Source organism: Methylobacter sp. S3L5C, assembly GCF_022788635.1.
GTDB lineage: Bacteria > Pseudomonadota > Gammaproteobacteria > Methylococcales > Methylomonadaceae > Methylobacter_C.
On sequence record NZ_CP076024.1, the window covers coordinates 2,304,936 to 2,420,278 of the forward strand.

General features: G+C 43.0%; 95 protein-coding genes, 1 tRNA gene and 1 riboswitch (2 of these 97 cut by a window edge). Of the genes, 57 read left to right on the forward strand and 39 right to left on the reverse strand.

What is annotated here, in order from left to right; all coding sequences use genetic code 11:
* On the reverse strand, positions 1–2,014 hold the 5' portion of the coding sequence (locus tag KKZ03_RS10280) for a bifunctional diguanylate cyclase/phosphodiesterase (RefSeq protein WP_243221402.1). 347 nt of this gene lie to the left of the window's left edge; 2,014 of the gene's 2,361 nt are visible here — the first part of the coding sequence; the start codon lies at positions 2,012–2,014; its stop codon lies off the left edge, out of view.
* Between the two features lie 800 nt (positions 2,015–2,814).
* On the opposite strand from KKZ03_RS10280, the gene scpA reads away from it, so the two are divergent.
* From scpA to KKZ03_RS10300, 4 genes are all read left to right on the forward strand, one after another.
* Entirely contained in the window at positions 2,815–4,953 is a 2,139-nt protein-coding gene (gene scpA / locus KKZ03_RS10285; RefSeq protein ID WP_243221404.1) for a methylmalonyl-CoA mutase, read from the forward strand.
* Positions 4,950–5,957 (forward strand): methylmalonyl Co-A mutase-associated GTPase MeaB, encoded by a 1,008-nt coding sequence (gene meaB / locus KKZ03_RS10290; protein WP_243221406.1) that lies wholly within the window; start codon positions 4,950–4,952, stop codon positions 5,955–5,957. The genes scpA and meaB overlap by 4 nt, the downstream gene beginning before the upstream one ends.
* Positions 5,954–6,748, forward strand: a complete 795-nt coding sequence (scpB, locus tag KKZ03_RS10295; RefSeq protein WP_243221407.1) for a methylmalonyl-CoA decarboxylase — start codon at positions 5,954–5,956, stop codon at positions 6,746–6,748. Before meaB ends, scpB begins: the two co-directional genes overlap by 4 nt.
* 240 nt (positions 6,749–6,988) lie before the next feature.
* Positions 6,989–8,464, forward strand: coding sequence for a succinate CoA transferase (locus tag KKZ03_RS10300; protein ID WP_243221409.1), 1,476 nt, complete (start codon positions 6,989–6,991; stop codon positions 8,462–8,464).
* Positions 8,465–8,514: 50 nt separating this feature from the next.
* Here KKZ03_RS10300 and KKZ03_RS10305 read toward each other — a convergent pair whose 3' ends face one another.
* Together KKZ03_RS10305 and KKZ03_RS10310 are read right to left on the reverse strand one after the other, a co-directional pair.
* Positions 8,515–9,690, reverse strand: coding sequence for an NnrS family protein (locus tag KKZ03_RS10305; RefSeq protein WP_243221411.1), 1,176 nt, complete (start codon positions 9,688–9,690; stop codon positions 8,515–8,517).
* Positions 9,687–10,490 carry a ferritin-like domain-containing protein gene (locus KKZ03_RS10310; RefSeq protein WP_243221412.1) on the reverse strand — a complete coding sequence of 268 codons (804 nt, stop codon included), beginning with the start codon at positions 10,488–10,490 and terminating at the stop codon, positions 9,687–9,689. Before KKZ03_RS10310 ends, KKZ03_RS10305 begins: the two co-directional genes overlap by 4 nt.
* A 20-nt stretch (positions 10,491–10,510) precedes the next feature.
* Between KKZ03_RS10310 and KKZ03_RS10315 the strand changes: the two genes are divergently transcribed.
* Genes KKZ03_RS10315 through KKZ03_RS10325 form a run of 3 tightly spaced genes read left to right on the forward strand, consistent with a single transcriptional unit; the run spans position 10,511 to position 12,362 of the window.
* On the forward strand, positions 10,511–10,897 hold the full coding sequence (locus KKZ03_RS10315; protein ID WP_243221414.1) for a VanZ family protein: 387 nt from the start codon (positions 10,511–10,513) through the stop codon (positions 10,895–10,897).
* 9 nt (positions 10,898–10,906) lie between these two features.
* Positions 10,907–11,506: a GNAT family N-acetyltransferase gene (locus KKZ03_RS10320; protein ID WP_243221415.1), complete on the forward strand. Its 600-nt coding sequence runs from the start codon at positions 10,907–10,909 to the stop codon at positions 11,504–11,506.
* On the forward strand, positions 11,496–12,362 hold the full coding sequence (locus KKZ03_RS10325) for a carbon-nitrogen hydrolase family protein (protein ID WP_243221417.1): 867 nt from the start codon (positions 11,496–11,498) through the stop codon (positions 12,360–12,362). Before KKZ03_RS10320 ends, KKZ03_RS10325 begins: the two co-directional genes overlap by 11 nt.
* Here the strand turns inward: KKZ03_RS10325 and rpoS are convergent.
* The 3 genes from rpoS to KKZ03_RS10340 form a co-directional block, all read right to left on the reverse strand.
* Positions 12,355–13,341 carry an RNA polymerase sigma factor RpoS gene (gene rpoS, locus KKZ03_RS10330; protein WP_243221419.1) on the reverse strand — a complete coding sequence of 329 codons (987 nt, stop codon included), beginning with the start codon at positions 13,339–13,341 and terminating at the stop codon, positions 12,355–12,357. The genes KKZ03_RS10325 and rpoS overlap by 8 nt on opposite strands.
* Positions 13,342–13,618: 277 nt before the next feature.
* The gene (locus KKZ03_RS10335; RefSeq protein ID WP_243221421.1) at positions 13,619–14,401 is read right to left on the reverse strand and encodes a peptidoglycan DD-metalloendopeptidase family protein; all 783 of its coding nucleotides are present in this window, start codon (positions 14,399–14,401) and stop codon (positions 13,619–13,621) included.
* Between the two features lie 99 nt (positions 14,402–14,500).
* Positions 14,501–14,998 carry a DnaJ domain-containing protein gene (locus KKZ03_RS10340; protein ID WP_243221422.1) on the reverse strand — a complete coding sequence of 166 codons (498 nt, stop codon included), beginning with the start codon at positions 14,996–14,998 and terminating at the stop codon, positions 14,501–14,503.
* Between the two features lie 84 nt (positions 14,999–15,082).
* On the opposite strand from KKZ03_RS10340, the gene mobB reads away from it, so the two are divergent.
* From mobB to KKZ03_RS10365, 5 genes are all read left to right on the forward strand, one after another.
* A complete protein-coding gene (gene mobB / locus KKZ03_RS10345) occupies positions 15,083–15,607 on the forward strand; it encodes a molybdopterin-guanine dinucleotide biosynthesis protein B (RefSeq protein ID WP_243221424.1) in 525 nt (174 codons plus the stop codon).
* Complete coding sequence (gene glp, locus KKZ03_RS10350) at positions 15,604–16,854, forward strand: gephyrin-like molybdotransferase Glp (RefSeq protein WP_243221425.1); 1,251 nt, start codon at positions 15,604–15,606, stop codon at positions 16,852–16,854. The genes mobB and glp overlap by 4 nt, the downstream gene beginning before the upstream one ends.
* 351 nt (positions 16,855–17,205) lie before the next feature.
* Positions 17,206–18,216, forward strand: a complete 1,011-nt coding sequence (locus KKZ03_RS10355; protein ID WP_243221427.1) for an isocitrate/isopropylmalate dehydrogenase family protein — start codon at positions 17,206–17,208, stop codon at positions 18,214–18,216.
* Positions 18,217–18,543: 327 nt separating this feature from the next.
* Positions 18,544–19,758, forward strand: coding sequence for an argininosuccinate synthase (locus KKZ03_RS10360; RefSeq protein ID WP_243221429.1), 1,215 nt, complete (start codon positions 18,544–18,546; stop codon positions 19,756–19,758).
* 155 nt (positions 19,759–19,913) lie between these two features.
* Positions 19,914–20,489 carry a hypothetical protein gene (locus KKZ03_RS10365; RefSeq protein ID WP_243221430.1) on the forward strand — a complete coding sequence of 192 codons (576 nt, stop codon included), beginning with the start codon at positions 19,914–19,916 and terminating at the stop codon, positions 20,487–20,489.
* Between the two features lie 102 nt (positions 20,490–20,591).
* Here the strand turns inward: KKZ03_RS10365 and KKZ03_RS10370 are convergent, their stop codons facing one another.
* The 7 genes from KKZ03_RS10370 to KKZ03_RS10400 form a co-directional block, all read right to left on the reverse strand.
* Positions 20,592–20,930 carry a cytochrome c gene (locus tag KKZ03_RS10370; RefSeq protein ID WP_243221432.1) on the reverse strand — a complete coding sequence of 113 codons (339 nt, stop codon included), beginning with the start codon at positions 20,928–20,930 and terminating at the stop codon, positions 20,592–20,594.
* A 285-nt stretch (positions 20,931–21,215) separates the two neighbouring features.
* Entirely contained in the window at positions 21,216–22,445 is a 1,230-nt protein-coding gene (locus tag KKZ03_RS10375; protein ID WP_243221433.1) for a beta-ketoacyl-ACP synthase, read from the reverse strand.
* Positions 22,439–23,164 carry a 3-oxoacyl-ACP reductase FabG gene (gene fabG / locus KKZ03_RS10380; protein ID WP_243221435.1) on the reverse strand — a complete coding sequence of 242 codons (726 nt, stop codon included), beginning with the start codon at positions 23,162–23,164 and terminating at the stop codon, positions 22,439–22,441. Before fabG ends, KKZ03_RS10375 begins: the two co-directional genes overlap by 7 nt.
* The gene (locus tag KKZ03_RS10385) at positions 23,161–23,604 is read right to left on the reverse strand and encodes a hotdog family protein (RefSeq protein ID WP_243221436.1); all 444 of its coding nucleotides are present in this window, start codon (positions 23,602–23,604) and stop codon (positions 23,161–23,163) included. Before KKZ03_RS10385 ends, fabG begins: the two co-directional genes overlap by 4 nt.
* Positions 23,605–23,794: 190 nt before the next feature.
* Complete coding sequence (locus tag KKZ03_RS10390) at positions 23,795–24,967, reverse strand: beta-ketoacyl-[acyl-carrier-protein] synthase family protein (protein WP_243221437.1); 1,173 nt, start codon at positions 24,965–24,967, stop codon at positions 23,795–23,797.
* The gene (locus KKZ03_RS10395) at positions 24,948–25,673 is read right to left on the reverse strand and encodes a DUF3261 domain-containing protein (RefSeq protein WP_243221439.1); all 726 of its coding nucleotides are present in this window, start codon (positions 25,671–25,673) and stop codon (positions 24,948–24,950) included. Before KKZ03_RS10395 ends, KKZ03_RS10390 begins: the two co-directional genes overlap by 20 nt.
* Complete coding sequence (locus KKZ03_RS10400; RefSeq protein ID WP_243221441.1) at positions 25,658–26,875, reverse strand: NAD(P)/FAD-dependent oxidoreductase; 1,218 nt, start codon at positions 26,873–26,875, stop codon at positions 25,658–25,660. Before KKZ03_RS10400 ends, KKZ03_RS10395 begins: the two co-directional genes overlap by 16 nt.
* Before the next feature lie 337 nt (positions 26,876–27,212).
* On the opposite strand from KKZ03_RS10400, the gene KKZ03_RS10405 reads away from it, so the two are divergent.
* The 14 genes from KKZ03_RS10405 to KKZ03_RS10470 all read left to right on the forward strand — a co-directional run bounded on the left by KKZ03_RS10405 (position 27,213) and on the right by KKZ03_RS10470 (position 39,441).
* A complete protein-coding gene (locus KKZ03_RS10405; RefSeq protein ID WP_243221442.1) occupies positions 27,213–27,434 on the forward strand; it encodes a hypothetical protein in 222 nt (73 codons plus the stop codon).
* 130 nt (positions 27,435–27,564) lie between these two features.
* Entirely contained in the window at positions 27,565–28,269 is a 705-nt protein-coding gene (locus tag KKZ03_RS10410; protein ID WP_243221444.1) for a beta-ketoacyl synthase chain length factor, read from the forward strand.
* Positions 28,254–29,048, forward strand: a complete 795-nt coding sequence (locus KKZ03_RS10415; RefSeq protein WP_243221445.1) for a 1-acyl-sn-glycerol-3-phosphate acyltransferase — start codon at positions 28,254–28,256, stop codon at positions 29,046–29,048. Before KKZ03_RS10410 ends, KKZ03_RS10415 begins: the two co-directional genes overlap by 16 nt.
* On the forward strand, positions 29,038–29,286 hold the full coding sequence (locus KKZ03_RS10420; RefSeq protein ID WP_371744883.1) for a phosphopantetheine-binding protein: 249 nt from the start codon (positions 29,038–29,040) through the stop codon (positions 29,284–29,286). The genes KKZ03_RS10415 and KKZ03_RS10420 overlap by 11 nt, the downstream gene beginning before the upstream one ends.
* A gap of 7 nt (positions 29,287–29,293) precedes the next feature.
* Positions 29,294–29,542 (forward strand): acyl carrier protein, encoded by a 249-nt coding sequence (locus tag KKZ03_RS10425; protein WP_243221447.1) that lies wholly within the window; start codon positions 29,294–29,296, stop codon positions 29,540–29,542.
* A 47-nt stretch (positions 29,543–29,589) separates the two neighbouring features.
* Positions 29,590–30,141, forward strand: a complete 552-nt coding sequence (locus KKZ03_RS10430; protein WP_243221448.1) for a hypothetical protein — start codon at positions 29,590–29,592, stop codon at positions 30,139–30,141.
* Positions 30,131–31,864, forward strand: coding sequence for an AMP-binding protein (locus KKZ03_RS10435; RefSeq protein WP_243221450.1), 1,734 nt, complete (start codon positions 30,131–30,133; stop codon positions 31,862–31,864). Before KKZ03_RS10430 ends, KKZ03_RS10435 begins: the two co-directional genes overlap by 11 nt.
* Positions 31,861–32,595: a glycosyltransferase family 2 protein gene (locus KKZ03_RS10440; RefSeq protein ID WP_243221451.1), complete on the forward strand. Its 735-nt coding sequence runs from the start codon at positions 31,861–31,863 to the stop codon at positions 32,593–32,595. The genes KKZ03_RS10435 and KKZ03_RS10440 overlap by 4 nt, the downstream gene beginning before the upstream one ends.
* Positions 32,592–33,527, forward strand: a complete 936-nt coding sequence (locus KKZ03_RS10445) for a hypothetical protein (protein ID WP_243221453.1) — start codon at positions 32,592–32,594, stop codon at positions 33,525–33,527. The genes KKZ03_RS10440 and KKZ03_RS10445 overlap by 4 nt, the downstream gene beginning before the upstream one ends.
* Complete coding sequence (hutH, locus tag KKZ03_RS10450; protein WP_243221454.1) at positions 33,517–35,052, forward strand: histidine ammonia-lyase; 1,536 nt, start codon at positions 33,517–33,519, stop codon at positions 35,050–35,052. Before KKZ03_RS10445 ends, hutH begins: the two co-directional genes overlap by 11 nt.
* Complete coding sequence (locus tag KKZ03_RS10455) at positions 35,045–35,467, forward strand: thioesterase family protein (RefSeq protein ID WP_243221456.1); 423 nt, start codon at positions 35,045–35,047, stop codon at positions 35,465–35,467. The genes hutH and KKZ03_RS10455 overlap by 8 nt, the downstream gene beginning before the upstream one ends.
* 228 nt (positions 35,468–35,695) lie before the next feature.
* Positions 35,696–36,217, forward strand: a complete 522-nt coding sequence (locus KKZ03_RS10460) for an outer membrane lipoprotein carrier protein LolA (RefSeq protein WP_243221458.1) — start codon at positions 35,696–35,698, stop codon at positions 36,215–36,217.
* A complete protein-coding gene (locus tag KKZ03_RS10465; RefSeq protein ID WP_243221460.1) occupies positions 36,198–38,570 on the forward strand; it encodes an MMPL family transporter in 2,373 nt (790 codons plus the stop codon). The genes KKZ03_RS10460 and KKZ03_RS10465 overlap by 20 nt, the downstream gene beginning before the upstream one ends.
* Before the next feature lie 100 nt (positions 38,571–38,670).
* Positions 38,671–39,441 (forward strand): polysaccharide deacetylase family protein, encoded by a 771-nt coding sequence (locus tag KKZ03_RS10470; protein ID WP_243221462.1) that lies wholly within the window; start codon positions 38,671–38,673, stop codon positions 39,439–39,441.
* A gap of 75 nt (positions 39,442–39,516) precedes the next feature.
* Here KKZ03_RS10470 and cysG read toward each other — a convergent pair whose 3' ends face one another.
* The gene (gene cysG / locus KKZ03_RS10475; protein ID WP_243221601.1) at positions 39,517–40,911 is read right to left on the reverse strand and encodes a siroheme synthase CysG; all 1,395 of its coding nucleotides are present in this window, start codon (positions 40,909–40,911) and stop codon (positions 39,517–39,519) included.
* A 76-nt stretch (positions 40,912–40,987) separates the two neighbouring features.
* Between cysG and KKZ03_RS10480 the strand changes: the two genes are divergently transcribed.
* The 4 genes from KKZ03_RS10480 to KKZ03_RS10495 all read left to right on the forward strand — a co-directional run bounded on the left by KKZ03_RS10480 (position 40,988) and on the right by KKZ03_RS10495 (position 44,014).
* Positions 40,988–41,218, forward strand: a complete 231-nt coding sequence (locus KKZ03_RS10480; RefSeq protein ID WP_243221464.1) for a sulfurtransferase TusA family protein — start codon at positions 40,988–40,990, stop codon at positions 41,216–41,218.
* Between the two features lie 72 nt (positions 41,219–41,290).
* Positions 41,291–42,949 (forward strand): glutamine--tRNA ligase/YqeY domain fusion protein, encoded by a 1,659-nt coding sequence (locus tag KKZ03_RS10485; protein WP_243221466.1) that lies wholly within the window; start codon positions 41,291–41,293, stop codon positions 42,947–42,949.
* A 165-nt stretch (positions 42,950–43,114) separates the two neighbouring features.
* Complete coding sequence (locus KKZ03_RS10490; protein WP_243221467.1) at positions 43,115–43,345, forward strand: hypothetical protein; 231 nt, start codon at positions 43,115–43,117, stop codon at positions 43,343–43,345.
* A gap of 258 nt (positions 43,346–43,603) precedes the next feature.
* On the forward strand, positions 43,604–44,014 hold the full coding sequence (locus tag KKZ03_RS10495) for a ketosteroid isomerase-related protein (RefSeq protein WP_243221468.1): 411 nt from the start codon (positions 43,604–43,606) through the stop codon (positions 44,012–44,014).
* 169 nt (positions 44,015–44,183) lie between these two features.
* On the opposite strand, the gene msrA (KKZ03_RS22015) is transcribed toward KKZ03_RS10495, so the two are convergent.
* The 4 genes from msrA (KKZ03_RS22015) to KKZ03_RS10520 form a co-directional block, all read right to left on the reverse strand.
* Positions 44,184–45,281, reverse strand: coding sequence for a peptide-methionine (S)-S-oxide reductase MsrA (gene msrA, locus KKZ03_RS22015; protein WP_371744884.1), 1,098 nt, complete (start codon positions 45,279–45,281; stop codon positions 44,184–44,186).
* 53 nt (positions 45,282–45,334) lie between these two features.
* Positions 45,335–46,036, reverse strand: coding sequence for a DUF2231 domain-containing protein (locus KKZ03_RS10510; protein ID WP_243221469.1), 702 nt, complete (start codon positions 46,034–46,036; stop codon positions 45,335–45,337).
* A 142-nt stretch (positions 46,037–46,178) separates the two neighbouring features.
* Complete coding sequence (truA, locus tag KKZ03_RS10515) at positions 46,179–46,997, reverse strand: tRNA pseudouridine(38-40) synthase TruA (RefSeq protein ID WP_243221471.1); 819 nt, start codon at positions 46,995–46,997, stop codon at positions 46,179–46,181.
* A complete protein-coding gene (locus KKZ03_RS10520) occupies positions 46,990–47,496 on the reverse strand; it encodes a L,D-transpeptidase (protein ID WP_243221473.1) in 507 nt (168 codons plus the stop codon). The genes truA and KKZ03_RS10520 overlap by 8 nt, the downstream gene beginning before the upstream one ends.
* Positions 47,497–47,754: 258 nt before the next feature.
* On the opposite strand from KKZ03_RS10520, the gene KKZ03_RS10525 reads away from it, so the two are divergent.
* From KKZ03_RS10525 to KKZ03_RS10535, 3 genes are all read left to right on the forward strand, one after another.
* Entirely contained in the window at positions 47,755–47,925 is a 171-nt protein-coding gene (locus KKZ03_RS10525; RefSeq protein ID WP_243221475.1) for a DNA-binding protein, read from the forward strand.
* Positions 47,926–48,242: 317 nt separating this feature from the next.
* Complete coding sequence (locus KKZ03_RS10530) at positions 48,243–48,506, forward strand: hypothetical protein (protein ID WP_243221476.1); 264 nt, start codon at positions 48,243–48,245, stop codon at positions 48,504–48,506.
* A gap of 3 nt (positions 48,507–48,509) precedes the next feature.
* The gene (locus KKZ03_RS10535; RefSeq protein WP_243221478.1) at positions 48,510–48,785 is read left to right on the forward strand and encodes a plasmid stabilization protein; all 276 of its coding nucleotides are present in this window, start codon (positions 48,510–48,512) and stop codon (positions 48,783–48,785) included.
* A 123-nt stretch (positions 48,786–48,908) separates the two neighbouring features.
* Here KKZ03_RS10535 and rlmD read toward each other — a convergent pair whose 3' ends face one another.
* From rlmD to KKZ03_RS10570, 7 genes are all read right to left on the reverse strand, one after another.
* A complete protein-coding gene (rlmD, locus tag KKZ03_RS10540; RefSeq protein WP_243221480.1) occupies positions 48,909–50,243 on the reverse strand; it encodes a 23S rRNA (uracil(1939)-C(5))-methyltransferase RlmD in 1,335 nt (444 codons plus the stop codon).
* A gap of 2 nt (positions 50,244–50,245) precedes the next feature.
* Positions 50,246–50,833 carry a YdbL family protein gene (locus tag KKZ03_RS10545; RefSeq protein ID WP_243221482.1) on the reverse strand — a complete coding sequence of 196 codons (588 nt, stop codon included), beginning with the start codon at positions 50,831–50,833 and terminating at the stop codon, positions 50,246–50,248.
* A gap of 13 nt (positions 50,834–50,846) precedes the next feature.
* Entirely contained in the window at positions 50,847–52,886 is a 2,040-nt protein-coding gene (locus tag KKZ03_RS10550) for a C4-dicarboxylate ABC transporter (RefSeq protein ID WP_243221483.1), read from the reverse strand.
* A 197-nt stretch (positions 52,887–53,083) separates the two neighbouring features.
* Positions 53,084–53,974, reverse strand: a complete 891-nt coding sequence (gene cysM, locus KKZ03_RS10555) for a cysteine synthase CysM (protein WP_243221485.1) — start codon at positions 53,972–53,974, stop codon at positions 53,084–53,086.
* A 236-nt stretch (positions 53,975–54,210) separates the two neighbouring features.
* Positions 54,211–56,358 carry a transglycosylase SLT domain-containing protein gene (locus KKZ03_RS10560; RefSeq protein ID WP_243221486.1) on the reverse strand — a complete coding sequence of 716 codons (2,148 nt, stop codon included), beginning with the start codon at positions 56,356–56,358 and terminating at the stop codon, positions 54,211–54,213.
* A gap of 57 nt (positions 56,359–56,415) precedes the next feature.
* Positions 56,416–58,518: a hypothetical protein gene (locus tag KKZ03_RS10565; protein WP_243221488.1), complete on the reverse strand. Its 2,103-nt coding sequence runs from the start codon at positions 58,516–58,518 to the stop codon at positions 56,416–56,418.
* 110 nt (positions 58,519–58,628) lie between these two features.
* Complete coding sequence (locus KKZ03_RS10570) at positions 58,629–60,209, reverse strand: triacylglycerol lipase (RefSeq protein WP_243221490.1); 1,581 nt, start codon at positions 60,207–60,209, stop codon at positions 58,629–58,631.
* A 247-nt stretch (positions 60,210–60,456) separates the two neighbouring features.
* On the opposite strand from KKZ03_RS10570, the gene KKZ03_RS10575 reads away from it, so the two are divergent.
* The 4 genes from KKZ03_RS10575 to KKZ03_RS10590 all read left to right on the forward strand — a co-directional run bounded on the left by KKZ03_RS10575 (position 60,457) and on the right by KKZ03_RS10590 (position 67,642).
* On the forward strand, positions 60,457–61,494 hold the full coding sequence (locus KKZ03_RS10575; protein ID WP_256452004.1) for an AAA family ATPase: 1,038 nt from the start codon (positions 60,457–60,459) through the stop codon (positions 61,492–61,494).
* Between the two features lie 216 nt (positions 61,495–61,710).
* Positions 61,711–62,625 carry an oxygen-dependent coproporphyrinogen oxidase gene (gene hemF / locus KKZ03_RS10580; protein ID WP_243221494.1) on the forward strand — a complete coding sequence of 305 codons (915 nt, stop codon included), beginning with the start codon at positions 61,711–61,713 and terminating at the stop codon, positions 62,623–62,625.
* Positions 62,626–62,681: 56 nt separating this feature from the next.
* Entirely contained in the window at positions 62,682–63,497 is an 816-nt protein-coding gene (locus KKZ03_RS10585; RefSeq protein WP_243221495.1) for a DUF2797 domain-containing protein, read from the forward strand.
* A gap of 680 nt (positions 63,498–64,177) precedes the next feature.
* Entirely contained in the window at positions 64,178–67,642 is a 3,465-nt protein-coding gene (locus KKZ03_RS10590; protein ID WP_243221497.1) for a transglycosylase domain-containing protein, read from the forward strand.
* A gap of 29 nt (positions 67,643–67,671) precedes the next feature.
* On the opposite strand, the gene mobA is transcribed toward KKZ03_RS10590, so the two are convergent.
* The gene (mobA, locus tag KKZ03_RS10595; RefSeq protein ID WP_243221499.1) at positions 67,672–68,262 is read right to left on the reverse strand and encodes a molybdenum cofactor guanylyltransferase MobA; all 591 of its coding nucleotides are present in this window, start codon (positions 68,260–68,262) and stop codon (positions 67,672–67,674) included.
* Between the two features lie 178 nt (positions 68,263–68,440).
* Here mobA and KKZ03_RS10600 point away from each other — a divergent pair, with 178 nt between their 5' ends.
* Positions 68,441–68,842, forward strand: coding sequence for a hypothetical protein (locus KKZ03_RS10600; protein ID WP_243221501.1), 402 nt, complete (start codon positions 68,441–68,443; stop codon positions 68,840–68,842).
* 201 nt (positions 68,843–69,043) lie between these two features.
* On the opposite strand, the gene ligA is transcribed toward KKZ03_RS10600, so the two are convergent.
* The 3 genes from ligA to smc form a co-directional block, all read right to left on the reverse strand.
* Complete coding sequence (ligA, locus tag KKZ03_RS10605; protein WP_243221502.1) at positions 69,044–71,050, reverse strand: NAD-dependent DNA ligase LigA; 2,007 nt, start codon at positions 71,048–71,050, stop codon at positions 69,044–69,046.
* Positions 71,051–71,287: 237 nt separating this feature from the next.
* Positions 71,288–71,974 carry a cell division protein ZipA C-terminal FtsZ-binding domain-containing protein gene (locus KKZ03_RS10610; protein WP_243221504.1) on the reverse strand — a complete coding sequence of 229 codons (687 nt, stop codon included), beginning with the start codon at positions 71,972–71,974 and terminating at the stop codon, positions 71,288–71,290.
* On the reverse strand, positions 71,974–75,489 hold the full coding sequence (gene smc, locus KKZ03_RS10615) for a chromosome segregation protein SMC (RefSeq protein ID WP_243221506.1): 3,516 nt from the start codon (positions 75,487–75,489) through the stop codon (positions 71,974–71,976). Before smc ends, KKZ03_RS10610 begins: the two co-directional genes overlap by 1 nt.
* Positions 75,490–75,909: 420 nt before the next feature.
* Here smc and hrpA point away from each other — a divergent pair, with 420 nt between their 5' ends.
* Positions 75,910–79,881, forward strand: coding sequence for an ATP-dependent RNA helicase HrpA (gene hrpA / locus KKZ03_RS10620; RefSeq protein ID WP_243221507.1), 3,972 nt, complete (start codon positions 75,910–75,912; stop codon positions 79,879–79,881).
* A 410-nt stretch (positions 79,882–80,291) separates the two neighbouring features.
* On the opposite strand, the gene lnt is transcribed toward hrpA, so the two are convergent.
* The 3 genes from lnt to KKZ03_RS10635 all read right to left on the reverse strand — a co-directional run bounded on the left by lnt (position 80,292) and on the right by KKZ03_RS10635 (position 83,726).
* Positions 80,292–81,854, reverse strand: a complete 1,563-nt coding sequence (gene lnt / locus KKZ03_RS10625; RefSeq protein WP_243221509.1) for an apolipoprotein N-acyltransferase — start codon at positions 81,852–81,854, stop codon at positions 80,292–80,294.
* Positions 81,855–82,400: 546 nt separating this feature from the next.
* The gene (locus tag KKZ03_RS10630; protein ID WP_243221511.1) at positions 82,401–83,180 is read right to left on the reverse strand and encodes a ParA family protein; all 780 of its coding nucleotides are present in this window, start codon (positions 83,178–83,180) and stop codon (positions 82,401–82,403) included.
* A 60-nt stretch (positions 83,181–83,240) separates the two neighbouring features.
* Positions 83,241–83,726, reverse strand: coding sequence for a zinc ribbon-containing protein (locus KKZ03_RS10635; protein ID WP_243221513.1), 486 nt, complete (start codon positions 83,724–83,726; stop codon positions 83,241–83,243).
* Positions 83,727–83,809: 83 nt separating this feature from the next.
* On the opposite strand from KKZ03_RS10635, the gene leuS reads away from it, so the two are divergent.
* From leuS to fusA, 4 genes are all read left to right on the forward strand, one after another.
* Positions 83,810–86,263 carry a leucine--tRNA ligase gene (gene leuS / locus KKZ03_RS10640; protein WP_243221515.1) on the forward strand — a complete coding sequence of 818 codons (2,454 nt, stop codon included), beginning with the start codon at positions 83,810–83,812 and terminating at the stop codon, positions 86,261–86,263.
* A 102-nt stretch (positions 86,264–86,365) separates the two neighbouring features.
* Positions 86,366–86,848, forward strand: coding sequence for an LPS assembly lipoprotein LptE (lptE, locus tag KKZ03_RS10645; RefSeq protein ID WP_243221517.1), 483 nt, complete (start codon positions 86,366–86,368; stop codon positions 86,846–86,848).
* A gap of 1 nt (position 86,849) precedes the next feature.
* On the forward strand, positions 86,850–87,875 hold the full coding sequence (gene holA / locus KKZ03_RS10650; protein ID WP_243221518.1) for a DNA polymerase III subunit delta: 1,026 nt from the start codon (positions 86,850–86,852) through the stop codon (positions 87,873–87,875).
* Between the two features lie 603 nt (positions 87,876–88,478).
* Entirely contained in the window at positions 88,479–90,569 is a 2,091-nt protein-coding gene (gene fusA / locus KKZ03_RS10655; protein ID WP_243221519.1) for an elongation factor G, read from the forward strand.
* Between the two features lie 165 nt (positions 90,570–90,734).
* On the opposite strand, the gene KKZ03_RS10660 is transcribed toward fusA, so the two are convergent.
* The 5 genes from KKZ03_RS10660 to KKZ03_RS10680 all read right to left on the reverse strand — a co-directional run bounded on the left by KKZ03_RS10660 (position 90,735) and on the right by KKZ03_RS10680 (position 101,522).
* On the reverse strand, positions 90,735–92,756 hold the full coding sequence (locus KKZ03_RS10660) for a multiheme c-type cytochrome (RefSeq protein WP_243221520.1): 2,022 nt from the start codon (positions 92,754–92,756) through the stop codon (positions 90,735–90,737).
* 29 nt (positions 92,757–92,785) lie between these two features.
* Positions 92,786–96,367 carry an FG-GAP-like repeat-containing protein gene (locus tag KKZ03_RS10665; RefSeq protein ID WP_243221521.1) on the reverse strand — a complete coding sequence of 1,194 codons (3,582 nt, stop codon included), beginning with the start codon at positions 96,365–96,367 and terminating at the stop codon, positions 92,786–92,788.
* Between the two features lie 134 nt (positions 96,368–96,501).
* On the reverse strand, positions 96,502–97,584 hold the full coding sequence (gene dinB, locus KKZ03_RS10670) for a DNA polymerase IV (protein WP_243221522.1): 1,083 nt from the start codon (positions 97,582–97,584) through the stop codon (positions 96,502–96,504).
* 93 nt (positions 97,585–97,677) lie between these two features.
* Positions 97,678–100,599 carry a UvrD-helicase domain-containing protein gene (locus tag KKZ03_RS10675; RefSeq protein WP_243221523.1) on the reverse strand — a complete coding sequence of 974 codons (2,922 nt, stop codon included), beginning with the start codon at positions 100,597–100,599 and terminating at the stop codon, positions 97,678–97,680.
* A 173-nt stretch (positions 100,600–100,772) separates the two neighbouring features.
* Entirely contained in the window at positions 100,773–101,522 is a 750-nt protein-coding gene (locus KKZ03_RS10680) for a DUF2272 domain-containing protein (RefSeq protein ID WP_243221524.1), read from the reverse strand.
* Between the two features lie 327 nt (positions 101,523–101,849).
* On the opposite strand from KKZ03_RS10680, the gene KKZ03_RS10685 reads away from it, so the two are divergent.
* The 10 genes from KKZ03_RS10685 to KKZ03_RS10730 all read left to right on the forward strand — a co-directional run bounded on the left by KKZ03_RS10685 (position 101,850) and on the right by KKZ03_RS10730 (position 110,230).
* Positions 101,850–102,239 (forward strand): copper resistance protein NlpE, encoded by a 390-nt coding sequence (locus KKZ03_RS10685; protein ID WP_243221525.1) that lies wholly within the window; start codon positions 101,850–101,852, stop codon positions 102,237–102,239.
* Between the two features lie 63 nt (positions 102,240–102,302).
* The gene (mutM, locus tag KKZ03_RS10690) at positions 102,303–103,118 is read left to right on the forward strand and encodes a bifunctional DNA-formamidopyrimidine glycosylase/DNA-(apurinic or apyrimidinic site) lyase (protein WP_243221526.1); all 816 of its coding nucleotides are present in this window, start codon (positions 102,303–102,305) and stop codon (positions 103,116–103,118) included.
* A 50-nt stretch (positions 103,119–103,168) separates the two neighbouring features.
* A riboswitch (cobalamin riboswitch) is annotated at positions 103,169–103,381 on the forward strand.
* A gap of 114 nt (positions 103,382–103,495) precedes the next feature.
* Positions 103,496–105,343, forward strand: coding sequence for a TonB-dependent receptor domain-containing protein (locus KKZ03_RS10695; protein ID WP_243216864.1), 1,848 nt, complete (start codon positions 103,496–103,498; stop codon positions 105,341–105,343).
* Positions 105,344–105,394: 51 nt separating this feature from the next.
* Positions 105,395–105,973 (forward strand): hypothetical protein, encoded by a 579-nt coding sequence (locus KKZ03_RS10700; RefSeq protein WP_243216865.1) that lies wholly within the window; start codon positions 105,395–105,397, stop codon positions 105,971–105,973.
* A 129-nt stretch (positions 105,974–106,102) separates the two neighbouring features.
* On the forward strand, positions 106,103–107,242 hold the full coding sequence (locus KKZ03_RS10705; protein WP_243216866.1) for an ABC transporter permease: 1,140 nt from the start codon (positions 106,103–106,105) through the stop codon (positions 107,240–107,242).
* Positions 107,239–108,021, forward strand: a complete 783-nt coding sequence (locus KKZ03_RS10710) for an ABC transporter ATP-binding protein (RefSeq protein ID WP_243216867.1) — start codon at positions 107,239–107,241, stop codon at positions 108,019–108,021. Before KKZ03_RS10705 ends, KKZ03_RS10710 begins: the two co-directional genes overlap by 4 nt.
* A complete protein-coding gene (locus tag KKZ03_RS10715; RefSeq protein WP_243216868.1) occupies positions 108,014–108,928 on the forward strand; it encodes an MlaD family protein in 915 nt (304 codons plus the stop codon). Before KKZ03_RS10710 ends, KKZ03_RS10715 begins: the two co-directional genes overlap by 8 nt.
* Positions 108,925–109,494: a hypothetical protein gene (locus KKZ03_RS10720; protein WP_243216869.1), complete on the forward strand. Its 570-nt coding sequence runs from the start codon at positions 108,925–108,927 to the stop codon at positions 109,492–109,494. The genes KKZ03_RS10715 and KKZ03_RS10720 overlap by 4 nt, the downstream gene beginning before the upstream one ends.
* A gap of 110 nt (positions 109,495–109,604) precedes the next feature.
* Positions 109,605–109,940, forward strand: a complete 336-nt coding sequence (locus KKZ03_RS10725; protein ID WP_243216870.1) for an ASCH domain-containing protein — start codon at positions 109,605–109,607, stop codon at positions 109,938–109,940.
* A 200-nt stretch (positions 109,941–110,140) separates the two neighbouring features.
* Positions 110,141–110,230: transfer RNA gene (locus tag KKZ03_RS10730), tRNA-Ser, on the forward strand.
* 191 nt (positions 110,231–110,421) lie between these two features.
* Here KKZ03_RS10730 and KKZ03_RS10735 read toward each other — a convergent pair.
* Together KKZ03_RS10735 and hslO are read right to left on the reverse strand one after the other, a co-directional pair.
* Positions 110,422–111,249 carry a helix-turn-helix domain-containing protein gene (locus tag KKZ03_RS10735; protein ID WP_243216871.1) on the reverse strand — a complete coding sequence of 276 codons (828 nt, stop codon included), beginning with the start codon at positions 111,247–111,249 and terminating at the stop codon, positions 110,422–110,424.
* Between the two features lie 11 nt (positions 111,250–111,260).
* Positions 111,261–112,130, reverse strand: coding sequence for an Hsp33 family molecular chaperone HslO (hslO, locus tag KKZ03_RS10740; protein ID WP_243216872.1), 870 nt, complete (start codon positions 112,128–112,130; stop codon positions 111,261–111,263).
* A gap of 98 nt (positions 112,131–112,228) precedes the next feature.
* Between hslO and msrA (KKZ03_RS10745) the strand changes: the two genes are divergently transcribed.
* From msrA (KKZ03_RS10745) to KKZ03_RS10760, 4 genes are all read left to right on the forward strand, one after another.
* On the forward strand, positions 112,229–112,861 hold the full coding sequence (msrA, locus tag KKZ03_RS10745) for a peptide-methionine (S)-S-oxide reductase MsrA (RefSeq protein WP_243216873.1): 633 nt from the start codon (positions 112,229–112,231) through the stop codon (positions 112,859–112,861).
* A 282-nt stretch (positions 112,862–113,143) separates the two neighbouring features.
* Positions 113,144–114,526 (forward strand): ATP-binding protein, encoded by a 1,383-nt coding sequence (locus KKZ03_RS10750; protein WP_243216874.1) that lies wholly within the window; start codon positions 113,144–113,146, stop codon positions 114,524–114,526.
* Positions 114,504–115,052 carry a response regulator transcription factor gene (locus KKZ03_RS10755; protein WP_243216875.1) on the forward strand — a complete coding sequence of 183 codons (549 nt, stop codon included), beginning with the start codon at positions 114,504–114,506 and terminating at the stop codon, positions 115,050–115,052. The genes KKZ03_RS10750 and KKZ03_RS10755 overlap by 23 nt, the downstream gene beginning before the upstream one ends.
* A gap of 71 nt (positions 115,053–115,123) precedes the next feature.
* Positions 115,124–115,343, forward strand: partial view of a uracil-DNA glycosylase gene (locus KKZ03_RS10760; RefSeq protein ID WP_243216876.1) — the beginning only. It continues 422 nt past the right edge of the window; 220 of the gene's 642 nt are visible here — the first part of the coding sequence; the start codon lies at positions 115,124–115,126; its stop codon lies off the right edge, out of view.

Below are 115,343 nucleotides of genomic sequence, written 5' to 3' on the forward strand. Positions count from 1 at the left end.
GGATGGCTTTAGCCGTCTCAATGTTTTCTACCAGACTACTTTCCGTCAATTCTATCTGTAGATACTTGGATTCAAGACCATATTGCTCCAAGCATTGAGTAAGGTATTTAGCGAGTGTATCGCTTTTAAGTTGTTGTCCGGAAACATTGATTGCCACTGGTACTATTGGTATCCCTGCAGATTTCCATGCGGAAATTTGACGGCAACTGGCTTCTATCACCCAGTTTCCCAGTTCGATGATATGCCCGGTATTTTCTGCCAAAGGAATAAAAGTATTCGGAAATATTAGTCCGTGCTCAGGATGTTGCCAACGTACCAAGGCTTCAAGCCCAACAATCCGATAAGAAGAAAGATCAATTTTCGGCTGAAAATGTAATACAAACTCGCCATTTTTTATTGCTGTAGAAAAATGTTGATCTAAAGTGAACTCAAGAATATTTTCAGTATTAAGGCTGGCATCAAAGAATGTATAGGAGCGGTTTTTGGAGTGTTTGGATTGGTACATAGCCAAATCTGCATTTTTCATAAGTGCAATAATTTCATTACCATCACGTGGAAAAATAGCGATACCAACACTGGGATAAATCTGTAAATCATGATTCGCCAAGTCGAGGCAGGGTTGGCTTACTGTTTCAACTATTTTTTTAGCGACACCAGTGATATCCTTTTCATTTTGCAGTCCGGTTAGCAAGATTACAAACTCATCCCCGCCAAAGCGCGCAATCACATCAGTTTTGCGTAACGTTGATTGAAGCCGGTCAGCAACGGTCTGTAAGAGTAAATCACCTACATGGTGTCCCAAGCTATCGTTGATTGCCTTGAACCGATCCAGATCAATAAATAACACGGCATAGTGCAATCGGTTACGTTTTGCATGAATTAAATATCTGCTGGCTAATTCTGTGAATTTGTTTCGGGTATAAAGGCCGGTCAGGTAATCAGTTTCTGCCAGATCGAAAGCTTTTTGCTTCTCATCATGGAGTTTCAAGATAAGTTCGTTTTTATCAATTTCTGATGTAACCAATGCCATGAAGGCTCGCTGTTTTCGTTGGATAGCAAACGCAATTAATATCATGGAGATGATAACCACCATCGTTAAAAAAAATACCAGCAGTAGCGCTTCTCTTTTTTTCTCTCTGAAACTCTTCAACATCTCATTGATTTCCTGACTTACAATAATAGAGAAGGGATGCCGGTCTGAATGCTGGTAAGTGATTATGCGAGAAACTTGGTCTTGAAAAAGTGGCTTAAAATCAACGAAAGGGTTTGTCGAGTTGGCGGTGGTAATGTTTGATGTTATCAATGCACTCCCGCCAAATTCAAGCCCGGCTATACTGGCACGGGCAATTTCCTGGCTATCATCTGTCACAATATTGATGATCTCAGTCATACCCATTGCCAAGTTTTGATTAAGGCGTAAAAGATAACCAAGGTCTAGGACCAAAAGAAGTACACCAGTATTTTCTTCGCGGCTATCCTTGACGAGATAAAGCAGGGGGATTTGCCACGCATCAGAAAGTGTTTTTGGTATGGGTCCAAAGACCATTCCAGGCTTAACATTCTGCATGTCAAGTGCCAGCCTTTGCTGAATGACAGTATTTAATGTTGCATCAGGTAGTGACGGAGCTGAAGAGAAGATCTTTTGACCATGTAGATCATAAATCTCAATTCGGTTGAAGGCTTGATCAGTGCCAAGCATGGCTGTTATTCTGGTTTGGGTAAGGGTATTTTGCTGATTTTCCAGTAACTGAGAGCTAAAGGCACAGAAGAGTTTTCCTCGATCAAGCAATTGGTTGAGATTTTCAGAGACAGTTGCCGACAGGTTATGCTGGAAAGATTTTGTATTTTCAATAACCAAGCGTTCTTGGTTTTCAATGCTTTGTAATATGTATAACCAGATTGCTAGAAGTATCAGTAATGACAGGCTTGCCGCTCCCAGCATTAAACGCCTCCAACTATTATGAGGGCCAAATAAAAATAGTTTGCCAAATACTCCTGAAATTGATCTGAACATTTGCAACCTTGTTTTTGCAAAGCTTTCATAATACGGCATACATATTACAAAATTATGAATTTCATCAGTGACAGACGCCAATATTCTGTAAATTCTTTCAAGGACTTGTGAAAAAGAGGCTTAAAAGTTTGTCACAATTAGGTAATAGTTAAGACGGATGGAGGGATAGCTACTGTGACGGGATTCTAAGTAATAGCTTTAAATGGCAACCAGATATTCACTGGAAGTTTCTGACTATCTCTTCCTTGTAGACTGCTGCCGTTAACAAGGTCCAGTTTGGATTCATAATTTGTAGCTTGGTGCTTTATAACTAAAATATCAATACGGGCCCAATTACAGGTAGCTACATGGCACCTTGCAGCAAATTATAATCTTGATTGTAATTCACAAACAGACCTACCTGCTATCTACATCATCAAGCGAAAAAACTTTAAAAAAAATATCCAAGCATCCAGAAAAATTGATAATGCGCGGTGGCCATGCGTAGTAAATAGCTTCTCGCCCAGTCATTAAAAATCAACAAAAATCCTGCGCTACTTGGGTATATTTATTCTTGGGCATCACCTAAAATTAAGCTTTACCATTAATGCTTGGCTATCTGTATTGTCAGCTATTTTAATAGGGAAACTTTTTCTTTATCCACTATATAATTATGGTATCTTTCTTTCTGAGTTAGAGAGGGTTAGTAATTTTATTGGAAAAGTCTTTCATTTTTTTGGTCGACGAAAATCATGGCTTCTAATTTTTTTAAGCCGTGGTGCATTTATTAGATAATTTGACGCTACTTACGGAGCGATAAAATGGATGGGAAGTTGGATCAGTGGAAAGAATTAGCTAACTCTGAAGTAAAAAGAATGGGTAAGACTGTCGATGATTTGGTTTCCAAGACCTTGGAGGGTATTGATATCAAGGCGCTTTATACTGCCGAAGATATTAAGGATTTAGAAACCATTGATTCCCTGCCGGGTATTTCTCCCTTTGTCCGTGGCCCAAAAGCTACCATGTATACCGCCAGACCTTGGACAATCAGGCAGTATGCCGGTTTTTCCACTGCCAAAGAATCCAATGCTTTTTATCGCAAGAACTTGGCTGCAGGCCAAAAAGGTCTTTCTGTAGCGTTTGATTTGGCAACTCATCGTGGCTACGATTCCGATAATCCCCGTGTAGAAGGCGATGTTGGTAAGGCTGGCGTAGCAGTTGATAGCGTTGAAGATATGAAAGTGTTGTTTGATCAGATTCCTCTTGATCAGATGTCGGTTTCCATGACCATGAACGGGGCCGTTATCCCGGTTTTAGCCTTTTATATTGTTGCTGCAGAAGAACAAGGTGTGGCACAAGCATTATTAACCGGTACGATTCAGAACGATATCTTGAAGGAATATCTGTGCCGTAATACTTATATTTATCCGCCGACGCCCTCGATGCGGATTATTTCCGACATCATTGAATATTGTTCAAACAATATGCCCCGTTATAACACGATTAGTATCAGTGGCTACCACATGGGTGAAGCGGGTGCGAACTGTGTTCAGCAAGTGGCATTTACTATTGCCGATGGTATTGAATATATAAAGGCTGCCATCAAGGCCGGTCTGAAAATTGATGATTTTGCGCCGCGTCTCTCGTTCTTTTTTGGCATAGGCATGAATTTGTTTATGAACGTGGCCATGCTGCGTGCAGCCCGTTTCCTATGGAGTGATGCAGTCGAACAGTTTGGTGGCAATGAGCAATCCAAGGCCCTGCGTACTCACAGCCAAACCTCTGGTTGGAGTTTAACCGAGCAAGATCCCTATAACAATATTATCAGAACGACCATTGAAGCCTTATCGGCAACGCTGGGTGGAACGCAATCCTTGCATACCAATGCCTTTGATGAAGCGCTGGGTTTGCCAACCGAGTTCTCTGCCCGCATTGCCCGTAATACCCAGATTATTCTGCAAGAAGAGTCCGAGATTTGTAACACCGTTGACCCATTGGCCGGCTCTTACTATGTTGAAGCGCTGACGGATACCATCGTTCAGGAAGCCCGCAAGATTATGGCCCAAATCGATACTGCAGGCGGTATGGCCAGAGCCATTGAGCTGGGGATTCCCAAGCATATGATTGAAGAGGCGGCAGCAGAAACGCAATCGCTGATTGATCAAGGCAAACGTGTCATTGTGGGTGTCAATAAGTACAAGTTGCAAAAAGAAGAAGCCGTTAATGTTATGGAAATTGATAATCAAGCAGTTCGCGAAGAGCAAATTGCCAACTTGCAGCAGATTAAGCTCGCCCGTAACAGTGCCGATGTTAAAGAGACTTTGGCGAAAATTCGTGTTGTTGCCAAAGAGGGTGGTAATTTGCTGGCAGCAGCTATCGACGCGGCTCGTGTTCGCGCTACTCTGGGTGAAATTTCTGATGCGATGGAAACTGTTTTTGGTCGTTACTTGGTGCCTAGTGAGTGTGTAACGGGTGTCATTTCCAGAGAGTATCATAACAGTGAAAAAGGAGCCTGTGAGTTTGACGAGGTTAAGCAGTTGGTTGATGATTACGCTAACAACGAGGGTCGGCGTCCACGAATTTTGATTGCCAAGATGGGGCAAGATGGACATGATCGTGGTGCAAAAGTGATAGCCAGTGCGTACTCTGATTTTGGCTTTGATGTTGATTTGAGTCCGATGTTTTCGACACCGGAAGAAATTGCCAAGCTGGCCGTAGAAAATGATGTGCATTTTGTGGGCGCGTCTTCTCTGGCTGCCGGACACAAGACGCTCGTACCTGAGTTGATTAAACAATTGCAGGTGTTTGGCCGTGGCGATATTAAAGTGATTGTCGGTGGGGTGATTCCGCCACAGGATTACGATTATTTGCTGGAGCGTGGTGTAGCCAAAATTTATGGTCCGGGAACGCAGATGATCAAGTGTGTCCGTGAAGCGATGGAGCTTTTGAACCAAGAATGATTAATGCGATGAGTGCCGATGAAATCGTCGCAGAAATTTTAAATGGCAATAGAGCCATTCTTGCCCAAGCCATGACTATCATTGAGAGTATGCACCCCAAGCACTATAAACTGGCGGGTGACATTATAGATAAAGTAATGCCGTTGGTGGGCAAAGCCAGGCGAATCGGTATTACCGGTGTTCCGGGTGCCGGCAAAAGCACGCTGTTGGAAGTGTTGGGTATATATTTGATTAATAGTGGTTTAAAAGTAGCCATTATTGCGATTGATCCCAGTAGCAGTATTAGTGGCGGTAGCATTCTTGCCGATAAAACCAGAATGACGACTTTGCTTAGAGAGTATAACGCCTTTATCCGTCCTGTTCCTTCCGGCGGTCATTTGGGCGGGACCAGCCGAAGAACCAGAGAGCTGACTTTTCTTTTGGATGCGGCGGGCTTTGATGTTGTATTTATTGAAACGGTGGGTGTGGGTCAGTCTGAAATTGAGGTGGCTAACGTAGTCGACTTTTTCTGTCTGGTACAAATTGCCGGGGCAGGAGATGAGCTTCAAGGTATTAAAAAAGGGGTTATGGAAGTCGCGGATTTAATTATTGTCAATAAGTGCGATGGCGATAATAAAGTGATGGCTGAAATTGCCCGAAGTATGTTTAAAAATGCGTTGCAGATAGTAAAGCCAAAATATAGTGAGTGGCAGGCACAGGCGTTAACGTGTAGTGCAAGAAATAATACGGGAATAAAAAACATTTGGGATGTTGTGGACAGATTTTATGCCACTATGCAGCCTAATGGAACCGTGTCATCAATACGCAAGCGTCAAAATATACGCTGGATGAAACAGCAGATTGAGGAAAATGTAATCAATATGATTTATAACACTCAGGATATTAACGAGCTATACAGTAAAGCGAAAGCCAGTGTGGAGTGTAATCAGCTTTCTCCACGAAACGCCGTAGAGACTATCAGTCAATACATTGCAGAAAAACTAACTTATGACGTTTTGAAATGAATCACTATGAATTTGTAAAGGTTGAACTCAACGACAGGGTCGCTATTATTGAGTTTAATTATATAAAGAAATTGAATGCGTTGAGCGAATGTTTTATTCAAGATATTTTAAAAGCATTGGCAGACTTAAATGTTCCGGAGGTTCGTTGTGTTATTCTGCGAGCTGCCAAGGGCAGTAAAGTATTCTCCTCCGGTCATGATATCAGTGAGTTGCCAAAAGCCAAGCGCGATCCGCTTCCGCTAAGCTATCAAGATCCTTTACGCATTCTCACGCGCACCATTCAGCGCTATCCAAAACCGGTTATTTCCATGATTGAAGGCAGTGTCTGGGGCGGCGCTTTTGAATTGATAATGAGTACCGATATTGTTATTTCCAGTGATAAATCCACTTTTGCCATGACGCCGGTAAACTTGGGTGTTCCTTATAATGTTGTGGGAATTCATAATTTGATTCGCGATGCGGGTTTACATGTAATGAAAGAAGTTATTTTTACCGCGACTCCGATTACTGCTGAACAGGCCTTAAAAATTGGTATATTGAATCATAGTGTTCCGGATGATGAGTTGGAAGATAAAACTCTTGCCATTGCCAAGTTGATTTGTGAAAAAGCGCCGCTTGCCATAGAAGTAATCAAAGAAGAAATGCGTGTCCTGTGTGAGGCAAATGCCATTAATCCAGATGAGTTTGAGCGGATTCAAGGGCTTAGACGCTACGTTTATGACAGTCTTGATTATAGCGAAGGACTGACTGCCTTTTTTGAGAAGAGAAAACCTAATTTCATTGGAAAATAAGCCTTGTGAGGCTGCCCTTGTAAAAGTTGCCATTGATTCGCAGATTATAAACAGGGTTAATCGGTGAATCTGTGGGCGTGGCAATGTCACTAAGTTAAGCCGTTCGCTGAGCGAAGTCGAAGCGATTTTGCCGGCTTCGACTCCGCTCAGCCAACGGTTTATCTTCTCAAGAGGCACTTAACTTAACGACATTCGGTGGCGGACTATTTGTTGCACTTTCCTTACCGGTAACAGGATCAAATGATGACCCAATATTCACTATTAACCCCGGAAGAAGCGGCCAGTGTTATTAATAATAATGACATGGTTGCTTTCAGCGGGTTTACTGCCGCCGGATCTCCAAAAGTGTTGCCATTAGCCTTGGCTCAGCGAGCCAGATCTTTACATGAAAAAGGCGAAGACTTTGCCATACGCTTGATTACCGGGGCTTCTGTGAGCGCTCAGGCTGATGACGAATTGGCGGCGGCAAAATGCATTAAATGGCGTGCCCCTTATCAGTCGGCATCAGGTATGCGTAAAGCCATTAACAATAATGAAGTTGAATTTGTTGATATGCACCTTGGTGAGGTTGCGCAAATGATACGTGCCGGATTTTTTGGTGAGATAGACGTGGCAGTGATCGAAGCGGTTGATATTACCAGTGATGGCCGTGTTTTTCTGACGTCCGGTATTGGCAATTCGCCCACTTTTTTGGAGCATGCAAAAAAAATAATTATTGAAAGAAATAGCTACTTTTCCTCACGAATTACCGAGTTTGCTGATAACGTCACTTTACCCGGTCCGCCCAAGCGTCCGGTTATTCCACTTTATGGCACGATGGATAAAATAGGCAAGCCCTATGTGCAGGTTGATCCGGCTAAAATAGTGGGTATTGTCGAAACCAATCAGGCCGATCAGATTGAGGCATTTACAAAAAATGATGAGACCTGTGTACAGATAGCACACAATGTCGAAAAATTTTTACTCAATGAGCTTAATTTGCGGCGTATCCCCAAAGCCTTTTTACCGATTCAAAGTGGTGTCGGTAATATCAATAACGCAGTGATGAATACCTTGGGTAAAAATCCCGATATTCCAACATTCACCTTATTTTCCGAAGTCCTGCAAGACTCTGTTGTTGATTTGCTTTTGAGCGGCAAGGTCACTGGAGCCAGTGCGTCCAGTTTGACGATTACGCCCGATAAACTGCAAACCATTTTTGATAATATGGACTTTTTTAGCGATAAAATTGTTCTCAGGCCGCAGGAAATTTCAAATAACCCTGAGCTGATCAGGCGTCTTGGTGTGATCGCTTTAAATGTCGGTCTGGAATTTGATATTTATGGTCATGCCAATTCATCGCACGCGTTAGGTTCCGATTTAATGAACGGTATCGGCGGCAGTGGAGATTTTGAGCGTAATGCTTATCTGTCCATTTTTATGGCTCCATCCATAGCCAAGGGTGGCAGAATATCATCGATTGTGCCTATGTGTGCCCATGTTGATCATAGCGAGCATAGTGTCAAGGTGATTATTACCGAGCAAGGTATTGCTGATTTGAGAGGCTTGTCGCCCTGCCAGCGGGCTAAAGTTATTATCGAAAATTGTGCGCATCCGATGTATAAGGATGCGCTGTATCGGTATTTATCTACTTGTAAGCCGGGTCATATACCGCATGATTTACATCATGCTTTTGATATGCATATCAAGTTTCTGGAAACCGGCAGTATGTTGTAATGTTCGCTTCGGCTCCGCTCAGCGAACAGTTTAAGTCAATAGTATTGGGCTTAACCTTCTTGCCCATCACTTCGTGCGCTGGTTAAAATGGGTGCATAGACAAACATAAACAAAGAAAAAGCTGCCAGCCAGGATAGCGTTGAGCCATAAATGATCAGGTTGTACCAGTTGGGTAATGCGAGCGGTAATAACACCCTGAGCAAGGCGGCGACATTAATTAATACAAATCCCACAGCCATGGCATTTGAGACTCTGAGAGCCCGGCCGGTATGGCCTAACGATACTCTGGTCATCATTCCCAGTGTTAACACACCGATGCCGCCAAGGGTAAAGGCATGCAGGGCCAACGAGGGTAATACCCAGGAATAGGCAGATAGTGCGGTTAATATAAAGCCCAGTATAATCCACGCATAACCGGTATAAAGTATCCATAACAATGGTACATACCAGATACGTTGCACATACCAGCCAGCGAGCCTTGCACTATTGACCGCCACAGCGAAAATAGCGGATAGCGCTAAAAACAGGCCTGAAACCGCCGATAGTTGCAAAGCAAAAACAGTGACAGCCGAGCCAATGGATAAGGCATCCAGTAACGGATTTTTGATGATCAGCGTGCCATGTAAACCGCGTTCGGTAAAAAACGGAAATACCCTGCCGGCAATGACCAGAATCATGATGATGATAATGGCAACGACCAGTTGAATGCCGATCCATGCAGTGTTTTGGCATAATCCCAGCATTTCGGCATGTATCAAAGCATTACCCAAAGTTAATAGCAATAACAGGCCGATAAAAACCAGGCTTTTGAAATGTCTGGCCTGGATAACGGGTTTGCTGATTTGATAAGCCAAAACGGGCAGGAAAGCAAAATCAATGAAGGCAATAAAAGTATCCGGTAATAAACCGGCATAAAAAGGCAGAATGCGTCCATAAAGCCATAACAAAGCCAAGCCTGCTAATTTATCGCCGGTTAACGTGGGTTTGCCTGTCCAGTTTTTAACGGCGGTTAATAAAAATCCGGCAATAACGGCAACGGAATAACCCAGCAGCATTTCATGGGCGTGCCAATAACTGCTGGAGAAATAATTTTCAGCGCTTAAGGTGCCTTTAAAAATAGCATTCCAAAGCACGATTAAAATAAGTGCCGATGACCCGGCCAAGGCAAAGAAAACTCTAAATCCCAAGCCTAGAAGAGGGGTGTCAAAAATTTTATGTGTGTTCATAGGGTTGTATTTTCCAGCCAATCCAGCTCAGCATTTGAGAAGCCTGCAATTATACGCATTTCTCTGTTAAAAGGGCCTTTTGGCTTGCCGCCCTTATAATATTGTTTTATTAACTGACGATATTTAGCTTCAGGTTCAAGTCCTTGTTGCTCGCAAACCCATTTAAACCAGTATGATCCACGTTCTACATGCCCTACCTCATCGGTTAAAATGCGGTTTAATAGGGCAACGCTGGCATCATCACCCAGGTGCGTAAATTTGGTGATGACAGCAGGCGTGACATCCAGTCCACGCGCTTCCATACAGCGCGGCACCATCGCTAATCTGGCCAGTAAGTCATCAGCTGTATCGGTGGCATGATCCCACAAGCCGTTATGGGCGGGTAAATCGCCATAATTGACCCGCATGGTCTGCAAATGTTTGCTGAGTAATTCAAAATGCTGTGCTTCTTCATCAGCAACACGGAGCCAATCCTGATAAAATTGATCGGGCAGGCCGCGAAAACGATAAAGCATGTCCCACGCCAGATAAATTGCTATAAATTCAACATGAGTAATGGCGTGAAAGAAGGCTGCAATACCTTCGGTACTGCCGAATTTTCGTTTGGGCATATCACGTGGGGGCAATAATATCGGTCGGTCAGGAAACGTTACCTGCTCAATCGGTAATACTGGCTGTTCAGATAACAGGCTTAATTGACCGTTTTCCAGAGTTTGCCAAGCCTGGTGGGTCAATGCCAGTTTTTCGTCTATAGTGGTCTTAAGCAAACACGCTTCGGCAAATTTAAATATATTTTTCATTACTGATAGATTACTGATACATGATTAAAATTCTGGATTTCGCGTTATTGTTATTTTATTGCCTGTTTATTTACTGGCTTTCTGATCAATCCTCTCTTAAAAGTCCTTTTGATTTCGGCTTTGACTATCAAGATAAACTTTATCACGCGGGTGCCTATTTTATTCTGGCGTTGTTGGCATGGCGCAGTTTTAAACATTTGATTGATTCGCCTATTATACTGGCTTTATTGAGTATAGCCTTTTGCAGTTTATATGGCTTATCTGATGAATGGCATCAGTCATTTGTCGTTGGACGTGAGTCAGATAGCGCTGACTGGGTTGCCGATACCAGTGGCGCAATGTTGGCGATATTATTACTGTATAAGCTTACGAAAATAGCTAGAATATACGTTTTACCCCTACCTTGATAGAAATTCATGGCCAAAGATATTCGCATTGAACGATACAGCGGCGCAGCGCTGCATCGTTATATTTCCGAACTTGCGCGCTTAAGAATTGAAGTGTTTCGTGATTTTCCTTACTTGTATGACGGGGATTATGATTATGAAAAAAAATATCTGCAACTCTATATTGATATACCTGAAAGCGTTGTTGTCTTGGCATTTGATGGCGATAAAGTGGTAGGTGCTTCGACCGCCATCCCCATGCAATATGAAACCGACCCGATTAAAAAGCCTTTTCTTGAGCAGGGTTACCCGCTTGATGAAGTGTTTTATTGTAGTGAGTCGGTGTTAAATAAAAACTATCGTGGCTTGGGTTTGGGGGTGCGGTTTTTTGAGGAGAGAGAAGCACATGCCAAAGATCTGGGTGGTTTTAAAACGCTTACTTTTTGTTGCGTAGAAAGGCCTGTCGATCATCCGCGCCGTCCGGAAAATTATGTTCCATTGGATATGTTTTGGAACAAACGTGGCTATGTTAAACACCCGGAACTTAATACCACTTATCTCTGGAAGGATTTGGATGACACGCAAGAAACTGCTAAACCGATGATTTTTTGGCTTAAAGATGAACGTTAAAATTGCAGCGGCTCAGTACAATATCAGTTTTTTGGAAGATTGGGAGGCTTATCAACAAAAAATTGAACGCTGGGTTGTCGAGGCCACCACACAAGAGGCTAAGATTTTAGTATTCCCTGAATATTTCAGTATGGAGCTGGCATCATTGTTCAGCGAAGAGATCTATTCATCATTAAGCCGGCAGCTAGAGGCCATACAGTCATTGCATGATGATTTTATAGGGTTGTTTAGGGAGTTAGCCGAACAATACCAGTGCATTATTCAGGCAGGTACCTTTCCGGTGCGTATCGATTCTGTAATTTATCGAAACCGCGCTTATTTATTTATGCCTGACGGTCAGTTTGATTATCAGGATAAATTGATGATGACTCGTTTTGAAAATGAACAATGGCTAATTAAAGGCGGCAAGAAATTAAAGTGTTTTGATAGCCCATACGGAAAAATTGCTATTAACATTTGTTATGACAGTGAGTTTCCACTCCTGGCAAGAGCTCAGGCTGAAGGGGGATGTGTGTTGATTTTAGTGCCCAGTTGTACTGACACATTGGCAGGTTATCATCGCGTTAAAATAGGTTGTCAGGCAAGAGCGCTGGAAAATCAGTGTTATGTTGTTCAGGCCTCGCTGGTAGGCAATGCTGAATGGTCCGAAGCTGTTGACATTAATGTCGGGGCAGCGGCTATTTACACACCGGTAGATAAGGGCTTTCCTGATGATGGCGTGTTGTTGGTTGGTACCTTTAACGCAGTCCAATGGGTGATTGGCGAGATCTCACCCAATGACTGCGAAATGGTACGAAACCATGGTCAGGTTTTTAATTATAAGGATTGGCCGTTGCAAGCCCCCTTTATTAATTAAAAACGGACTCAAAAGAAAAACCGTTGGTTTGTAAAATTTCTTTTAATTTCTTCAAGCCTTCAATTTGGATTTGCCGAACGCGCTCCCGGGTGACATCCAGCTCTTGGGCTACCTGCTCAAGGGTTGCTTCTTCATAACCGCAAATACCATAGCGCCTGCAAACTACTTCACGTTGCTTTTCAGGTAGCTCAAGCACGCATTGGGTAATGTTATTTTTCATGCAGTCTTTCTGTATTTGCTCGTCATGTGCCAAAACATCGGTATCTGAAATAGAGTCAATTAAAGGATTCTCAATATTCTGGGCTCCCGGTACATCAACTGAAATTACCCGATCATTAAGTTTTAGCATCCTTTCAACTTTGTCTAGCGGTTTATTCATATAATCAGCAATATCCTGGGCGCTGGGATCATGCTCAAGAGTTTGTACCAAATGGCGCTGGGCCTTTAGGTAAGTATTCATTTCTTTGACAATATGAATAGGTAAACGAATAGTTCGAGTCTGATCCATAATAGCCCTTTCAATGGTTTGTCTTATCCACCATGTTGCATACGTTGAAAATCTAAAACCTTTTTCAGGGTCAAATTTTTCAACTGCACGGATTAATCCCAGATTACCTTCCTCAATCAAATCCAATAAAGGCAAACCTTTATTCAGGTAACGGTAGGAAATTTTTACGACCAGGCGCAGGTTGCTTTCAATCATAATCTTACGAGCAACCTGATCCCCTTGAAGGGCTTGAGTGCCATAGATTTTTTCCTGATCGGCTGTCAATAGCTTGGATTGACTAAGCTCATTCAAATAGGTTCGGGTCGCATCGAATTCACTGTTATTGCTTGTTTTAGGCGATAGTATCCCTTGCTTTTTAGGTATAACGGCTGCTAAATCATCATCATCAAGATCTTCGTCGTCAAAAGACAAGTCTCCATGGTACAAAATAGCTGTTTGATCGTGTGCTTGGTCTAATGCTTCATTCATCATATTAACTTCCTGGTTGATTAGCTTAGGTAATGCGCATTAAGTATCATGATCACTTTAAAACCGACGTGTTTCATCCTGAGGGTAGCCTAAGGATGACATTATCAAAGCACAAATTAGCCGATATTTTAGAGCGTATGGTCTTAATGCTTCATTTAACACATCAATTGCGTTGATGATGATTTTTCCATGGATTACCCGGCATCACAATAGGTACAACTACTTAGGTATTACTACGTAAGTGTTTGTACTTATTGACGTGGTGTTAATAGTATGGGTATTATTTTCTAGGTAGAAGATTCAGCGGGTTAACAGGTTTGCCTTTTTTTCTTATTTCAAAATGCAAATATGAGCGCTTTATTCCGGCCTTGCCCACCTCTGCGATAATTTGTCCTTTTTGTATATATTGTCCTTCCTTGGCCAAGAGTCGGCTATTATTGGCATAAGCGCTTAAATAAACAGAATTGTGTTTTATAATTAATAACTTACCGAAGCCAATCAGGCCTTGTCCGCCATAAACAACGGTTCCTGCTTCAGTCGCTTTTACTGACTGTTGCTGCTTGACTGCTATATCAATGCCTTTATTATGAGAGGGAGAAAAGCTTTTTAAAATTTTGCCTTTAATAGGCCAGCCAAAGCTTAGCGTAACCTTTTTTTTATCGTTTAGTGAGGTAATTGAGTTTTTTTGTGAGTTCTTCTGTTTTTTTACAGTATCGAGTTTAGCTGACTGTTTTTTATCAATACTGCCAACTTTTGACGTTGATTTAATAGCTATGGGAGTGGTTTTTTTTGTTGTTATAGCGGGTCTTTTTCTGGTGGCAATGTTTTCTTTGGGGCTTTTAAATCCTGCCGATAAAGTAGCAGGAGACGATTTTTTGTTCCGGAGTGATGGTTGTTGAAAGGTATTTAGGGAAGCTGAATCGATAGAATTAGCGGGCCGTTGATAGACTACTGACTGGCGTTTTTTTATATCATTGGTAGTAATCAAGTGCTTTTTATTTAAAGGCTGATTGCCGGGTAAAAAAACTTGTCTATCTTCGAAAGATTCATTGTTATTAGTCATTAGAGGTGCGTAATAACCATCTGTTGTACAGGCAGTTAACACAGAAAATCCTACCAGGATGACAATAAAATAAAGCGTTGAATAAAAGAAATACATGGATTATTTTATTTTCAATAAAATCTTTTTAGCCAAATTTATTTTCGCAGCCAAATAATCGGAGCCACCGCGGTCAGGATGTATTTTTTGCATTAATTTACGGTGAGCGAGAATGATGTCCTGCTCGGATGCGCCGGGTTTTAAGCCTAAGACTTCATAAGCCTCTTCAACAGACATTTTTCCTTTCACGCTGGCATCACTTTGTTGTTGTGACGCATGTTGTTTTGAACCGTAAAATTCTTGCCACAACCGTTGCAATTGGGGCGCATAGTGTAGCAAGGTTGGCATCAATCTGAACAGATAAGCAACAGCCAAACCCAGCAACGCAAATAGCCAATTTAAGCGTCCGGTTGCCGTTAAATAAAGTAAGGTCAGGCCAATAATGCATAGCAATGACACTCTGGCATATTTTGCCAATAAAGAGGGTGAAGATTTTTGAAACGCACGCAAGCTAAAAAAGGCAATGATGACCAGTAACAGAATTAAATAAATTCGAATCAATTTTTTCTCCAGGATTAATGATCCTTAGTCAATAATACCTTAGAATAACGCATTCCACGATAACAGTCTGATGAATTGAATGCCATGCAAAATGCTCATGTCCCCATATTAGGTTTTGCTGCTTTTAGCGGAACGGGTAAAACGACGTTACTTACACAAATAATCCCGATTTTAAAACAGTATGGCTTGCGTATCGGTTTAATTAAACACAGTCATCATAGTTTTCAAATAGATCAGCCCGGAAAAGACAGCTTTCGTTTGCGAGAAGCCGGGGCTTCGCCAGTTATGCTGGTCTCAACGCATCGTCGTGCAATGATTACTGAAATTACCCCGGAACAAGAACCCCGGTTGGATGATCAGTTAAAATTATTTGATCAATCTGCACTGGATTTGATTCTTGTCGAAGGTTTTAAAGCCGAGCAATTTCCTAAAATTGAATTACATCGGCCCTCGCTTAACAAGTCGTTGCTTTACCCTAATGACCCAAACATTATTGCCATTGCTACTGATGAGGCAGTGGAAATACCGAATACTCTGACTTGGTTGGACATCAATCAGCCTGAAATGATAGCCGATTTTATTTTACAGCAATTTATGAGGCATTTATGATTGACTTATGTAGTCAGGAGCCAAAACCCTTGCTATCGGTTGAGGCGGCCTTGGCAAGAATTGAAGCGGCTTTCCGGCCTGTCGCAGAATCAGAAAATGTTTTTTTAAAAGATGCTTTAGGACGGGTTCTATCTGAATCCGTTTATTCACCGATCAATATTCCTCATGACAGAAATTCTGCCATGGATGGTTATGCTTTCTCCAGTCAGGATGCTCACCATGAACAACCTTTTACCCTGACTTTAGCCGGCACTTCATGGGCCGGACGTCCTTTTAAGGGACCTTTACCTCCAGGATACTGTATCCGTATTTTTACCGGTGCAGTATTGCCTGATGAAGCCGACTCAGTGGTGATGCAGGAACAGGTTTTTGTTAAAGGACAAGTGATACATTTTTTAGCGAAAGCACGTTTGCGACAAAATATCAGAGAGATAGGTGAAGATATCCGGGAGGGTAGTTTATTGTGTACCGCTCCCAAAAAGTTGAATGCTATCGATCTTGGTTTGTTGGCTTCAGCAGGTATTGATAAACTTGTCGTTAAGCGGCCTGTCAAGATAGCCTTTTTTTCTACCGGAGATGAGTTAACGGCATTAGGCCTGCCATTGGTATCCGGGCAAATATACGACAGCAACCGTTATATGTTAGGTGGGCTATTAACTGATGCCAGTTACTGTGTCACGGATATGGGTGTAATCGCTGACAATAAACAGTTGCTGGAGGAGCGTTTTATTGATGCTGCAAAAAATCATGATGTGGTTATTACTACCGGTGGTGCATCGGTAGGTGAGGCCGATTATGTTAAAGAAATACTGGAGCGTTGTGGCGAGGTGGATTTTTGGAAAATCGCTATCAAGCCCGGAAAACCTTTGGCTTTCGGAAAAATAGGTGACTGTTATTTCTTTGGGTTACCGGGTAATCCTGTGGCGGTTATTGTCACTTTTCAGCACTTGGTAGTGCCGGCGCTTAAGCAGTTGTCCGGCGTATCTGCTATAAAACCTTGGCAATTAACAGCAACATGTACGTCACTATTAAAAAAAGCTCCTGGACGCCAGGAATATCAGCGGGGAATCTTAAGTCAGGATCAATACGGCGAATTTTTTGTGGCATCATCGGGAAAGCAGGGTTCAAATATACTCAGTTCGATGAGTCAAGCCGATTGTTACATGGTGTTACCCATTGAATGCCAGGGTGTTGAAGTGGGTGATAAAGTAAAGATTGAGCTGATACGGAATGCTGAAATTATTTAGCTGATAAATTCATTGTTTATTGGATCGCTATCAGTCGTAAATGTTGGAGTCAACGTGTTAAAATATTTTTTGTGATTCGATTGGGCTTAATACGCTATTAAGGCTTTTGAGATCATCCCTTACTTAGGTGGTTTCCTGCGAAAAATAGACTCCAACGTGTGGGTCTTTTTATTCATTTCTTGCGCTGTCAAAATAGTTATGTAGCCAGCTACGCAGCTGTTTTTCCGCTTTGTTGTGAACAAAATTCCTGCGCTGTCGGGGTATATTTATTTTTGGAGATCACCTTAAGTTTTATATAAACAATCACTTTAGCCGTTTGGCAAAAGTATTAATTAAGCTGTGGAGATAATTATGCATAATGTCACGTTGATAAAGGGTGATGGTATCGGTCCTTCAATTATAGATGAGGCCGTAAAGATTATTGATGCGTCAGGCGTAAAAATTCATTGGGAAGAAGCGTATGCTGGAATGGCTGCTTTTGAAAAATTTGGTACGCCGCTACCTGATGAAACCCTGGCATCGTTTGATAGAACCCGCTTGGCTTTTAAAGGTCCTTTGACGACTGTTGTTGGAACCGGATTTAGAAGTATTAATGTGGCTTTGAGGCAGAAATACGAACTGTATGCCAATGTCCGTCCGGCTAAAAGTTGGCCGGGTATAAAAACACGTTACGAAGATGTCGATATTGTTATTGTCAGGGAAAATACCGAAGGCCTGTATTGCGGGCTTGAGCATTATCTTACACCTAAAAAAGATATCGCTGAAAGTCTGGCCGTGGTCACCCGAGTAGCTTCAGAGCGTATTATCGATTATGCTTTTAAATATGCACGGGATAATGATCGACAAAAAGTTACCGTTTGTCATAAGGCCAATATTTTAAAATATACCCAAGGCTTGTTTCTGGATATTGCCAGAGAAACGGCGGTGCGTTATCCCGATATTCAGTTTGACGAAAAAATCGTTGATGCCGCTTGTATGCACATGGTTATGAATCCGCAGCAGTTTGATGTTGTCGTCTGTACCAATATGTTTGGTGATATTTTATCGGATTTGACGGCCGGTCTGGTCGGTGGGCTGGGCTTGATTCCCGGTGCCAACATAGGTGCTGACGCAGCACTATTTGAAGCAGTGCATGGTAGTGCACCCGATATAACCGGAAAAAATCTGGCTAATCCTATTGCCGTTATTATGGCAGGCGTGATGATGTTGAATCATCTGGGCGAAACCCAGGCTGCAGCTCGCATTAAAAATGCGGTTGAAAAAGTGGTTAATGAGGGCAAGTTTGTTACCCAAGACCTTAATCCGCAATCAAAATGTGGAACGATCGAAATGGGTAATGCCATTTTAGACGCCATGCGATAATCATCATAAGTAAAAATCGTAATTTATAGAATCCTGGGGTCGTCATCGTCTTGACGATTCCAGGAATCAATTGTTACTGCCTTCAAAGTCTACTGCGTAAAAAACAATTTAGCCGTGCGGCGTAAATGAGCTCATTCTTTGAGAGGCATCGCCACAGGGTTTGTTTGCTTAAAAAGGCAACAAGATTTGCCCGTTTTATTTTTTTTGCAAGGGCCGGATTGACTGTCAAGTAAGAAAATTTTCCGGGTTACGTTATCGATCGCTACTGCCGATGGCTTGTTTTCAGGTATAATTTAAAACATTTTTAACTTGAAACACGAAGGCGTTATGTCAAAAATCAACAAAGTTGTACTGGCTTATTCTGGAGGTTTGGATACTTCCGTTATTCTTAAGTGGTTACAGGATGTTTATGCCTGTGAGGTGGTCACTTTTACGGCAGATTTAGGACAAGGCGAAGAAGTTGAGCCAGCACGGGAAAAAGCCAAGGCTGCCGGTATAAAAGATATTTTTATTGAAGATTTACGTGAAGAATTTGCACGTGATTATGTTTTCCCCATGTTTCGTGCCAACACTATTTATGAAGGCGAGTATTTACTGGGTACTGCAATTGCACGGCCTTTAATTGCCAAACGCTTGATTGAAATCGCCAATGAAACAGGTGCTACCGCCATTTCTCATGGCGCTACCGGTAAAGGCAACGATCAGGTGCGTTTTGAGTTGGGTGCTTACGCCTTGCGTCCTGATATACAGGTTATTGCGCCGTGGCGTGAATGGGATTTAAACTCAAGGCAAAGTCTGCTGGCTTATGCTGAAAAACATGGTATTTCTGTAGAACAGAAAAAAGGCAAAACCTCGCCTTATTCAATGGATGCCAATTTACTGCATATCTCTTATGAAGGTCGTATCTTGGAAAATCCCTGGACAGAACCCGAAGAAGATATGTGGCGCTGGACAGTTTCACCGGAAGCGGCACCCGATACAGCGACTTATATTGAACTGACTTACCAACAAGGCGATATTGTTGCCATTGATGATGTGCCTTGTTCACCTGCGACGGTTCTGGAGCAATTAAACAAAATTGCAGGTAGCAATGGTATCGGTCGCCTGGATATTGTTGAAAATCGCTACGTGGGTATGAAGTCACGCGGCTGTTATGAGACACCTGCGGGTACGGTTATGCTAAAAGCCCATCGTGCGATTGAGTCATTAACCCTGGATCGGGAAGTGGCGCATTTAAAAGATGAGTTAATGCCACGTTACGCATCATTAATCTATAACGGTTATTGGTGGAGTCCTGAGCGCCTTATGTTGCAAACCATGATTAATGCGTCGCAAGAAACCGTGAATGGTAAAGTCAGGCTTAAACTATATAAAGGTAATGTCGTGGTGGTTGGGAGGGCTTCTGATACCGACAGTTTATTTGATGAAAGCATTGCCACTTTTGAAGATGATGGCGGTGCTTATAACCAAAAAGATGCCGAGGGTTTTATTAAGTTAAATGCGCTTAGAATGCGTATAGCAGCCGCTAAACGCTTGCGTTAATAAAGCCGATAAAAATTAAGGGACAAATTTTATTTAGCTTGTATAATTCTGTTTCAGGTTGCCGTGATGGTTGTTTTATTATCATTCCGGCTATAAAAAATAATAGTAATCCAGCCGGGATATTCGTTGTTACCTGGTTTGAGAGGAAGTAAATAATGAGTAAGTTACACGAGACGAAATCAGATATTGTAGTTCTGCAAAGAATACCTTCTCATCATGGCTTGATGAAAGTGAATCGATGGTTAAGAGCTACGGTTTTTTTCTTGATGACTGTTATTGTTATCACCGGTTTTTTCTTCCTTCCTGCCAATGACCTAACCCACTTTAAAAAGGCTGAAGTGACTGTTACTGAAATGAATCCCGTATTATCTGCTGAAGTTAATATCTTGAAAGGGCAGTTTGTTGGCTTGGTCAGTGGTTCAATTGAAAGTAAATTAAGAGCATTAGAGCAAAGTATTCAACTCGGCTCAGTTTCTGCCTCATTAGGTACCATTGAGGATTTGAAAAATGACATGCAAGTTCTGCGCTCTTATTCAGAGCCTGTTAAAAAAGCGAAAGTAATTATTCCTAATGAGCAATTAATGCAGGAAATGTCTGAGTTAAAGCGCCTTGTTTATCTGACAATTGCTTCTTGTGGATTGATGCTGGCGGCAGTTGCCGGTATCTGGTTTAAAAATCGTTATCGCCTGCCTTATAAAGCAACCATCATGCATTATTTAGGCAAAAAATAATGCCGGGGCTACCTTTTTAGTCGCCCTAAAATTATATTCGCCCATAAAAAAGCCGCCCCAGTCAATGATTAGGGCGGCTTTTTTTGTACTGCTTTTTATATATTATTTACTGCTGATATAAGCATATAAGGCGTCAACAGCTTGATCTTCGCCATATCCTGCTTTTATAACAGCTTTGTTTGCCATAATTTCTGCGATAGCTTTTGGCATGCCGCCTTTACCTTCTTTCAGAACTTTTTCAAATGACGCTCTGTCCAAAGTGCCCGCTTTAATATTGGCACTTAACTGTGGATTTGAAGCGATATCGTGGCAAGTACCGCAACCACGGCCAAAAGCACGGTCATAAATTTTTTGACCAATTTCAAGTTGTTCGTCAGCCAATGCTGATCCACTTAAAGCGATTAAAACGATACCTGCTAATGTACCTAATGATTTTTTCATAGTGACCTCTTTTGGTGTAAAAGCCAAGAGATCAGATGATCTCTTGGCCAGGAAATTATTATATTTGATTAAAATTTAATCTAACTAAGGATAGGGAATTTAACCGAATAATTCAATCTTTTATTTCCTTGAAACGGTATTTTTGATCTTTCTTAAAGAATAATATGTGTATCTTATGAATAATTTTTGGTATTTCAAAATACTAATCAGTAGATTCTATAATTTGTCTTTTTTTAAAATAGTTTTTTGTTATTGCTATTCAATTCAATCAAGCCGACATAGGTATTAGTCATTGCCCCGTTTAAAAATTAACGACGTATTTATACCACCAAAAGCAAAATTATTACTCATAACATATTTGCAATTTAATAGCCGAATCTTGTCCTTAATATAATCCAATTGTGCGCAAGCAGGATCTATGTTTTCAAGATTGGCAGTAGCATGAAACCAGCCTTCATTCATCATGTTGATTGCAACCCATGCTTCTAGTGCTCCGCATGCTCCCAGCGTATGACCGGTAAAGCTTTTTAGCGAACTGATGGGCGTATTGGTACCAAATACGGCCGCCGTAGCATGACTTTCTGCAACATCGCCATGCACGGTCGCTGTGCCGTGAGCACTGATATAGCCGATAGCTGATGCATCCAGCTGAGCGTCCTGCAAAGCCAGGCGTATTACGGTTTCCATGCTGTGTTGGTCCGGCTGGGTTACATGCAGGCCGTCTGAATTGGTTCCGAAACCGATTAGTTCTGCATGAATATGAGCGCCACGGGCCAGCGCATGTTCGCGTTCTTCAAGAATCAGCGTTCCTGCACCTTCGCCTATGACTAAGCCATCGCGATCACGGTCAAACGGTCTTGGACTTTTTTCCGGTGTATCGTTACGAATGCTTGTGGCAAACAGGGTATCGAAGACGGCGGCTTCAGCGGCAGAAAGTTCTTCGGCACCACCAGCCACCATTAATTTCTGGTAGCCATGTTTAATGGCTTCATAGGCGTAACCTATACCTTGACTGCTTGAAGTACAGGCGCTGGATGTGGTATAAATCCGGCCGTTAATACCGAAAAAAAGGCCGATATTAACGGGTGTTGTATGCGCCATCATTCTGATATATGACGTTGCATTAAGGCCGTTGACCGTGTGGTTGAGCAGCATGTTGCCAAATTCCGCCAAGGCCTCAAAACTGCCTGCACAACTGCCATAGGCTATGCCCGTTTGCCCGTTATTAAGGCAGGGATCATTTAACAAACCGGCATCAATCAGTGCCAGTTCTGTCGCATAAGTCGCCATTAGCGCAATACGGCCCATGCTCCGGATTTTTTTTCTGGAATAATGTGCCGGCTTGATAAAATCGACAGGTGCACCCAAACGGGTATTAAGGCCGATATAGTTATCCCATTCCGGCATAAATTGAATGCCGTTAGAGTTTATTTTCAGTCGTGCTGCAACTTGTTGCCAGTCGTTGCCGATTGGTGAAAGGCCGGCCATTCCGGTCACGACCACGCGCTTTAACATAAACCACCATTGACTGATATTACTTGTCGGGTGATATAACCTGCATCTTCTGACATTAAAAAAGCGACTGCGGCAGCAACTTCTTTAGGATTACCGATTCTACGTGCCGGTATCATTTTTTTGATTTCATCCAGTGGCAGTTCATTAATCATATCGGTTGCAATTAACCCCGGAGCTACACAGTTGACGGTAATTTCGCGTTTCGCCAGTTCCAGAGCCAGTGCTTTAGTGGCCCCAATGATACCTGCTTTTGCTGCGCTGTAATTGACCTGGCCGCGGTTACCGATAATACCGGAAGCTGACGACAAGGTGACAATGCGCCCGGGCTGCCGCCTTCTAATCATCGGCATAATGACTGGTTGCAATACGTTGTAGAAGCTATCAAGATTGGTGTGTATCACACTGTCCCATTCTTCTCCTGTCAGTGCCGGAAACGCATTGTCGGCGGTAATGCCGGCATTGCAGACCACTCCATAATAAGCTCCGTAAATGTCAATATCCTGATTGATTTGTTCGGCGCATTGGCTACGGTTGGCAATATCGAATGGTAATAATCTTGCTGATTGTCCTAGCTGTTCAATTTCGGCGATCACATTTTCTGCTTGTGCTTGTTGGCTACGGTAATGGATCACCAAATCAAAGCCCTGTTTGGCCAGATATAAGGCAATAGCTTTACCTATACCTCGACTGGAACCGGTGACTAAAATTGTTTTTTTCATGATCCGGTTTTTTGCCTGGTTTCTATGAGAGGTTGATAAACATTGAGGTTGGAACTGATTTCAATACCGATGCCATGAATTTTGCAATCAAAAACCCCCAGTTTTTCGTCTTGTATAATACTCTTTATCTGTATTGTCAACGTAGAGCCAACGTTAATACTGTCGACATTACTGGTATAAAGACGTGTGCCAAGTAAAAACCCCAGCTTTATCGGTTCTCCTGACTGCTTGGACTTGATACCTCCATAAGCCGCTACTGCTTGCGCCATATATTCAATACCTACCCATGCTGGTATCGTTTTTTGGTTACCGAAAAGGCCGTCATCACGAACAACCAACTCGGCAGATAGCGTGTATTCATCATAGTCAATAATTCTATCCAACAATACCATGGAGCCGCTATGCGGGATAAGTTCCGCAATATCAGTACAATCTATCAAGCTAAAGTTCCTCAGAATTTGATTAATTTCTCTACTTATATGGGCACTTTGTAACCTAACCGTAACCCGGTTACGGTTAGGTATCTTCCAATAAGTTATTGTTTGGGTATATTAGTAACTTTCTATATAGTTAGTATAACAAACACTTGGCGTACAATTGCCTTTTGGGTTTCAAAAAACGAGTGAATTCTTATGTTCTTGCGATGATAATAGATAAATTATTGCCGCCAAACGCGAAGGAGTTGCTTTGGCAGACATTAATACTACGCTCCAGTTTATCGCCTTTTTTAACCAGATTGAGCGGTGCCAAGCCGGTATCCGACTCATCATCGTTAATATTGGGAATTAATGCCCCCTGTTCATTTTCAGCCAGTAGCATCCAACAAAAACCCAACTCCAAAGCGGCGGCCGCACCCAAGGTATGACCGGTCATGCCTTTACTGGAACTGGCTGCAACTTTGGAACCGAATATTGCATTGGCGGCTTTGCTTTCCATCCTGTCGTTTAACACGGTAGCCGTACCATGTAAATTAAGGTAATCCACCTCATTTGGCTGCTTTCCGGCATCGTTCAAGGCCTTCTTCATAGCGGTAATGACAGCTGTACCGGTCGGGTCGGGTGCGGAAAAATGATAGGCGTCGCTACTGGCTCCTATACCCAGTAATGCTACCGGCCCCGGTTCTTTGCTCAGGACAAAAAGACTTGCCGCTTCGCCGATATTAATGCCGTTGCGATGTTTGCCGAACGGTTTGCAGTAGCCTGTGCTGAGAGACTCAAGCGCGGCAAAGCCGTTAATAGTCAGATTACATAAGCTATCGGCGCCACCGACAATGACAGCGTCGCATAAATCAAGATTAATCAGGCGACGAGCCGAAGCAAAAGCCTTGCCGCTGGATGAACAGGCTGTGGAAATGGTGTAAGCGGGGCCGGTCAGGCCCAAATAGGCGCCAAGGAAATCGGCACCTGCACCCATTTGTTGTTGTTTATAATGGAAATTGTCCGGTAATGATGCGTGTTCAGCCAGATAAGCTAATGCCAGTTCAGTGCTTCTGACGCCGGATGTGCTTGTGCCCAGTACAATACCGATGCGGTCGGAACCAAATTTAGCTGTCACCTTGTCTACGGTCGCTCTGATCTGGTTTAACGCCGCCAGTAACAACTGGTTATTCCTGCACTGATAAATAGAGTATTGGGGATCTATTTCAGGCAGTTCATCTGTGCACTGTCCGACGATGGTTGCAGGTCCGAAGGCATTTGTTGCGATTAAGCCGGAACGATCGCCGGCCAACAAGCGTTTTAAGACTTCGGGCCTGGAATTTCCGGCCGCGCATAACAAGCCTAAATCATTCAGGTAAAGACTCATAATTAACCGTTTTAATGTGCAAATAGTAGTTGTAGTGATGGTTGGTTACCTTCACTTCTTTAGCCCATAGGCTGTCAGGCTGTAAATAATCAACGTCAACGCGTAGTTCATTGTGGTAATACAAGCGCCGATGTTGGCTATCAGCTTCCAGGCGCCAATAGCGAGGCAATATTTTTTGTAATTCGGCCTGTGGCCAGTAAACCAGTTGCAGATCTTTGATGATAAGTTCGGGGGAAAAACTATCCGGCAATAGCGGGCTTTTATTCAGCGTTAACGATTTGCCGTCATAGTTTAAATTGAACAGGCTGAGGCCTTCGTTACTTAATCCCGCTATCGCAACGTGTTTACTATCAAGCTCCAGTACGCAAATTAGTGTTTCCTGCCGACCTGGCCAGGATGCCGTTATTTGTTGCATAACACGCCTGGCAGGGCTTATAGGTGATGCCATGGGTATTGATTTAGCTGATTCAGACTCTTCTGGATGGGTTAATAATGCACAACTGCTTAGGCAGGCCAGGATTATTAAAGCTATTGGCAGTTGTTTAAAAATGTCACGAATCCAATCAAACTTTATTCGAAATAAAGGCGGTGTGAAAATGCGAAAAAACCAAGTGACTATAAAGCCCATGAATTTTTTGAGTTCTTGCGTAATGCCGTTATGGATAGTGGTAGTCGTTTTTAAACGGCTTTTTAATTCGCGCGGCATAATTCGACCAGTGTATCCAGTCTGGAACGGGCGTTTTTTACATAAGGATTCGCTTCATCCCAGGCATAGCCTGCGAGTATCGAACAAATCATTGTTTTGATTTTTGGTTGTTGTTTTTGGTGAAAAATTACATCCTGAAAACGTCCGTCATACCAAGCATCGACAAATACGCGAAAAGTATCGACTCCGCGCTGCAACGGGATGGCATAGTCGGTGTTCCAGTCCACGGCTTCCTGTTTAAATTGCCTGTCCAGAACAGCCGCTGCCAGGCTTGCTGATTTCATCGCAATCGTTACACCCGATGAAAATACGGGGTCCAGAAACTCGCCGGCATTACCAAGTAGGGCGTAGCCTTTGCCATACAAACTTTTTACATTCGCTGCATAGCCGGTAATCGCATTGATTTTGTCATCAAACACAGCATTTTTTAGTAACGTGCGCAAGCTGTCATCCTGGTTAATGATGTCTTTCAGGGCAATATCGTTACAATCCCACGTCTGAAAAAAATCAGTTTGTGCGACAACACCAACACTGCTGCGGCCATTGCTAAATGGAATTACCCATAACCAAACATCTTTATGGTCAGGATGAACGGTAATTCGTATTTTGTTTCTGTCAAACTGCGCATCATCAATACGATCTTCAATATGCCCAAACAAGGCTTTTCTGACCGGAAAACCGGAAGGTGATTCCAGATCCAGTAAACGCGGCAATATACGTCCGAAACCACTGGCATCGAGGACAAAATCAGCCTCATAAGTTGTTACTTCACCTGATGGGTTACGTACGTCAAGTTTTGGTTTGTCGCCTGAAAAATCAACGGCAGTTACCTCTGTCTGCCAGCGTATATCAACGCCCATTCGAACGACTTCATTGGCAAGTATTTCATCAAATCGGCCACGTTGAACCTGGAATGTAGTGCCAATACCAGCGGTAAATTTGTCTTCAAAATTAAACTCCGTGTGCTGGTCTTTGTAAGCAAAGGATGCACCATTTTTAAACTGAAAACCGGCATTAACAACGGCATCCATCATACCAGCCTGCTGGATGAATTCCATGCATTGCGGCAGCAGGCTTTCGCCTATGCTGAAGCGTGGAAATTGCTGACGCTCGAGAATGGTGACCTGATGGCCGCTGTTATGTAATAATGCTCCGGCGATACTGCCCGAAGGCCCTGCGCCGATGATAATAACTTTACACATTTGACTGGTTCCGTTTATTGTTGTGGCCTGCTTAAGAGCATACTAAAAACAGGGCCAAGTAGGTTGGCAATGAATAGTCATTGTGATTGCTTTAAAATTCTGGCGTTGGTAGATTCATTAAACTATTTTGTGGGATTTTACAGGCTTATCGTTGATGAATGTTATGGTATTTAGTTGAGTTTTTAATTATGCGCCTTACAGGTGTGTGCCAAGGTATATTTTTGTGGGTCTTGTTGCAGGCTTTTTTCTGTTCCCTGTAAGTTGTTGGTTATTGTTCATATGCCGTTAACGCTGAATAAGTTACAACGTCAACGTTTATAGAAAGTTTGAGGATGACATGGTCAACGTAGTTATAAAATTTTTTACAGGCCTGACGCTGTTATGCCTGCTGGTCGCTTGCGCTGAATTTAAAGAAGCGGGTCGGTCAATCGGCCAGACAACAAAAAATGTAACAACAGACATTGGTCATGGCTCGCGTAATACTTTTCAAGCTATCGGCAGGGGTACAAAAAGAGTCGTCAACTCGGTTACTGAAGAACAGGAACACCCCAGTGAATAGTTTAAAGCCAATTATATTTAATCGCTTGTCTGGCTTGCAGAGTTAACTGATTATTTCAGACTTCCGGCAAGTACCAGCGATGTTGCTTGTTAAATGAAAATACCAACACTGTAATGTGATGTAATGAGTGATGATGTCTGATTTTATCTTGTGTCAATGGAGCGCATGGGCTCCGGGCTTTAGTGCCAGAGATGACAGGTTGATGGAACTTGGCAACTCTGTCGTACCAGAGTGCGTACCTAAAATGCTACGGCGCCGATTAACGCCATTGGCCAAAGCTGTTTTTAATGTCGCTGATCTATGCATCAATGGAGAAAAAACATTCCCCGTCGTGTTTAGCTCTGCACATGGTGAAATATGTAAATCATTAACCATGCTTCAAACGATTCAGGCAGGTCATGAGCTTTCTCCGACAGCGTTTAGCCTGTCCGTACATAATGCTATCGCTGGCCTGTTTTCTATTGCTTATCGCAACACTCAGGAAATAACTGTTATTGCCCCGGGACAAGAAGGTATTGCCCCCGCTTTTATAGAAGCGCTCGGTATGCTGTATGAAGGTGCTGATGAAGTTCTAATTATTTTATACGATGAGCCCATTGCTGATTTTTATCCCATCGCTCCTTTTAATCTTAATAGCCCTGATCCATGTGTACTTGCATTAAGAATTGCCTTGGTCGGTGATGGTTTACCTTTTCAGCTTGACCGTTGCACGCAATCTCGTGATGATGGCGAGCATCCTGTACAATTACAACTATTTTTAAGGTTTCTTCTTGCTAAAGAGCCATCATTAAGTTTAGGCAATCAGGGGCATAGCTGGACATGGCACAAAAAATAATCCGAAAATTAAGCTATGGCTGGCGTCTTTTTGCGACAGGTTTTAGTTTTTTTATTTTCGCCATGGGCGGGTTGTTGTTGTGGTTGCTGGTTTTTCCGGTGTTGTCAGTGTTGCCAGGTAATAATTTGCAGAAGGCAAGCAGGGGACAGGGCGTTGTCCATTACAGTTTTTATGTTTTTATTGGTCTCATGCACAGAATTGGGATCATGACTTACGAAATAAATGGCCTGGAAAAACTTAATCGACCGGGACAGCTGATCATGGCTAATCATCCGACGCTGGTCGATATTGTCTTTTTAATCAGTCGTATTAAGCAGGCAAACTGCATAGTTAAAGACAGTCTTTGGCGTAATCCCTTTATGCGTGGGGCTATAGTCAATGCCGGCTATATCAGTAACAGCGATCCTGAGAAAATGATAGCCGACTGTGTCGAATGGTTAAAGTCAGGCGGCACCATGATTATTTTTCCGGAAGGAACACGCTCGATGCCAGGCAAGCCGTGCCTTTTTCAGCGGGGAGCCGCTGCGATAGCGTTGCAGGCCAATAAAATCGTAACACCGGTGACACTCTCATGTTACCCGAGTACCTTAACGAAAGCCGAGCCATGGTATCAAATCCCGGAGCGCCGCTTTCATCTGGTGATGCACGTAGGGAATGATATTGCCCTGGATGAATTTCTTTTAATACAACCTAAATCAATTGCTGTACGCCGTTTTAACCAGTACTTGCAGGATTATTTTACGCAACAGAGAGAACGCTATAAAAACTATGGAAAATGAATTAAAGCAATTGATTATCGATGCACTGGATCTTGAAGATATCAGTGTTGCCGATATAGATAGTCATGCACCGCTTTTTAATGAGGGGCTGGGGCTCGATTCAATAGATGCACTGGAGCTGGGGTTGGCTATCCGCAAAAAATACAATGTAAAAATTGAGGCTGAAAAAGAAGATGTCGTAAAGATTTTTTCTTCCGTTTCAACTTTGGCCGATTATATTAAATCAGTGCAGGGTTAACGCGATCATGAATAATCGTGAAGAAATTTTAAGTGCTATTAAAACTATTTTGGTCGAGATGTTTGAAGTCGATGAAAAAGCGATTACGCTGGAAGCACGCTTATACCAAGATCTTGATTTCGATAGTATTGATGCCGTCGATATGATTGTGCGGATTAAGGAAATGACCGGAAAATCGGTTAAACCCGAAGATTTCAAGAGCGCCCGCACTATCTCCGATGTGGTTGAAGCCGTTTACAGTATGATCCATGATTAGTGACCTTGCAGGGCAAGCAGTCGCTATGGCTGTTGTTTATCATTAGTATGCGCATAATAATAAACAGTGTCATAGGTCTATTGACCATGCTCTATCCATTTGCTGTTTATTTTGGCATGCATTATTTGGAACCATGGAAAATAGCGAGCGTTTTATTGGTTTTACTCGGTATCAGACTGATTGCCAGTTACGCCATTAAGCATTGGAGTTGTCCGTTGTTAATGATGGGTATGGTTTATTGTAGCTTTGCAATTTGGAGCAATGAGTTGCTCACTTTACGGATTTATCCTGCTATCGCTAATGCGGCGATGTTGTTGCTATTTTCATGGAGCTTACTGTCGCCGCCGAGTTTGGTTGAACGCCTGGCCAGAATTCAGCATCCCGATTTGCCGCCGGAAGGCATTATTTATACGCGGCGGGTTACCCAGATCTGGTGTGTATTTTTTATTGTCAATGGGAGTATTGCCTTGGCAACAGCGCTGTGGAGCAGTTTTGAAGTCTGGAGTTTATATAACGGTTTTATTGCCTACGTGTTAATGGGTATTTTATTCATAGGGGAATATATAGTCAGGATGAAAACCCGTAAACATGTCAAATGAAAATATTGCCTTGTCAGACTGCGTGCTGATAAGAAGGGATTTTACTACTCCAATTGCCTTTCATGCCGGGCGTTATTATCATGCTGATGATTTTTATGCGGCGGTAAAGTATTGGGTCAGGCAACTGCAAGCCCAACCATTTCAGCGTTATGCCTTATTTACCGAAGATGCCTATCCTTTTTCCGTGTTGTTATTCGCGTTGTTTCATGCCGGAAAGCAGGTCTGGATTGCCGGCAATAACCGGCCCGGTACTGCGCAGCAACTTCAGCAACACGATTGCCGATTAATAGGTGATTGGAATAAAGGTAAACTGTTTGATTATTATTTGACGGCAACAGATGCTTTGGCTTTGTCATTATCACCATTAAACCTCGAAGAAACTCAACTGGTGATTTTTACGTCCGGCTCTACCGGGCAACCAAAACCGATAGAAAAGCATTTGATTCAATTCCAGCTTGAAATCACTGCGCTGGAAAAGCAGTGGGGAAAGCTTCTTGGGTCTGCCGAGATTTTGGCAACAGTCAGTCATCAGCATATTTACGGCCTGCTATTTCGTATTTTATGGCCGTTATCGACAGGCCGATGTTTTCACAGTCCGATTTATATTAATCCTGAAACGCTGGTCAATGCTATTCAGACGGGTGCTGCCTGTTGGGTTGCCAGTCCGGCTCATCTAAAACGTCTGGATCAAAACTCACCGTGGATCGGTATCGCCGGATTAAGCGTTATTTTCAGTTCGGGCGGCGCCTTGAACGAAGTGGCCAGGCAGCAGATTAATGCCAATAGCGGACAGCAGGTGATTGAAATTTACGGTAGTTCGGAAACTGGTGGCATCGGTTGGCGACAGTTCGAGATGGCCTGGCAGTTGTTTGACGGGTTACGTTTAAGCTGTTTGGATGACTGCTGGCAATTGTCTTCGCCTTATTTACAAATTATCCCTTTTGCAAAGGGCGAAGAAAACGAGCCTTTTCAATTGGATGACCAGATCAGTTTACAAGACGATGGCCTGTTTATCATGCATGGACGGGCGGATCGCATTGTTAAAATAGAAGAAAAGCGCCTGTCTTTATCTGAAATGGAACGGCGCTTGGCTGAAACGCCTTGGGTGGCTGAGGCATTTACCGTCGCCATAACAAAAAGCAGGGATGTGGTCGGTGCAGCGGTGGTATTGACTGAGGCAGGTAGTAACACTCTAAAAATCGAGGGCAGGAATGCTTTAATCAGGCAACTGCGTGCATCGCTTTATCAATGGTTTGATAGCATTGTTTTACCCAGAAAATGGCTGTTTCTGGACAGTATGCCATTGACGACGCAAGGTAAAATTGACCAGTATCTTCTAAATGCGCTGCTGGATACCGATAACCAAAGATTGCCCCAGGTTCAAGGTGTTTGTATAAAGCTCAATACCGTTAAGCTGACACTTAAAGTTCCTGAAGATTTGATTTATTTCCCCAATCATTTTTCAACTTACCCGATTCTTCCCGGCGTAGTTCAGATTGCGTGGGCAGAATATTTCGGCAAATTGTTTTTTGCCATCGACCAGTCGTTTTTAGCGATGGAAGTCATTAAATTTGTCAAAGCCATTCAGCCCGGCAATACCGTTAAATTAACGCTTAACTGGAATATGTCGCCTGATAAACTGCATTTTCAGTTCCGATCAGAAGATGGTATTTATAGTTCAGGGCGACTTGTTTATGCAGCCAAATGCAGAGAACAGCCATGAAACCCTGTATTATTATTCCTGTTTATAATCATGAACACGCCATTGCTCAGGTTATTGCCAAATTAAAACCCTATGGTATTTCTTGTTTTTTGGTTAATGACGGCAGCTCGGTAGCTTGCGCGGAAGTACTGGAAGACTGCGCCAGACAAGAAGCCAGCTGGCTTACCTTGTTAAACCGGAAGGAAAATGGCGGTAAAGGTGCAGCGGTTATGGAAGGCTTTAACGCGGCACAATGTTTAGGATACACGCATGCCATACAAATTGATGCCGATGGCCAGCATAACACCGATGATATTCCACGTTTTCTTGAAGCCGGCAAGCTAAACCCTGATGCGATGATTTTAGGTCAACCTGTTTTTGATAAATCCGTTCCTAAAAACCGGCTGTATGGGCGGTGCATTACCAACTTTTGGATAGCAATCCATACGTTGTCCCTGGCAATAGCCGACGGGATGTGCGGCTTTCGACTGTATCCGCTGGCCGCCGTAGATAAATTAATCAGCACGACGCAGATTGCACAAGGCATGGCTTACGATATCGATATTATCGTACGCCTGTACTGGCAGGGTGTCGATGTTGTCAATATTCCGACTGCGGTATGCTACCCCTCGGATGGTGTGTCACATTTCAGGTTATTGCATGATAATGTCATGATTTCAAAAACCCATACCAAATTATTTTTTGGCATGTTGGTACGTATTCCCAAGCTGCTGCTACGATATTGGCGATGAAAAAACCACCGCATTGGGCGCAAATCGAGGAGACCAGCGTTATTTGGGGTATGCGGTTTCTGTTGAGTATTTATCTGTTATTTGGCCGCAGGGTTCTGCAACTATTTTTATACCCGGTTGTAACTTATTACTGGTTGATTAATCGACCGGCCAGACAGGCCAGTCAAGATTATCTCAACAGACTGGCAATTTTTGCGCCGTCATTAAAACTGAGCGGTAGTTTATTATGGAGTTACCGGCACTTTATCAGTTTTGCCAATGCCATTGTTGACAAATTAGCTGCCTGGTCAGGGGCACTGGCAATTAGTGAAGTCGACTATCACGGGCGTGATGAATTATTTACGGCAATTGGTAAAGGGAGGGGGGCGCTATTACTGGGCTCGCATTTGGGTAATCTTGAGGTCTGTCGAGTGATTGCCGATCTGGATAATGCCATTGGTGTTAATGTGTTGGTACATACTAAACACGCCCAAAAATTTAACCAGTTGTTAAATCAGACCAGCGACAACAGCCGGTTAAATCTGATTCAGGTGACTGAAATTACTGCAGCAACCGCAGTGTTGCTAAGCGACAAAATTGATGCCGGTGAATTAGTCATCATCGCCGCTGACAGAACACCTGTTAGCGGCCAACAACGCGTTACCAAAGTTAGCTTTTTGGGTGCTGATGTGCTGTTTCCACAAGGGCCGATTATTCTGGCTGCGTTATTGAAGTGTCCCGTTTATACCGTGTTCTGTCTAAAACAGCAGGGCAGACATGTCATTTATTTTGATTATTTTAGTGACATATTGACGTTTCCCAGAAAAACGCGCGAGCAGGCCATGCAGCAAGTCATTCAGCAGTATGCGAACTGTTTGCAAACTTACTGTTTAAAAGAACCACTGCAATGGTTTAATTTTTTCAATTTTTGGCGTGTTACGGATGATGAATAACAAAAATACCGTTGTTTTTAACAGTAATTTCTTAACTATAGAAGATATTTGCGATATAGCAGGGCAACAGGCAACTATTGAACTTAGTACACAAGCCGATTTTATTAAACGCATTGATAAAGGGGCGTTATTTATTGATAGCCTGTTAAAAGAACAAGGCTTTGTCTATGGCGTAACTACCGGCTATGGTGACTCTTGTACCGTATCGATTCCATTACATCTGGTTGAAGAATTACCCCGGCATTTATACACTTTCCACGGCTGTGGTCTGGGTAATCATTTTGATGCCCAGCAAACCCGCGCTATTCTGGCCGTACGTTTAACTAGTTTGGCACGCGGCTTTTCAGGTGTCCGCTATCAATTATTGCAGCAATTGACGACTTTATTAACGCAGGATATTCTGCCGTTGATGCCACAAGAGGGGTCGGTAGGAGCGAGTGGCGATTTAACGCCGTTGTCTTATTTGGCGGCAGTGCTGGCTGGCGAACGCGATGTGCTGTATCAAGGTGAGCAGCAGTCGACGGATACGGTTTTTGCGCGGTTAAACATTCAACCGCTGACTCTTAAGCCCAAGGAAGGCCTGGCCATTATGAACGGTACGGCGGCTATGACCGGCATTGCCTGTCTTGCCTACCAACGCGCCGAATACTTGTCGCAGCTCAGTACCCGTATCACCAGTCTGGCTTCAATAGCGTTAAATGGTAACGCCTACCATTTTGATGAAAAGCTGTTTTCGGTTAAACCCCATCCGGGCCAAAACCGGGTTGCTGAACGTATCCGTGCCGATTTGCAGGTCACCGAAAGTGCGCCGCGTAACGATACCCGCTTACAGGATCGTTACTCGCTACGCTGCGCTCCGCATGTTATTGGCGTCCTGGAAGATTCTTTGCCGTGGCTGCGGCAGTTTATTGAAAACGAACTGAATAGCGCCAATGACAATCCCATTATCGATGCAGAAGCAGAACACGTTTTGCATGGCGGGCATTTTTACGGTGGTCATATTGCCTTTGCGATGGATAGCCTGAAAACAGCGGTCGCCAATCTGGCCGATTTAATGGACAGGCAAATGGCGCAATTAATGGATACCAAATTCAACCACGGCCTGCCTGCCAATTTATCCGGTGCCGATGCCGAACAGGCGATGATTAATCACGGTTTTAAAGCCGTGCAAATTGCCGTGTCAGCCTGGACGGCTGAAGCGCTTAAATTAACCATGCCGGCGAGTGTATTTTCCCGTTCCACTGAATGTCATAATCAAGACAAGGTTAGCATGGGTACGATTGCAGCAAGGGATTGCATACGCATACTGGAGTTAACCGAACAGGTGGCTGCGGCGGTATTGTTCGCGGCGGTACAAGGGGTGGAATTGCGCGGCAACCTTGAGACGTTAAGTCCGGCTGTCCAAAATACCGTTAAGTTTGTACGCCGGTTTAGTCTATTCTTAAGTGTTGATAGGGCATTGGAACAAGAGCTACGCCAGTGTCTGGTGTTAATTCGTGAAAAACGCTGGGATTTATATGATTAAAAGTTTGCATCAAACGTCAGTTGATTTACTTGTCCCTTTTCATGATATTGATATCATGGAAGTGGTATGGCATGGTCATTACGTAAAATATTTTGAAATTGCACGCTGTGCTTTGCTGGAGAAAATACATTACAACTATCCGCAAATGCTTGACTCAGGTTACTCCTGGCCGGTTATTGATTTAAATGTGCGTTATATAAAACCATCGGTGTTCGGGCAAGTCATTACCGTACAGGCCAATATTGTAGAGTGGGAAAATCGCTTGAAAATCAATTACCTGATTACTGATAAGCTGACAGGATCAAGACTCACCAAGGGCTACAGCATTCAAGTCGCGATTGATAGCCAGACCAAAGAAATGTGTTTTGAATCACCCAAGGTTTTATTTGAAAAGTTGGGTGTGTTGGTTTCTTGAATCCATTATATAGAGCCACAACCTGATTAAATGACATAATAAGCGTGTGTCCTAAAGGCTGCTTGATTGGTGAGCAGTCCTGTATTACTTAATCACTGAAAGCCTCTTTATACATACAAATGTTGGGGTTCGTAGCTCACGCCAACTTGTTAAAACTAATATATTGTGATTTTTCTAAAAGTCTTACTACTTTTTTTACTCTCGTTCAATCAAAGCTATGCCGACGATGTGTTAGCTCAAATCACCGCGCGCTTGGTAAAAACGTCCATAACCCAAGGTAGTTTTCAACAGGAAAAACGCTTAAAAGTTTTACGCAAACCGTTAATTTCTACAGGCACATTTACTTATCATCAAAGCAAAGGGGTGATCTGGAAAACGCTTACGCCTATTCCGTCTTTATTGCTGATTAATGAATCGCATCTGTTGACAGGGCAGGGTGAGCAAGCCGTACCGGCGGCTTTTGGCAAGGTGTTTAAAGCCATGCTGGGCGGGGATTTAAAGCAATTGACCGAGGGTTTTTTAATCGCCGGAGAGAATAGAAAGCCCTCCTGGCAATTACAACTCAAACCTAAAGATGAATTTTTGCAGAAAATAATCAGCACTATTTTACTGACCGGCGACACCGAGTTGCGGGCATTGGAAATACAGGAAGTCACTGGTAATCTGACACGGATTAGTTTTACTCAAGTGACTCATCCTGCAAACATACTTCCTGAACAAGAAACCGATTTTGAACGTTTATCACCCTAAAGTAACTGCATGGCTTTGGTTGCTGGGTATGCTGTTTATCGGTTTTCTCGGCAGTCAATCGTTGACCAAAGACTGGCTGGAAACAGGTTTTTTGGCATTATTGCCGGTTACCGAACAAAAGCCCGAAATCGCCAAGGCTGTCCGGCAACATAATGAACAACTCAACCGAAAAGTCATCTGGCTGACTGGTGCCTTAACGTCTAAGGATGCCATTGCCCATGCGCAGCAGCTTAAACAGCAGTTGCAACAGAGCGGTCTGTTTGGCGAGCTGATGCTGGAGTTGCCACAGCAGACCATGGTTAAACAGTATCAGCAGTTATTTTCCTACCGTTATCAGTTGCTGGATGCACAGACACGGCTCACGCTGGATAATAACCCCAAGGACTTGCTGGCCCAAAATCTGGAAACGCTTTATAGCCCGATTGGCCAGATGACGGCGGCTGATCTTGAGCATGATCCGTTGCTATTATTCAGCCGTTATTTTAATGCGCAAAATCCGCTCAAACTGACAGTAGAGCAGGGCATTGTTATTCTGCATGACGCTGACCAATTTTGGGCCTTACTGCTGACCGACCTTGAAGACCAATATTTACAGTTGGACAAGTTGGAAACCTTGCTGGCGTTAGTGAATAGTTCAACCGCGCAAACGCAGGCGGCAGGCGGTGACTTAATGGTGACCGGGATGCCGTTGTTTACTGCTCAGGGATCGGATTCTGCGAGGCAGGAAATTTCAACGGTAGGTTTGGGTTCCAGTGCGGGAATTGTTGTTTTGCTGCTGCTGACTTTTCGAAGCTTACGGCCTTTGTTGTTGTCGTTTCTGGCTATAGGCAGCGGCCTGTTTGCAGCCCTTGTCGTGAGCGTACTGTTTTTTGGCAAGATACATATTATTACCCTGGTTTTTGGTGCCAGTTTAATCGGCGTTGCTGATGATTATGCCATCCATTTTGTCTGTGACAGTTTCGGAGCCAAAAATTGGTTACCACGCCAGGGATTACGTTATATTTTTCCGGGGCTGGTCATTGGATTATTAACCAATCTATTAAGTTATGCGGGTTTGGTGGTTTCACCGTTTCCGGGTTTACAGGAAGTGGCTTTGTTTTCGGCCGTTGGTCTGTTAGTCGCCTGGCTTACCGTGGTTTTGCTGTTTCCCTTATTACTGACCGGATTTAAACCTGATCATCAGCCGCTTATTTTGGTTTGTGCCAACTACTGGCAACAGCATTGGCCGGTTTGGTTGTTAAAAAACAGGCACTGGCTAATACCGTTTTTGCTGGTTTTTATTGCTGGTGGGCTATGGCAACTAACACCGCGCGATGACGTACGGTTGTTGCAATCAGCTCCGGCTGAATTACTAAAAACTGCCGATAAGATTAAGCAATTATTGCCGGTGAGCCAGGAAAATCAGTTTTTTCTGGTATCGGGCCACGATATCAATGACTGGCATCAACATGAACAGCAACTCCTTGAGCGTCTTAACCTGTTAACCCAACAGCATAAGCTAATGGCTTACCAAGGCCTAAGTGGTTACTGGCCTGATGAGGCTAATCAGCAGACAAATTACCGGTTACTGGACAAAATCCTGTATCAATCGGGCTTACTGAAGCAATATATGATGGAGCTGGGATTTAGTGGCCAAGCCATTAACACCGAACTAAAACAGTTTAGTGAGGCAAAAAACAGGTCGATTTCCTTACCTGAATGGTTGGTGACTGCCGATGAAACAAAACAGCAATTATGGCTGGGTTGTGATGTAGAGCGGTGCTTAAGCCGGGTTGTCTTAACCGGAATAACCGATTTGCCGTCATTAGCTGCCCTGCAAAGCCTGCAAGGTGTTGCCTGGGTTGATCAGGTCGAGCAATTATCTTCCTTGTTTGCCCGTTATCGGCTCAGTGTCAGTTTGCTGTTAATTGTAGCTTATCTGTTGGTTTTTAGCGGCCTGGGGTTAAAGTTTGGCTGGCACAATGCGTTGAAGATAACCGCCATTCCTGTCGTTGCGGCACTGGTTTCATTAGCCATGATGGGCTGGTTTGATCAATTGTTTAGTTTGTTTAATTTATTTGCGCTGTTGCTGGTGTTGGGAATTGGGGTTGATGATGCTATTTTCTTTTTTATGGCAGACAGTTCAGCCGCATTGTCCAATGAGACGGTCCACGATCGGCGTGCCAGTACATCATTGGCGGTTACCTTATCGGCATTAACGACATTACTGGCTTTTGGCTTGCTGGCGGTAAGTTCTACCGAGATTGTTCATGCCTTTGGTTTTACCGTTGCGACCGGTATTTTAACGGCACTGGTATTGTCGCCTTTGGTTGGACATCGAACCCAGGGCTCTTGGGAGATAAAGCCGTCATAGCGGCGATGATAAATATCAGGCCATGTGACTTTGCAGTAATGATAAGACCAGTTGGCCTACTTAATGACAAATTATCTTACCCGATTAGTTACCTTACCAGATGACCTTTAATTCAACCCGTATCTGTTTCCTCATCGCCATCAGCATTATTGGCTTGCTCCACCATTTTTTCGTAGTCAGTTTATGGTGGCTTGTATTGCCATGCCTGGTTTATTCGGCTTTAATTATTTATGGTTCGTCTGTCATCCAGGCGAACTTTTACGCCCCGGTTTATTGTTATGGCGAGTCGTTAGAAAAAGAAATTGTCCTGTCGTTTGACGATGGTCCAAACTCCGAATATACGCCGCAGGTGCTGGCAATCTTGGCGGAGTACAACGCTAAGGCGACTTTTTTTGTTATCGGAAAAAATATTCCGGGTAACGAAAGCCTTTTGCAACAAATAGATGCCGCCGGACACAGTATTGGCAATCACAGCTACACACATTCTTTTTTTGTCGATTTTAAACGTGTGCAAGGCTTTAAGGATGAACTTAATCAGACCGCAGAAAGTGTTTTCAAGGTCACCGGCAAACGCCTGAAATTATTCCGGCCGCCCTACGGTGTCACCACTCCCAGTCTTGCCAAGGCCTCAATGCTGTTAAACTACAGTATTATCGGCTGGTCGATTCGCTCGTTGGATACTACAGCCGATAGCGAACAAGTTATAACCCGACGCGTACAATCACAAATAAAACCGGGAGCCATCATTTTATTTCATGACGCGTCGGATAAAACCATTCAGGTATTAAAGCAGATGCTTGATTTTGCGAAAGCAAATGGTTATAAAATTGTTGGTATTGAGCAGCTTTTAAAGATTAAAGTCTATGAATAACTGAACCAAGTGGGTAATGACAGGTATTGAGTACCCACTTGGTTCAGCAATCACTCTCAACTAATTGTAAGATTTTTAATCTTCATGGCTGCCATGAAACCATTTTAGCTTGTCATGGAGCGTCACTACCGTACCAATAATAATCAAGGTGGGCGGTTTAATATCCAGACTGGCAATGGTCGCCGGTAAGGTTTCCAAAGTACCGGTAATAACGCGCTGATTAACGGTAGTGCCTTGTTGAATCAGGGCAACAGGTAAATCTTTAGGGCTGCCGTGGGCAATTAAAGACGCGCATATTTTTTCCAGTCCGACCAGACCCATGTAAATAACGATGGTTTGATTGGGTGCTGCCAGTTGTGTCCAGTTTAAATTAATCGAATTATCTTTCAGGTGGCCGGTAACAAAAGTACAAGACTGTGCGTGATCTCTGTGCGTCAACGGAATACCGGCATAAGTGGCGCAACCTGACGCGGCAGTTATGCCGGGCACCACTTGAAAGCTGATGCCTTGTTCCATTAAGGTTTCAATTTCTTCACCGCCGCGACCAAAAATAAAAGGATCACCGCCTTTTAACCGCACCACGCGTTTGCCTGCCTTGGCCAAATCTGCAAGTAGAATATTGATGGATTCCTGGGGCAGGGTGTGTTTATCCCTTTGCTTGCCAACGTAAATTTTTTCTGAATCGCGGCGTGCCAAATCGATAATTTCCGGTGAAACCAGATGGTCATAAACAATGACATCGGCCTGCTGCATCAAGCGTAAGGCGCGAAATGTCAACAAGTCGGGCGCACCCGGGCCTGCGCCTATCAGGTAGACTTCACCTTGGGTAACGGTGTCGGCTTGTTTGATGATGGCTTGTTTTAATTGTTGTTCTGCTGCTTTTTCATTGCCGGCAAAAACCAATTCAGCAACTGAACCCTGAAAGATGTTTTCCCAGAAAATTCGCCGTTGTGCCGGATCTTTAAAGTGTTTTTTAACATCGTCTCTATAGCTTTCCGCAAGTTGTGCCAGTCGTCCATAAGCGGGCGGGATGATGGTTTCAATCTTGGCCCTGAGCAAGCGCGCTAAAACCGGCGCAGCACCGCCAGAAGAGACAGCAGCAACGATGGGTGAGCGGTCAATAATAGCCGGAAAAATAAAACTGCATAACGCGGGATTATCAACGACATTAACCAGAATATTTTGTGCCTCAGCGGCGTCGGCAACCAATTGATTGGTTTCTTTGCTATCGGTAGCTGATACCACCAGTCTAAAGCCACACAAATCAGTGGGAGCAAAGGGTTTTTGTTGTATTTGTAAACGACAAGGCCCTTCAAGGCTTGAGACATGGTGGCTTATTTCATTGGCGATTACCGTTATTTTTGCGCCGGCACGGGCTAATAGTTCGATTTTGCGGGCCGCGATTTCTCCCGCTCCGATAACCAGGCAATGCTTGTCTTTAAGTTTTACAAAAACGGGAAAATAATCCATTTCGTTACGATGATTCATAGATTGATTAGGGAATGGTATTATAAGCAATCTACCGTTTTGTGAGTAACTAAAAACAATGATTGAATTTAGTATGGAAGTCGATGCCAGTGGTTTACTGTGTCCGTTGCCCTTATTACGTTTAAAAAAAGCGTTAATGGGAATGGCCAGTGACGATGTCGTTAAAATTATCGTAACCGATCCGGCTGCACATCTTGATTTTGGTGTTTATGCCAACCAATCGGGTCATAAAATCATTGACTTGATAAAGCAGGATAATCAGCAGATTTTTTATATCAAAAAGAAATAGTCAGTTTAAAGCTCAAGCTTGTGCTTTGTACCTTTACATTGACTTCAATAACATACAACTTATTAACAGCCCATGACCACAAACGATACTCAACCTTTGGCAAATTTTATTCGTCAGATTATTACCAATGATCTTAAAGACAACAAAAATAATGGCAAGGTAGCCACCCGATTCCCGCCGGAGCCTAATGGTTATCTCCATATTGGTCACGCAAAATCAATTTGTCTGAATTTTGGTATTGCCACCGAATTTAACGGTACTTGTAACCTGCGTTTTGATGATACCAATCCTGAAAAAGAAAACATCGAATACATGGAAGCGATCGAAAGGGATGTGCAATGGCTGGGTTTTGACTGGGCACAATTGCATCACGCTTCCGATTATTTTGAACAGCTTTATAATTATGCCGTGCAATTGATTGAGCAAGGCCAAGCTTACGTTGACAGTTTATCTGCGGAACAAATCAGGCTTTATCGTGGCACCTTAACGGAACCTGGCAAAGAAAGTCCTGATCGTAGTCGGTCAATTGCCGATAATCTGGATTTATTTAGCCGTATGCGTGCCGGTGAATTTGCCGATGGCCAGTATGTGCTACGTGCCAAAATCGACATGGCATCGCCCAACATTAATATGCGTGATCCGGCAATTTATCGAATTCGTCGCGTCCATCATCACCGTACCGGCGATGCCTGGTGCATTTATCCGATGTACGATTATACCCATTGTATTTCTGATGCCATCGAAGGTATTACCCATTCGTTGTGTACCTTGGAATTTGAGGATCATCGTCCACTTTATGATTGGGTACTTGAGCAACTACAAACGCCTGTCCATCCCCAACAAATAGAATTTGCCCGACTGCAACTGGAATACACCATTGTCAGCAAGCGCAAACTGAATCAATTAGTAACAGAAAAGCATGTCCACGGCTGGGATGATCCACGCATGCCGACTATTGCAGGTCTGCGTAGAGCCGGCTTTACGCCGAAATCAATACGGGATTTTTGCGAACGTATCGGTGTTACCAAGCAAAATTCATGGATAGAAATGGGTGTGCTGGAATATTGTATTCGTGAAGATTTAAACGAAAATGCACCCAGGGCTATGGCGGTTTTACAGCCGTTACGGGTGGTGATAGACAATTATCCTGAAGACCAAACAGAGCAGCTGGAAATAAGCAATCACCCGCAACGCCATGAATTGGGCAAGCGCAATGTGCCTTTTTCCCGAGTGATATTAATTGAGCAGGATGATTTTGCCGAAGTCCCACCACCAAAATTTAAGCGTTTGATTGCCGGTGGTGAAGTTCGTTTACGCGGTTCTTACGTTATAAAATGTAACGAAGTTATCAAAAATGCCGAAGGAATTGTGACTGAACTGCGTTGTACCTATGATACTGACACGCTGGGTAAAAATCCTGAAGGTCGTAAGGTAAAGGGCGTTATTCATTGGGTTTCCGAGCAACATTCACATCCGGCAGAAATTCGATTGTATGATCGTTTGTTTAAAGTGCCTAATCCCGATAGTGAAGAAAACTTTTTGGATGTTATCAATCCTGCTTCACTGGAAGTTCTTGAGGGTTGTCGGGTAGAAGCGAGTCTCGCAGAAACACAGTCAGACGGCCGCTATCAATTTGAACGAATCGGTTATTTTTGCCGGGATGCGGTGGACAGCGTTGACGGTAAACTGGTTTTTAACCGGACAGTATCGCTCCGAGAAGGCGGCTGGTAAAAAGCTTGATTTAAAAAAGAGTAGTCCACGAAAAGCAGGGAAAAATAAACAGGGAAGTGATCCAGAAACAATAGTTGGACAGGTTATGCTCACGCGTAACGGGGTTGCACCGTTATGCGTTGATTAAAAATTGACAGTCATTAAATTAAAATGTATTGTCAAATTATGAGTAAATTAGATGAAGTTAAAGAAATTTTAAATACGTTAAGAGTGGCAATGAGTTTGACATTCGGTATGTTGATAATTGTAGTGGGTGGAATAATCAAACGATTTGATGAGAACCATGTAGATTCTATATTCTGGCTTGGCGCATTTTTTACCGTATTTTTATTAGCAGTTATTTTTTTATTGGTAATCAAGATTTCTCAAAGAACAAAAGAGATCAAGGAGTTATAGTTATGTTAATGGGTTTACTTGCAATTATTGGTATAGCGGTGTTGACGGCTGCATTGTTGTTGTTTGCCGTCTATAAGCTATCGGAAGAATAATCACGTTCGAATGAAAGATGCATAAAAACTCCACGCAGCTCGGAGGTTTGCGACTTTGTCTCATTAAGATAACTATTTATCGTGTCGCTTGGGAAGCCCTTACTTTTTGTTTTCGTGCTTTTCATGGACAATGCAACCCATTACTAATTTATAAACTTGGAAAAACATGAATCAACAAGACAGTATTAACTTGGTAGAACGTTACTATGCAGCCTTTAATGGCGGCGATATGGAGACTTTTTTAAATTTGCTGACGGACGATGTCATTCATGATATTAATCAAGGCAAACGGGAAATTGGCAAAGAAGCTTTTACCCAGTTTATGGCCTGCATGAATTTTAACTATAAAGAACAGCTGGTTGACATGGTTATTATGGCGACAGACGATGGCAAACGCGCCGCTGCTGAATTTGTGGTGTTGGGTGAGTATATTAAAACAGATGAAGGGTTGCCTGCCGCAAACGGACAGAAATATCAGTTACCTGCCGGGGCTTTTTTTGAAATCCGTGATAATAAAGTTGCCCGCATCACCAATTATTATAATCTGCAAGACTGGATTGCTCAGGTTAGTCATTAAGCAATCGTATTAATTTGTAAGATAATTTTAAAAATATCACCACGAACGACTTGCATGGATGCAGGAGGTAGAGCAACGCAGGGAGCAGTTGCCGAGACACGAAGTAAAATAATCGCTTTTATTCAATGTAGTGAAAACTTCGTATCCTTCGTGGTGAATAAAAATAGACTTACTTTTTCGTTTGAAACTCTGCCATATATTTACCGTAGCCGGCAGCTTCCATTGCTTCTACCGGAATGAAGCGTAATGCCGCCGAGTTAAGGCAATATCTGAGTCCGGTGGGTTTTGGGCCATCTTCAAAGACATGGCCCAGATGTGAGTCACCATAACGGCTACGAACTTCAGTACGTGGCAAAATCATTAAAAAGTCCTTCTTTTTAGTAACATTGTCAGCGACCAGTGGGCGGGAAAAACTGGGCCAACCGGTACCTGAATCAAACTTGTCTTTGGATGAAAATAGCGGTTCACCGGTGACAACGTCCACATAAATACCGTCCCGTTTTTCATCCCAGTAAGTGTTTTTAAACGGTGGCTCGGTGACTTCTTCTTGAGTTACCTGATATTGCAGGGGCGTTAGCGTTTCGCGTAAAACTTCATCGGCGGGTTTATGGTAAGGCGTGCTGCTTTTTAGCAGGTCGATTTTTGCATGTAATTCAGCTCCCCAGGTTTTTTCCAGATATTGATCCCGACCAGACTTAAAACGGTAGTAATTATAACGAACAGGATTCTTTTTGTAATAATCCTGATGATATTCTTCAGCCGGATAAAAAGTCTCAAATTTTCTTATTTCAGTAATAACAGGCGCGGTATAACGTCCTGAGGCATTTAATAATTGACGCGATTGTTCGGCTTGTTGTTTTTGTTCTTCAGTGTGATAAAAAATTAATGACCGATACTGTTCGCCCCGGTCAACAAACTGTCCGGCATTGTCGGTTGGATTAATCATCCGCCAGAAGGCCTCCAACAGGGCATTATAACTAATAAGTTTGGGATCATAATAAATCTGAACGCTTTCTACATGCCCGGTAATGCCTTTTGAAACATCCTCATAGCTTGGATTAACAACCTGCCCGCCACTATATCCGGAAATAACTTCTTTTACGCCCGGCAACTTTTCAAAATCCGATTCAGTACACCAAAAGCAGCCACCGGCAAAAGTAGCAACGGATTCATTTATCGCTTTTACTGTTGAGTCTGTTTTGGCATAACTGTTGGGTGCCAAAAGAGCTGCAATAGTGAGCAATAATGAAAATAGACCTGTTTTCATGGTATGTCCTTAAATGAAAAATCCAACGACCTGTTGTCGTATATAACTCTTTATTAATGCGCGTGCTCATGATTATGGTCATGAACAGGTTCAGGCTCGGGTTTCGGCTCCGGTTGCAGCTCATCGGCATGTTGATGCTCGTCGCCGTGATCATGATCATGACCGACTTCAGTAACGGGAACTGCTTTAACAGCAACGCCGTATTGATAAACCATTAAACCGCCCAAGTCAGCGCCCAGTACCATAAGCACGCACAGTAACGCTGAACATAACAAAAACAAGCTGTTAGCCGCGCCCCGAATCAACGTGCCGCTTGCCATTCGCCAAACTGACAACAGCACTGCCAAAGCAAGTACTGCTATACCAAAATGTTCATGACGCTCCATAATTTCATGGACATTGCCGCCGTGTACGACAGAATCTGCGGCAATAAAACCTGCAATTACAGTAAATGTAGCAGCGAGGGTACCAATATAAAGAAACCAACTGGCAACATTGCGCCAATGTGATTTGTTTGCCAATGTGGCAATGACATCCAAAACAAAAAAAGCCGACAAAAAGGCAAGAGGAAAATGCACCAGCAAGGGGTGAATATTATCCATGCCGGCTATTCCCGGTAAAATGGAAGAAAAAATAGCTGCGGGCTCTTGAGTCGTCAGACTCTCAAAAAAAGCCAGCAGGCTTGAGATACTTTCTACAATACCGCCGTCGTGGTCGGCTCCACCATGAATCTGAAAAGATAAAAAGTTATTCATTGTTATTTTTTATTTAATGGGTAAAAGGAACAATCTACTTGAAATTTGGTTAATTGCAAATAAACAGGATTAACGTGTAAGTAGTTAAGGGATACAACACTTGATTAAAAAATCATCCACTGTAGGGCGTTCCATCAAAGCCTTAGGTGCTTTCATCATGTCGCTTGGCATCAATCGGTAATTTAGCAAAGATGGGGTGTTTACTGATGCCATAGTGTTCCGGGTAGTAAACTGCACCCAGATACAAACCATCAGGTGGTGCGGTTATGCCGCCCAATTTGCGACTTTTAACATCAAGCAGTTCTTGCGTCCACGCTACTGGTTGTTTTTCCGAGCCTATCGCCATTAGCACCCCGGCGATATTTCTAACCATGTGATGTAAAAAAGCATTGGCGGAAATATCGATAATAACGTTGTCACCTTGCCGATAGACATCAATAAAGTGCATCGCCCGAAAAGGGCTTTTGGATTGACAGCCTTGTGCCCTAAACGATGAGAAATCATGTTTGCCGATTAAGTATTGCGCCGCTTCGTGCATTTTTTCGACATCCAGCGGTGCATGACACCAGGTCACTTGCTCGCGTAATAACGCTGATTTAATAGGCCGATTGAGAATGATGTAGCGATAAAAACGGGCGATGGCACTGTATCTGGCGTGGAAATCACCTACCGCTTCTTTAACCCAAGTGATTCTGACATCATCCGGCAGATTGCTGTTACCGCCCAGTATCCAGGCATGAAGTTCGCGTTCTATGGTGACGTCAAAATGGATAACCTGCTCAAGCGCATGGACACCGGAGTCGGTTCTTCCTGCACACTGCACGATAACCGAATGATTAGCAACTTTTGATAACGCCTGTTCAACAACTTGTTGAACACTGCGTTGATTGTTTTGCCTCTGCCAGCCCGAAAAATTGCTGCCATCGTATTCAATCCCTAAAACCAAGCGCGTTTTATCCATGAATATAAACCTTAATCCCTGCATCCACCCGATTAAACAAATCCAGCATGTCGGCATTATTCATACGAATACAGCCATGCGACTCAGGTTTGTCGGTCATTAACTCATCAGGACAACCGTGGATATAAATGTAACGCCACGTACTATCAACTTTACCATAACGGTTTTTGCCCGGCTCCAAGCCGCCTAACCATAAAATACGGGTTAACATCCAGTCGCGCTGCGGATATTGCTTGCTCAGATCGGTAGTGTAAATTTCACCGGTGGCACGTCTGCCGATAAATACGGCATTTAACGGCTGGCCAGTACCAATTTTAGCCCGGATTTTGTGCCAGCCTGTTGGCGTGCATTCACTGCCCATCAGTTCGCCGCTGCCATTTTTGGCGGTGGAAACGGGGTAACACCGCACGCTGTTGCCATTTACATAAATTGTCAATTGCTGACTGGCGATATCAATATCCAGATAATCCTGTACCTCCATTGCCTTATTATTTTTCATTGATCATCCAAACTTTATTCCCATCAGAACACTTAGACTTAAGCCATGCATCATAAAGCAATATGAGTTAAAAAGTTAGCGGGGGTTGGGTGCGTACTGCGTATATTTGGAGTTTAATATGGGCCAGCTCACCATTTATATGATACTCGACGTGATTTAGTGGTTTATCTACTGCTGTCAGGCGGCGTAAATCAACTCAAAAACGTGATATCAAGCATGCCATAGTTATGGCTCTTACCTTACCAAAGGATTAATACGATGACCAATTTTACCTACTTTGACGCAGCTGATTATCTTGATAATGAAGAAACCATTGCGGCCTATCTGACAGAGGCGCTTGAAGATTCTGATATGTTTATTGTTGCCGTGAAGACTGAAACCCGTGCGCGTGGTATCACACAACTGGCTAAAGATAGCGGCCCTGGATAGGGCAGCGCGAAACCCAACGCATAAGGAATCAATGATGATGGGTTTCGGCTATCGTCTCTACTCATTCTAAGCGCTGCATGAGGCTACTTGTTGATAATATTAGTCATGAATAATAAAAATATTTGGCTATCTTAATCGACAGCGAATATAAATAATACAATGGGAGCACAAAAGTTATGTATTACAATCAAGATAATGTGATTTTGCAAGATCTGACCCTTTGTCCCTCCTTTTTTATTGGTTTCCACTCAATAATAGCCATTGTCTCCTTGGTATGATATTTTAGTACTTATATAAGCACTAAAAGAGGTCTAAATATGAATACTATTCCTGCTCAAGAGATCAAACGGCGTGGAATTACCGCTGTGGATGATCTAATTATTAAAGGTGATGTCCATGTGATTCGAAATAATCAGCCGCATTACGTGGTAGTGCTCGAAGCTCGTTATCAAGCGTTACTTGAAGCAGAGAATGAGGCTTACATGGCACGGTTGCTGGCTTCGATGGAGGATCTGCGTGTAGGTCGAGTGCATCGTGGCTCAGCGGCAGAACTGCTTGAAGAACTGAAAATAGTAGATTGACGCATGTACACACTTGTCTGGACTGCAAGTTTCACACGAACAGCCGGAAAATTTCTCAAACAACATTCAGAATTAAGAGAAAAATTTGCTGCAATTCTGGGTGATTTGGAACGAGATCCTTTTCAACCGCACCTTCGTTATCACCATCTTGGCGGAAAGCTAAAAAATATACAGGCGGTCAGTATCACCTCTAGTTATCGCCTTACCTTAACCTTAGTGCTTTCAGATCAGGACATCATCTTGCTTGATGTCGGCAGCCATGACGATGTATATCGATAAAAGGCGTTTATAATAAGGTAACCGGTAGGGTAGATTCTTTATTGGATAGCAATTAGCCTCGAGGTAACAATTCATGCGGCGCAATACACTCCGCTATTGCGCCCTACATAATAACGGCGTTATTTATTTTTCAAACAAGGCTATCGATTCAACATGTCCGGTTTGCGGAAACATATCCATCACGCCGGCTTTAACCAGTTTATAACCCAGTTCATTAACCAGGATTCCGGCATCGCGGGCTAGGGTTGAAGGATTACAGGAGACATAAATAATCTGCTCGGGTTGCCATTTTTTAAAATGTTGCAACACATCGGAAGCTCCTGCTCTGGAAGGATCCATCATGATTTTAGTAAATTTTTGCTTGGCCCAGGGCTGATCGTCAAGATCTTTGCTTAAATCGGCGGCATAAAATTCGGCATTGGTAATACCATTATGACGGGCATTTTCTTTGGCATGATTAACCAACGGTTGATCGCCTTCTACACCAACAACCTTGCCGGCAAATTTTGCCAGCGGTAAGGTAAAATTACCCAAGCCGCAAAACAAATCCAGTACGGTATCGTCTTTAGTCAGCTTTAATGTTTCCAACACCCGGTTAATCATTTGCCGGTTAATTTCGTAATTAACCTGGGTAAACATGGCGGGCCTGAATTTAAACTCCAGGTCCAGATCGGGCAGGGCATAAGTAGGTATCACTTCCGGTTCGCCATCCAGAGGCACAATGGTATCGGGGCCTTTCGGTTGCAGGCAGAGACTTAAATTATGTTCATGGCCAAAAGCCCGCATCTTTTCCTTATCGGCATCGGTTGGCGGTTCCAGAACCCGAAAAGACAATACGCATTGGTCATCACCAATCGCTACTTCTATCTGTGGAATTTTATCCCGGATGGTTAATTCAGCGATCATTTCCCCCAAGGCTACCATCTTGGTACCCACCATTGGGTGCATAACAATACAGTTATCAATTTCGGCTAAATAGGGATGGCGTCTTTCCCTGAAACCAACTAGGGCCCGATTTTTTTTGGCAACGTATTTAACTCCCATACGTGCTTTTCGGCGATAACCCCAATGCGGGCCTTTTAAGGGTTCCCATAGTTCAGGTAAATCAACTTTGCCGATGCGTTTAAATTGCTCTGCCAGTAATTCTTGCTTGATTCTGATCTGTGCAGACGATTCGACATGCTGAAAGCTGCAACCGCCGCAGACGCCATAATGCGGACACAAAGCATCGACCCGGTCGGCAGCGCGACTTAACAGTTTAACAACTTTACCTTCGGCATAATCCTTACGGCTGTCGGTATAGACAAACTCGACTTCTTCACCCGGCAGAGCCTCATCAATAAATATCACTTTGCCATCAACATGACCAACGCCACGACCGTCATGAGCCAGGGATTCTATGGTAATTTTAATCGGCGTTTCCGAGAAGGTTTTCTTTCTTAATCGTTTCCTAGCCATGCTTATTTCTGCTTCCAAGTTCCAGAGGATTGATACCACCAGCCAGCTTGAGCATTACTCACCCAGCTGGCGGCAAAAGTTGATTTAATTTGTGTAGCCCAATCAGGATGGCCGTTTGCATTGGCAATCGCCTGATACAGGTTTTGCCGATCGGCATTTTCCGCAGCGATCAGTGTATTAAGCTGATTTCTGTCTTTAAGCGGCACGCTCGCCGCATCTCTGACGGCTAAAAAACCGTCGGCTTGAATGCCAATAAGCCCCGCAGCATAAAAAGTTTGCAGGGTGGCAAAACGGGTTGCCATGGTTGCCCGTAATTGTCTGATTTGGGGACTATCAATGCTTAAGTCAGCACCGTCTGCCTGTGCCGGTGAGATCACCACATTGATGGCAGAATCCAGCAATTTATAAGCTGCTATTTCCCAATTCGTTAAACCGGCCTTGGGCTTTAGTTCTTGTTTGGGTGGCGTAATACTTTGGATATCCTTGATGATTTCATCGGCCGCTTTTTCAGCCGCAGCGGCAGGAAAGTAAATATTAATGGTGACACAGGCGGTCAATAATAACGCCCCCAATACTGATAGCTTTCTCATAATGCTCTCCAAATTATTTTACGATCACTTCATCTGTTGTCGAAATGCGTTTTAAACGTTCCATTAGTACAGTCCAGTCAAGTCGGGGATTATAGCCGATTACATCAAGTCGTGGCAGACCGCCGCCGGTAATAATGGCATAACCCTCAGGGACAGCTTTTACCCCCATCATCTGGCATACCCCATCATGCAGATAGCAACCCAAGCCTATTTTGTCATAGCCAAAGGTTTCAAAGATATTTAAAAAACTTCTTGATAGTATATCTGAGGCGCCACCACCGCCAATGCTGGCGATGTTTTTTACCGCTTTTTGGCTGATTCTGTGCCGGGAATCATCATCATCGGGTGTTCCCAACCACGCGTAAAAACTGACCGGATGCCAGTTTTCCAAAGACAATTGCCTGACAAATCCCGATAACTTACCGGTAATACCGCCAAAATCAAACTTGCCCGTCAACTGATCCAAATCCAGATTATTAATTTCCAGGTCACTATAAAAGCTGGGGAAATCAGTAAATAATCCTGATGAGGCCAGTTTGGTCACTTTAATCTCACCGTCAAAAACATTGATGAGCAATTCCCCGTCCAAATTAAGCGTTTTATTGCGGTACTCAACCTTTGGAATATTGCCACTGATGGTGCCGGATAACGGTGTCCAATTTAACGCTTTCGACCACTTTTCCAGGGAAACATTGGTTAGGCTACCGGCAAAGGAAATTTCCGGTTCATCCTGTTTTTTTGCTTGCCAGTCCAATTGATTAATAGCGATTACGCCACCCAAAAAAGGCAGACGAGGTTTTTTAAGTAAGGTAAAACTGTTGGCACGAGTTAGAAATACCAGTTCGGCACGGCCGATAGGTAAGGCATGTAGTTGTAGTTGCTGCCAGGTAAACGTTGACGGTTGCTTAAAGGTCTCATTAATCGACCAGTTAATCGTGCCAAAGCCACCCTCAACTTTGAAGCGTTCGGCAGGGTCGTTAACTGCCAATTTATTAACAATGGCTGTCAAGGTGGTTAATGAATCCTGAGCAATGGACATATCGGCGTTTAAGGTACCCGCCAAAGTAATGCCCGCTAATGGGGTTTGTTCGAAAAAGGGCTTTAAGTAAATGGCCGATAACTTTTGCAGATCATCGCTATGTAACGATAACCCGGCTTGTTCAAGTTTTATGCCTTTGTCATAGTCAACGATTGCACGACCGTTTATTGCCAACGTATTTGCCTGTTGATAATTGGCATAGATTATATTCACTCGGGTTTTGTTGGAACTCCAGTTGCCTTGTGCAGCAAAAATTAGGGGTTGTTGGTTTGCTTCCAGATAAAGCGGTTCAACATATAAAGCGCCATCAGTAAAGCGGGTCTGGCTTTGCCATTGCCACAAGTCCTGATGGTTTTGTGCTTTTAATTTTGTCTGTAAAGTTAATGCTTCAGTAGCAAACTTGCCATCTTTGGTTTGTACTGTCATGCCGTTTATTTCGCTGGTTAAACTGAAATAATCTATAAGTGAGTGATGACCGGATGCGCTTAACTGTAAATTAACGCGGCCACTTTTTAAGGTAAACGGCACAGGTTTAAATAGTTTTTGCAGTAACTCGGCGTCGACCCCTTTGGCATTAATTCGTAGCTTCCATTGGTTGTCTTGTTCTTCAGCATTAACAGATATGAGGCCACCGGCCAGTTGTAAACGGGTTAATTTTAAGGTGCTGTGTTTGTCTTTGATATGAAAAGAAAAATTGGCCGTTGGCGATTGCCATTGCTTTGAACTTAATTTTGCGCGGCCTTGTGTACACAATAACTCGTTAGCTTGCCAGCTAAAAGAAGTGCACTGGATATTGACCAAATTCAGATCATCAAACGGTTTTGGCAAACGTAATTGTTTGATTGTTACGGTTAGTTTTTGTGGGTTTTTGCTCAGGTCAGTTAAAGCAACATGAATACCCTGTAATTTCCAGCCACCGGCTTCCATGCTGCCAATAGTAAAGGAGGCATTATCCAGTGCCGCTGCTGTGGCGCTGAATAAGAAAAGAACAACAGCCAGGATGAACCTCGGCATTAGGGTAAGAACCGGTAGCGCTTAAAAAGCCGGGAGTGGGTCTCTGTGATAATCACGACTAAAGTGATGCCGGTCGGGGCTTGTAATCCCGACCGAAACGTTTGAAGATTTGAATAGCTTCCAAAACGTGAGTGCCGGAGTTGCAAACTCCGTCATGCTTCAGAATATTGATAATTATGCTTGAACCCCAAACAACATTAAGCAGGAAAAATACCGGTCGATAAATATCGGTCACCCCGGTCGCAGATAATCACTACAATGATTGCATTTTCAACTTCTTGAGATAATTTTAATGCAGCTGCAACGGCACCACCCGATGATACGCCCGCAAAAATACCTTCTTCAGCCGCTAGAGCACGGGTATGGTTTTCTGCAGTTTGCTGATCAATATCAATAATCCGGTCAACCCGATCTGCCTGATAAATTTTTGGTAAATAAGCTTTGGGCCAGCGCCGAATGCCGGGAATTTTAGAATCACCTTCCGGCTGTACGCCGATAATTTGAATCGCCGGATTTTGTTCCTTAAGATATTTTGAGGTACCCATAATGGTACCGGTAGTGCCCATCGAGCTGACAAAATGAGTGACTTTTCCCTGAGTGTCCTGCCAAATTTCAGGGCCGGTACTTTCATAATGAGCGAGCGGATTATCGGGATTGCCAAATTGATCCAAAATCCGGCCTTTGCCTGCTGCTTCCATTGCTCTTGCCAAATCAATAGCCGCTTCCATGCTGCCTGCTGCGGGTGTAAGAATAATTTCAGCACCGTAAGCTTTCATTGAGGCCTTACGCTCGTCGCTCATGTTGTCAGGCATGATCAAGGTCATTTTATAACCTTTGATAGCGGCCACCATCGCCAGGGCAATGCCGGTATTACCGCTGGTTGCTTCTATCAGACAGTCACCGGGTTTAATCTCGCCTCTGGCTTCGGCATGTTTAATCATACTCAGCGCAGGTAGATCTTTGACTGAACCTGCCGGATTATTGCCTTCCAGTTTGGCCAGAATGGTATTGCTGGTATTGCCCGGCAAACGTTGAAGTCGGGCTAAAGGCGCATTGCGGACAAAAGATTCTATGGTGGGAAAAGTCATGGCGGTTTATTTCTGTTTGTAATGAATAGTTTAAATTATCCCATAAAAACGAAAAACCGACATAACTCGAACAACATTTTGAAACAAAACAGCTGGAGTAGCCAGTATGGAAAGCAATGTAATTAAGTTTGGATAGCCCGAATTTAATTGCCTCGGATTATGGAATGATTAACTAAAACAGGACACTTTCTTAAACAGTCGTCTTATAGGTAAAAAAGCCTGGTTATTATTTGCTATTATTGGCGAAATAAAGGTAGCTCTTTATGTTGTAAAAAGTATTGTGCTCGGGCAATGACATCGGAACCATAATCATCGCCGGTAGTACCTTTATCCATTTTATCTTTAGTTCTTACATTATCAATGCCACTGTTATAGGCCACAATTGCTCCTTTTAAGATAAAAGGGAGTTCCCAATCTTGATGTATCTCGGCAATGCGTTCCAGGTTAATACACAAAATGCCCGCAGCCTGTTCGATATGAGCCTCGCTTTGTGGATCCGGTAAGCCTTGTAATTCATGATATCGTCTGTCGATTTGCATGATTCCGAAGGCTTGATTATGGTCGCCCCAACCCTCTTTGTTCAAGACTGCACCACAACGCGATTCGCGACTGGCTAAAGCTGCAAGTACGGCACAAGGTAGTCCGAATTTGGCGGCTGCAGAATGAAAACGATCGCTAATTTGTTTTATTCTAGATAAATCGGCTTCTGCCATCTTTTGGGAAGCTTCTAACCCGGATGTCAAATGATCTTGTTGTGCCGTTTGTTTTGATGCACCAGTTGTTGATATCTTAACCAGCGATTGTTCCCAATTAGTTAACTCTCTCGGCTCAGCCGTTTCGGTGCGATCTTCTGGTTCTGTTTGAGGTAATTCCGCCACACTCTCACCCATAGCTTCAATCAAAATTGCGTTGTCCAAATAGTTGGTTGGATCAAGCAAATCTGCCCGGCGTTTATAGGGTGTACCTGGTTGTGTCAATGCACCCGTTTTTGTGCCGGCATACATTTCCAGATGAAGCATTGAGTTTCCCGAATTGAGCTGGCCGACAACGGCAATATTCTGACCTTGTAGCACTTTTACACCGCTGCTAATGCCTTGAGGAACCTTTGCAGATATTTCGCCATAGCGCAAAACCAAGCCGTCTTCATGTTGCACTTCAAGAGCGTAAGTGCCTTCATAGAAATAATAAGGTCCACGGATAACTTTACCATTAGCCATACATAGAATTACCGTACCTTTCGGCACTTTTAGATCACAGCCGGCATGTTTGCGTTTACCACCGGCGCGGGATGCCCCAAATTCTCGAGCGCCGCTTTTATAATCCAGAGAAGGCCTTTTTTGAAGTGGAAAAATATAATCCACAACAGTTTTTTGCTGAGAGCTAACTGTAGTTATAGTTTTGGAATCTGGATTAAGAGGCTGCCAAAAATTTGTGCCAGACGAGAACGGATAGCCATGCTCTTTGAAAAAACGAAAGCAATCGTTAAACCATTGCACAAAACGATTGGCATGGGCATCACTGCCCAAGGGATACTGGCGCATTTTCCAACGGTTAAGGCTGCCGCTATTGTAAATAACACTTCCGGCATTGTAGGCGCAGGCAACCAGAGGCGGATCAAACTGCGTTCGTTTAGATTGCGAGGCGATATAAGCTGCACCCGCAAGGATGGAATTCGCGGGGACGAATAGCCATTCCCGATCTATTTTGTCTTCTTTAATTGCCGGTTCTACATGAAGCTCACTGATGGCATGACGCGCCGTGGATATCAGTGTCTGCATCAGACCGTAGGAGACGCGATGGGGAGTGGCGGCATCGGAAATATAACCAGGTTCTTTGCGTTCGGCACGGGGATTGACAGTATGCATTTTGCCATCGAAAGTCTCGGTACACATGGTCGCGATTAAAAGTTCAACCGGAACGCCCGTTAACAGGGAGGCCTTTTCAAGCTCGTCTTTATAATCTTCACAAATACGGTGCACTGTTTCCGGTTTGCCTTGCGAGATATCAATACCGCTTGTTTTGATTTCAAGACCGTTAGCGGTGAGTCGCCATTTTACCGAATTGCTATAACGGTTATGGAATTGATCCAGACCTCCTGCAATATATCCGGATAGAACTGCATTAAAATTTTTGGGGTTTGCAGGGCTAATTTGCTCGTCGGTACTTTGATCGAATAACATCGACCAGGTTTTCGGGCCGATTACACCATCGGCTGTTAAGCGATGATTTTTTTGAAATACTATCACCGCCCGTTGCGTCGCAGGACCAAAAACACCATCGCATTGCCCGACCGGAATGCCTAAGCGAGATTGTAAAGATTGCACATCGATTCCCCGTAGAAGCGGTGAATCCAATCTGAGGTAACGGCTAAATGTTGTGTTCATAATCACATCTCCAGCTTGGTGCAGTATTTAACACGGTGTTTCGTTGTGTTTGCGCATTCATGATGCGCTCCCTGCTAATGTGCGTCTAATCAAGTCTAGAGCATCAAATGATGAACTTAATTGGGCTTGTCTTATAAGTTCCAGTGAGAGATGGCAAAGAATATCAAGGTCTTTTTCAGAGCTTTTGTTTTGGCGGAGATTATCAATTGTCGCCAAGGTTTCCGCAACGGTTAACAGTGAGCAGTCATTACTGAATTTATTGGCGGGGAAATCGACTTTTTGCAAGACATAGCGAACCAGGGAGTGTCGGTATTCAATCCAGGCTTCTGTAAATACTTCGACACTGCCAAACAACGTCGGTAAATCGATGGCTTGTTCTGTCAACAGGCTGGGCGTTCGCCAAATCAGCTCGGCCAGATCCTCCGAGTTCTCATTTCTTGCCGCCAGTTCCAGCAGTCTTTTCGCCAAAGCATCAGTTTGTCCTTTAAAAGCCAGTTTAAAAATTTCGGTCAATTTTAAGGATTCCAGCACATCTTGCTCGGTGAGGTCAATTCCGCAAATCAATCTGGCGGTAAATGGTTGTGCCCAAATAGTGGCCAACCAACGCTCATAAACACTGGCACCCTGAGCAAATGCAGCCACCGCACCGGCAAACAGGGTAATCACCATGGCTTCGGAGTGAGCGCTGCCGTCAATAGTTGAGGCAGTGCTAAAATTTTGTACGGCGGTACGGAGTACGATCGCCAAAGGATGATTTTTTCCGGTAATGGCTTTGCTGAGCTCTGCGATGGCACCGACTGTTTTGGGTAATAAGGTCGCGTCAGAATTCGCTTTTTCGCGAGCAGAGTCTAGTTGTTGCAAGAGGTTACGCGCCATTTGAATTTTGGGAGCACAATCATATTTGAAATAATCTGGCGGTATAGCTATCTGCAGTACCGGTTCCAAGCCAATAATTTCCAGTAAATGCTGACGATACTTTTGCAGGTTTTGTTCAATACTGACCATTTCAGCCTCGACCGTGCCATCTGTTTTGACGGCTGTCGCCTCGATTCTGGCTCCCGCTGGATCCGCAATGACTGATGTAGAAACAGAGTCGGTTTTTGCCTTTTCACCCCCCGGCTTTATGGCATCCCGGGCATAATCAATAAACTTGTCAAACAAGGTAAAAGCCAACTCCACGCTATAACCCAACAAAAATGCGAATAGCGAAAGCCCCAAGCCTACTTCATCAACCCTGCCGGATGCGTATAACCATGGGCCAATTACGCCGAGTAGCCCTCCCAACAACACCCGCATAATGTTTCTACCACCCCATGATGGAATAAAGGTATAGTCGTTAAGTTGGTTTAACGTATTTCTTGTTAGAAACGCGATAGCACCTAAAAAGCCCAGCAGCAATGGTAGTATTAAACTTTTCAACAGTAAATCGATTGCTTTTCCTGATTGTAGAATTGCATCCGCATGGCTTTGAAAGATTTCAGACCTCGTGTTATTCTCAAGTTTGGCGGCTTCGTTCTCATCACAGTCGGCAGGTTTGTTCAACACACATTGTCTTTGTACCGATAAAACGATCCGGGTTTTTAGGGTTTGCTTTTTATCCAGAATTGAACGTAAAGGTTGTTTGTTGGGGTCTCCACTATTATCAGGATTGGCAAGAGTTTCTTCATCGACAGTTTTAGTATATTCAGAAATCAGGACTGTCAATTGGTCGGTGTTGTTACTCATCATGATCGAGTAACCTTGTGTAGCAAAGACAGCCAATACAAAAATAAACATCCAGATAACCAGTACCCAAAGATCGCGCTTAAGATTGCCCCATTTACTTTTTCCGTTTACGCCATAACGTCCGATATTTAATTCTTCATCAACTTCAAGGCTGTTAGAGGTAACAGGAGCGAGTAAGCTGGACAGGTGGTTATAGGCATTCCACAATTCGACGTGATCAACAGGATTCAAATCAGTAATATCGCGGCACAGTAACGGCACAGTCTTTTGAAGAAATTCAGCTTTAATACTGATATTTGGTTGTTTGATCGCATGGTTTAAAAGCCTCGCGACATCGTCGCGTACTTTCTTCATCATATCGCTGGCAGAGGCAGAGGGTGTAGATAAAATATTCCCCCCATTGTTACAAAAAAATTTTTGTAAAAAACAGCTCATGTCTTAGGTACTCCTTGTGCTGAACATTTAACAAAATTTACGACAAAATAGTACATCCGGTATTCATGGTTAATAAGGATATATCCGTCGTTATCATAAGTAGTAACCAATTAATTATTCCAAGGAGTGGCGACAAAACGTAATTTCCCCGTAATTCTGGGTGCTTTGTCTTTAACTGCCGGGATTGCAACAGGCAGTGAAACAGATTTTCCCGCAGCCAGGTCGGCTTGTTCTGCTTCAGAAAACAGATGCTTTCCAGTCGCTTTATCTTGTCCCCAGTGCCAGTCTATTTGTGAGTTGTTGGTTATAGACACAATTAATGTGTCACTAAACAGTTTCATGCCTTCATAGTGAGAGTCAAAGATAAAGCCTTTCACTAAATATTCTTGTACACCTATATTTAATGTTACCGAGTAGGATAGCGTATCGCTTTTTTCATCCATCTTTGCCCAATTTGACAGAAATGCTGTTGAAAGATAGACCTTTTTATTTTTGAAATTAACAATCTCTTCATGTGTGCGTATGGCGACAGAATCTTCTACGGCAATACGACGGGTAAGTTGCCAGCGTTTGCCTTTAGGTGCCACGATGACTTCAAAATTATAAGCAGCTTGAACATCAGCCTCTTTTTGAAGACTTTCCGGCAAAGTAACCTCGTCGATATCAAACCAAATATCCACGCGTAGATCTCCAAAAAAGAAGCGTGTCAGGTTTTGGAAAGCTTCCTCTGAATTAACGATGCCGAAAAAACCAGAATGTGAGCGGTACGCATACGCACGAGGACATGGGATGGTTATGTTAGAGGCATCTTTTCCCCATAAGCCGGCATTATCGATTTTTACCAAGCCATCACTGCCATGTCCTGCGAAGGTTCGTGACAGACCTGCAGCGACATTATATTCAGCCCTGTTGGTTCCGATCATGCAGAAGAAGCGGTCAGTTGGGAAGTTGCGCAGAAAATCTACCCGACCTTCCTTATCTTTTTGTGCGAGATATTCAGGATCATTTTCTAACGCCAAATAATTGGCCATTCGTTTGTGGTTAAAGTTATCCATATCATCCTTGGTAAGCCACGAAGGGATATTGATACCTGCCATTTCAATCCCATTGTGTGGTGTCGCATAGGTGTATACTTTATCTACCAAGCTTCTAGCGGTGGCATCACCGAGTGTGGAGTTCTGAAGAAAGGCGCGGCAGACCAGGCCACCCATGGAATGGGCGACCAGATAGCACTTAAAATCCGTAACGCCGTGATTGTTTTCATCGACAGCAAGATCACGAATTCTGATAATTAATTCACTTAATCCCTTAGCGTATTTCTCAATCGGGGAAGGCTTTCCATCACCAAATAAGGTCGAACCTTCATCGTAGTAGCGATACACGATAATTGATCGGTAGGGGATTTTTCCTGTCCATCCCTCATCCATAATATCCATTCCATTTTCATACACATCAGAATAGCCAAAGTCCGACATTAATCTAACTACTGGCGACTCAAAGATGAATTTTTTCGCTTTTTTTTGCGAATCATAAGGGGCTCGATAAACTGTTGAACCCAGATTAAATCCGCAAAAGGGATCGGCTGCAGTTTCATCCCGTTCACTTTCCGTCATGGCATAACCACGAACATAAATTATCGGATGAAGTAAGTGTGTGATCTTTTCGAGATTGGTTTTTGAAATATCTGACATGATTTTCCCCTCTTTAGACTCAATTTTTTTGGTGAAACAATGCGTAACCTATTAAGCAATGGTGCTTTTGAGTATCTTGATTTACTGACTCATTTGTATCTAATTTGATAACTTGGAATTAAAAGTTTTCATGGTCTATTAATCACTGTCTAGTTTACTAAGTCCGCTGTTGTAAATTGTTAGCAAGTTGTTATTTTTTTGTGTATTCACCTATTATTATTCTAAATAATAAAATGAGGGCTTTCCTGTGGAGCAGCAAAATACGTACGCATTTGGACCGTTTCGTCTGGACACGGAGATACAGCTTTTATGTAATGAAGAATCGTGTATTAAGCTAACGCCAAAGGTGTATAGATTATTAGTGTATTTTTTGCTGCACTCGGGACGCCTGATTTCTCATGAAGAATTATTTGATGCGGTGTGGGAAGGTCGTATTGTTGACGATTCAGCATTACGGCTTGCGATAAATTCGCTACGTAATGCTTTACAGGATGAAAGTAAATCACCACATTATATTGCCACCGTTAGTAAACGGGGTTATCGCTTTATGGCAGAGGTTAGTGTCAAAGATCATTGTTTTTTTGCTAAAACCAATCTGACCAATTCTTTGTGTTATCGACCCAAAGTCGAATTATTACCGATAGGGTTTAAGTACACTAACGAATTAACCGGTCTGCAAATAGCCTTTCAGCAAGCGTCAACAGGACAAAGGCAACTGGTTTTTTTAACTGGCGAACAAGGTACAGGTAAAACAGCCTTACTTGATATCTTTCTTGCCAATGTTAATTCTTCCGGGTTGTCAGTTCTCCGTGCCCGTTGCGTACAGATGAAAGGTGTCACCGAACCTTTTCTGCCGTTGCTGGAAGCGCTTGAGCGCCGTTGTCGAGAGCCTTATGGGAATTTGCTCATTGAGCAACTGAGTAATTTAGCTCCAACCTGGCTTTATCAAATGCTGACTGTATTGAACCCGGAGGAGCGTGCCATGCTCCAGACGAAAATACCATCTTGCAATAGCGGTTGTATACTTCGTGAAGGTGCTCATTTTTTTGAGACACTGAGTAGTGATTCTACCTTGATATTGGTTCTGGATAATTCTCACTGGAGCGATGAGTTTACCCTGGATTTATTAAATTTCCTGATGTTCAGGTGTTCAGCAGCGAAATTATTAATCATTGTCAGTTACCGATCTTCTGATAATGGATCAGGTGTGCGGCGAATTAAAGAGATGCGGGCAGAGTTGTTTTCTCGTGACTTATGTCAGGAACTGTCCATGCAAAAGCGTTGAAATTGATTTCAAAGTTATTGACTTGATCAGCGTGGCTATCAACTTAAGCCGGTACAGACAATAATCCTTAATCCGTTGAGGCGAGGATATCGGTAAAACCGTTCTGTTTTAAATTGGAAGTCATCAGCATCGGTCTATTAGATAATGCCGTTATAGGGTATTATTGCCATTCTGGATTTCTTGATTACCGACATTTGAAATACAACAGAGTACCTCATGAACACTGACGATATTACTAAAGTAAAAAACTACCTGCTTAACTTGCAAGATCAAATATGCCTGGCGTTGGAAAAAGAAGAACCTGAAGCAAGGTTTGTAGAAGATATCTGGGATCGGGCAGAAGGCGGTGGCGGTAGAAGTCGCGTACTGGAAAATGGCGAGGTGTTTGAACAAGGTGGGGTTAATTTTTCTTATGTGCGTGGTATTAGTTTGCCTGCTTCAGCAACCGCGAAGCGTCCTGAACTGGCTAATCGTCAGTTTCATGCCATGGGTGTATCGCTGGTTATCCATCCTAAAAATCCTTATGTGCCAACGTCACATGCCAATGTGCGCTTTTTAATCGCCGAAAAACCGGGTTCACCGGCTATTTGGTGGTTTGGCGGTGGTTTTGATTTGACGCCATTTTATCCCTTTAAGGAAGATGTCATACACTGGCATACAACGGCACGTTCAGCTTGCAAGCCCTTTGGTAATGATATTTATCCTACCTACAAACAATGGTGCGATGAGTATTTTTTCCTTCCGCATAGAGATGAAACACGTGGTGTCGGTGGTTTGTTTTTTGATGATTTAAATGAATGGGAGTTTTCCAAGTGTTTTGCTTTTATGCAAAGCGTGGGCGACCATTTCGTTGATGCTTATTTACCGATTGTACAGAAACGAAAAAATACGCCATACGGTGATCGTGAACGTGATTTTCAGTTGTACCGCAGGGGTCGGTATGTTGAATTTAATCTGGTTTATGACCGTGGTACTTTATTTGGCTTACAATCGGGGGGACGTACTGAATCAATTTTAATGTCTTTGCCGCCCTTGGCGCGCTGGAAATATAATTGGCAACCTGAGGCAGGTAGTCCGGAAGCAATTCTTTATGAAAGTTATTTAAAGCCTCAGAACTGGTTGGGTATCTGAAGGTTCAGCGTTGCTGTTATTAGCAACTAAACACTGAGATGGTTAGGAAAAGTTGAATGCAGGGATCGTTAAAAAAAATGCACACCCGACTGGAAAGTCCGGTTCAATACGAGTTACCTTTAGGCGATCAGAGTATCGCCTTAAATCCGTTGATCGGTAAGCTGATTAAATTAACCTTTACAGGCCATATCTCTTGCGTACATTGTAACCGGTCGATTAAAAAAAGTTATAATCAGGGTTATTGTTATCCCTGTTTTATCTCATTGGCCCAATGTGATATGTGCATTATGAAGCCGGAAACCTGTCATTATGACGCAGGTACCTGCAGAGAACCTGCCTGGGGTGACGCATTCTGCTTTAAGCCGCATATTGTTTATCTTGCCAATTCCAGTGGAATTAAAGTTGGTATTACTCGCCAAACTCAAATACCGACACGTTGGATCGATCAAGGTGCCGTGCAGGCATTGCCAATATTTAAAGTACAATCCCGTTACATGGCTGGATTGATTGAGATCGCCATTGCAAAACATGTCAGTGATAAAACCAGTTGGCAGCAAATGCTTAAAAATAATGTAGAGCCTGTTGATTTGGCTGTAAAGCGTGATGAGTTGGTATTTAAATGTCAAGCGGAGTTGGTGGAAGTTAACCAGCGTTTTGGTCAACAAGCTATTGAATTTTTATCAGAAGAGCTTGCTGTGGATATTCATTTTCCGGTAGATACTTATCCGGTAAAAATTAAATCATTTAACTTTGATAAGAACCCTGAAGTATCTGGTATTCTGCATGGCGTTAAAGGACAGTATCTGTTACTGGATACGGGAGTTATTAATATCCGTAAGTATGCAGGTTACGAGGTGGGATTTTCGTTGTAAGGCTTTTTATAAATCCGGGCTTTATAAAGTTGGGCAAGGCTGCTAATAATTTTTCGATGCCAACAGATACCACCACTTCAAGTGCTTAAGGGTTATTATCTGCATATGTTTAAAATGACGTGTAATGGAAATTTGATTTCTGAAAAAACTACAGCCTACAAGTTTGAATGAACTAATATCAAATGGTTAGAGTTACGGAAGCCACCAAATACTCTCAATATCGACAACTTTAGATGATATCCATGAGTCACATTCTCATGAAGCGCAGGAAATTTCCTAAAGTTGATAGTGATGTTTTCTTTCAAAACGGGTAAAACGGGTATATTTTAAGTTGTTTTAGTTGAATGATTAAGTCGGCTTAAATTAGTTAATTATTATGTTTATGGCTTTCAAAAACAGGCGTAATATTCGTCTGTAAGCCAGCCCATTAAATTTAGTATTCCGTGCTGGTCTAAAATTGAGATAGTACGGATAAACTAATACTTACTCAAATTTATTGTTATTTTTTGCTACAATTGCTATTTACTGACTATTTTTACAACAGTGTGCTTTTCTCGGCTGAGCTTGCTGACTGAAACTCCAATCCAAAACACAATAATTATTCAGATATAAATGTTACAGACAGAATTCTTGAGCAACTCCTGTCAGTTGTTCTCTCGCTTTAATGGAAATGGCTAGTCATGCAGAAGCGTAGTCGAGTTATTCACCGGTTTTTGGCGGTGTACATTGTTACCATGTTGCTGGTAATTGGATTTGTTATTGCCTGGCTTGTGCGAGAAGAGGTGCAAACCTCCCGGTATCAAGCCCGTTATCTTTCTGCAATAAGTGAACAATTAAGCTTTAAACTGGCTTCCGGTCCCAGTTCATCAATACGTTACCCTGAGTATGGACCTTATGATCAAAGATTAGGCTATACACTATTGCCTGAAGTGATTAAACGCATGGAAAAGGCGGGTTTTACCGTTACCTCGCAGGCTGCTTTTTCGCCGATGATGGCGGAGTTGGCTGATTACGGTTTATTTAATATTTATCATGAAAAAACCCAGGCAGGCTTACGAATTATCGACAAATCCGATAAGGTTTTATTTAATGCGGTTTATCCGGCGTATGGCTACCCGAATTTTAAGGCTATTCCACCGTTAATTCTGGATACTTTGCTTTTTATAGAAAATCGCGAGCTTCTCAATGAAGATAATGCCACTTTTAATCCTGCTATCGAATGGGATCGTCTTGGTTTTGCCGGATTACAATTAATGGCCCATAAACTAGGCGCTACGAGCACTGTGCCTGGCGGTAGTACTTTGGCAACCCAGCTCGAAAAGTACCGCCATTCAAAGAATGGCTACACCAATTCGATTATCGATAAATTTCGCCAAATGGGTACGGCATCATTGCGAGCCTATTTGATGGGGCCTGATACGCTGGAAATGAGGCAAGAGATTGCTCTTTCTTATTTGAACTCCATGCCGCTTGCTGCGGCGCCAAAATTAGGTGAAATTCATGGTTTAGGTGATGGGTTGTCAGCTTGGTTTGGTGCTGATTTTGTTGAGGTTAATAAGTTATTAAGTCCGGATGCGCTCAATGCATCTCAGCCAATTACTCATCAACAAGCGCAAGCTTATCGTCAGGTATTGAACATATTATTGTCACAGAGAAGACCTTCCTATTTACTGGGACGGGGTTATGATGCGTTACAGAATTTGACTAACAGCTATCTGAGGTTATTGGCCGAGCAGGGTTTTATTTCACCGGCTCTGAGAGATGCAGCCCTTAAGGAATCTTCGGCTCGCCCGCCCAAGTCGGTTTCTGTACCTGCCAAATTTATGACAGAAAAAAAGACGCAGAATGTATTGCGTGCACGTCTTGCTCGCACGCTAGGTGTAAAATCCAATTATGAGCTGGATCGCCTTGACTTAACCGTTAAGACTACGCTTGACTATCGTACCCAACAAGCGGTTACCAATGCGCTGAGGCAATTAAGTCAACCCGATCAAGCGCGTGCGGCAGGTATTCTGGGTTTTAGATTACTCAATGAAAACACGGATCTTACTCCCATTGTCTATAGCTTGATGTTATTTGAGCGGAGCAAGACGGGTAATCTTCTGCGTGTGCAAACTGATAATTACGATCAGCCTCTTGATATCAATGAAGGTATACGGCTGGATCTGGGTTCTACCTCTAAACTTCGTACGATGGTGCATTATCTTGAGCTGATTGCGGACATATATCAACAGTATAAAGATCTTTCCGCCAAGGAACTCGGCCAGATTGAACTGCACCCCCGTGACTATTTATCGGCATGGGTAATAGAACAGTTAAAAATATCACCCAAAATCAATCTTGAAGATTTACTTAACCTGGCTCTAGACAGGCGTTATTCAGCAAGCCCCGGTGAGTATTTTTTTACTGGTGGCGGACTACATCATTTTAATAATTTTACAAAAGATGAAAACGGTAAAATCATGTCTGTGCGATTTGCCCTGCGTGATTCTGTTAACCTGGTCTTTATTCGCTTGATGCGTGATGTGGTTTATCATCACCTTTATAAGCCCGATGGCATTGCACGCTGGCTTGAAAGTCCCGATAATCCAAAGCGTAAAGAATATTTGCAGCGTTTTGCCGATAACGAAGGACGTACTTATTTAAACCGTTTTTATGCCAGATACCACGGCAAAACAACAGATGAAGCAATGGGCATGCTGGCCAAAAAAGTATTTGCCAAACCTTCACGTTTTACCATGCTGTATCGGGCGGTTTATCCGGACCATGACGAAATGGCGCTGAGTGCCTTTCTTAATGCAAATCTGGGCAAAAACGCGCTGGTCAATGAAGATGTGTATAGTCTTTACGACAAATATTCAGCAGAGAAATTTGATTTACAAGATCAGGGTTATATTACCAAGATTCATCCACTGGAATTATGGTTGGTTGGTTATTTGGCGCAGCACCCTGAAGCCACGCGTGATGAGGTTATGGCGGCCAGTTACGAACAACGCCTGGAAGTTTACCGATGGCTGTTTAAGAACCATCGAAAAAATGCGCAGCAGCGGCGCATTATGACGTTACTGGAAGAGGAAGCTTTTAAAGAAATTCACAGTGCCTGGAAACGTGTTGGTTATCCCTTTGAGGCATTAACCCCTTCTTACGCGACCTCCATAGGCGCATCAGGCGATAGACCTGCTGCCTTGGCCGAGCTTACCGGTATTTTGCTAAATGACGGCATCAGGTTCCCGGCTGTCCGATTTGAAAGTTTACATTACGCTGTTGGTACGCCTTATGAAACGCTAATGAACAAGACCCCGGATCAAGGTCAGCGTATTTTTGCCCCTGAAATTGCGAAGGTTGCCCGTGGTGCTATGGTTGGAGTGGTAGCAGGGGGAACTGCCGGTCGTCTTAACGGCGTTTACACAGATACTCAAGGTAAGCAGTTATCAGTAGGTGGAAAAACCGGAACCGGAGATCATCGTAAGCAAGTGTGGGCCGCTGGCGGTCATTTACTGGAATCAAAGTTTGTCAGTCGTGCTGCTACGTTTACATTCTTTCTGGGCGATCAATTTTTTGGCGTGATTACGGCCTATGTAGAGGGAGATAATGCCGGACTTTATCACTTTACCAGTTCATTACCGGTACAGATAATCAAGTTTCTTAAGCCGGTATTGTCACCGTTAATAAATAACACCTTGCCTGCTGAAGAAGTTACCAAGCCGGTAGCTAACGTGATAATTGTCGAAAATTCCAAGCCTGTGATTACATTGCCGGCCGCTAAGGTTATCAGTCCGTTGGTTGAGAAGGACTCTGCCAAAGTTACCAAGCCTGCTGCTGAAAAAGACGTAGCTAAAGTGCCAAAACCGTCAGTTGAAAAAGCGCCGGCTAAGGTTACCAAGCCTGTTGTAGAAAAAGCCGTTGCTAAAGTCGCCAAGCCATTGCTTGAAAAAGCACCCGCCAAAGTGACCAAACCTGTTACAGAAAAAGCTGCTGCTAAAGTTACCAAGCCTTCAGTTAAAGAAGTAACACCTGAAGCGATTAAACCCCCGGTTAAAGATGCATTGGCTAAAACTCCTAAGCCGCCAGTTACTGCAACAGATAAAAGTGATAGTGCTACCCGGTATTATAAGTACCCGGTACCGCCTAAGTTAACACAGTAAAAAAAGATTGTTGCTACGTGTGATTTACTTTATATTTTGGCTTCAAGTTCAGATAACTCTGCCAAAGTATTGATATTAATGAATATTTCAGGCTCGTTACTGAAATCTGCCTTCACCATTTTTTGTTGTTCCAGCCAGTGACTGATTTTACGTTCACCACTGGCCAGATAGTCTTGCAAGCCGGATTTTAGTGATGTTTTTATAGCTAAAAAAACCGGATGTAAGCGTTCTCCATCAAAAGCAACAGCCACGTCAGCTTCATTTTCTGCACGTGTAGCCAACAGTTTTTGCAAATGCTCGGCTTTAATTAATGGCGAATCACAGGGGACAACAACCAATATCTCTGCATCCGTATAAATCATTGCCGTTAATACCCCCGCCAAAGGTCCATCAAAGCGGTCGGTTTGATCCGGTACAATCGGTAACCCAAATGCCTGATACTGCTCCCTGTTTCGATTGGCATTGATAATTGACTCATCCGCAACGGCGGTGAGAGCGGCTATGGCATAGCTTATCATTGGGTGACCTTTATAATTTACCAGGCCTTTATCCTGATTATTCATGCGTCTGGCTAATCCGCCAGCAAGAATAATACCGGCTACTTTTGTTTGATTGTTCATAATGCTAAGCTTTGTTTATGATTGCGAGCGACCAAAATGATTTGTTAAGCTGCAAGCGGTTATAATTAAAAATGAGTCAACAAGGACCTAGGCGATATTCAATGATCTTGCTGTACTTATTGCTCGATTAATCGGGCATACTTTTTTACCTTCTGATTTATGGGAATAAATGTTAACAATGAAAAATAAATATATAGTCTCTGTTTTAGCGCTGTGCTTGGGTGCAGCCATTAGCGGATGTGCAACAACGCCTGAAAAAGCTATTGAACAAGTATCTACACCAACGCCTTTGGCCAACGATTATCCCACAAGAGATCGTGTTGAATATGTTTTAAACTGTGTCGCACAGCATGGTGGCCTCACCTATGTCAGGCAATACGCTTGTGGATGTAAGATTGATAAAATTGCTGAAAAAATGACTTTTTCTGACTTTGAATCGGCAAAAACCTTTAGCTATTTAAGTAAGGGACAGACAGGTGATGCCGGAGCTGCTTTTCGTGATCCTGCCCAGTCCAAAGATTTACGGACACGGCTTAAAGAAGCCGAAGCCTCTGCTGAAAAAAGCTGTTTTGTAAAATAAGGTTATTTCCTGCGTTGCCAAAATAGTGATATAGCAAGTCGGCTCAATTTGATGCAGTTAAATCGAGGATAATCGGTTATAAATATGCTGATTTCGTTGGCTACCAACTTAAGCCGGGACAGATAACATTCCTTGAAAGGATGGTATCTCTAACATTGTCCCGCTTTAAATTGGTAGCGATTCTGTTTGTAAATTTAAAGTCTACTGTGCCAGGTTAAATTCTGCCAAAAATGTGGCTTCATCAATCACCTTGACGCCTAATGATCTGGCTTTATCTAGTTTTGATCCGGCATCTTCCCCGGCAACTACGCAACTGGTTTTTTTAGAAACGGAACCTGCTACCTTTGCACCGAAACTTTCCAGCAGTGCTTTTGCTTCATTACGTGGCATGTGTTGCAGGGTGCCGGTTAAAACCCAGGTTTGTCCGTCAAGCAGTTGTTGGCCGGTGGGTTCATAGTCCCCATCTTCCCAGTTAACTCCCGCTGCAATTATTTTTGCGATAATATTCCGATTTGTTGCATCTTTAAAAAAATTGACGACATTAGTCGCCATTACCGGGCCAATATCAGGTACCTGCATCAGTTCTTCAAAAGAGGCATTGGTAATAGCCTCCAGATTTTTAAAATACTTTGCGATGCTTTTTGCGCCTTCTTCACCGACTTCATGGATGCCTAACGCACCCAGGAAAGTACCCAGTTTTGTTTTTTTTGAAGCATCAATAGAATCAAGCACATTTTGAGCACTTTTTTCGCCTTGTCCTTCCAGATCGGCAATGTCACCAAGTTTGAGGCTATAAATATCGGCAATGGTTTTAAGTGTGCCTTTACCATGAAGTAGCTCGATCAGCTTGGTGCCCAGGTTAACGATATTCATAAACTTGCGCGAGGCGTAATGGCGGATGCGCTCCGCACCTTGAGCTGCGCACGTTAAGCCGCCGGTGCAACGAAAAGCCGCTTGTCCTTCGGTTCTTTCGACGGCAGCTCGGCAAACCGGACAACAATCAGGCATAACTATGGGCGTTCTGTCAGTGCCTGCTGCAACCACTTTAACCACTTTGGGAATTACGTCGCCAGCTCTTTGAATTTCGATACTGTCACCAATACACAGTCCCAGTCGTTCAATTTCATCCATGTTGTGCAAGGTTGCATTGCTGACTGTTACGCCGCCTACAAAAACCGGTTCCAGGCGCGCTACGGGTGTTAAAACACCGGTACGTCCTACCTGAAAATCTACCGACAATAGTTGGGTAACAGCATTTTCTGCGGGAAATTTTCTGGCAACCGCCCATTTAGGGGAGCGGGCAATAAAGCCTAATGACGTTTGCAACTCCAGGGAATCGATTTTGTAAACGATGCCGTCAATTTGCATTGGCAGCTTTTCTCTGGCTTGGTCCATGACCTGATAGTTTTTTTCAAACATCTCAAAACTACCCGAAAAAGCGTAACAATGCGGGTTTTTTCTAAATCCAAAAGTGAGTAAATATTCAAGAATTTCAGAATGACGAGTAAATTGACGCTCGCCTTCATAGTCGCCCAAGCCGTAAGGAATAAATTGCAAATCACGTTCGGCGGCAATTTTAGGATTCATTTGCCTGATGGTTCCGGCAGCGGCATTTCTTGGATTGACAAAAACTTTAGTGTTATTTTGAGCAGCCAGTCGGTTAAGTTTCTCAAAAGCAGCTTTGGGCATAAAGACTTCGCCGCGTACCGCCAGTTTTTTGGGCGGATTATTAGTTGCCAGTTTCAGCGGTACCGATTTGATGGTTTTTACCGTGTGTGTCACATCTTCACCGATCTGACCATCACCGCGCGTCGCGGCATAACTTAATAAGCCGTCATCATAATGGATGGATATCGCCAAGCCATCGAGCTTGGGTTCACTAAAAATATCAAGTTCCGAGGGGCTTATATTCAGTTCTTTTGCCGCTTTTTCAAAGAATTCGTAGGTTTCTTCCACACTAAAAGTATTCGCTAAAGAAAGCATTTTTACGGTATGTTCTATCTTGCGAAATTCATCGATTGGTTTTGCACCAACACGCTGAGACGGGGATTCCGGAGTGATTAATTCAGGATTTTCAGATTCCATCTCCAGCAATTTTCTAAATGCCTGGTCGTATTCCGCATCAGAAACAGATGGATTATCAAGAACATAATACTCTTGACCCCATTGATTTATGTTGGCAACAAGATGGTTGTAGGCTGGGTTCAAGGGGCTATGCAGAAGTAGGGGTTAGGTGAGTTTTTTAAGGGTTCAGATTTTTTACCTGAACCCTTAGGTGATTTTCTACGAAAAATAGTCCCAGTTTACTGGTCTTTTTAATCATTTTCTGCGTTGTTAAAATAGTTACGTAACCAGCTACGCGCCTATTTTTATGCCTTGAAAATAAACAAAATTCTTGCGTCATTTGGGACTATTTATTCTTGGATATCACCTTAAGGATAAAATTTACAGGCTCTGCCGAATTGTTTGGACAGTGGCATCAGTTAGCGGCTGTCTGTTATTGTCTCTGATAGTGCCGTCCAATTCTATGGCTAATAATTGAATCGTATCCAGATAGTCATCAAAAACCGCTTGCGCATCATCCAATGCGCCTGGCTGCATAAAAAATACCAGTCCCGGACAATAAAATGTGTCCAGATCGTTATTTGGAAAAGTACCCGGCTCAACCATACAGGCAACACCAAAATCTACCAGCCGATTAGCATCCAGTCGTTCATATATTTTCAGGTTGCCATATTCAAGTCCGACAATTCCAAAAGCATTGACTAAATCAATACCATTAAAGCCTTGGTCAGCGTTGGCGATAAGACTGAACTGGATAATGGCAGGAACGGCAACTTGAGGTGGCGGCTCAATATCATCATCTTCAAGTTCAATAGTATTCTCTTCAGGTTCATAAACAGAGTAGTCCTGTTCAAAATAATGATGATCAATAGTCTCTGCTGGTTGGTTATCCGTTCTTTCATCATCGACAGGTAACGGTTTATAACGTTGCCCTTTGGTATCGTGGTCATCATGAAAATCCAGGTCTTCCCGGAATTTTTTATTTTTTAAATAAGTCCATGTCAACATGCCCATAATAATCATTAGGCCCGTTGCTATAATTACAATTCTTAGTAGTTCTTTATCCATTAGATTTCCGCCAGACTCACTGCTTCTTCAATATCAACTGCGACCATCCGGGACACGCCCGGTTCTTTCATCGTAACACCTGCCAACTGTTTTGCAATTTCCATAGTTGCCTTATTATGAGAAATATACAAAAATTGAACAGATGCCGACATCTCTTCTACCATTTTTGAAAACCGTCCCACATTTGCATCATCGAGTGGTGCATCAACTTCATCCAACAGGCAAAAAGGCGCTGGATTGAGCTCAAAAATTGAAAATACCAGTGCTACCGCTGTTAATGCTTTTTCTCCACCTGACAGCAAATGAATGGAGCTATTTCGTTTGCCGGGCGGTTGAGCAATAATATTTACCCCCGCTTCCAGTAAGTCTTGCTCGGTCAATTCCAGATAGGCTTGGCCGCCACCAAATAGTTTGGGAAATTTCTCCTGCAATCCGGTGTTTATTTTATCGAATGTTTCTTTAAAACGCAGCCTACTTTCTTTATCAATTTTACTAATTGCCTGATCCAGTATTTGTAATGCCTCAATCAGGTCGGCATGTTGCTCATCAAGAAAGTTCATCCGTGCAGATTGAGACTTGTATTCTTCTATAGCAGTCAGGTTAATAGTCCCCAAGCGTTCAATCTGAATTGATAACTCATCAACTTGTTTTTTCCAGTGAGGTTCTTGGGCTTGATCAGGCAGGGTCTTTAAAATATCCTCAGCATTCGCATCAATTTCTTTAAGTTGTTCATTGACAGTTTGCTGGCGAACTTTAATTTCCTGTAATTCAAAGCGAATAGTATCCAGTGCTTCCTTTTGTTTGTCCAATGCTCTTTGTTCGTGAGTATGTTGTTCAGCCAGTTGCGTTATATCCGCTTCGACGGCCTCCTGCAATAAGCGCTGATTTTTCAAATCAGCTTCCAGTTTATCTTTAGCTATAATTTGCTGCGCCAATTGTTTTTTTTCCTCATCCAGTGGCGTCAGCGTTTGTTGCAGTTTTTTCTCCAGATTGGCAAGCCAGTCAATTGAATGTTGATGTTGGTTTTGCAAACGGTCAATTTGTTTACTGGTTGACGCTTCAGAAGAACGTAACGAGTCAATCTGTGCTTTTATGCTGTAAACCTGTTGTCTTGCTTCATTAACGGCGCGCTCGATATTATCATGCTGTGCTTGCAAAAGCTGGTTTGATACTTCAAGTTCGTGTTTGTTTTGTTCCTGCTGCGCTAAAACAGTTTCCGCTTCTTCCTGCAATAACCCTGATTCAGCAATAATCTCGGCATTGTCACGCGTTTCGCGAAGGATTTCTTCAAGGTCATTAGCTATCTGTTCAAGGCGGCGTTGTTGATGTTCCCAGCGCGTAGAGTACGCACTAAATTCCGCACTCTTAATGGCCAGTTCAGAACCCAGTCTATTGTCTTGCTGTTGAATAGCTTCGCGCAATACTTCGGCTTCTTTTAACGCGATTTCGGTATCTGCCAATTGATCTTCAAAGGTCGTCATTTCAACGATTAATACTTCTTGCCGAAGTTTTAGCAGGCGTAATTCTTTCTCACGCTGTAAAACTCCCACATTACTATCTTTAGCGTGGCTTATTTTTAGCCAATTTTGTCCAAACCAGGTACCGTCAGGGGTAATAACTGACTCATAACAGTTTGTGTTGACGGACAACGCTCTGGCAGCATCATGATTATCTGCGCAATAAACACCAGTTAATAAAGTGCTTAAATCCCAAGGTGCGTTAACTTTGTCCAGCAAGGTAAGCGACCCCTCCTTGACGAGGTATTGCGCAGCATTGTTGGTTTTGGTTTCAAATAGAGTGAGCGATTCATTAGTCAGACGGTTTAAGCCAGGAATAACAGCATCGGCACTTTCCACACAAATGGCTTCCAGATAGTTTCCAAGAACAGTTTCAACGGCGGTATCCCAGCCTGACTCTACTTCAAGGCATTCAGCCAGTCGTTGGTTTTTGTTTAGATTCATGGCTTCCAGCCAAGTACCTAATTTTTTATTGTCTTTACCCATGGCATGTTGCTGTAATAACTCCAGTGACGTTATTTTACCTTTAATACCATGACTTTCAGAGCGGCGTGTATGCAGAGTATCATGTAGCTCTTTTACCTGATGGCGCTGCTCACGAATTTGCTGATGCAATTTTTCCAGTTGGGCTTGATGATCATCACGTTGAAAACTGATAATCTCAATATCCGCGTCCAGTGTTTCAATATCAACCTGCAATTGACTCGATGACAGTTCGTCGCGTTCGCTGTGCAATTTATCCATGCGGATTTGTAATTGACGATTCTGGTTTGCCAATTGCTGGGTTTTTACCTTTTGTACTTCGGCCTGTTCCTTATATTCCGAACTCATCGTCCGATACGCTTCCCACTGCGTTTGCCATAAGCTCCTTTGTCCCTTGGTATTGTGTTGTTGCTCGACAATATCTTCTTGCCTTTCCTGGGCAATAATCCAGCTTTCTTCAGCTTCCAGTAAAGATTGTTTTATCTCATCCAGGGTCTGTAAATCAGATCCAAGCTGGCTCAATGATTGATCTGCCTGGAGCTTGGTACGATTGATTTCAAGCAAGGTTTCTTCATGGCTGGATTTATGATGCTTGATAGCTTGTTGAAGACCGCTGACCTCAGCAACAAGGGTGTAATAGTCACCCTGAGTCGTATTTAGCTGTTGCTGCCGAATTTTATGTTCAGCTCGTTTTGTCTCGATAGCATTGTTAATATCCCGTAAAATCACAAACAGGCGATTGTGTTCGATAGCCACGCCTTGGAGTTTTATTTCCAACTGCTTCGCTGCTTGCTGATAAGCATTCCAGCGCATGGCCAATAACTCTAACTTAAACTGGCGTTCCTGTTTTTTTAGTTCGGTGTACTTTTCGGCTTTTTCTGCCTGTTTTTGTAAATGCTTAAGTTGCTTGTCAACTTCTTCGCGCAAATCATCAAGTCGTTCCAGATTTTCGCGGGTATGCTTCATTCGGTTTTCGGTTTCGCTACGCCGTTCTTTATATTTGGAAATACCCGCAGCTTCTTCGATATGCACTCTTAGCTCTTCAGGTTTTGCTTCAACCATCCGGGAGATAGTGCCCTGTTCAATAATGGCATAACTTCTCGATCCTAAACCCGTTCCCAAAAACAGATCGGTAATATCTTTGCGCCTGCAACGTGAACCATTGAGTAAAAACAAGGATTGGCCGTCACGGCTAACCTGTCTCTTGATGGCAATGGAATTGTATTGCGCATATTCGCCGCCCATCTTGCCATCTGAATTATCAAAAACCAGCTCGACCGAAGCGGTACTGACCGGTTTACGCCCTGATGAGCCATTAAAAATAACGTCAGACATGCTGCCGCCACGCAGATGTTTGGCAGAACTTTCTCCCATTACCCAGCGCACAGCATCAATAATATTGGATTTTCCACAGCCATTGGGACCAACAATCGCAGTCAAATTACCGTTAATAGGAATGACTGTTGGATCAACAAAGGATTTAAAACCCGACAGTTTGATTTTTTCCAGCTTCAAAACAGGGTTTAATCCTATGCCTTAGTTAAATAGCCGAGCATTATCGATGATATTTGCCTTGGTTTCGACTTTTTAATTAACTATTTAGTTTTTAGTCTTAATATTTTGTCGTTCTTGAAATAACCAGTATTTTAAAAAATCTTTAATGTGTTGTTTTTTATGATATTTTCTTTTGGATAACAAAGTTTTTTTTGATTGAGCAAAGAAAAGACTTCCGCTTTGGTTAGTCGTACCATGTATTTCTTTTGCGATGGTGTTTATTAATGTCAATGTAAGGGCATTATATGTGGCTACTATCATTTGTATATTAATGCTGACAGCCTTCTGGGCAGGGCGTTTACCAAGCCGTCTTTATTTACGGCATTAAACTTATCTGGCACAGCTGACGTATAATGGTTTTATTTTATCTGACCTTTTTTGATGCCTTCTTCCGACCTAGTTAAACAACTCACCCAGCAATTACCGCACTGTCTTAATCAAGACAGGCATGTTTTAAAGCGCCAGTTAGACAGGTTACGGAGTGAAACTCAGAAAGGCAAAGATCCGCTAGAGCAACTGAACACGTTAGCCGGCCGTTTTGAGAAATCTGTCGCATTAAGAGCCAAGCGACTTGCCAGTATTCCACCCCTGAATTTCCCGGATTTACCTGTCACAGGTAAAAAAGATGACATCGCCAAACTGATCAAGGAAAATCAGGTAGTGATTGTTTGCGGCGAAACCGGTTCCGGTAAAACCACCCAGTTACCCAAAATTTGTTTATCTATAGGTCTGGGTGCAGCGGGTTTTATTGGCCACACACAGCCCAGGCGAATTGCTGCACGGACGGTTGCTGATCGTATTGCCGAAGAACTCGGTGAATCGATAGGAAAGTCAGTGGGTTATAAAATTCGTTTTAATGATAAAACGCATGCAGAGTCATTGGTTAAATTAATGACTGATGGTATTTTGCTGGCGGAATCGCAAAATGATCCTTACTTAAGTCAATACGACACTATCATTATTGATGAGGCCCATGAACGTAGTTTAAATATCGACTTTTTATTGGGTTATTTAAAATGGCTGTTGCCAAAACGTCCGGATTTAAAGGTAATCATTACCTCGGCAACCATCGATCCGCAACGTTTCTCTACCCATTTTAATAATGCGCCTATTATTGAAGTGTCAGGGCGGACTTATCCGGTTGATATGCGCTATCGTCCTATTATTCCCAAACAGGAGATTGGGAACGAGGAAGACGATGACCAATCTGCCGGGAGCAGATTGGCGCGTACAGCCCTTGATGAAACTAGCGACGATCTGCAAAACGCAATACTGGATGCAGTTGATGAACTGTATCGGGATTTACGCGGCGATATACTCATTTTTCTCAGTGGTGAACGGGAAATCAGGGAAACGACTGATTCTTTAAAAAAACACCATCCTACGCAATATGAAATTTTGCCACTATATTCAAAACTCAGTGTCAGCGAACAGGAGCGGGTGTTCAAGCCCAAAGGTGGAAAAATACGTATTGTGTTGGCAACCAATGTCGCCGAAACCTCGTTAACCGTTCCAGGTATCCGTGGTGTAATCGATACGGGTCATGCACGTATCAGTCGCTATAGCCATCGCAGTAAAATCCAGCGTTTACCGATTGAACGTATTTCGCAGTCCAGTGCCAATCAAAGGGCAGGGCGGTGTGGTCGTGTTGCTGAAGGAATTTGTATTCGGCTATATTCGCATGATGACTATCTGGCCAGACCGGAATTTACCGAGCCGGAAATTATGCGTACCAATTTGTCTGCGGTTATTTTGCAGATGACGGCATTAAATCTGGGTGAAATTGAAGATTTCCCGTTTTTGGAACCCCCTGAAGATAAAATGATTCGGGATGGTAAAAATGTATTGCATGAAGTTAATGCTTTGGATAAAGCTGGGAAGCTGACCGACATAGGCAAACAGTTAGCCAAATTCCCGACTGATCCCAAATTGGCGCGTATGTTGATTGCAGCAGCGCACGAGCATTGCTTAACCGAAGTGGCCATTATTGTGTCAGCGTTAAGCGTACAGGATCCGCGCGAAAAACCGGCCGATAAAATGCAGCAAGCGGATGCCAAACATGTGGCATTTCGTCATCCTGAATCTGATTTTTTAACGGTACTGAATATCTGGAATACCTTTGAAGAACAGAAGAAGCATCTGTCTAATAGTAAACTACGTAAATATTGTAGCGATAATTTTCTGTCCTACATCAGAATGCGTGAGTGGTTTGATATTCACGCCCAAATTATGCAGGTGATTAAAGGTGATTTAAAAATGCACCCGAACACCGATGATGCCGGTTATGAAAAAATTCATCGCGCCTTGTTGCCGGGTTTGTTATCCAATATTGGTTTTCGGCATGAATCTCACGAATATTTGGGCGCACGGGGTTTAAAATTTTTTATTTTCCCAGGTTCCGGGCTACATAAACTTAAACCCAAGTGGATTATGGCAGCAGAGCAGGTTGAAACCAGTAAGGTTTATGCCCGTAATGTCGCCAGAATTGAACCTGAATGGATAGAGCAATGTGCGGCGCATTTGGTTAAGCATAACTATTATGACCCGCATTGGGCAAAAAAGTCGGCGCGATGTATGGTGTCGGCAAGAACTTTGTTATATGGCTTAACTTTGCAGGCAGGGCGAAAGATTCCTTATGATCATGTTGATCCAAAAGCTGCCAGAGAGATTTTTATCCGTTCGGCGTTGGTTGATCACGATTATCACAGTAATGCACCTTTCTACATCGCCAATCAAAAGTTGCTGGAAGAAGTTGGGATTATTCAGCATAAAGGCCGTCGTGTTGATCTGGTGGTTGATGAACAGTGGCTTTATAAATTTTACGATAACAAACTGCCGCCTGAAATTGTTAGTGGCGTTACTTTGGATACCTGGCGAAAAACAGTCGAACGCGCTAATCTCAAAATCTTGTTTTTAACCAAGGAAGATTTAACGCGTGAAGAAGAGGAAGACTATGTCAATGAATGGGATTTTCCAGACAGCAAAAAAATAGGTAATTTGACTCTCCCGTTACAATATCGTTTTGAACCAGGACATGATGAAGATGGCGTAACGGTAATTATCCCTGTACATCAGTTAAATCAACTATCGCAAGCGCCTTTTGAGTGGCTGGTACCGGGTTTGTTGGAAGAAAAATGTATTGCCTTGATTAAATCCCTGCCCAAGCAAATTAGAAAACATTTTGTTCCTGTGCCGCAAACCGTTAAGCAATGTCTGGAAATTGAACCCGATTTTAAAGGTACATTACAGGAATGGTTGGGTAACCGGTTACGAAAATTAACGGGCGAAGCGATTCCATTAAATGCCTGGAATTTGGACGGGTTAACCGACCATTTGAAAATGAATTTTAGAGTCGTTGACGATCAGGACAAACTGCTTGATTACGGTAGGGATTTAAAAAAATTACAGCTTAAATACACGACCAAAGCCGAGCACAGTTTTGACCAAATAGCCGCTGATGAACTAAATTATACCGGCTGTATTCAATGGGCGTTTGATGACCTTCCCGAGACCTGGCAATTTATCCAGAAGGGACAAAATTTTATTGGTTTTCCGGCCATTATTGATGAAGGTGATGCTGTTGGTGTGCGTATTTTTGACACAGAGCAGAAAGCGGCATTACAACATCAAAAGGGTTTGATGCGCTTACTTAAGTTGCAATTACGTAAAGAATGCACTTATATCATCAAAAATATGCCACAGTCGGCAGCAGTAGAATTAACCTATAATCGTTTACCCAAGCATCCAATTTTATCGTTATTAGCGGGTGAAAATGGCGTAGCAAGCACCTCGTATAAAGAAGATATGTTGTATTTGATTTTATACAGTGTATTTATTGACGGTAAATCCATCCGGACCCAACAAGCATTTGAGCAAAGTTTGCAACAATACAAGCCCGAGTTGATTGGTATCGGTAATGATGCCGGAAAAACAGCTTTGGAGATTATGGAGCTTTATGGCGTAATAAAAAAATGCATGGAACGAACCCTACATGCTAATGATCCTCTGGCAAATGATATCAATGAGCAATTAAACTTACTCATTTATGCGGGGTTTATTCGTAATACACCTTATCAATGCCTTAAAGCCATTCCTCGCTATCTAAAAGCAATACAATATCGCCTTGATAAGCGAGATCATAATCTCCAAAAAACTCAGGAAGTTACTCGGTATTCTGTACGTTTTTGGAAGGATATCGAGAAAAAAGCTAAAAAAGACTGGGTTATACCAGAGCAAGACCCGTTTCGTTGGGCCATTGAAGAGTTCAGGGTTTCGTTGTTTGCCCAGCAACTTAAAACTGCTTATCCGGTTTCCGTAAAGCGCATGGATAAGCTTTGGGACGAACACGGATAAATTTTAAAGGATTCTCGCCACGAAGACACGAAGGATACAAAGAAAGAAAATAAGTGTTTGTGCACAGAAAAAAATCAATGACTTACAATAGCTTTTATTTGAGCGCTTAGGTGCTCCGTAATGGCTATAAATAAACTTGTAACTTATTGATAAATTAGAGTAACTATCAGGTTGTCGTGTTTTTGTACAATTTAACAAAACTGTAATAAAAACGGCAGTTAAGAGTGTGATATCACAATCTATACACAGAGTTATCCACAGGTTTTGTGGGAAACTTGCAAAGAGCTTGTTTTAACAGATAAATCCGGATTTTTCTTATCCGGATTTACGTGGCGAAAATAACATTTCAGGTTTTTTTATCAGTATCTGTATACAAAATAAATCAATGGCTTAACGTCTGATTAGGTGTATTACTGACGTTTTTTTAAGCCTGTGGCGAGCAATAAAATCAAAAATATCCACAATAAGCAAGGTATTAGCCAAAACCAATTTTGATAAAAAGTAACTGGTGGAGCATTAAGGTAAGGGACTTCGTATAAGCCTGCCCATGGCTGATGTATCGGTGATCTTTCCATGATTTCCCCCGATGCCAGAGATACAGTCGATATACCGGTATTGGTGACGCGCAATACGGGCCTTCGAAATTCTATGCCGCGTGCCAATGTCATGTACATGTGTTGATAGGGTTCTTGCCAGCTACCGTACCAAGAATCATTGGTTACATTGACGATAAACTGCGCGCCCAATTGAGCCAGCGAGCGTGAAAATCCGGGGAACAGACTTTCATAACATATTTGTGCGCCCATCTTATAACCATTCCAGTTCAACAGACGGGTAGGCCCTGCACCTCTTGCAAAATGACCGGTTTGCGGTAACCAGTCCCTGATTGCCGGGAAAAATTGTTCACCGGGTATGTATTCACCAAAGGCCAGCAAAATAGTCTTGCTGTAATGAGGCGGCACAATTTCACCATTCTTGTTTAATACGAAGAGGGAGTTGGTAATTAATCGGGATTGTTCATCAACACTGTACGCACCGGTAATAAGCGGCAGTTGTCTTTCATGAAGAAACTCAGCCAGGGCTATTGGCAAGGCATTATTTGTAAATTGCTCGCCTAATAGCCCGGGAAAAGCGGTTTCCGGCCACATGGCAAAATCTATTTTTTTATCTTTATGGCTGTTAAGGGCATTATTCGTTAGCGCCATATAACGATTGAGAATTTCTTTGCTGTAGCCTTTACCTAATTCAGCGGCCATTTTTTCTGAATTCTCTGTGCTTGCCTGAATGAGTAATGTTGTAAAAGCAGCATCCGGTTGTGGCAATCTTGCTTTAAGCCATAGACCGCCCATGTTCAACAAAAGAAATCCTGCAATAACTGCCGCGAATATTATTTTTCCCGAGTTTTGTCGGCGCTTTTGCCAGGCAATATAAAGCGGCAAATTACAAAGTAAGGTTGCAGCACTGAGTCCGCTAAAACCAATAATCTCAGCCCATTGGTAAAGAGGTATATTGGCTCCATACCACGAGTAACCAAAGTTCCAATCAAACAACGTGAATGAATGGGCTTCGCATAATACGGTGATAAGCGCCATCAATCCCAAAGATAGTCGATCAGACCATTTAAATTTTTGCCGTCCTGCAAACCATAGTAGTCCTGCCAATGGCACATATAAATGCGCTATTAACGCGTAGAATAACATCCCAAATACAGCAACAGGCCAGTCCAGATGAGCAAATTCATGGAGCAGGTAGGTAACCCAGTTAAAGCCAATCAAGGTAAATACAAAAGCAGTGATTAAGCCGCCAAGGATTACGTCTTTAAGTCGCGTTTGTTGATTCCAGAAAAGCCAAACCGGCACAAAACAAAATAATGAAGCCCATGGCGGAAAAGGGATATAACTGGTGCCAATCAGGATACCTGACAGGACAGGAAGTAACCAATGTTTTGGCTTGGTGGGTAATACGTTATTCATAGGGGATATAAAAGGGGGTTATGTGTTCTTGGGGTGTTTGCAGCGGACTATCTTAATTTTTTGTGAGATTACCGTTTTTATTTGACGGTGTGATGACAGTCTTGTTCGTTAAGATTTTTAAAGGCATGTTATGTAGATAATGGTGTAGCAAGTTTTAGTGTCATCATCACGATGAACTACTGCGTAATATCAACGGTTAAGTTTAACTTTGAAAAATAAGTAAAAACCTTCTTTATGGGATAAGAGCCACAGAATTTTATTCATGTTATTTTTATCCTGTTGTCACACAAAATTCATCAAACGGTAAAATTATTTTAATAAAAAGTCGTTACAATTTTATCAATGCCAACAACGTGTTTTATTGAAATGTTGCAGATTGTAAGGAAGTAATAAGCCAATCATTAAAGATTAGTTACGACAAGTTGCTAGAGTAAATTACTTATGTTCCAAGATCATCATGAGCAAATTAGTTTAATCTCCCCCTGATATATCACTCAAAAGCCGCTGTTTAGCGGCTTTTTTTTGTACTGATTAAAGAGAGCTGGCTTAATTATTATGAATTTCGGCATATAATGCCCGGTATTCGTCACTTAGCTTATGATTGGGAACATAATGTATTAAAGGTTGTGATACGGTATGAGATTCTCTGACTTTAATTGACGGAGAGATCATTGAGGTAAGAACAGGAAGTCCTTCTGCGATAAGTTCGTCAACCAACTGGCGGGGTAAATTAGCCTGTTTTTGGAACTGATTAACAATAATGCCCTCAATTTCTAGGCTTTGGTTATGATCCGCTTTGACTTCTGTTACTGCTAGCATCAAGGTATAAAGGGCTTCTCTGGCAAAAGTGTCGCAATCAAAAGGGATTAAGCATTTTTCGGCAGCGATTAAGGCAGATTGGCTATAAAAATTAAGAACAGGTGGCGTATCCATGTAAATTGCGTCAAAGCCTTCCAGTTTTTCCAGGGCTTCTTTTAATTTAAAAATCTTAAACCGAGATTCCAAACGACCTTGCAAGGGTTCAAGGTCAGGATGTGAAGGGACAACAAACAGGTTGGGAAAAGGCGTTTCATGGATGACAGCATCAAGTCCGGCATTATTATTGTTTCCGAACAGCGAAAGACTTAAGCAATCCTTAAAGAAAAGCGCAATTGTCTTGTCACTTTCGCTAACTTTGTGGCCTAACAGATAGTGTGTAGAATTACCTTGAATATCCAAATCAATGACCAAGGTGCGCTTACCCTCCATGGCACTAATGGCAGCTAAATTACAGGTAATCGTTGATTTACCAACACCGCCTTTCTGGTTAAAGATAACTCTACGCATGTTATTTCCCGTGTAATTTAAATAGATAAAAGCCGTATTATAAACCCTGAACCCGTAATATCAAATGCGTATAAAAGTGGTCGCATGACAGGCTGGACACTCAGGGATTTCACTGGTTGTTTTAAAAGCTATTTCTTTACCACAGTCATCACAAATAAATGTGCCGGGTACGGTGATGTCACCGCTATGGTAAGTATGTGTTTCAGCTAACTGTTTTAATTTATCCAGTTCCAGGCGGGTTTTGTCAGCAACGCTTAAAAAAGCATCCAACGTGAAGTTTTCAATTAATTCAATATCAAATTTAAACCACTCCGAGAGTGAATCTTTATCTTCCTTGTCTGATAGGCCATGGGCAGCACCTTCAATATCACGTTTAATATAGCCTGAAAGTTTGTTCAGTTCATCAGCAGTCAAGTCGCTAGTTTTGCTGGTTTTTTCTTTTGAAATTTCCAATGCTTCAGCAAAAGAATGTAGTGTATTCTCCATGGTTTCATGAAGATGCTTCATGAAATCGGAATAGGCGGCGATCAATTTATTTTTATTCATGGTTCAACTCCTGAAAAATGGCGCTTTAGATTTAAGCAACTGTGCGGTATTCTAACGCTTTTGACCGGTAAAAGACGAGAAGGATGCAAGAAAATTATCAACCGCTCGCTATTGAGCAAGAAGTGCAGGCTGCATGGGAAGCTTCAGGGGTATTTAACGTCTCGGAATCTTCTACTCAGGAAAAGTATTATTGCTTATCCATGTTCCCTTATCCTAGTGGTAAATTGCACATGGGTCATGTGCGTAATTACACTATTGGCGATGTCATCAGTCGTTATCAACGCATGCTCGGGAAAAATGTTTTGCAGCCTATGGGCTGGGATGCTTTTGGGCTTCCCGCAGAAAATGCGGCGATGCAACATGGCGTTCATCCTGCTGACTGGACGTATGAAAATATCGATTATATGCGTGATCAGCTTAAGCGACTCGGCTTTGGTTATGATTGGAGTCGCGAATTAGCGACTTGTGATCCGGAATATTATAAGTGGGAGCAATGGTTTTTTCTTAAATTGTTGGCCAAAGGCCTGGTTTATAAAAAAACCGCACCGGTTAACTGGTGTCCAAATGACATGACAGTTCTGGCCAATGAGCAGGTTATTGATGGTTGTTGCTGGCGTTGCGATACACAAGTCGAGCGCAAGGAAATCGCGCAGTGGTTTTTAAAAATCACGGCTTATGCTGATGAATTACTTGCTTCACTTGAAGCATTAGATGGTTGGCCGGAACAGGTTAAGACCATGCAGGCTAATTGGATAGGGCGTTCTGAAGGTGTGGAGATGGATTTTCCGGTAGTGGGCATGGATCAGCCCTTGCGGATATATACCACGCGCCCTGACACCTTAATGGGAGTAACTTATCTGGCCGTTGCTGCTGAACATCCACTGGCGTTAAAAGCTGCCGAAAGTAATGATGATATCAGTGTGTTCATTAACGAATGCAAAATGATGGAAACTTCTGAAGCAGCCATGGAAACCATGGAAAAACGCGGCATTGATTCCGGTATTAAAGCTTTGCATCCCGTTTCCGGTGAGCAAGTACCTGTCTGGATAGCCAATTTCGTGTTAATGGGTTACGGCACTGGTGCAGTAATGGCAGTACCTGCTCATGATCAACGTGATTTTGAGTTTGCAAAAAAATACGGCATTGCCATTAAGCAAGTGATTTTTGCTGATGATGCTGAAAATGCCGGCGATTGTACAGAAGAAGCTTATACCGCAAAAGGGCTATTGCGTCATTCAGGTGAGTTTGATGGGTTAACTTCAGAACAGGCTTTTGTGGCTATTTCCAAAGTTCTGGAAAAAGACCAAAAAGGCGAGCGAAAAACCAATTTCCGTTTACGTGATTGGGGTGTTTCCCGTCAACGTTATTGGGGTGCACCAATCCCCATTATTTATTGTGATGATTGTGGCACTGTGCCTGTGCCGGAGCAGGATTTGCCGGTGCAATTACCACGAGATGTGGTGCTTGACGGTTCACAATCGCCTTTGGTAGCGCATCCGACTTTTTCCCACGTTGACTGCCCGTCTTGCGGTAAAGCCGCTCGCCGCGAAACCGATACCTTTGATACTTTTATGGAATCGTCGTGGTATTTTGCGCGGTTTTCAGGTAATAACCCGGATACCATGCTTGATAACAGTGCCAAATACTGGTTGCCGGTTGATCATTATATCGGTGGTATAGAACATGCGATTTTACACTTGTTATATGCGCGGTTTTATACCAAGTTATTACGTGATGAAGGTTTGTTGGTCTGTGACGAGCCGTTTAAAAAGTTGTTGACACAAGGTATGGTGCTAAAAGACGGCACTAAAATGTCCAAGTCCAAGGGTAATACTGTTGATCCACAAGGTTTGATTGATCAATATGGTGCGGACACGGTACGTTTGTTTATTATGTTTGCAGCCCCGCCTGAACAATCTCTGGAATGGTCTGATAGTGGTGTTGAAGGGGCATTCAGATTTTTGAAAAGACTCTGGAAACAGGCGTATTTACATAGTGAAGCGGGCGGGTCTCCGCAACCAGTTGATAAATCGTCGTTAACCGAAGAGCAGCAAACCGTTCGCCGCCAGGTACATCAAACCATCCAAAAAGTCAGTCATGATATTGGTGTGCGTATTATTTTTAATACCGCAATTGCCGCCAACATGGAATTGGTCAATACTTTATCCAAATTTACCGATGCTTCCGATAATGGCAAAGCCGTTCGTCAGGAAGCTTTGGAAGCGATTGTCTTGATGCTGGCACCGATAGTGCCACATATATGCGATCAACTTTGGAAAGACTTAGGTCATCATCAAGCAGTGGTTAGCGTATCATGGCCCGAATTGGACAGTACTGCCTTAGAGCAGGATTCAATCGAGATGGTGATACAGGTTAACGGTAAATTACGCAGTAAAATTTGTGTTTTGGCAACGGCTTCAATAGATGAAATTAAAACTATGGCGTTGAGTGATGAAAATGCCCTGCGCTTTATTGAAGGTAAACCCATCAAAAAAGTGATCGTCGTGCCTAAAAAATTGATTAATATTGTTGTTTAAATTATGTAGGGCGATTTTGGTTGCCCTTTAAAAAGATTAGTGGGTGATTTTGTTGCCCACTAATTGATTGTTTTAATGGAGTTGCGTGTGCTGGTAAAAAAAATGCTTATCTTAACTTTCGCTTTGTTAGTAAGCGCTTGTGGTTATCATTTACGGGGTCCTCTGCAGCTGCCTGCAGGCCTGAAAAATGTTTATTTGGAGGGTGGTTCAGGACAGTTACGCGAACAATTTGTACGTGCCATGGATATTTCTTCTGTGCCAATGGCAAGTTCTCCTGAGACGGCAGGTATGATTGTCAAAATTTCCGGCGAAGATAGTGAACGCAGGGTGTTATCACTGGGTGCAGGGGGGGCCGCTAACGATTTTGAATTGGGCTATCGTTTTGATTTTGAATTGGTTGGTGCTAACAATCAACTACTGATGGCGCGTGAGCCTGTCGAAATCAAGCGTGAATATTATAATGATCAGTTGGCTGTTATTGCACAAGGTAACGAAGAATTAGTGATACGTAACGAAATGTATCAACAAGCCGTACGTACAATTGTTAACCGTGCCAGAATGCTGTTGGGAGCCAAGCCCAAATAATATGCGCATTAAGCCTGAACAATTAAGTGCCGATCTACAAAAGGGTTTGAAGCCGGTGTACTTTATCAGTGGCGATGAGCCATTGCAGTTAGGTGAAATGGCCGATGGAGTAAGAAAGTCAGCAAAAAAAGCAGGCTTTGACAGCCGTGAGATTATTTCAGCGGAAACAGGATTTGAATGGAATCAGTTGGCATTTACGGCTGATTCTTTATCTATTTTTGCGGATAAAAAAATTATTGATTTACGATTGCCATCGGGTACCCCAGGAACAGAGGGCTCTAAAGCGTTGATTGCTTATTGCCAACGAGTACCTGAAGACACTTTATTACTCATTACTGCGGGGAAAATAGCCGGTAGTGCATTAAAATCCCGTTGGTTTGAAGCGCTGGATAAAGTGGGTGTTGTTATTCAGGTTTGGCCATTGGAGGGTCAGGATTTAATCCGCTGGCTACAACAAAGAATGCAGCAACGCGGATTACACGCTGAAGTAGAGGGTTTGCGAGTATTGGCATCCAGAGTTGAAGGGAATTTGCTGGCTGCCGCTCAGGAAATAGAAAAGCTTTATGTGCTTTACGGAACCGGCAACCTTAGCAATCAGCAGATTTTAGAGGTTGTCGCCGATAGCTCAAGATACGATGTATTTAAACTGATGGATAGCGTCTTGTCTGCCAGCGTCAACCGTATATTCAAGGTATTGTCAGGCTTGCGATCGGAAGGTATTGCCTCGCCGATTGTATTGTGGGCTTTGACACGTGATGCCAGGTTATTAATAAAAATAAAATTGGCGCTCTCTCAAGGACAAAATAAAGACGTCGTGTTTAAAAAAAATCAAATCTGGGATAAACGTAAGCAACTGGTTAGTAACGCGTTGAACAGGCTTGGTAATAGCGATTTAAATAGTATATTGGTTCTGAGCGCCAAGGCCGACAGACAAATCAAGGGGCAGGAACAAGGTGATGCATGGGAAACTTTGCTGACTATTTGTTTGCTGTTTGCCTCGGCACCAGTTTTGACCTATGCCGACTAACAGGACTGTTCAATATTTTGCGCCCGTTTCTCTATGGATTGGTGCAGATTTAAGCTGATTTGATAAAGCAATTTGAGTAAATACTTGCTTAACGCTTGCTACAACGTAAGTCATTGATATTAATTTTAGAGTGTAGATTGTCTTATTTTTGTACAATTTAACAAAACGGTAATAAAAACGGCTGTTAAGAGCCTTAGGTAACAGTTAATGCACAGCGTTATCCACAAGACTTGTGTATATCTGGGAAAATTTTATTATTTGCCGGTAACAACACAATAAAAAACCCAAAAATGGTACTTTTTTATGGCATCTAAATATAACACAGGGTTTTTCCTGTATTTTTGCCAAGTTTTCAGGTTAAAATAGCGGGCTTTAAAAGCTGGATGAGTGAGCGGCGATGGTGACTTGTAAAGTGCCACCTCACTTGGCTTGAGCTACCTGCAAGTATTCGACACGTTTCACCATGCCTTGCCGCTACGGTCTTAGGTTATAATGACTGTAGTTTACGGCAAGGTATCGCATGCCCCAGTAAGAACCCTCCTGAGTTGATACTCACGGGTGGTCACCAAAAAAGTTTTTTATGCCCAACTTTAGAGTAAAAACATGACAGATTTAGCGCATTATAGAAATATCGGCATCTTCGCTCACGTCGATGCCGGTAAAACAACAACCACCGAGCGGATTTTAAAGCTGACAGGTAAAATTCATAAAATCGGTGAAGTGCATGATGGCGAAACCACTACCGACTTTATGGACCAAGAGCGTGAGCGTGGTATTACCATTCAGTCAGCGGCAACGACTTGTTTTTGGAAAGATTATCGTTTTAATATTATTGACACCCCGGGACACGTTGACTTTACTATCGAAGTTTACCGTTCTCTTAAAGTATTGGATGGTGGTATCGGCGTTTTTTGTGGTTCAGGTGGTGTAGAGCCTCAATCAGAAACCAACTGGCGTTATGCGAATGACTCTGAAGTTGCTCGTGTTATTTATATCAATAAGCTGGATCGTATTGGTGCAGACTTCTACCGTGTAGTTAAACAGGTTGAAGAAGTACTGGGCGCTCACCCATTGGTTATGACGCTGCCTATTGGTACTGAAGACCAGTTTACCGGTGTGGTTGATGTATTAACCCGTAAGGCGTGGATATGGGATGATTCTGGCGACCCAATGAACTATACCATTCAGGATGTTCCTGCTGACATGGTCGCAGACACTGAAAAATGGCGCGAAAAATTGATTGATGAAGTTGCTGATCAATTTGATGACGTTATGGAAAAATATCTTGAAGGTGAAGAACCTGATATCGATACCATTAAGCGTTGTATCCGTAAAGGTACCATTAACCTGGATTTCTTCCCGACTTTCTGTGGTTCATCTTTCAAAAACAAAGGCGTACAACTGGTTCTTGATGGCGTTATTGATTATTTGCCTTCTCCAACAGAAGTTAAGCCACAGCCTGAAGTCGATATGGAAGGCAACCCAACAGGTCTTTTTGCTATCGTTGATGCGGAAAAACCGTTACGTGCCTTGGCATTTAAAATTATGGATGACCGTTTTGGCGCATTGACCTTCTTACGTATCTATTCCGGAAAACTGGAAAAAGGTACGTCAGTATTAAATACGTTTACCGGTAAAACCGAGCGTATCGGTCGTATCGTTGAAATGCATGCCGATGTTCGTGCCGAGCTTGAATCTGCACAAGCAGGTGATATTGTTGCTGTTCTGGGTATGAAGAATGTGCAAACCGGTCACACTTTGTGTGATCCAAAATTCCCTGCAACATTAGAACCGATGGTATTCCCTGATCCCGTTATTTCACTGGCTATATCACCAAAAGATAAAGCCGCTTCTGAAAAAATGGGTATCGCACTGGGTAAAATGATTCAGGAAGATCCTTCTTTCCACGTTGAAACTGATGAAGACAGTGGTGAAACCATTCTTAAAGGCATGGGCGAGTTACATCTTGACATTAAAGTTGATATCTTAAGACGTACCCATGGCGTTGATGTTGTTGTCGGTAAACCTCAAGTAGCTTACCGTGAAACCATTACCAAAGCGGTTGAAGACGAATATACTCATAAGAAGCAATCAGGTGGTTCAGGCCAATACGGCAAGATCAACTATATCATTGAGCCCGGTGAACCCGGTTCAGGCTTTGTCTTTCAATCAGCAGTTACTGGCGGTAACGTACCACGCGAATACTGGCCTGCTGTTGAAAAAGGCTTCAAAAGCATGTTGGATAAAGGTGTTTTGGCCGGCTTCCCTTGTTTGGACTTTAAAGTTATCTTAACCGATGGTGCATTCCACGCGGTTGACTCCTCTGCGATTGCCTTTGAAATTGCTGCGAAAGCGGCTTTCCGTCAGTCAATTCCAAAAGCCAGTCCACAATTGATTGAACCAATTATGGCTGTAGATACCTTTACTCCATCAGATCATGTGGGTGATGTTATTGGTGACCTTAATCGTCGCCGTGGCATGATAAAATCTCAAGATGCTGGCGTAAGTGGCGTGCGTATCAAATCAGATGTACCATTGAGCGAAATGTTCGGTTACATCGGTGATTTACGCACCATGACTTCAGGTCGCGGTCAATTCTCTATGGAATTCTCGCACTATATGCCATGTCCTAAAAACGTAGCAGAAGAAGTTATTAAAGAAGTAAACGAACGCAATAACGCTAAAAAGAAATAATCTGTATCGTAGCCGGGCAGACAACTGCCCGGCTACACAATGCACCATCATCTAAAATAAAAATTCCCCTCATACCGGCCAGTCAAGATTTATGACTTCAATGTCGAAATCGCTTGTCTTGTAAACCTCCCATCTTCGCTTTTCCTGTAATATCTGTCGGAATATTTACGGCTCTATCGCTGTAACCTCAGGTTTTATTTTTATAGGTAACAGCAATGAAGCTACTGCCATTTCAACAACAGGCAATTCAACTTTATTATCTTTTAACGCCCACCTGGCATATTGGTTGTTGAGTTTTCTATAGTTCAGGCTGGCACTGATAATTAACGGTCCTTTTACATCATCGGGTACTTTAAACGAATAGCTGGTTATATCCGTTCCACCGGAAGGGATGATGCGTTTAAAGCTATCACCGACCATGTTAAACAGGTCGTGCCGCCATACGGCATTACCGGTTCTATCTATCGGGATCGATTTATAAAAATACGCAGTGTCTTCAACGTTGTTGTCTTGCTTCAGATAACCTGATTCATAAATCGTGTGCCCTTGCCCATCCTTCACCAAAAACTGTATCCATGCTTCATTAATATCGGTGGTACCGCCAGGAAAAGCATGTCCGACCTGGGCATTGGTCACTGCGACCTTAATATTAATCGTTTCTCCCAAATAAAAATAACCGGGCGCTTCGGTTGATTCGATCAGTTTAGGGTCAATAGGCTGATTACTCTCGGTGGCATCGGGTCGATTGGGACGATCAATAGTAATGCGCATCTGGTCTGCTCTTAAAAACCGGCGGATACGCTCCAATTGAGCCTGGTTTTGAGTAACCCAGGGGATAGCGGTGTTGGCTCCGATAGTAAAGTGTGTTTTGATAAAGCCATCCTGGTTGGCAGAAGGGTCCTTTCCCAATTCAAGTGGGAAATGGCAATCCTGACAGCGTCGCTGCCTGCCATTGGCAAAGTTTTGACGGGTTTGTCCGGAATAGGGACTGTTTAACCAGGCGGTATAGTCATCCTGCATTTTTACCCAGCCCCAGTTATTAAAATCCTTATCCATAAACTGGGCATGACAAGTCGCACAAAGTTCCGGCGTTGCCAATACCTGTCGGGCAAGATCGGCTTTATGCTGTTCAGGCTTTAGTCGTATTAGCAGGTTATGAATTAAGGTAGGCAAGGTTTGCTCTGAGCCTTCGAAAAGATAAGGTTCTGGCGGTTTAAAGCGGTAACTGGCTACGCCTTGAACATGTTCGACACGGTCGATACCATGGCAGCTCATGCAGCTTACACCCTCTTGCAGGTGCCCCGGTGTATCAAGCCTTCCGCCTTTGGTCAGTTGCCCGCTCAGTAAGGCGGTTGGTGCATGACAACCTTCGCAGTAACGAGTCGCGGCTATTCCTTTTTTTTCTGAGAGTAACTGGATATTGGTTTGATAGGTTTTATCAGAACCCGCCTGAGCATGGATTGAGGCTTTCCATTGTTGTGCAATTTCCAGATGGCAAGTTGCACAGCGTTCGGAATTCCCTAGCCGTTTTGCATCGAAGAATCCCCCGGTACTGGTTTCCGTTTGGCCAGGCCGGAAAGGTTGACTGCCGTAAGAATAATCGTATGGTTCAATCGCTGAAACATCTTTAAATGCATTTTCTCTTATCTGATACAGGCCGGTTGCAAGCAGTACCAATAGGATACTGGCCAATACCAAACGTATGGTAATTTTGAACAAACCGCCTGATAACGACGGAAACCGGTTTGGCTCATTTTTTTTTCGTCGATCCGATAACGATAAAGTATGAAAGACAATATGTAAGGCCAGTAAAATCAGTGTGATTGTCGCCAGCCAAATATGTCCTAAAAAAATCCAACGCAATGCTTCAGATTGACCTTCCATAGCAATGTAAACGCCTGAACCGGCAAGTGCCAAAAATACCAATGCGGAAAATAGTCCTGAAAATGACAGCCACGGCCTTCGCAAGCCAAGAGTTCTGAGAAAATGAACCCAAATATAGGGAACTAATAATAGTGTAACCAATATTCCCAACAAGAGATGAAGCAGGTAGGTCCATTGCTCAACTACGGAAAGACCTGGTAGAAACAGACTGAAATAACCGCTTATGACCAATGCAATAATCAGGGCTGCCAAGGGTTTAGCCAGATATCGTTCGACTTTTATTGGGTTGATTAGCTCGCTCATGTGGCTATCCTTGTGTAACGTAATATTAGTTAACGATACAGAATTTCTTGAGCTTCAGGATGCCCCTGTCGTGTCATAAACTCAACAGCCTGAAAACGAACATCATTATCTTCTGCTACATTGCCGGCTATTTTGTTGGCAAACTCAAGTAACGAATTTTCATTAAATGATAACAGCTTAAGTATCGCTGAATTTCGCAAGGGATCTTTTTTTGTCTGGACCAGGGTAAATAATGTATTAATAGCATCCTGATCAAAATCAATACCATATTGCTTTAAAACCGCTTGTCGTATGGTTATTGAATACACCGGGTTGTTTAGCAGTTTTAAGGCTACACGATGATGCTCTGGTGTATTTTTGGAAAACAAGATCATGGGGCAAAAATCTTGTAACTCAATATTTGCGCTGAAACATAGTTGTTCGAGATCGGTTAATTGCTGATTTAAAGGTTTGCCGGGTATTTTTCTAACGACTAAACCTTGATTAGATTTATTGTGTATATCGTGCTCTAAGTGTTTATTTTCAGTATCGGTTTGAGATAAAAAAACGCTGTTAAGCGCACTAATCAGTGTCGATAGTTCTGTTGGAAAACCCACTTTTGACCAACTTCGCAGCGCTATTGAGCGAAATTGGGGGTTGACAAGAATTTTTCTGTAGTCTTCTTTTGATAGCCTGTTTTTTTCATGTAACAACGCTTCAATTGCCCACTGATTGATCGATAGATCCTCATCTTGTAATGCCTTGTGCAAAATAGAGTTACGATCAGCAGGTTTTAGCGAAAGCACGGCTTGAAATGCCGATGCCCGTATACTTTCTTGCGATGATTGAGTTTGTCGACTTAACCAATCAATGCTGGCCTGATCTGTCATGTGTTGCCGGATAGCGATCCAGCGACCGGTTAAATTTGTGGATTTAGCTGTTGACTCTGTATTAGGTGAAAACTGGTCAAAAGCCCTATGGGCAAGCCCATTGAGTTGTTCAGCATCAAATAAGCCAACGTCATCTGCTTGATCCAGTAAATGTGCAAATACATCCAAACGTTTTTCTACCGGTATGGTGTCAAATATATCGTGTCCCATAAGGAAAGATTCAAGTGTTTTTAAAACAGTCTCATCGCCCAGCCGCTTTAGCGCAATAAAACTATCTGCAATAACCTGTGCTGACTGGATATCGTCTGACACCAACTGCCTCAGTTGTGGCAATGCTTTAGTTTGCCGAATTAATCCCAAAGTCCGCACCGCTTCTGCCCGTATAGATACATCAGTATCATTTAGATGATCAAGTAATGAATGCACACCACGAAAGCGTTCCGCATTAGCTAAAGCACGCGCAGCAGAAATTCGCACCTTTGGCTCAGTATCGTCAAGTAAACGGACCAGATACGGAACGGCAAGATATTTACGATTAACCACGGCTTCTTCCTCTTGAAAGAAGAAGCCAAAGCAATCGGCAAGGGCAATTTTTACTGCCGGGTCTTTATGAGAGAACAACCTTAGCAGCCACCTAATGGCCGTTTCGTCTTCATAATGCTGCAAACCTTGTATTGCGGCAACAACATTGACAGTATCTTTATCCTCCAGGCCTTGAATCAGTATACTTAAGCCCTGAAACGTATTTGTGCGAGACACTACTGCAATAACTTCGCGTCGAATCAGCGCATTATTATCTTTGGCAGCGATAATCAGTTCGGGAAAAATCTGTTCAGGATGCTCCGCTTGTCCAAGCATCCTGATATAGCGTGCGCGGATTTCGGCTTGTTCGACGCCAAGTTTTAAGCGCAAATGCTGACGTGGCGCATTAACCGCAGAAGTAACAGGCAGTTCATCAATTTTGTTGTTGTTTTCTTCGATCAGCCAATAACGATCTACCGATATTGATTTAACAGTCTGCTTGCGACCACTGGGCCAATTGATAATAAGTTGGTCAATTTTATCTTCATCTCCCAGGCCGAAAATTATTCTTTTATCGCCGTCAGATAAAAAACCCTCGCCACTGACTACGGAACGGATTTGTTTGCCATTGGCGGTAGTCAGTTGCACAACGGCTCCCACACCATCGCGGTTGGATTTTGTACCTGTTAGTTTCAGGCCTAACCAATGTTTTTTGGGTGACTCATTAACCAGATACTGGCCCAAATCGTTATTGTGAGCGATATAGAGATCAACATCGCCATCATTGTCAAAATCAGCAGACACACTTCCTCTCGCTGATTGCATATCTTGCAGGGCAATACCGGCCGATGCGGTGACATCAGTAAAATATCCACTGCCAGTATTAAGTAAAAGTTGTTTGGGTTGTCCTTGACTGACTTTGGCAGCATCCGGATCCGGCTCCAATTGACCTGCTGCAATAAAAACATCATTGAAACCATCATTGTTAAAGTCCTGAACAATCGATGTCCAGGCAGAAAGATTGAGAAATTGATTGCCACCAAGCCCCATTTCCCGTGCGTGGTCCTTATAATGCGCTAGCGAAGTGTTTTTACCGACTACCGCTGATTCCTGAATTAAAGCAACCGTGCTTTCTCCGGGTGTACTTGCCAGCACAAAATCAATGTAACCATCGTTATCCAAATCGCCTGAAGAAATACCCCGATTACCCAATGCAGACCGTAGTCCCAATGCCTGACCGCCTGGCTCAAAGTGCTTTCCGTCACTATTAAGATAAGCCATATTGGAACCTGTCCCGCGATCATTGGTGACCAGCAGGTCAGGTAGCGCATCACCATTAATATCCTGACAACTAACATCCAGTGTCCGTCCATCCGAATTAATGACACCTGCCTGTGCGGCAATTTCTTTGAATTTTAGTCCCCCCAAATTCAGGTAAAGTTGATTGGGTTGCGCCGCATACAGGCTCGAATCAAAGGTATTTTTTTTATCTCCTGTAAACTGGCTATTTGCCTCAAAGGTTTTTTGGCCTTTTTTAAAATCAACAAAATTACCGATGTAAATATCCAGTAAGCCATCGCCATTAAAATCAGCGGCGGCTGCAGAGGTTGACCAAAACTGACTGGTAAGGCCGCTTTCCATAGTGATATCAGTAAACGTTCCATCGCCCTTGTTTTTATAAAGTAATCGGCTTTCCTTGCCGGTTACCAACAGGTCTGCGTCACCGTCATTATCAAAATCGCCAGTCAAACAGCCCATGCCCCATATTTTTTTATGTAAACCACTTGCCGAGGTTGCCTCCCGAAATCCCTGGCCACTTTCGTTTAAAAACAGTGCATTTCCCTGAAATGACTGCCACCAATACTGTTGACCATAATAGCGGGTATGACCTGAGCCGTTAACCAGAAAAAGATCAATCCAGCCATCATTATTAAAATCAGCAGCACAAGCACCGGAACCCAGTGAATCATCAATGCCTGCCAACTGTTCATCGCCTTGCTGATGACTAAAATTGAGGCCTTTTTCCAACGTTCTATCAACAAAAATAACATTCAGTGGCTGCTTTTTTTTAATTAATTGATCGGAATCGATAGTTTTGGCGGCATAAGGAAAACCCACAGGAATAAGTACTGGCGTTCTATAAATAATCAGGCCGATGATGGCTATAAAAAACACAAAAAAAAGTATTCCAAATTTATTGGCAATAAAAGTTGGCAACATAATTTATGTCCCTAATGAAAAATTTATCTGAATTGACAGGAAACTTCATTTTTATTTAGGCGATATCCAAGAATGAATATACCCAAGTGGTGCAAGATAGCCGGACTTGTGTAAATAGAGCCGTTCCCGGTAAGTTAATAATCCCTGAATAAATCGGTTTGCTGAAAACGAATACCGGTCTGCTTATTTTCCAGTGAAGACAGCGTAATACCTAATAACCTGACACTGCTTTTACCAATATCGGTATTTTTTATTAATTCTTCCAGAAGCCCGTCGGCTTTAGTTATCATATATGACAAGGTTCGACTGCGGGTAATCTGAACAAAGTTGTGATACTTTATTTTTACAGTCAGTGTGTATGCTACCAGTTGTTTGTCGGCGGCTCTTTGTAATGCTTTCTCTAACAACTCTTGTAAGTATCCGAGAATTTCTTGCCTGGATGTTATATCCTGCTGAAAAGTAGTTTCCACTCCTACGGATTTTGTGGTTCTGTTGCCATTGACTGGGCGATGGTCGATGCCCCGACAAATATGGTAATAATGTGCGGCCGATTTGCCAAAATGCTGTTGCAGGGAGAGTAACGATAACCGCCGTAAATCCTTGCCTGTTTTTATACCGAGTGCCTGCATTTTACCGGCCGTTACCTTGCCAATACCGTGAAATTTACTGACCGATAGCTTTTCGGCAAACTCGGGTCCTTGCTGTGGGGTAATTAAATAAAAACCATCCGGTTTATCCATATCCGAAGCCAGTTTGGCCAGAAATTTATTATAAGACACACCTGCCGAGGCAATCAGTCCAACGTCCTGTTTTATTTTTTCTTTAACAGCTTTGGCAATCAAGGTTGCAGAACCTTGGAGTACACTGGCGTTACTGACATCCAGATAAGCTTCATCCAGTGACAGCGGTTCAACCAATTCTGAGTAATCGGCAAAGATTTTCCGGATTTGTACGGATGCCTCTTTATAAGCATCATAATGCGGCTTAATAAAAATAGCGTCAGGACAAAGTTGGTAGGCACGCGCTGAAGGCATCGCGGAATGAATGCCGTAGCGCCGCGCTTCGTAACTACAGGTTGCCACCACGCCGCGAGCATCAGGGCTGCCGCCAACGATAATAGGCCGGTTACGATAGGCCGGGCAATCACGTTGTTCGACAGCAGCAAAAAATGCGTCCATATCGATATGAATAATCTTGCGGTGATGTTCTTGCGTCATGAATAGTCGCTGCGATCCGATCAAATTTTATTGTTTAATGCCGTGATTTTATCGTACCACACAAAACTGCCATTCCTTGGTTGCCGGATCAAGTTACTGCCGTTTAGTATCTTGACTATTGATAAGTGGCTCGGTATAGGTACATGAAGATGCTATATCTTTACGATAATTGGTACAGCCCCAGAATTGGCCGTAACGGCCTTTACGCAAACTTAAGGCATTGTTACATTTTGGACAAAGGGGTTCCGTATAGTCACAGCGCTTATTTTCGCAGACGTTAAACTTGCCTTTTATTTGCAAGCCACCGCCACACCATTGGCAGGCACGCTCGGTATGAGCGCATAGTGGATAATTGCTACAGCCGAAAAAACTGCCGTACTGACTGTCTTTTGGAACCCTGTAGCCAGTTTGGCAGTGACTGCAGAGAATATCTGCTATCTTGTCTTGAAAGCCGTTGCCGGTAAATTCATCGATATTAACAGGGTAACGGTTATTGATCAGTTCCCTGACAAATGGTGAGGCATTATTACCATTTGTTATCAAATAAACATGATGTCTGGCCCGGGTCAACGCCACATAAAACAAGCGCCGCTCCTCGGCGTTTTCGTAACCTTCGGCCTTGGGTAGTAACCATTCCAATAATGGGTGGACAGGCTTTTCAGACGGAAAACCGTGCTTGCCTTTGTCCAGACCCAATATCACCACATAATCGGCCTCTTTGCCTTTGGCGGCATGAGCAGTCATAAAATTAATCGTCAACTCTGGATACTGGCGTTTTAACGCCGTAACATCCGGCTTTTTAAAATTAAAGCGCGCCAGTAGCAAGACGCTGGCAGGTTGGTTTGCATTGGTACTAATGGCAGTTAAAGCAGCTTGAATGCCGATGTTGTCTTGGTTGGTTTTAATCAAAGATACTGCATTATGTTTAATGCGGTGATGGCTGCGTAGCTGTTTTTTGATTTGGTCGGGATTTTGTGTAACAAAGCGCGAAGCCAGATCACCAATTTTGTTGTTGAAACGAAAGGTCTTGTCGAGAACGCTGGTCGCCGTTGCGCCAAAATGGGTCTCGAAGTTTTTCGTCATTGAAACATCACTACCGGTAAAGCGGTAAATCGATTGCCAGTCATCGCCGACACAAAACAGACTGCTTTCAGGCTGTTGCGCCATTAATGCTTTTAATAGCCGTGCCCGACTTGCGGAAATATCTTGAAACTCATCGACGAGTAGATAACGATACGGTGATTGATAGCATCCGGATTCAACGTAATCAATCGCCAAGCCAATCATATCTTCAAAATCAATGCTGGCGGCATCGCGTAATTGTTGCTGATAAGCTTCATAGACCGGCTCAAATAAATAGGCGGCTGCTCGCAGGCGCTCATGGTCTTCATGCTGACTGGCCAATTCAACCAATTGTTTGATGTTGAGATTCGCGGCTTTAAATAAAGCCAGTATCTGCGCCATTAATTGACTAAACTCAGAAACCCGTCCCAGTTCTTTGAGTGTTGCCAATAACGTGTTTTGGGGCAGGGGATTAAATTGCACGCCTGCTGCCAGCAACTTTTCACTTAGCGTTATTGTCAGTCGACCTTGTTGTTTCAGGTAGCTGTAAGTTTCGATTAAGGATGTATGGTGTTTGTGGTGTAAGGCCCGTTTCCATTCCATGCTTTCCAGATAGCTTTTTTGATCGATAAACACCGGTGTTTGGTTGTGTTCATTAACGGCAAAGTGTTCAATATATATGCTATAGTCGGGCAGATAAAAGTCCGGCTGGTATGCTTTGTAGTCCGGCCCTGCTGTGTTAATCGCATAGTTGGCTTCGTATTGGTAGGTCACACCTTGTCGATAAAGAAAATTGGCGATCTCACATTCTTCGTAGCTTTTTACCAATTCGCCTTGTAGGGTACGAAGCTCGTTTTCCAGCAGGTAAGCGTTATAGGCAGCGACGCTGTTAAAGCTGAATGGGTTTTTGTAGGGATGCGTAAAATGCAAGAAGTAGTTAATCATCCGTGACTTGTAGCGATCGTCGTCAAGCAGTTGTTGAATCTGCCCATCAACAAAACTTACCCGCAGCAGGTCATCCTCGGCCATTTTATCAATAAGCGGCACTTCGCCTTCAACCTGAGTGATGATATGTTTGCCAAGGCTATGAAAGGTTTTGACAGTCAGTTTGTCGATGCCCAATTTGTCTTTAATGCGCTGGTCCATTTCTTCGGCCGCTTTATTGGCATAGGCCAGCAGTAAAATCTGTGCTGGTTGTGCCAGACCGGCTTTGACTAAATACCCGGCACGGCCGATCATGGTGCTGGTTTTTCCGGTGCCGGCACCGGCCAGAATCAGATTGTGCTGCTCATCAATCACACAGGCTTTACGCTGCTGTTCGGTCAGTGGATTACTTTCTACCTGATCAAAAAAAGTGCGGTATTGGCTGACTTGCTGTTTTACAAAAGCGTGGTTTAAAACGCTAATGTGCTGAAGGCCGGGTTCCAGGAGTGGACTTATTCGTTGATAATTTTGCAATGCTTCTTTAGTCAAATAATCAAGACAGTCTTTGCGTTTAAGGCTGTCAGATAAGAATTGATGTTGGCTTAACCATTGCTCGGCAAGCGCTTGCCGAATATAATGTTTTCCGAAAAAAAGTGCTTCGGCTTCTTGCATGGCTTGTTGTAAAGCGGGTTCTAATTGCTGATAAAAACCTTTAAAAGCGTTCGAAGTATGGTGATTAAGTGTGACCCGAAGTTGTTGTGACTTATTTTTGGCAACACCGCCAAAACGAAAAATTTTTCCGTCTTCCTGGGTAATGATCAAGGTATCCCAGAACCAACCTGTTTTAACCGTCACCGGCAAGTTAATGGATAACAAAGGGAGGGGGTGTTCGCGGTTATTGGAAGCGCTGAATACTAAATTATCGTTACCGATACTGAAAGCAGGATAGGGGCTGTGTGTGGCAAACCGTCTGGCCCAATAATTGAGGCGGTAGCTTAATGGTTGAGGTTTTGTGGTATGGTCAGGCATAGGAATTTTGAAATTGGCTGCCTGATCAATGATATTTGCTTGTCAGGACTGTCGAGGCGGCTAATAAGGCAAGTCGATTTTATTTAGAACACTGTTTTCTGGCAAGTATAGCATGCAGGACTTATGTGCAAATGCTTGAAATAAAGTTATGGAACAGAATTTTATGGTCTATTTTAATTGCGCTGTTCTATCACCAATGACCATGGTCTGGCTTTTGTGCGTAGCAGCTTGCCTGCGCCATCCAGTTTGATATGCGCTAAATTGACTGCATCCATAACATTGCCTCCTATTACATCAAGTTCACCAAACCGTTTTGCAACCACTAAATCACAGTGGTAAGGCCCACGCCTTAAGTCTTGATAACTGTGGATTGACTGGATAAATTCTTCGCCTCGTGGCGCACAAATAATGTCGCCGGGCTTGGGCGCATAAGCGTTAACGGGATGGCTTACAAAGCTGTTTTCGGAACCAGCGATCAGCACATACTGAATATAATCCCAATGCAAAACGGTAGAGGGGAAATCGCTTTCAGGCACGCCGGCACTCCTGGCCAGCCAGACAATAAACGCGCCTGACCAGGGTCTGATTTCACCTTCATAGCCGATTATCGGTAAGTCTGTCGCCCTATACCAATACATGAATATCCGGCTAAAAAAAGGCGGTAGGGTTTCATGACCGTGGATAACTTTATCAGGATAAGTGATGGTCGGCGGTTCACTATCATAATTAACTTCCGGGCGGCCAAATAACTCCCATTCCTGGCGGGCAAGATAGATCATTCGTTCTCTAATGTCAGGAATAGTAAATGCTGAGGGGGTATTCGTTGCCGCTAAAATTGCAGGTGCTTGCGCCTGTTTTTGCAGGGTGCAGCCAGTAACAAGCAAAACCATACTGAGTAATAGATTGAGTAATAGATAAGGCATATTTAAGTTATCGTTAAATCCAACAGTCTAGATTGACACCTTAATATAAGCTGCCAATTTTTGTAAAACAGTATGGAAAAACCAGCTAGGCATTGTTAAAAACAATATCATAATCGATTGGGTATAAATCGTTATTTAAACTTGTTACTTATAATTTAATAGGTCAAATTTAACTTGCACTGCGCCTTCGATTTTTTACTTTAAATCTTTTCTATGCTAGGATTTTTGCCAAGGATTAAAATGATAGCAGGTAGACAATTTAAAAAGCTTCTGAAATTTTTTCTTTTTATCGTAATTTTTTCTCATTACACGCCGGTTTTTGCTGAAATGGCAGAAACAAAGGATGATGTCGGGCATCACGCACAAGACAGTCTTGATTGGCCTGGCATTTATTATGGTTTTTTACCTTGTGATGATTGCCAAGGAATTAAAACAGCACTCGCTTTAAACAAAAATAACAGTTACTTGTTGATTACCCAATACGTTGGTAAATCAGAAAAAGAAATTACCGAAAAAGGGAAGTTTACTGCCGGTAATAAAAGCAATACCCTGGTTTTAACACCACGCAATAGCCCAACTCCCCGGCAATATTTAGTCGATGAAAATAGGCTGATTCAACTGGATGATAATGGCAATCGCATCTCTGGAAAACTTGCAGAGCGTTATATTTTGCGTAAAAAAAATTTAAAAGAACCCGCGCCACATTCGTCACATTGAGCTGGCAGTCTTTGGCATGGCAAATGTCTACATACCAAAAATAAAATAAAGGCCACTATCACGATGCCCGAATTACCCGAAGTTGAAACAACCTGCCGTGGTATTGCCCCTTATATTGAAGGGCAAACGATTAAGCAGGTTATTATTCGACAACCCAAATTACGCTGGCCTGTACCTGAAGAACTGAACCATATTTTAACGGGTTTGCGTATTAAGTCAGTTTCCAGAAGGGCAAAGTATCTACTGTTTACTACCGATGTCGGTACGATGCTGGTGCATTTAGGTATGTCGGGCAGTTTACGGATTATGACCACCGGGCAGGGGCCTGGTAAACATGATCATCTTGATTTTATTTTCAACGACGACACGGTGCTGCGATTTAACGATCCACGCCGGTTTGGTGCCGTGCTATGGACCTCAGCGCCGATAGCCGAGCATCAACTACTTAAAGATTTGGGCCCGGAACCCTTGTTGGCAGGTTTTACTGGTGAGCTTCTTTATGCCTTATCCAGAAACCGGAAAGTGCCGGTAAAGTCATTTATTATGGATAGTCATATTGTGGTGGGTGTCGGTAATATCTATGCCAATGAAGCGTTATTTATGGCGGGTATTTTACCTTCGCGTCATGCCGGAAAGATCTCTCTGGCGCGTTATCAAAAGCTTGCCGAGTGTATCAGGATTATTTTACATCATGCTATCCAGGAAGGTGGAACCACGTTACGAGATTTTGTTAATGAAGCCGGCAAGCCCGGTTATTTTAAGCAACAACTTAAGGTTTATGGTCGTAAGGGACTGCTTTGTGTCGACTGCCTGCAACCCTTAACCGAAATAAGACTGACCAATCGTTCAACGGTATTTTGTAGCAGTTGTCAGAGTTAATAAACGTGAAAAATAACATTACAGCTTGCATTATAAAGATTACCCCCTATAATTGCGCTCTGCTTTAAGGTTCCAGAGGATAGTCAAATCCAATGGTTAAACGGGAAGTCGGTAAGGCCTATGCCAAATCCGAAGCTGCCCCCGCAACGGTATATAAGTAAAGAATTATCAGTACGCCACTGTGTTAACCAACATGGGAAGGTGATGATTCAGGTTAACACCACTTATAAGCCCGGAGACCGGCCTAAAAGTATAATTCGCTACAGCGGAGGGCTGTTTTGCGTAGTGATTACGCACCTTCGTGTTTTTCATTTAGCTTCTGTTGTCCTCCGCTGTTATTACTTAATCTTTATGCGCGGGCGGCGCAGGGGACAATCATGCAAAAAATTATAGCGGGTTCATTATTACTCGTGGGTTTTAATGCACAGTCACAAGCACAACAAAATTCCAAAGATAATTCATTAGAACTACCTAATATGGTAGTTACTGCAACCAGAACCGAGACCCCTAAAAATCAATTGGCAACTGCAGCCACTGTTTATACCCGAAAGGATATTGAACGGTTACAGATTAACACCTTGCCTGAATTGCTAAAAGGCACCACCGGGATTGATATGACTCAACAGGGTGGTTACGGAAAAACCACGAGTATATTTATGCGCGGGACCAATTCCGATCATGTTCTTGTGCTGATTGACGGTATTAAAGTCGGTTCTGCCTCTTTGGGAACCACTCCTTTTGAATTTATCCCCATTGATCAGGTTGAGCGGGTGGAAATCATTCGGGGACCTCAATCAAGTTTGTATGGCTCGGAAGCAATAGGTGGGGTTATCCAGATTTTTACCCGTAAAGGTAGTCAGGAAGATAAGCCCAGTGTCACGTTGGATGCCGGTGGTGGTTCTTACGATACTTACCGGGTTGCCGGTACGGTGAGCGGTAAATGGAAAAATAACTGGTATACCTTGGGTTCGTCAGGCTTAGGTTCGCATGGTTTTAATTCACAGCAAGCAACGCCGGGGCCTTACGGTGTTAATCAGCCAGATAACGATGGTTACAATAATGCGGCAGTAAACGCACGCGTTGGCCACCGTTTTGATAAAAATAATACTGAAGTTGAAGCATTTTTTATGCGGGCGCAAGGGACAACAAATTATGACGGTAATTATCAAGATAGAACCAACTTCATAGAGCAGGTTGCCGGAACAACAGCCAGTATGGATCTAATGAAAAACTGGCGCTCAACCCTGCGTTTTGGGCAAAGTCAGGATGATGGCGATCAGTTTGCGCCAGGCGGTTCATTTTCCAGTCAATTTAACACTGCTCGCTGGAATGCCAGTTGGCTCAATCAGTTTACTTTATCGGATAAGCACCAACTGACTGCCGGTTCTGATTATCGGCTGGATGAAGTGACCAGTTCAACAATTTATAATGTTGACTCTCGTTATGATGTTGGGGTGTTTACCGAGTTACAGAGCAAGCTGTGGGATGATCATTTTGTTAATGCCTCAGTACGTTTTGATGATAATCAATCTTTTGGCAGTTATGTGACGGGGAGTGTAGGTTGGCGTTATAACTGGAATTACGGTGTTAGTTTGCTGGCAAATTTTGGTAATGCCTTTAAAGCTCCCTCTTTTAATGATCTTTACTATCCAAATTATGGTAATCCCACTCTGAAGCCGGAAGAATCAACCTCGTTTGAAACCGGAATTGCCGGTAATCATGATTGGGGGCAGTGGGAGGTTCGGGCTTATCACACTAATATCGATAATTTAATTACCCCAACGATGGATCCCGTCACTTATAATTTTACGGCAGAAAATATCGGTAAAGCTCAAATTCAAGGTATAGAGACTGAAATTGGCACCCAATTAATGGGCTGGAACGGTAAGTTGAGTATGAACCTGTTAAACCCTCAAAATAGGGAGACTAATGCCCGATTACCTCGTCGAGCTGATCAAACCCTGGCTTTTGATTTATCCAAAACTTTTGGGTCTTTTGATCTGGGCGCTAATGTGATGGCGCAAGGCAATCGCTTTAATAATCTACAAAATACTGTTGAGGTAGGTGGTTATGTTACGGCTGATTTACGGTCGGCTTATCACATTAATAAAAACTGGATACTAAACGCCAAATTAAACAATCTACTGGATAAACAATATCAACTAGTTGATACTTATAACACAGCAGGTAGAAACTTTTTTCTTTCAATCCATTATAATAACTAACAGTCTTTCGCCAAGGACGGCTTTATTTTTAATTCACCACATTATAAAACTATGAACATAAAACAATGGCTGCATGCCGAGTATTTACCAATAGCCCTGATTGCGTTGATGGCGCTGACACGTTTTCATCATTTTGGTGATGTACTGCATCTTCCTGATGCTTCATTAGCGGTCTTTTTCTTTGCCGGTTTTTATCGTAAAAAAGCCTTGCTGGGCTTCTTGTTGGCGTTGGCGGCATTGATTGACACCATCGCTATTGAAAACGGTACCAGCGGCTGGTGTGTTTCGCCTGCTTATGTCTTCCTTATTCCTACTTATACTGTCATGTGGCTTGCCGGTCGTTACTGTGCAACCTTTAAAGCAATGAAAATTGCGGAGTTGACCAAGTCTGTCGGTTTGTTAACACTGGCCGCATCTGCCGCATCTGCCGCATTTGCCATTTCCAATGGTAGTTTCTATTTATTTTCAGGTCGTTATGCAGACTTGTCGTGGGGGCAATATTTCTCACGGATAGCACAATATTACCCGTCCTATGTGGGCGCTACCTTAATTTATGGGGTTGCCGGTTACGTTATTGTTAAGTTAATCAAATTATTGCCTGAGCTTCAGTCTGGTCATAAACCGGTTTAAATCAGTCTATAGATTTTTAGATAAATAACTTTTATATCAACAGATAATATCTCTTTAAGAGATGTTATCTGTATGATCTCACTGTTTTAAGTAGCTGGTCGACAGTATTTATTTAAGTCATCCCCTCCCATGATTGAGACTGAAGCAAGTCCTGATTTACCTCCCAATCTAACAGTCGTTACGTGTGATGATGCGCAGTCAATTGTCATATTAACCGGCTGCTGGAATCTTTGTAACCTGGCCATAACGCCTGGTCTGCAACAAAAAATAAGCCTCAACGCCATTAATAAAACGGCACAATGGGATCTGCTTACTGTTGATAAACTCGATAGTATGGTCGCTTTGATTATCTGGCAAGCTTGGGGACAATGCATACCGGAACTGTTACGGATAAAACCCGAACATCAGCGCTTATTTGAGCGCTGGCAAGCGCAGAGTATGCCTGTTGCCGAACCTGTAGAGTCTCGTTTCAGGCGTTTTTTTAACTATTTTCAGCAATTAATTTGGGGCTTTTGGGCGCAATTATTGAGTCTGGTAACCATGTTGGGTCAACTGGTTCTGGATTTTGGTTATCTGTTGCGCCATCCACATGAAATTCCCGTTTCTGAAATTTCCATTACCATTTATGATGCCGGTGTTAGAGCTTTAGGAATTACTGCACTCGTGGGCTTTTTGATTGGAGTCGTGCTGAGCTATCTATCGGCCTTGCAATTAAAAACTTTTGGTGCAGAAATTTATATTATTGATATTCTTGGCTTAAGTATTATTCGTGAGCTGGGACCCTTATTGGCGGCTATTTTGGTCGCGGGTCGCTCAGGTTCCTCAATGACTGCCCAAATTGGTATTATGCGCGTTACTGAAGAGTTGGATGCCTTATCGGCAATGGGTATTGCCCATTCTTTGCGGCTGATTTTGCCAAAAGTATTGGCACTAACGATAGTCATGCCGCTTTTAAGTGCATGGACCAGCGCAGCGGCATTGATAGGTGGAATGTTTTCGGCGCAAAATACCCTGGATATCAGCTATCAGCAGTTTTTTCTTAAATTGCCTAATGTGGTGCCGTTACTCAATGTGTTTATTGGTTTGGGTAAAGGGGCTGTTTTTGGTTTTATGATTGCGCTGATAGCCTGTCATTTTGGTTTCAAAATTAAACCGAACACCGAAAGTTTGGGCAGCGAAACGACTAATTCGGTAGTGGCATCAATTACCGTAGTGATTATGATTGATGCGATATTTGCCATTTTATTTATGGGAGTAGGAATGCCATGAGCCAATTCGATGCGATACGTTTGGAACATGTTTACACCCGTTTTGGCGATAAAATTGTTCATGAAGACATTAATCTGAGTCTGCAACAGGGCGAGATATTGGGTTTGGTAGGTGCCTCGGGTTGTGGTAAAACAACCTTGCTACGTGAACTCATTGGTTTGCAATTACCCAGTCAGGGCGAAGTGTTTGTTATGGGGCAATCTTTAACAAACGTGACTGCTGATCATTGGCTGCATTTGCGTAGTAATTGTGGTGTGTTATTTCAAAAAGGCGCCTTATTTAGTGTGTTGAATGTTTTTGATAATATTGCCTTCCCCTTGCGGGAACTGGGCTTTAAGGATGAAGAATTAATTAAACGTATCGTATTTATGAAGCTGTCAATGGTAGGCTTGGCTGATCATGATGCCTGGTTAAAACCTGCCGATCTGTCTGGCGGTATGATTAAGCGCGTAGCACTGGCTCGCACCATGATTTTGGAGCCAGGTTTATTATTACTGGATGAGCCAACCTCGGGATTGGACCCTATTTCGAGTGAAGATTTTGTCAGCCTGTTATCCGAATTGCATCAAGCTCATTATTTTACGGTAGTGATGGTCACTCATGATTTGGATATTCTGCGAGACTTATGCACCAAGGTCGCGGTACTGGCAGATAATCAATTGGTTGCTTTTGGAACGCTGGCTTCAGTGTTAAGTTGTCAGCATCCGTTTATTGAAAAGTTTTTTTACAATAAACGGGCGCAACGGGTATTTCAATATCAAGAGGCGACTCATGGGTAGAGACAAGCATGCACTGGTCACCGGTCTTTTTTTGATTGTTTTTGTGGTGGGCATAACCTCGATCATTTATTGGATAGGGCATTTTGAAAGGGAACGAAATATTTATGTTATTTCAACCCTCGAATCTGTTTCAGGTCTTAATCCTGAATCAACGGTTTTTTATCGGGGTATTGCGGTAGGAAAAGTGACCAAAATTCTGTTTGATCCCAATGACACGGGCATTATTCTGGTTCCGATTGAAGTCGATAAGGACATTGTTTTTACCAAGGGAGTTTTTGCGACCTTACGCTTAAAAGGAGTAACCGGTTTGACCCAGATTCAATTGGAGGATTCCGGTACGTTACCCGCTGTTTTGGAGCCTGGCGACGATCCCTTGTCCCGTATTCCTTTAATGCCTTCGATGACGGATAAATTGATGAGCTCAGGGGAAGAAATTTTGCACAAAGCCGATAACTTAATGGTGCGGCTAAGTTCGTTATTAAATGCGGAAAATGAAAAAAATATTGGCGATATTTTAGGTAATTTAAGTGTTTTAACTGACAAACTTTCGGATTTACGAAAAAGCGTTGACAAGGCGCTAGCCGGTATTCCTGCATTAACCACAGATAGCCAGAAAACCTTGAGCCACATTAATTCACTAACGCACGATTTACAGAGTTTAACCGGCGACGTGCAAAAACTTAGTGTAAAAGCAGGCAATCTGGTTGATACCGGTGAGACTGCCAGTGATCTATTGATACAATCCACCTTGCCGAAAGTTAACAAATTACTTACTGAATTGCAATCAACAGCACAACAGGTAAAAAGAGCAGCCACGATGTTGGACAATAATCCACAAGCATTATTGCTGGGTCCGGATCACCGTAATTCGGGGCCGGGCGAACCGGGTTATAAGGAGCCCGAATGAAGCATTTACTTAATCGTTGCGTATTGTTTTTCACATTATTACTTGGGGCTGGCTGTAGTGTTTCACCGAAACATCCGGTATTGCATGATTTTGGTTTGCCTGTTTCGGTTGCCAACGCCAGCATTACCAGCAAGCCGACTAATGAACTAATGGTTACTGTTAATGCACCAACATGGCTTTGGGATAATCGCATTCGTTACCGACTCCTTTATGCATCACCCACTCAAATAGGTTTTTATGCGCTGGATCTCTGGATTGCTTCGCCACCAGAATTGCTTGAGCAGCTATTGGTCTCTGGTGGGAAGACACAAGGCTACTCTTTAATTATCCGCTTACATGATTTTGAACAGCAATTTGCTGCACCGGATAGGGCTAAAGTCGTGCTACATTTCTTTGCAGAAGCTTATGCCAACGATAATAAGAAAAAAATGGGTACGCAGGAATTTTATTTTGAACAACCAACGGTAACAGCAGATGCAGCGGGTGCCGTTAACGGTTTTGTTGGTTTAACCAGACAAGCCACTGACCAGATTCAGATTTGGCTGGCAGGATTACCCGGTAAATAATAAAGCGCTGCTGCTGTCAGGAGGGTTTTGTCAAAGGCTGACTTTACAAAAAGTACGCCTTTATTTAGCTGGTGTACAATGAGTCAATTTTAATTCAGATGGAGCCCGTAATGGACGCTTACCCAGAAAAAACTTGTTCAATAGACCGCTTGGTTACTCACCCAAAACTTGTCGCAGCTACAATAGCCGGTATAAAAACCCAGCAGCGTCGTGATGGTATTTATGGCTTGCCTGGTGAAACCTTTGATCTGGAAGGCATGACTTTTGTGGTGACTGATTTAACGCGCCAGCGCTTGGGGGATATGACTGATGCTCATGCGATAGCAGAAGGCTATCCGAATCTTGAAATGTACAAGGATATTATTTTAAGGATGCATGCCGGGATGACGTGGGAGGTCGATAGTTTGGTATGGGTTCATACTTTTGCTGCCAAAATCGATAATTAGCCGAACATTTTTCTGTCGATACTGCTTTGTTGTATTTAAAACAGTAGGTTTTTTCAGCGTTGATAAGTAAATAATTGGTATACTTATCAATGGCCTGAGTTGTAAGTTTAAAATAAAAAATGTTATAAACAGGTAACGATACGGAAAAACGAATAAAAAATTTGATTTTTAAAACTGATAGGTTATTATAGCTGGCTTGTGGAGAGGTGGCTGAGCGGCCGAAAGCGGCGGTCTTGAAAACCGTTGAGGGTTTATCCCCTCCCAGGGTTCGAATCCCTGCTTCTCCACCATCAATCAATGACTTATGTCAAACTAAACCAGCTTTCATGCTGGTTTTTTTATGTCTGTTTCCTTAATCACCATAGACTTTTAGGAATTAAACCTCTAATTCATGCCTCTGTAAGCGTCAAAATTATATATCCGAGAATCTATAGGGTACGAAATATCGGTAATAATTAAACTTATAGGCTTATTTTATTAGTTATTGTGTCCTTTTCCATCGGGTTTGTGAAAATTCCAGCGCCTCCTGAATGTTTAAATCGCGGGTTCCGCCACCTGTTCTTACATAAAGTTTTAGTGTGTTGCCTTGATTTAAAAATACCGGTCTGTCTGAGGGTGAAACAATTAATCGGCATATGGCATTAGTCTCGATCACATGAAACAAGATTTTGATATGGGTACATAAGTCGGTGCCAAGGTTGGCTGCGATTGCCGTCATTATGGTTTGTTCAAAGCCATCCTGGTTCTGCTTTTTAAGGGTTTGAAAATCGTTTTCCAGGCCAATAATTTGGCCATCGTCGGCTACTCCAATCAGCAATGTTCCACCCTCATGACTATTCAGAAAGCCGGCCAAGGACTTGAGCACTACCCCTTCCAGCTGCCGATTGGTTCGTGATTGTTCTATATCCCAGCGAAAGGTTGACTTAAATTCCAGTAAAGGTCCTTCACCTTGCTTAATAATTAACGGTATATCTTTATGCAGTTCTATTTTTAACAGCTCAATTCGCCGTAAGCGCCCATGCAAAAAACTGTATATGCCGATGGTTAATAAGCCCAGCATTGCGCCAATTTCTGCATAAAACAGCATCAGGTCATTTTGAAAAACATTACCATTTAACAGCTCTTTAAGCTGACCCGACATATAATCGAGTGAAGAGGTTGCATCATCGGCATATACTTTGGAGTTAACATAATCATAACTTGGCGCCAACACCAATACGCCAATAATGGCACCTATCATGGCGGCAACAAAATAGAGCTTTAGTTGTTCCTTCCAAAGGGACAGCATTAATAGAAAAAATCGTCTCATATTATCAGTAATTAATGGCGTGTTTCAGAAGGATTAAGTGTATTTTCTGTAGACAACAAGGTCTCTACATCAACCCGATCAAAAAGGTATTGCTCGCCGCAGAACTCACAACAGACTTTAATGGAATCTTGCTCGGTTAAGATGTCTTGCAACTCTTCTTCGCCTAAAGCGCGTAGGGTTCTCTCAATTCTTGGCCGGGAGCAGACGCACTCAAATTTAACAGGTTCAGCATCAAATAGTCTGACTTCTTCGGCATTAAATAATTTGTACAGGATATCTTCGCAGTCTAATTCGAGTAATTCTTGTTCAGTGACCGTGTTCGCCAGTATTTCAATACGCTCCCAATCATCCTGCTCGTTATCTTGCGAAGGTAATTCTTGTATTAATAAGCCTACTGCATGGGTTGCATTGGCAAATAACCACAGGCGGGTTTTAAGTTGTTCGGATTGTTCAAAATAAACCTGTAAGGCATCAGCTAAATTACTGCCTTCCAGCGGCACGACACCCTGATAAGGCTGGGCATTATCGGGTTCAATTGTTAACACCAGGCGCCCCTGTCCAAACATGGTTTCCAATGAGCCATCAGGAATATGGTCATTGCTGCGAATTAAACCGCGTATTTTTTGATCATCGGTCGACTGTGCAACCAGCGTTTTAAAGTCACCATCACCTTGTGCCTGAAGTATCATCGAGCCTTTAAATTTAACGGTTGCCGATAACATAACAACAGCGGCCAACGCTTGTCCCAGTTGTAGTTGCGCGTTTTCAGGACCTTGTTGATGCTGTTTGGCACCTTGCCAGCTTGTTGTTAATTTGACCCATTCGCCTCTGACGCCTAAATCTTCAAATATAAAACGGCGTAATAAATCTTGCTCTATCATGATTCTCTCCTTGAAAGTCTGTGCTTTGTTATAATCAAAAATTCCAGTAAGATAAAATACAACTCTTTCTGATCTATCCTACCAAAATACCATAAGCCATGATTTTTTCATCAAAAAAGCTTACTTTGCCTGAACTCTCTCAAGCATTACCTGGCAGAGATACGCCAATACACATTATTAATAAACATTTTGTAACAGGCAATTCTATTGCCCCGCCTTTTCCTGAAAACCTGCAGCAGGCAGTGTTTGGCATGGGTTGCTTTTGGGGGGTTGAGCGAAAATTTTGGCAATTTCCCGGCGTTTTTAGCACGGCAGTTGGCTATAGTGGTGGTTATACGCCCAATCCGACTTATGAGGAAGTATGCACCGGACTGACAGGACATAACGAGGTGGTAAAAGTTATTTATGATCCGGCATTAACCTCTTATGATAAATTACTTCGCCTGTTCTGGACATCACATAATCCAACCCAAGGCATGAGCCAAGGCAATGATAGTGGGACACAATACCGCTCCGGAATTTATACTGACGGACAGGAACAGTTGGATAAAGCGCTTGAATCAAAAGAATACTACCAGCATTGCCTTACCTTGGCAGGTTTTAATGAAATAACCACAGAGATTATGTCGGCTGGTATTTTTTATTATGCCGAAGATTATCATCAGCAATATCTGGCCAAAGAACCTATGGGTTACTGTGGGTTAGGTGGCTTGGGCATCGATTTCGATTAGGGACTTACAGCATCAGGCAATGCCTCACTGCCATTAAGTTAAGAAATAAGGAATCAAAAAACATGTTTTTTGACTACCCATCATATAGTGACTGCTGGAGTACAAACCTAGGTTTGTACTCCATGTAAAAGCTATTTCAGCGCTTAATTTAATGGCAGTGAGGCAATGCCTTGAACGATGTCGTTTGTTGCCGCAGGCGGCGCATAAAGGTATCAGGATAAATCCTGTCCCTTTATAGCTTGCACCTCTTTTTCTTGAAATTTCTTAACAACCCTACAAAAAATGCTTGCACACATATCACCAAAATCACAAATTTCTGATCGAAAAAATCTTAAGTGGCTGTTTATACTCAGAAACCTGATGATGCTCAGTGAGATAATACTCATTGTTTTATCTGTCTATGGTCTGCATATTAATTTACCGGAGCAACAGCTCTGGCTGGTAGTCATGTCAACAGGTGCCGTTAACCTTTATACGTCAATGCGCTTGCAGACTGATGTGCCGGTTACCGAGCTGGAAATTTTTTCGCAGATATCCATTGATGTTTTTGCAATTGCCGTATTGTTATATCTGACAGGAGGTGCTTCAAATCCAATCACATGGGTGTTTTTGTTACCCCTTATTATTACCGCCATCATGTTGCCTCAGGATTATGCCTGGTATATGGTGATTTTAACGACCTCGCTGTATACGATGTTAATTGCCTTTAATATCCCTCTACCATCTATAGAGCCGCATATGCCTGATCCGCAGATGCAGATTTCAGATATGGAGAGTTATCGAATGCTACAAAATACGCATGTCATGCATGATAAAAGCTATTTTAGTCTGCACATGTTTGGCATGTGGTTTGGTTTTGTTTTTAGTGCCGGTTTAGTCGCATTTTTTGTTGTTGAGTTGGCCAGAACCTTGCGCGATCAGGAGCGTAGTCTGGCTGAGGCCAGAGAAAATGCCTTAAGGGACGAGCGTGTGGTTGCCTTGGGTACTTTGGCCGCCAGTGCCGCCCATGATATGGGAACGCCGTTGGGCACTATTATGATAGTCGCTCACGAGTTGGAGCAGGACTATCCAAGCCATCGTTACCCGGATTTACACGAAAAAATGTTGATTATGCAACAACAGCTTAATCGTTGTAAGGAAGCGTTATCGGTGATGTCGGCATCGGCAGGTGAAATGCGTGCCGAATCTGGTGGAGTGATACTGTTGACTGATTATATTGATGATGTCATTAATCAGTGGCGCACTCACAAGCCGGGAGCAAAACTAAATTTTTTTATTGATCCTAATGTTGCCAAAGACGCTAAAATAATTGCTGAACGCACCTTAACGCATTCGCTGATTAATGTTTTAAATAATGCTGCCGAGGCGTCACCTATTGAATTGGGGATAGAATTTCATGCAACATGGGATTTAGATCATATGACGCTTAAAATTCGGGATTTTGGCCCCGGATTTCCTCCAGAGATAGTTGAATTTGTCGGTAAACAACCGGTAGTCAGCAAAAAACGTGGATTAGGTGTAGGATTGTTTTTAACTTATTCCACGATCAATCGCTTAGGCGGTAAAATTAACCTTTATAATAGTGACTCAGGTGGTGCCTGTGTGGAAATCACTCTCGCCCTTTTAAATACAGAGACTAATAATGACCATCCTGGAAATGGATAAACCCCGACTGTTGCTTGTCGATGACGATGAAACTTTTTGTAGCGTATTAAAATCGGCACTGGAAAAAAGAAATTATGAAGTGCTGGTTGCTACCAATGTAACAGAGGGAATGCTGCTGGCGGAGCACAATCTACCTGAATATGCCGTGATTGATCTGCGTATCGGTTATGAATCCGGTCTGGAGCTGGTAAAAAAGCTGATTTCTTTGGATGATAATACGCAAATTGTTATGCTGACCGGTTTTGCCAGTATTGCCACAGCCGTTGAGGCCATAAAACTCGGTGCCATACATTATTTAACAAAGCCCGCTAATGCGGATGAAATTGTTAGTGCGCTTAATAAAAATGAAGGCGATTCGTCCGTATTGATTAGTGAGAATCCCTTATCAATAAAGCGCCTGGAATGGGAGCATTTGCAGAAAGTCTTGATGCAACATGACGGTAATATTTCAGCCGCCGCCAGAGCACTCAACATGCACAGGCGTACCTTGCAAAGAAAACTGGATAAAAAGCCGGTGAGAGAATAAGTTGGGTTACGTTAACCGAACTAACACAGCGTACCTTTTACCTTGAACCTTTCGCCTTTTGCCTTAACAACATGTATTCAAAAGAAATATTCGATCAGGATTGCCGGCAATGTAAGCGGCTGGATGATTTTTTGTGTCAGGTAAAGCAAAAATATCCCGATTATCATGCGCGGCCGGTAGCGCCTTTTGGCGATAAAGAGGCCTCTTTACTGATTGTTGGTTTGGCTCCCGGAATGCATGGTGCCAACGCTACCGGACGACCATTTACCAAAGATTATGCGGGCTTGCTGC

What these genes read in the sequence shown, in the direction of transcription:
- scpA (WP_243221404.1), top strand. Translation starts at nt 2,815, where the DNA reads ATGGATGGGAAGTTGGATCAGTGGAAAGAATTAGCTAACTCTGAAGTA.
- meaB (WP_243221406.1), top strand. Translation starts at nt 4,950, where the DNA reads ATGATTAATGCGATGAGTGCCGATGAAATCGTCGCAGAAATTTTAAAT.
- scpB (WP_243221407.1), top strand. Translation starts at nt 5,954, where the DNA reads ATGAATCACTATGAATTTGTAAAGGTTGAACTCAACGACAGGGTCGCT.
- KKZ03_RS10300 (WP_243221409.1), top strand. Translation starts at nt 6,989, where the DNA reads ATGATGACCCAATATTCACTATTAACCCCGGAAGAAGCGGCCAGTGTT.
- KKZ03_RS10305 (WP_243221411.1), bottom strand. Translation starts at nt 9,690, where the DNA reads ATGAACACACATAAAATTTTTGACACCCCTCTTCTAGGCTTGGGATTT.
- KKZ03_RS10310 (WP_243221412.1), bottom strand. Translation starts at nt 10,490, where the DNA reads ATGAAAAATATATTTAAATTTGCCGAAGCGTGTTTGCTTAAGACCACT.
- KKZ03_RS10315 (WP_243221414.1), top strand. Translation starts at nt 10,511, where the DNA reads ATGATTAAAATTCTGGATTTCGCGTTATTGTTATTTTATTGCCTGTTT.
- KKZ03_RS10320 (WP_243221415.1), top strand. Translation starts at nt 10,907, where the DNA reads ATGGCCAAAGATATTCGCATTGAACGATACAGCGGCGCAGCGCTGCAT.
- KKZ03_RS10325 (WP_243221417.1), top strand. Translation starts at nt 11,496, where the DNA reads ATGAACGTTAAAATTGCAGCGGCTCAGTACAATATCAGTTTTTTGGAA.
- rpoS (WP_243221419.1), bottom strand. Translation starts at nt 13,341, where the DNA reads ATGATGAATGAAGCATTAGACCAAGCACACGATCAAACAGCTATTTTG.
- KKZ03_RS10335 (WP_243221421.1), bottom strand. Translation starts at nt 14,401, where the DNA reads ATGACTAATAACAATGAATCTTTCGAAGATAGACAAGTTTTTTTACCC.
- mobB (WP_243221424.1), top strand. Translation starts at nt 15,083, where the DNA reads ATGCAAAATGCTCATGTCCCCATATTAGGTTTTGCTGCTTTTAGCGGA.
- glp (WP_243221425.1), top strand. Translation starts at nt 15,604, where the DNA reads ATGATTGACTTATGTAGTCAGGAGCCAAAACCCTTGCTATCGGTTGAG.
- KKZ03_RS10355 (WP_243221427.1), top strand. Translation starts at nt 17,206, where the DNA reads ATGCATAATGTCACGTTGATAAAGGGTGATGGTATCGGTCCTTCAATT.
- KKZ03_RS10360 (WP_243221429.1), top strand. Translation starts at nt 18,544, where the DNA reads ATGTCAAAAATCAACAAAGTTGTACTGGCTTATTCTGGAGGTTTGGAT.
- KKZ03_RS10365 (WP_243221430.1), top strand. Translation starts at nt 19,914, where the DNA reads ATGAGTAAGTTACACGAGACGAAATCAGATATTGTAGTTCTGCAAAGA.
- KKZ03_RS10370 (WP_243221432.1), bottom strand. Translation starts at nt 20,930, where the DNA reads ATGAAAAAATCATTAGGTACATTAGCAGGTATCGTTTTAATCGCTTTA.
- KKZ03_RS10375 (WP_243221433.1), bottom strand. Translation starts at nt 22,445, where the DNA reads ATGTTAAAGCGCGTGGTCGTGACCGGAATGGCCGGCCTTTCACCAATC.
- fabG (WP_243221435.1), bottom strand. Translation starts at nt 23,164, where the DNA reads ATGAAAAAAACAATTTTAGTCACCGGTTCCAGTCGAGGTATAGGTAAA.
- KKZ03_RS10390 (WP_243221437.1), bottom strand. Translation starts at nt 24,967, where the DNA reads ATGAGTCTTTACCTGAATGATTTAGGCTTGTTATGCGCGGCCGGAAAT.
- KKZ03_RS10395 (WP_243221439.1), bottom strand. Translation starts at nt 25,673, where the DNA reads ATGCCGCGCGAATTAAAAAGCCGTTTAAAAACGACTACCACTATCCAT.
- KKZ03_RS10400 (WP_243221441.1), bottom strand. Translation starts at nt 26,875, where the DNA reads ATGTGTAAAGTTATTATCATCGGCGCAGGGCCTTCGGGCAGTATCGCC.
- KKZ03_RS10405 (WP_243221442.1), top strand. Translation starts at nt 27,213, where the DNA reads ATGGTCAACGTAGTTATAAAATTTTTTACAGGCCTGACGCTGTTATGC.
- KKZ03_RS10410 (WP_243221444.1), top strand. Translation starts at nt 27,565, where the DNA reads ATGATGTCTGATTTTATCTTGTGTCAATGGAGCGCATGGGCTCCGGGC.
- KKZ03_RS10415 (WP_243221445.1), top strand. Translation starts at nt 28,254, where the DNA reads ATGGCACAAAAAATAATCCGAAAATTAAGCTATGGCTGGCGTCTTTTT.
- KKZ03_RS10420 (WP_371744883.1), top strand. Translation starts at nt 29,038, where the DNA reads ATGGAAAATGAATTAAAGCAATTGATTATCGATGCACTGGATCTTGAA.
- KKZ03_RS10425 (WP_243221447.1), top strand. Translation starts at nt 29,294, where the DNA reads ATGAATAATCGTGAAGAAATTTTAAGTGCTATTAAAACTATTTTGGTC.
- KKZ03_RS10430 (WP_243221448.1), top strand. Translation starts at nt 29,590, where the DNA reads ATGCGCATAATAATAAACAGTGTCATAGGTCTATTGACCATGCTCTAT.
- KKZ03_RS10435 (WP_243221450.1), top strand. Translation starts at nt 30,131, where the DNA reads ATGTCAAATGAAAATATTGCCTTGTCAGACTGCGTGCTGATAAGAAGG.
- KKZ03_RS10440 (WP_243221451.1), top strand. Translation starts at nt 31,861, where the DNA reads ATGAAACCCTGTATTATTATTCCTGTTTATAATCATGAACACGCCATT.
- KKZ03_RS10445 (WP_243221453.1), top strand. Translation starts at nt 32,592, where the DNA reads ATGAAAAAACCACCGCATTGGGCGCAAATCGAGGAGACCAGCGTTATT.
- hutH (WP_243221454.1), top strand. Translation starts at nt 33,517, where the DNA reads ATGATGAATAACAAAAATACCGTTGTTTTTAACAGTAATTTCTTAACT.
- KKZ03_RS10455 (WP_243221456.1), top strand. Translation starts at nt 35,045, where the DNA reads ATGATTAAAAGTTTGCATCAAACGTCAGTTGATTTACTTGTCCCTTTT.
- KKZ03_RS10470 (WP_243221462.1), top strand. Translation starts at nt 38,671, where the DNA reads ATGACCTTTAATTCAACCCGTATCTGTTTCCTCATCGCCATCAGCATT.
- cysG (WP_243221601.1), bottom strand. Translation starts at nt 40,911, where the DNA reads ATGGATTATTTTCCCGTTTTTGTAAAACTTAAAGACAAGCATTGCCTG.
- KKZ03_RS10480 (WP_243221464.1), top strand. Translation starts at nt 40,988, where the DNA reads ATGATTGAATTTAGTATGGAAGTCGATGCCAGTGGTTTACTGTGTCCG.
- KKZ03_RS10485 (WP_243221466.1), top strand. Translation starts at nt 41,291, where the DNA reads ATGACCACAAACGATACTCAACCTTTGGCAAATTTTATTCGTCAGATT.
- KKZ03_RS10490 (WP_243221467.1), top strand. Translation starts at nt 43,115, where the DNA reads ATGAGTAAATTAGATGAAGTTAAAGAAATTTTAAATACGTTAAGAGTG.
- KKZ03_RS10495 (WP_243221468.1), top strand. Translation starts at nt 43,604, where the DNA reads ATGAATCAACAAGACAGTATTAACTTGGTAGAACGTTACTATGCAGCC.
- msrA (WP_371744884.1), bottom strand. Translation starts at nt 45,281, where the DNA reads ATGAAAACAGGTCTATTTTCATTATTGCTCACTATTGCAGCTCTTTTG.
- KKZ03_RS10510 (WP_243221469.1), bottom strand. Translation starts at nt 46,036, where the DNA reads ATGAATAACTTTTTATCTTTTCAGATTCATGGTGGAGCCGACCACGAC.
- truA (WP_243221471.1), bottom strand. Translation starts at nt 46,997, where the DNA reads ATGGATAAAACGCGCTTGGTTTTAGGGATTGAATACGATGGCAGCAAT.
- KKZ03_RS10520 (WP_243221473.1), bottom strand. Translation starts at nt 47,496, where the DNA reads ATGAAAAATAATAAGGCAATGGAGGTACAGGATTATCTGGATATTGAT.
- KKZ03_RS10525 (WP_243221475.1), top strand. Translation starts at nt 47,755, where the DNA reads ATGACCAATTTTACCTACTTTGACGCAGCTGATTATCTTGATAATGAA.
- KKZ03_RS10530 (WP_243221476.1), top strand. Translation starts at nt 48,243, where the DNA reads ATGAATACTATTCCTGCTCAAGAGATCAAACGGCGTGGAATTACCGCT.
- KKZ03_RS10535 (WP_243221478.1), top strand. Translation starts at nt 48,510, where the DNA reads ATGTACACACTTGTCTGGACTGCAAGTTTCACACGAACAGCCGGAAAA.
- rlmD (WP_243221480.1), bottom strand. Translation starts at nt 50,243, where the DNA reads ATGGCTAGGAAACGATTAAGAAAGAAAACCTTCTCGGAAACGCCGATT.
- KKZ03_RS10545 (WP_243221482.1), bottom strand. Translation starts at nt 50,833, where the DNA reads ATGAGAAAGCTATCAGTATTGGGGGCGTTATTATTGACCGCCTGTGTC.
- KKZ03_RS10550 (WP_243221483.1), bottom strand. Translation starts at nt 52,886, where the DNA reads ATGCCGAGGTTCATCCTGGCTGTTGTTCTTTTCTTATTCAGCGCCACA.
- cysM (WP_243221485.1), bottom strand. Translation starts at nt 53,974, where the DNA reads ATGACTTTTCCCACCATAGAATCTTTTGTCCGCAATGCGCCTTTAGCC.
- KKZ03_RS10560 (WP_243221486.1), bottom strand. Translation starts at nt 56,358, where the DNA reads ATGAACACAACATTTAGCCGTTACCTCAGATTGGATTCACCGCTTCTA.
- KKZ03_RS10565 (WP_243221488.1), bottom strand. Translation starts at nt 58,518, where the DNA reads ATGAGCTGTTTTTTACAAAAATTTTTTTGTAACAATGGGGGGAATATT.
- KKZ03_RS10570 (WP_243221490.1), bottom strand. Translation starts at nt 60,209, where the DNA reads ATGTCAGATATTTCAAAAACCAATCTCGAAAAGATCACACACTTACTT.
- hemF (WP_243221494.1), top strand. Translation starts at nt 61,711, where the DNA reads ATGAACACTGACGATATTACTAAAGTAAAAAACTACCTGCTTAACTTG.
- KKZ03_RS10585 (WP_243221495.1), top strand. Translation starts at nt 62,682, where the DNA reads ATGCAGGGATCGTTAAAAAAAATGCACACCCGACTGGAAAGTCCGGTT.
- KKZ03_RS10590 (WP_243221497.1), top strand. Translation starts at nt 64,178, where the DNA reads ATGCAGAAGCGTAGTCGAGTTATTCACCGGTTTTTGGCGGTGTACATT.
- mobA (WP_243221499.1), bottom strand. Translation starts at nt 68,262, where the DNA reads ATGAACAATCAAACAAAAGTAGCCGGTATTATTCTTGCTGGCGGATTA.
- KKZ03_RS10600 (WP_243221501.1), top strand. Translation starts at nt 68,441, where the DNA reads ATGAAAAATAAATATATAGTCTCTGTTTTAGCGCTGTGCTTGGGTGCA.
- KKZ03_RS10610 (WP_243221504.1), bottom strand. Translation starts at nt 71,974, where the DNA reads ATGGATAAAGAACTACTAAGAATTGTAATTATAGCAACGGGCCTAATG.
- hrpA (WP_243221507.1), top strand. Translation starts at nt 75,910, where the DNA reads ATGCCTTCTTCCGACCTAGTTAAACAACTCACCCAGCAATTACCGCAC.
- lnt (WP_243221509.1), bottom strand. Translation starts at nt 81,854, where the DNA reads ATGAATAACGTATTACCCACCAAGCCAAAACATTGGTTACTTCCTGTC.
- KKZ03_RS10630 (WP_243221511.1), bottom strand. Translation starts at nt 83,180, where the DNA reads ATGCGTAGAGTTATCTTTAACCAGAAAGGCGGTGTTGGTAAATCAACG.
- KKZ03_RS10635 (WP_243221513.1), bottom strand. Translation starts at nt 83,726, where the DNA reads ATGAATAAAAATAAATTGATCGCCGCCTATTCCGATTTCATGAAGCAT.
- leuS (WP_243221515.1), top strand. Translation starts at nt 83,810, where the DNA reads ATGCAAGAAAATTATCAACCGCTCGCTATTGAGCAAGAAGTGCAGGCT.
- lptE (WP_243221517.1), top strand. Translation starts at nt 86,366, where the DNA reads ATGCTTATCTTAACTTTCGCTTTGTTAGTAAGCGCTTGTGGTTATCAT.
- holA (WP_243221518.1), top strand. Translation starts at nt 86,850, where the DNA reads ATGCGCATTAAGCCTGAACAATTAAGTGCCGATCTACAAAAGGGTTTG.
- fusA (WP_243221519.1), top strand. Translation starts at nt 88,479, where the DNA reads ATGACAGATTTAGCGCATTATAGAAATATCGGCATCTTCGCTCACGTC.
- KKZ03_RS10660 (WP_243221520.1), bottom strand. Translation starts at nt 92,756, where the DNA reads ATGAGCGAGCTAATCAACCCAATAAAAGTCGAACGATATCTGGCTAAA.
- KKZ03_RS10665 (WP_243221521.1), bottom strand. Translation starts at nt 96,367, where the DNA reads ATGTTGCCAACTTTTATTGCCAATAAATTTGGAATACTTTTTTTTGTG.
- dinB (WP_243221522.1), bottom strand. Translation starts at nt 97,584, where the DNA reads ATGACGCAAGAACATCACCGCAAGATTATTCATATCGATATGGACGCA.
- KKZ03_RS10675 (WP_243221523.1), bottom strand. Translation starts at nt 100,599, where the DNA reads ATGCCTGACCATACCACAAAACCTCAACCATTAAGCTACCGCCTCAAT.
- KKZ03_RS10680 (WP_243221524.1), bottom strand. Translation starts at nt 101,522, where the DNA reads ATGCCTTATCTATTACTCAATCTATTACTCAGTATGGTTTTGCTTGTT.
- KKZ03_RS10685 (WP_243221525.1), top strand. Translation starts at nt 101,850, where the DNA reads ATGGCAGAAACAAAGGATGATGTCGGGCATCACGCACAAGACAGTCTT.
- mutM (WP_243221526.1), top strand. Translation starts at nt 102,303, where the DNA reads ATGCCCGAATTACCCGAAGTTGAAACAACCTGCCGTGGTATTGCCCCT.
- KKZ03_RS10695 (WP_243216864.1), top strand. Translation starts at nt 103,496, where the DNA reads ATGCAAAAAATTATAGCGGGTTCATTATTACTCGTGGGTTTTAATGCA.
- KKZ03_RS10700 (WP_243216865.1), top strand. Translation starts at nt 105,395, where the DNA reads ATGAACATAAAACAATGGCTGCATGCCGAGTATTTACCAATAGCCCTG.
- KKZ03_RS10705 (WP_243216866.1), top strand. Translation starts at nt 106,103, where the DNA reads ATGATTGAGACTGAAGCAAGTCCTGATTTACCTCCCAATCTAACAGTC.
- KKZ03_RS10710 (WP_243216867.1), top strand. Translation starts at nt 107,239, where the DNA reads ATGAGCCAATTCGATGCGATACGTTTGGAACATGTTTACACCCGTTTT.
- KKZ03_RS10715 (WP_243216868.1), top strand. Translation starts at nt 108,014, where the DNA reads ATGGGTAGAGACAAGCATGCACTGGTCACCGGTCTTTTTTTGATTGTT.
- KKZ03_RS10720 (WP_243216869.1), top strand. Translation starts at nt 108,925, where the DNA reads ATGAAGCATTTACTTAATCGTTGCGTATTGTTTTTCACATTATTACTT.
- KKZ03_RS10725 (WP_243216870.1), top strand. Translation starts at nt 109,605, where the DNA reads ATGGACGCTTACCCAGAAAAAACTTGTTCAATAGACCGCTTGGTTACT.
- KKZ03_RS10735 (WP_243216871.1), bottom strand. Translation starts at nt 111,249, where the DNA reads ATGAGACGATTTTTTCTATTAATGCTGTCCCTTTGGAAGGAACAACTA.
- hslO (WP_243216872.1), bottom strand. Translation starts at nt 112,130, where the DNA reads ATGATAGAGCAAGATTTATTACGCCGTTTTATATTTGAAGATTTAGGC.
- msrA (WP_243216873.1), top strand. Translation starts at nt 112,229, where the DNA reads ATGATTTTTTCATCAAAAAAGCTTACTTTGCCTGAACTCTCTCAAGCA.
- KKZ03_RS10750 (WP_243216874.1), top strand. Translation starts at nt 113,144, where the DNA reads ATGCTTGCACACATATCACCAAAATCACAAATTTCTGATCGAAAAAAT.
- KKZ03_RS10755 (WP_243216875.1), top strand. Translation starts at nt 114,504, where the DNA reads ATGACCATCCTGGAAATGGATAAACCCCGACTGTTGCTTGTCGATGAC.